The sequence below is a fragment of the Roseovarius albus genome (assembly GCF_900172335.1).
Lineage (GTDB): Bacteria > Pseudomonadota > Alphaproteobacteria > Rhodobacterales > Rhodobacteraceae > Roseovarius > Roseovarius albus.
In genome coordinates, this window is record NZ_FWFX01000010.1 from 1 (window position 1) to 115,343 (window position 115,343).

A 115,343-nucleotide genomic window follows, 5' to 3' on the forward strand; every position below is an offset into this window, starting at 1 on the left:
AAACAACGCGAAAGGATCAAACTGAAGACGCTCGAAGCGCGGCGCTTGCATCACCGCAAACACGCCGCATAATCAAACCAACAAGATGAGCCAAACTCTCACTTAGTTTAGGCCCACATTGGTTCCAAAAACTCTGGTGACGGACACCGGGGCCGGTGGGCGGTAGCCCAGAGCACTGTGGGGGCGTTTGGTGTTGTAGTGTTTCCTCCATTTTTCGATGACGACTTGGGCTTCGCGTAGCGTGTAGAAGACCTCCCCGTTCAGCAGTTCATCTCTGAATCGTGCGTTGAAGCTTTCGCAGTATCCATTCTCCCAGGGTGATCCCGGCTCGATGTAGGCTGTTTTTGCGCCGACCGCCGCAATCCAATCCCTGACAGCCTGAGCAATGAACTCTGGGCCGTTATCAGAACGGATGAACTCAGGCTGGCCGTGTTTCATCAGCAGCGGATGTAGCGCGTCCAGAACATCGTTCGCATTCATCTTGGGCCGGACTGCTACGCACAGCGCCTCACGGGTGTATTCGTCCAGCACCGTCAGCATCTTGTAGCTTCGCCCATTGCTGAGCTTGTCGTGAACGAAGTCGATGGCCCAGATGTGGTTTGGATGCGTGAGTAATTTATCCTGTTCTTTCCAAGAAATTTCCCAGTTTAACAATTTAGGAAAATCATTCGAAAATTCCCGTTTTCTTTGTCGAACTCGTAGCCGCCAACGCGGATATCGGAGTAATCTGAAGCTATTCCCTGTATTTTCCCTGATTACAGGGAATTTGCGCTGGAGACTGGCTAGCTCGGGACTGCCTTCCCAGCCAAACACTTCCCTATATTTGATCCTCCACTTCCTAACCAAGCACAACGGAAGGAAGTTGATTGCCGTCAAGGGCTTCTTTTTAGTCACTTACCCTCGGTTGAATGCTGAATTCGGTCAGTTTGCAACGACCAAATTCTCTCATTGACTCATCTTCCTTGCAAATATATTTTCCGCTCAGCTTTCTGTAGAGGGCTTGACGAGGAGTTCACGTGGATGAAATGGCTTCATCTCAATAATACCGGGCAGATCGAACCCGCTTAGCGCTGCTGGCCACTGATGCCGCGCGACCGTACTCCCCTCTTCAATACATCACTGCAAAGGTTTGTTCCTATGCTCATCGAACAGCCTCCTTCCGACTCTATTTACGGCATCGGTCGTTGGGGTAAAGGACTGATCACCGTTTTACCCAACGGTGATGTTGCTCTGTGTGATCCCGCCCACCCAGAGGCCGCTGCCATCAGCTTGCCGCAAATCCTGCACGATCTGCGGCAGCGTGGTGTCGCAAGTCCGCTGGTGTTGCGGATCAAAAGTTTTCTGGAAGCGGAAATCCGTCACCTCAACAGCAGCTTTTCCGATGCAATTCGCAAGACCGGGTATCGGGCACCTTATCGCGGGGTGTTTCCTATCAAGGTGAACCAGCAAGCTCAGGTGGTAGACCGTATTGTGGAATTTGGCCGACAATATGATTACGGGCTTGAGGCCGGATCAAAACCAGAGCTGGTGATTGCGCTGGCCCATCGTTTGTCGCAAGAGGCGCTTATTGTCTGCAATGGTGTGAAAGATGCGGAGTTTATCCGTCTCGCTATCCTGTCTCGGCGATTAGGGTTCAACACTGTCATCGTGCTGGAAAGCCCGAAAGAGGCCGAGATCGTCATAGAGATCGCCCGAGAATTGGAGATTGAACCGCTCTTGGGTGTGCGGGTCAAGCTGACCAATGAGATCAGTGGAAAGTGGCAGGACAGTTCGGGCGACCGGTCTGCATTTGGCATGAATACCTACCAATTGATGCGGGTGATTGATCGTTTGCGCAACGAAGGGCTATTGCATTGCCTGAAACTGCAGCATTCCCATCTTGGAAGTCAGGTGCCTGATGTGAACGACGTGCGCCGCTCCGTCACCGAGGCGTGCCGTTATTTCACTGAACTTGCCCGCGAAGGTGTGCCATTGACACACTTGGATTTGGGCGGTGGTTTGGGGGTGGACTACACCGGTGAAAAGCGGGCGTCTGAGAATTCTATCAATTACACGATGGAAGAGTACTGCACCAACGTGGTGGAAACCGTGGCATATGCCATGGATGAAGCGAACGTGGATCACCCGGTTCTGGTGACGGAAAGTGGCCGGGCGATTTCCGCCACCTCGTCTATGCTGATTTTCGACGTGCTCGAAACGACACTTTACGATGCACCGGATGCCCCGGCTGTAGAACCAGATGACCATCACTTTTTAACTGATCTAGCGGCGATATCGGGGTACCTTGTTCCGGAACGGGTGCAAGAATGCTGGAATGATGCGCGTTTCTACCGAGACGAACTGCGCGCTCTGTTTCGGCGTGGCCGTGTAGATCTGCGCCAAATGGCACGGGCTGAGCAGACCTATCTGAAGCTCATGGCACGGATCAAGGAAATAACTCATCTCGTCGAGCAAAACAGCGAACTCGACAAAGAACTGCAGAAAATTGCAGACGTCTATCACTGCAATTTCTCCGTGTTTCAGTCCCTGCCGGATGTCTGGGCAATCGAACAGCTGCATCCCATCGTGCCATTGCAGATGCTGAACCAAACTCCTGATCGACGTGCGGTTCTGTCCGACATCACCTGTGACAGTGATGGCAAGTTGGACAAGTTCATATTGGACGGCGAAATTGCACCCTCGTTGCCGGTCCATTCGCCGCCCGAAGACCAAACCTACTACTTAGGCGTGTTCTTTGTCGGAGCCTATCAGGAGACCCTGGGCGACCTGCATAACCTTTTTGGGGACACCAACGTGGTGACAATTGATCTGCGGCCGGACGGTAAATATGACCTGTTGCACGAGCAAGAAGGAGACACGATCGCGCAGGTGCTCTCCTATGTCGAGTATGATCCGGCCGATTGTATCGCAGCATTCCGCAAAATGGTGGATGAGGCGATTTCGGCTGGCCACATCACGGCCAACGAACGCCAGACATTGGTTGGGGCATATCGTGCCTCGATGAATGGATATACTTATTTTGAATAATAACAGTCAGGAGGAACCTATGGGAAAGACACTTGTCGTAGGCGCTGGTGGCGTCAGCCACGCAGCTGTGCATAAAATGGCGATGAATTCTGAAATCTTTTCGGAAATTACGTTGGCCAGCCGGACCAAATCCAAATGCGACGCCATTGCTGCCAGCGTCAAAGATCGCGTCGGTGTGGACATCAAGACTGCGCAATTGGATGCAATGGATACTGATGCGACGGTTGCGCTGATCCGAGAAACCGACGCTGATATATTGGTCAATTTGGCACTGCCGTATCAGGATTTGAAACTGATGGATGCCTGCCTTGAAGCGGGTTGTCACTATCTCGATACCGCCAACTACGAGCCGGAAGACGAAGCCAAGTTCGAATATCACTGGCAATGGGCCTATCAAGACAAGTTCAAAGAGGCTGGACTTATGGCGATCCTTGGTTCGGGTTTCGACCCGGGGGTGACCTCGGTCTTTGCAACTTGGCTGAAAAAGCACAAGCTCGACACTATCCGGCAAATCGATGTGCTTGATGCCAATGGCGGCTCGAACGACCAAGCCTTTGCCACCAACTTCAACCCCGAGATTAACCTGCGTGAAGTGCTGCAAGAAGCGCGCCACTGGGAACACGGCGACTGGCAGACCACGCCAGCCATGACCCATAAGGTCGAGTTCGATTTCCCGGGCATCGGCCCGAAAAACATGTATTTGATGTACCATGAGGAGCTGGAGAGTCTGTCGACTCACTTCTCGGAAATCGAGCGGGCACGTTTCTGGATGACTTTTGGTGATGCGTATATCATGCATGCCAAGGTGCTGGAAAACGTAGGCATGACCCGGATTGACCCGGTGATGCATGACGGGCAGGAAATCATTCCGATTCAGTTTCTGAAAACCCTCCTGCCTGATCCTGGTGATCTGGGAGAACAGACCAAAGGAAAGGCCTGCATCGGTGACATTGCCACTGGACAGGCTAAGGACGGCTCAGGAGAAAAAACCTACTACATCTACAATATCTGCGATCACGAAGAATGCTTTGCAGAAGTCGGTTCACAGGCGGTGTCCTATACCACCGGCGTTCCAGCGATGATCGGGACAGCGCAGGTGCTCAAGGGCAACTGGTCACAGCCCGGCGTGTGGAACATGGAGCAGCTCGATCCCGATAATTTCATGGACATGCTGAATGATCACGGCCTTCCGTGGCAGGTGCATGAACTGGACGGCCCGGTCGATTTCTAAGAGGCCAGAGGCGTGACGAACCGGTGGGTGGCGCATTGCGCCGCCCCTTGGGGCGGGCCGGCACGGCCCGGCATTCAACCGGGTGTGATATCTTGAACAGGAGCCGCTGCATGGCCGATATGATGCAAACTCAGGCCGGAGATGCCGGCGTTTTTCGTAACTTCGACTTGAACCGCGTTCCCTCGCCTTGTTTCGTTGTCGATGAAAAAGCAGTGGAGCGTAACCTTGTGGTCCTCAAGGAAGTTGCAGACCGATCGGGTGCGCATATTCTGAGTGCATTAAAAGCCTTCTCCATGTTTTCACTGGCACCTTTGGTCCGGCAGTATCTTGGCGGCACCTGTGCCAGCGGCGTGTTCGAGGCCCGATTAGGGCGCGAAGAATACGGCGGTGAAGTTGCGACGTTCTGTGCTGGATACAAGGCGCAGGATATGGCCGAGATTCTGGACCTTTCGGATCACATCATCTTTAACAGCCCCGCTCAGAAAGGCCGGTTTCTAGATCAGGCACAGGCTGCGGGCGTCCAGGTGGGATTGCGCATCAACCCTGAGCATTCCGAAGGCGAAATTCCGAAATACGATCCCTGCGCCCCTTGTTCACGGCTTGGGACACCCGTCAGCGCCCTGAACGCCGAAACTATGGCCGGGGTGGATGGTATTCACATGCACACGCTGTGTGAACAAGGTTTCGAGCCGTTGGCACGGACTTGGGCAGCGGTTGAACCGAGTTTGGCCCCGTATCTGCCGGACCTGAAATGGGTGAATTTTGGCGGTGGGCATCATATCACCCGTGCCGATTATGATCGCGAGGCGCTGATCGCATTCCTTCAGAAGGTGCGCGCCAAGCACGGCGTTGAAGTCTATCTCGAACCTGGTGAAGCCGTGGCGCTGGATGCGGGCATTCTGGTCGGCGAAATTCTGGACCTTCCGGTTAATGGCATGTCTCTTGCCATCGCCGATATCTCGGCGACCTGCCACATGCCCGACGTGATCGAAGCCCCGTACCGCCCGGCGCTGATGGACGAGGCCGAGAGCGGAACTACCTACCGTCTGGGTGGCCCATCCTGTCTCGCCGGGGATGTGGTTGGGGATTACACATGGGCCAAACCACTGAAGGTCGGCAAGCGTTTCGCCTTTCTCGATCAGGCCCATTACTCGATGGTGAAAACCAACACGTTCAATGGCGTTCCCCTGCCCGCCATTGCCATATGGAACAGCGAAACCGACGAACTGAAAGTAGTGAAGCAGTTTGGCTACGATGACTTCAAAGCGAGGCTCTCATGAGCGTTTTTCTGGACAGCGAACTGACCCAAGGCGAGCGCGAAGAAGATGCGCGGTTTCATGTCATTCCGGTACCGCTGGAAAGAACTGTTTCCTATGGCTCGGGCACAGAGGCCGGGCCTGCGGCGATTATCGAAGCATCTAATGAACTTGAGCGCCTGTGCAAGGGCGCTGAACCCTGCGCAGAGGGAATTTACACCCATGCCCCGGTTGATTGCACCGGCCCCCTGCCCGAGGTAATGGAACGCATTGCCTCCCAAACCGAAGCGGCTGTGAAAGCCGGGAAAATTCCCGTGACACTCGGGGGAGAGCATTCCCTGAGCTTCGGCGCCGTTTCCGGAGTGGCACGCGCGTTGAAACAACCCATCGGCATCGTTCAGATCGACGCCCATGCGGATCTGCGTATTGCCTATCAGGGCGAAAAGCACTCTCATGCATCGGTCATGCATCTGTTGGCTGAAGAAGGCATTCGTCTTGCGCAATTCGGTGTGCGCGCACTCTGCCCGCAAGAGGCAGAAAGCCGTCTCGACAACAATGTCTTCTATGTCGATGCTGAAGAACTGGTGACCGGAAATTTGCTGTCGGTAGAACTGCCTGAAGATTTTCCTGAACTGGTCTATGTAAGCTTTGACGTAGATGGGCTCGACCCAAGCCAGATGCCCGCGACCGGAACGCCGGTTCCTGGTGGGTTATCTTTCTATCAGGCATTGCAATTGGTGGAAAACGCACTGAACAAGCGGCGCTGTGTTGGTTTTGACGTGGTCGAACTCGCGCCCAATGGCGAGGCGGCATGGGATTTCACGGCGGCTCAGATTACTTACCGCTTAATGGCGGCTTGCTGTCCTTAGCATAAATTGGGCGAACAGGGTATTGCTCTGAAAATTGCGGTCAATGGTAAGTGCTGCGCCAGACGGCTTCCCTTCAAGTGTCAGCTGTTTGGAGATAGACTTGCCATTCCGGGTTCCTCTCGGCTAGCAAACACGTCCAAAAGATAAAGCGTAAAACGCGCCGATGGTTTTCGGCTGAAAAAAGTCCGGATTGTTCTGGATAACCTTAGCTGGGAGGGTTCGATTGTGAACCACTTGCGTTGGGCTGTGTTAAACCTTCCGCACAAAGGTTTTTGCCTCAGAACCAGTGGTAAGCAACCGCGCCAGATAGCGTTGGAACTCCCAGATGGTTTGCTCTTTTGGAGAAAGGCGGCCGGGTTGTGCTGAAAGTGCTGCTGCATTGCGCGCAATGGCTGCTGTGACAGGTTTATCCTCCCCATTGATCGCATGAAAGCTGGCTTTCAGCTCCGCGACACGCGCATCAAACTCTGACCCGTCAGGCATCGCATCGGGATGAACATCAACGCCCCAAAACACACGGACCTTGTTCGTTTCAATCGGCATCAGCGACATCCAGAATGTCCGCTCGGCAGACACCGAAGCCATCTGCGCCGGAAAAGCACCAAAAAGGGGAACACAATTGACCTCATCCTCGCTCAAATCAGGATTTGGGTTTGACATCGCTTCGCTATACTCGAACGCGACACCTGGATTGCGGCCCTGTGTGTACAGGCAATACCCAGGCCCACCCGTGATGACATGAGCGTGCTGCGTCGGCAGGACCTTTTCGACCGTGTCTTTGTGCACGGCAAAGAGGTGATAGGGTTCCATGAAATTCTGAAACAGGATCTTCCAGTTCGTGTCCCAAACCTCGTCGACGCGAAACAAGGTTCTATAGCTGGCGACATTGTAGTTGGCCAGAAGTTTGGCCAATGGCGCCAGCCGAGGTGCAAGAGGTTCGGCGTCAGGGTCCAGATTGACATAGACCCAACCCAACCATTCCTCGACCGCGAACTGCGGCAAGCGGCAGGTGCTTTTGTCGAAGTTATCACGCATATGCACAGCCCCGATAAGTTGGCCGTCCAAATTATATGTCCAGGCGTGATAGGGGCAGGTGATCTTACCGCGCAGGGTCCCTTCGCCTTCAAGCAGGCTCATCATCCGGTGGCGGCATATGTTGGACATGGCACGCAACTCACCATCATGATCACGAAGGACGACAACATCATCGCTGCTGATGGTGGTAACGCGGTAATCGCCGGGATTTTGAAACTCATCAGAGCGGCCCACACAGATCCATTCGTGATTAAAGATCCGGGTGCGTTCCAGCTCTAGAAATTCTTGGGATGTATAAACCTGCGGCGGGGTCGCTTCTGATTGGTCCTCTGGTAGCGCCGCATTCTTGCGTACGGCTTCAAGCAAGTCAGACAATGGCATGTTGGGTTGCATTTTGCGGCCTCATAGCTTGGTCTAAGCACTCATTGCGACAATCGCTCGGCCAGTTTGCGCAGGAACTCTAGACCCTGCGACAATTCTCCAAGCTCGATATATTCATCTGCCTTGTGGGCGCGCCCGATATCACCAGCGCCAAAAACAACGGTCGAGAGACCTGCATCGCTGAAGTACCCTGCATCGGTGCCGAAGGAGACGACATCGGTGTCATTAATGCCGGTTATACCACTTACAAACTCAATCGCTGCCGCTGCATTTTGATCATCCAAGGGGGGAACATCTACTTCGGTGATGATGCGAATGTCTGCCTTTTCACTGACTCTGCGCATATCAGGTAAGATGTGGGTCGCGACGTACTCTTCGAGCTTCGCGATGACGGCTGCGCCATCTTCTCCAGGCATGGGGCGGTATTCCCAATCGAAGTTGCACCAGCCCGCTGTTGCATTTCTGGCGGCGCCGCCTTCAATCATTCCGACGTTGAAGGTCGGATATGGCGGATTGAAGGGGGATCCGGCAATCGGATTCGCTGCTCTTTGCGTATTCATGTCTTCGATTTTTGTAATCAGTTTCACGGCGGCTGCAATCGCACTGACCCCATTTCTGGGGTCGCAAGAATGTGCTTCCATCCCTGTGATCTCCGTGCGCATCTCAAACCCGCCTTTGTGGCCGGTCACGATTTTCATTTCAGTTGGCTCCCCCACGATGATGACGCTGGGCTGCAAACCCATGTTTGCAAAGCTGCTGAGGAGGACTGGCATCCCCAGCCCGCCTATTTCCTCATCAAACGTAAAGGCGATGTGGATTGGCTTCGTTAAATCAGCAGCCATGAAGCGCGGAACTGATGCCAACACGCAGGCAAGGAACCCCTTCATATCCACCGAGCCTCGCCCGTACAGCCGCTCGCCCTTACGTGTTAAAGTAAAAGGATCGGTCTGCCAGTTTTGGCCCTCTACCGGCACGACATCAGTATGGCCATTCAATACGACACCGCCATCAACCTCTGGGCCAATGGTCGCGAACAGATTGGCGCGCTCACCCGTTTCATCGAAGCTCAAAGCAGACGATACACCGTGGTCAGTCAGATAGTCCTGAATATACGTGATGCTCTCATCTGTTGGACGCCCTGAGATACTTGGGAATTCAACAAGCCGCTCCAGTATGCTCACTGTGTTTTCAAGAATATCAGACACGCTACCCCCATTGTACGAATATCATGGCTCGACCAGCAAACGACCAAGCTGGGTGAGCATGCGCTGCAAATCAATACTGCGATAATGACCGACACTGCGAATGTCGCTATCGACCATGGCAGCACGGATTTCCCCAAGCTCGTTCAACTGACCAGAATGCGCCTTGTCCCAGCCGAACTGGGGCAAAAAGGTGTACCATATGCGCGCAACCCGATAGTACATCAGCTCGATCATTTCACGCAGCGGCGCATTGCCGGTCAGATCAGAGAGCAATCTTTGCAGATCATTGGCGATCCGTGCCAGTTCATCAAACGCACCCTTGTGATCAGCCAGTGCCTGCGCACGTTCAATCAAGCCGTCTATTGTTTCAATGTGCTCTGAAGTGATCTCAACCGGGGACAGTTCGCCCATCATCTCAGCCAGACGTTTGCGCAGATCATAAATCTGTTTGAAGGTCTTCAGGTCAATGTCCGTGACCATGGTGCCAACGCCATTCTTGATCTGCACCAGCCCCATGAATTCCAACCGGTGAAACACGCGGCGGATCGGTGTTCGACTGATGCCAAATTCCTTGGCCAGTTTTGTTTCGCTCAACACCGTGCCGGGCGGATAGGTCAGCAGGCAGATGCGGTCACGCAGCTCGCAATAGATGCGATCAAATCGTTCTGCGCCCGTCTCATCATCAAGCGAGACGCTGTCTGCTTCGATCACATTCATCCTCTGCATCCCTTCGCGACGATCAAAATTCCTGAACGATCCTTTTCCATTGATGCCCTGTTGCCCATTGACTCGACTCATCTTTAATGGTGAGGATAGCTAAAATCAACCTGTATACAGGCTGCGCAATGAACAATACCCCGAATTCTGACACAGCGGAAGAGTTTCGAACGACGTCGGTTCGTGACGATATTACGTTGGATTCCGGCCCTGGTACGTGGCGGATCGGGCTGATCGTTCTGAGCAATGATTACACCGTTGAACGGGACTTTATGAACATGCGCCCGAACAGCGACGTGGCCATCTATGCGACCCGCATCCCCTTTGCGCCCGACTGCACCGTCGCCTCGTTAAAGGCGATGGCCCCCAGCATCTCAGAAGCAACCCAGCTTTTGGTGCCAGATGGAAACCTGAGTACGATTGCCTATGCCTGCACCTCTGGTTCTGTAGTGATTGGTTATGATGCGATTAGTGATCGCATCAACACAATCAGACCCAAGGCCACCTGTATCACCCCCATCACCGCCTCTCTTGCGGCTTTGGATTGCTTTGCGGCACAGAATCTGGCGGTACTGACTCCTTATGTTGATGAAGTAAACGCCAAGATTGCCGCACATTTAGATCAGGCTGGCAAGACCATCACGGCATTTTCTTCTTTCAAGATCGAAGACAATGAAGAAATGGCAGCGCTCACCAGCGAAGCCATTTTTCAGGCCGCTTTGAAGGCTGATCGTCCAGAGGCAGATGCATTGTTTATTTCCTGCACGGCCATCCGTGCAGCGGAGGTGGCAGCGCGGATTGAACAAGCACTGGGCAAACCTGTGGTAACGGCCAATCAGGCCATGTTCTGGCAATCTCTCCGAGCGGCGGGGTGTGACGCCAAGGTGCAAGGGTTCGGCACGCTGCTAAAGCAGTTTTAGGCCATACAAAAGACGGAGAACAACATGTTTCAGGATGAAATTCTCTCCAATCCCGGCAAAGTTTTAAGCGAGGCTGACCGCGCGTTCTATTTCGAACAGGGATATGTGGTAAAACCGCAAGCGATTGGCCAAGAGTGGCTGGATCGTCTGAATGCAGCGATGGATGCGCTTGTTGAAACTACACGCTCCATGACCCAATCAAGCCAAACTTATGATCTGGATACCGGTCACACTTCTGAAAGTCCCAGACTGCGCCGTATTGCCTATCTGGATGATCTCGATTCGGTGTTTTGGGAATTTTGCAAAGATTCACCCCTTGCAGATCTGGCCGCTGATTTACTTGGCCCCAATGTCCGGTTCCGCGAATGCCTGATCAACTTCAAGTGGGCCGGTGGTGGCCAAGAGGTAAAATGGCATCAGGATTTTCCGTTTTACCCGCTGACCAACACGACCGTTGCTCAGTTTCTGGTCTGCCTCAATGATGTAGGCCCGGACCAAGGACCGCTACAGGTCGTACCCCAAAGCCACAAGGGGCCGTTCTACGATCATTATGATCAAGATGAGAATTGGTTAGGATATATTGAGGATGACAAACTAACCAATGCAGGGTTGGAAAATGCCGTTGATCTGACTGGCCCCGCTGGCACTGTCACCGTTCATCATTGTGCGACATTGCATGCCTCTCGGGCAAACCTCAGCAAACTGGGCCGCCCGGTTTTGATTGTCACCTACTGCGCCTGTGATGCCATTGGTTACACCGCTGTATCTTATCCATCCTCAAATGCCCTGAAGGTCGTGCGCGGTCAGGAAGCCAAATTCGCGCGCCTGGAACCGATGGAAATGCGCATGCCGCCGGATTGGTCAGATGGCTACACCTCAATCTTTGAACATCAGGAAGAATCTTAAAGATGGCCCCACCTTTTTCACGTACCGAATACTCTGACCGCCTTACCCGGGTGCGCGATGCGATGCAGTCTCGCGAACTGGATGTTTTGGTAATTGGTGATCCTGCCAACATCAACTGGCTCACTGGCTACGACGCCTGGTCGTTTTACACACCACAGATCATGGTGGTCGGGTTGGAACTGGACCCCACCTGGATTGGGCGGGAAATGGACGCCGGGGCGGCTGATTTCACCACTTATTTGCCGCCAGAACAGGTGGTTGCCTTTCCTGAAACCCACGTCCAACAAACCGACATTCACGCCGCCCAATTCATGGGGGATTGGATGAAATCCCATGGGTTGGACGGCAAACGCATCGGTTATGAAAGTGATGTTTACTACCTAACGCCCGCCGCTGTCGGACATCTGAAAGAGCGACTTTGTAACAGTTCCTGGCAGGACTGTGGCCTGCTGGTGAATTGGCAGCGTCTGACCAAAAGCCCGGCTGAAATCGCCATGCTTCAACAAGCTTCGGTTATCGCAGCTAAAGCCATGCAGACGGCTTATGAGGGCGTGCGCCCGGACGTGCGGCAGTGCGATTTGATGGCCGACATCGTTGCCGCGCAAATTCGGGGCATGCCAGAGTTTGGCGGCGATCAAACTGCACTGCACCCTCTGGTCCTTGCAGGAGAGGCGGCCTCGACGGCGCATCCCATGTGGACTGATGCCCCCTTTGAAAAAGATCAAACCATCGCCTTTGAACTGGGCGGCTGCCGAAAGCGCTATAACGCCGGCCTCGCCCGCACTGTGCATCTGGGCGAACCGCCCAAAACGCTTTTGACCACAGCGCGGGCCGTTGGAGAGGGGATGGATGAGGTTCTAAACGCCATGAAGGCGGACGCCTTATGTTGTGATGTTCACGCCGCATGGCAGGTTGTTCTGGATCAATACGGCTTAGAAAAGAAAAGCCGCATCGGTTACTCTATCGGCCTTGGTTACTCACCCGACTGGGGCGAGCACACAATCAGTTTCCGTCCCGACGACCATACTCCACTTCCGGAAAATGCCGTGGTTCATATCATCTTGGGCATGTGGATGGACGGTTGGGGCATGGAGCTAAGCGAAACAATTCACGTACGAGAGAGCGATGCGCTTTGCTTGACGCAGTTCCCTCGTGACGTGCATGTGATCGACATTTAAGGCGAAGGAATTAGGGATGGGACGGAAACTGACCGACGCGCAGATCGAAGCCTTTCATCGCGATGGCTTCGTTTCGCCAATTGATGTGTTCACAGAAGAGGAAGCTTTGCGCCTGCGCAAAGAGCTTGAAGCCGCCGAGGAGAAATGGCCCGAGGCGTTTCAGGGGGCAGCACGCAACAATGCCCATCTCAACCTCATGTGTCTTGATGAGATCGTTCACAATACGACCCTTGTCGATGCCATCGAAGACCTCATCGGCCCCGATATTCTGAACTACGGTACGGTCCTTTTTATCAAGGAACCCAAAGATCCCGGATTTGTGAGCTGGCATCAGGATGCCCGTTACATGGGGTTAGAGCCACATGTGGGTGTTACGGCTTGGGTGGCGCTGACCGAAGCCAACGATGAAAACGGCTGCATGCAGATGATCCCGGGCAGTCAGGGTGCGATCAGACAGCACAATGACACCTTTGGCGAGGAAAACATCCTAACCCGGGGACAGGAAGTGCAGGACGTCGATGAGAGCAAGGCCGTTTCCACGGTTTTACGCCCCGGGCAAATGTCGATCCATAGCGCCCGAGTGGTTCACAGCTCGCAACCGAACCGCAGCAATGACAGACGTATCGGATTTGTCATACAGCCGTATATGCCACCGCATGTGACGCAAACCATCACGCCAACAGGTGCGCAGTTGGTCCGCGGAAGTGACCCACTCGGCAATTTTGAACGCCTCAAGCGCCCGACAACTGATATGGATCCGGATGACATCACCAGAAAAGATTGGGTCAACCAAACCTGGGCTGATATTCTGTATCACGGCGCAAAGATGCGGCGCGATTATTAGCCTGCGCTACAGCCGCAAAGCAATGCACAGTTTTCCATTTGCGCTCTGCGGTGTAGTTGGCCGCAGTTATAGAGGGGCGTTTCAGACTGATAAATTGGTAACGCTGGAGAAGTCGCTTGATCACAATCTTGTCGAGAGATCTTACACCTTGTCCATTCCACGTTATATAAGCAAGAACCAAAGGCCGTTCCGCTTCACGTTGAAAAAGCCACTTTATGACTGGCGTTGCACAGATGATAAATTCGATCATGTCGTTTCAGCGTCAATTGCTTTGTGAGCTTTATGCTCTTTTCCCCACTGAGCACCCCCATTCCAAGTTGGCGAGGCACAGCTTAGGGAACGCGCAATGATCCGCCGTTCCATCCATGTTGCAATTGCAGCCGTAATCTTGTCGCTCATGCTCCATGGGTTAGGCTTGAATTTCACCGCGCGGGATTTGCCTCGGGACGTGGCCGAGGGAAGTGCGACCGACATCTCTGACGTAGGGGCCTCCTTCGAAGACTTTGCCGAAGTGACTCCTCCGGATTCCCCCAGTTTGCCTGAGCTCATTGAAACGGAAATCCCCCCCACACTGGCCTTGGTGGCCTCGGACAACCCCAAGAACGTGATCAATCCGGATACGGGTACTGCAGAGCTGATTGAACCAAACACCGCAGACCTGGATGAGAGCGATGATCCGGCACCAGATGGTGCGGAGCAATCTGGTGGCCCGGACGAAACAATTGCCGACACCGGTGCGTCACCCCCTCTGGAAACAGACGTTGTTGCCCCCGAGACGGCCGAAGACGCACTGGAAGAGCCAGAAGAGATAGAAATCCAAACCATTGAAGCGGCTGACCCGCAGCCCAGCCCGGAAACACCCACGGAATTAGAGGTGCAGGAGCCGGAACAGCCGGATGTTACAATCGCTGCCCTGCCCGATGCGCCTGAGGAAGCACCTTTGGAAGAGAGTGCCTCTGTCTCGGCAGTTTCAAAGTCGCTGCGCCCACCAAAAGGGCGTCCGGAAAATTTCAGTGGGCAACAGAAAAACACACAGTCTGGAACATCGACCGGCCTGATTGAGTCGCCGCTGGCGGCTTATAAACGTGGCGGGGTTGATCCGTTTGGCGGCGGAGGCGGCGGATCTGGGGGGACCGGGTTCAGCAGCGCGCGCAATGTCGGAAACGCAGGTGTCACAAATTATGCAGGTCGAGTCTTGATGAAACTTAATCGTTCACCGCTCTTGTATCGGTCATCCTATGGCACGGCACAGGTTTCGTTTGAGATTAATCCCGACGGATCTCTGGCTTGGGTTCGGGTGCTGCGCAGCTCTGGGTCGGATGATATCAACCGGGCCGCCAGTGCGCAGGTGCGCAGTGCCGCACCATTTCCTCCGCCACCAGGCGGGAAAAGTCGCAGAATGTCGTTTGTGTATCGGAACAAGAGATAACATGGGCTCTCATAAAGTGGAGGCACTAATTTGAAGCAAAGGAATGATAAAATGAATCAGATCCGAATGGTTGCGGGAGCGATCATAACCAGCCTGACCTTTGCCACCGCTGCTGTGGCTCAGGACACCGAAGCCGTTTCAATTGAGCTGAACACCGTCAAGCCCGGCGAAGGCAGCTGCACACTGACATTTCTTGTGACGAATTGGCATGGCCGTACAATTGAAAAAGCGGTGTATGAAACCGTTTTGTTCGACGTCGAAGGTCAAGTCGACCGGCTTACCTTGTTTGACTTCGGCACTTTGCCACCAGACCGACCACGCGTGCGGCAGTTCACGGTTTCCGGTCTCGCCTGTGATGGGTTGGGCAAAGTTTTGATCAATGGCGCCCATACCTGCGAGGCTTCTGAGTTAAATGACAACGCATGCGAAACCGGGTTGATCCTGCGGTCGCGAACAAAGATTGAGGTGATAGGGTGACCCAAATACTTGCAAGCCTGCGCTATACGATAGAACTTGGCGGTCCGGTGGTGATTATTTTGCTACTTGTCTCGGTCGTGACTCTGGCAACAATTCTTTACAAACTCTGGCAGTTTTCCACCGCTGGGGTCGGACGACATCGGGCCTTGAAAGACTCTGTCGCAGCTTGGGATAGCGGTGACCGAAACGGTGCAATTACCGCGCTTGGTCAATCAAAAAGCTATCTGGTCCCCGTCATTGAAATGGCCTTTTCTTCAAATCCCGATGACATCAAGCGTCTCGAAGCCGAAGCTGAAGTCCGTTTTGCCCGTCTGGAGAGTGGATTTCGCTTGCTCGACAGTGTTGCGCAACTGGCCCCGCTCTTGGGCCTGTTTGGCACTGTGCTGGGCATGATCGAAGCGTTCCAATCCTTGCAAGGGGCCGGAGCACAGGTTGATCCGTCACTGCTGGCGGGTGGTATTTGGGTGGCCCTGCTGACTACTGCCGTGGGCCTTGCTGTGGCGATGCCGACGGCAATGGTTCTGAGCTGGTTTGAAAGCCGTATGGATGCCGAACGCGTGACGGCAGAACGGGCGATCAACACTGTCTTGCGACCTCGGGATGGACGCAGCCCCAACGCCACGACAGACACGGCATACAGCCATGCGTAAACACACCCGTCGTCGTCGATTGACAATGACATCATTGATTGATGTCATCTTCCTGTTGTTGTTGTTCTTCATGCTGTCGTCGACCTTTTCCAAGTTTGCCGAGGTTGAATTATCTGCCGCAAGTGCGGGGCGCGCCGGCAATAGTGAAGTCACAAAGAGCTTTCTTCAACTTGGCGAAGATACACTAAGTGTGAACGGGCAGGATGTCTTGCCAGGCGCCTTGCCGGAAGCATTCGCCGATATTGCACCCAACGCCGAAACTGTGCCGGTGATCGTCAGCCTGAGCGACGAAGTAACCGCACAAAGATTGACAGACGTTCTTGTCATCCTGCGTGGCATAAGCCGGCTCAATATCAACGTGTTGGGGTCATAATGCGAAAATATAGACAACGAACCCGGCTGGAGCCAACTATCGCGCTGATCAATGTCGTCTTTCTGATGCTGATCTTTTTTATGGTCGCGGGTACGCTATCACAGCCGTTGGACAAAGACGTGACACTTGTGCGTACGGCAGATCTCGAAGGTCGAGCCCCGCCCGATACGCTGGTGGTGCATTCAGACGGCCGCCTGACCTATCGCGGAGAGTCCGTGGGATCCGTGCAATCCTTCTATACCGCGCGTCCGGAAAATGAGCGCGAAGTCATACGTGTGGTTCCCGATGCGGAGCTTTCAGCACTGACCTTGGTTAATTTGGCGCGGGATCTGCGGGCAGAGGGGGCGTCACGCGTAATGATTGTGACCCAGCGTGGTTTGGACGAATGACGGGATATTCGGACTCCGTGTCAAATGAACCCGGTATACCGCTCGCGTATCACACATGACGCTACCATTGTTGCTAAGGTCGTCAGATCGAAAACCGGGCGTGACAGGGCATTTTGGATCTGCTGCGCATAGGGAGGAAGATCGGTACACTCCAAAACAATCGCCCCAATCTCTGGCGCGCTTTCGATCAGGATGCGACCAGCAGCGATAACCTCTTCAGCGACGGCATCAAGGTCCATCGCGGTGCGCTCGTTTCGCAGGATTACGGTGGCAAATTCACTCGTGTTCTCCAAGCCCTGAACCTTGACGGGTATGCCCCCTGCCCCAGTGTTTTTAAGATGCACTTGCGTAAGAGCCGATGACGACGCTGTTAGGATGCCAACAGGCGCGGCGGTCATCTGATACACCATCGGCACCTGCACAAGAGACGACACAAAAACCGGCACCGAAACCGATGCTGCAATCTCATTTTGGTAAAGTGCCAGAAACCCACATGACCCAGTAATGGCGCGAACACCCTTGGCCTCCAACCGTTTGGCGGCTTCGATGATCCGGTCTTTCATCGCACCGTTGGGGTTGTTCAAAAGCTCGGGCACAGTGATGCCATCCAGCATTTCATACATCACGGTAAATGGCAGGCTGGACGGGTTCTTGATGTGGCCCGGCGGTTTGGGAAAGTAGCTTTCCAATGCAAGTACACCAATTGAAGTGCCACAAATATTTTGACCACCGGGATGTATTGTCATCAGTGTTATCCTTTTAAAATCGCGTCGCGATATAAGGTGATAAATCAATGTTGACCTGCGTGCCTGAGGCAATATCGGCCACGACACGCCCAGTTTTGGGAGCCATCATCAACCCATAGTGACTATGCCCGAAGGCTGTGATCAGATCGGGAAAGCCATCAATTTCGCCAATACACGGCAGGCTGTCCGGCAGGCTCGGGCGTTGCCCGGACCACGTGGTAAAATCATCCGCATTCAAATCCGGTGACAGGCGTTGTGCAAGTTTGACCAGCCCCTTGATCCGGTTTTGGTTTTCCGGCGCATCCAGCCCGGCGAACTCTGCGGTACCCGCCACGCGCAGCCCGTCCTCCATCGAGGAGGCGACCAGTTTCATGTCCACGTCCAACACCGAATGGTTCAGCTCGATACCCGGTTTCGTGAAACAGACGTGATAGCCACGCTCGGATTGCAGTGGGATGTGTATCCCTAGCGGCTTGAGCAATTCGGCTGACCATACTCCCATCGCCAGAACCAGCTTTGGGGTGGTGAACTGCCCTTCTCGGGTGACATAGGTCCAGCCCCCACCCTCTTGCGGCAGGATGGCCTGAACTTCGGCCCGGTGCAGTTCACCACCCATGTTCTGAAACTTTTCTGCAAGCACCTGCCCAATGCGCCCCGGCGACAGAGCGCGTGCCTGCCCCTTGATTACGATGGCAGCCTGAAAGTCATCCGAAAGCGCAGGTTCCAAGGCTTTCAAATCCGCCGATCCGATCCGCTCTAATTCCGCTCCGGCGTCACGCCGCAAACTGTTATCAAGCGAATCGACACTGGCAGACTCTCCATTACGGAAGGCATGCACATAATAGCTGTCACGGATCAGATCTTCGTGCCCGGTTCCCTGCAAATGCTGGCGATACAGCGAAACGCAGTCGCGGTTCAGTGTATCCATCGCAGCAGAGATCGCGCGCACGCGCTCCTCTCGCCCCTGTGACAAAAACCGCAAACCCCACCCCGCCAGTCTTGGTAAATAGGTCGGATTCACCGCAACCGGCCCCAGCGGGTCAACCAGCCAACCGGGGATTTTCTTCCACAGGCCCGGCATCGATTGGGGGATGATTGACCATGGTGAGATCACCCCCGCATTACCAAAAGACGTGGCCTGACCAGGATCATCGCGGTCGATCAAGCGGACTTTCAACCCACGCTCAGCCAATGACAGGGCCGAGCAAATGCCGACAATCCCGGCCCCCAAGATAGTGACGTCTGCAGACATGTGTTTAGACCGCTTGTGTTTGGTTCTTGCGTTTGATGATCTGGCTCAGGATTACTGGCGACACGATAATCAGGGCCACAAGGTCGGCTTGCAGTGACGGCGCGATAAAGACCAAACCAGCAAAGGCGGCTAACACCCGGAACACCGTTCCCATTGGAGCCAGCCAATATCCAACCACAGCCGTCGACAGAGCAACCACACCGGCAATGCAACTAGCCGCCGTATAGGTGAACTCCCACAAATCGAAACCTGTTGAGGACACGAACAACAAGACCGGCGCATAGACAAAGGCCATCGGGGCCACGACTTTGCCCAGCCCCAAGGTGAAGGCGGAAATTCCGGTACGGAAGGGATTGGACCCTGCGATTGCCGCCGCGGCATAGGCCGAGGTGCAGACCGGCGGGGTGATTTCAGCCACGACACCGTAATAAAGCACAAACATGTGGCTTGCGATTGGTGGAATACCGAGCTGTGCCAGTGCAGGCTGCGCCACGGACACCAGCATGATGTACAGCGCGGTTGTCGGCACACCCGCACCCATCAGAATACAGGCCAATGCAATGAACACGAGGCTGATGAAGAGCGTGAGATCCGCGACCGAGAACAATTCCCAATCACCGAAGGCGAAAAGACCGTGCAGATCTCCCCCCAAGTTGGCCGCAGCTTGGGTGACCATAAAGCCGATGCGAAAGCCGACGCCAGTGGTGTTGATGACACCGATAACAATGCCCACGGCCGCTGAGGCCGCACCGACGGCAAGGGCATACTTCACGCCAGTTTCAAACGTGTCGGCCATTTCAGTGATCGAGACGCGTTTTTGCGGGTTCAGTGTCGCAATGGCCGCACCGATGATCAAGATGATAGACATGCTCAAATCAAACCCACCGCCCAGATGCTTCCATATGACGAAAGCGATGAACGCAGCTGCGTAAACCAACGTCGCTGGATTTCTCATACGGCTCATGCCCGCGATGATGGATAGCGAAATGCCGACAAAGGCAGACATATAAGGTGTGTATCCCGAAAACAGCACTGTCAGTAGGCCGACAAGGGGTACGACATTCGCCCAACCTTCACTCCAGACGTCGCGGAACTTCGGGAGCATGTCACGGGACAGGCCCTGCAGGTTCAGACGACGCGCCATCAGGTGCACAACCGTGAACACACCGACATAATGCAAGAACGCCGGGAAGATCGCGGCGATCACGATGGTGGTGTAGGGTACCTCCAGAAATTCCGCCATGATGAAAGCGGCAGCCCCCATGATCGGCGGCGTAATCTGCCCGCCAGCCGAAGCGGCGGCTTCGACCCCACCAGCAAAGTGCCCAGGATAGCCTAGACGTTTCATATTCGGAATGGTCAGCGCCCCGGTGGAAACGGTGTTGGCAACAGATGAGCCCGAGATGGTACCGAAGAACGCCGAGGATACGACAGAAACTTTCGCCGGGCCGCCCGTGTATTGCCCCGCCAGAATAGACGCGTTGTCTATGAAGAGCTGCCCCAACCCTGTCCGCTGAGCAATCACGCCGAACAGGACAAAGTGGAACACGATGGTCGACACAACCCACAGGGTCACACCAAATATCCCCTCTTGCGGGAAGTACATCGATGACACGAAGGTGTTAAATTTCACACCGGGATGCTGCAGCAGCCCCGGGAACATCGGTCCAAACAACGCGTAACACATGAAAATGCAGATGATAAAAGGCAGGATCCACCCCAACGTCCGGCGGGCGATATCCAACACCAGCACGATAAGGGTGCAGCCAAAGAACATGTCATAGCCGTTGGGATTGCCCATACGGAAGGTTTGTTCTTCGATGCCCAACCAGGGTACACCATGCCAAGCGAAGCCAAGATAAAGCGACGCGGCCACCCCCAAAATCATTAAGATCACATCAAGGTAAGGCACGCCCCCCAAGCGCAATGCACCGGTATTGAGATCAAAGGCGGTTTTTGTCTTTACCAACGGGAAAAAGGCGTAAATTAGGATAAACAGACCACTTAGGTGCCATCCCATATGCCAATAATCTGGCGGCAATCCAAAACCAGCCGTCAGATAGTGATAAACAGCATATGTTAACGCCACGTAGCGAAGAAACTTAGCAAACCCTGGGCTCACGGTTCTCGTGGCGGCGCCCTCGTCAAATTTCTTTTCGATTTCGGCCAGTTCTTCGGCTGAAAGCTCTGACGTGTCCTGGCCTTGTAGGTCTGACATCACCCCGCCCTTTCATGGAATCTTGAATATAAGTATCGGTCGGCAAGCAGGAGTTGCCCGCCGCCCGATTTTGGTAAAGCCGGAAGAGTGTGGCTTTACTCTAGAAGACCAGCTTCTTTGTAGAACTTTTCGGCACCCGGGTGCAGCGGCACGCCCAGCGCAGAGATCCCATCAAGGGCTGTATCCGGCGTGATTTGTTTGCCTTTGGCGTGTCCATTGTCCAGCAACGTTCTAGTGTTGTCGTTCCACAACGCTTGCGTGATGCCATAGACCAGCTCATCGCTAAGATCTGATGAGACAACCAACAAGGCCGAAACTGCAGGTGTCTTGACCTCATAGTCCACACCTTCGTAGACACCCGCAGGGATCGATGAAGGAATATAGGCTGGGACCGCCTCGTTGATCTTGGCCAGATCTTCATCCGTGAAGCTGTGCAATTCCATGCCTTTAGTTGTTGCCAGCTGCACCATGGCAGAAACAGGCCAACCCGCCGCATAGAAATACGCATCGATCTGGCCATCCGCTAGACGCTCGGCTGACTGGCTGTTGTTCAGCTCAGCTTCGTCCATATTGTCGCGCGTGATGCCCCATTGCTCAAGCATCTGAAGGACAGCGACCTGAGTACCAGACCCCGCCTGTGCAATGCCCACTCGCTTGCCTTCAAGGTCTGCGGGGCTATCGAGGCTCGCGCCCTTGGCAAGAACCAGATGCAGATCTTCCGGATAAAGATTGGCGACAATGCGCAGTTTTTCGTGCGGCTTGCCGTCAAACTTGCCCTCACCCAGATACATCGAGCGGGTCACGTCGGCAGCAGCCATACCGGCCTCAAGTTCACCATTTTGAACGGCGGTATTATTGAACACGGACGCAGTGGTGGATTGTGCAATCGCGATCAGACCGGGCACCCCGCATTGGCCGCCTTCGTCACAAGGACGCGAGCCCGGTGGTGAAGAAATGCCGTTGGCAATGGTGCCGCCGATTGGGAAATACGTTCCCCCGGCACTACCGGTACCAATCCGGAAAAAGGTTGGATCCTGCGCAGCGGCCAGCCCTGCTGTCATCATCGTCGCCAAGGTGGCAGCTGTAAGTTTCGAAAATAGTCCCATGTCATTCTCCCCGTTTGCGTCGTGACAGCACGGGATATGCCCATCACGCGGTTTTTGTGATGGTTCCATTCTGGGGTGAGTCGGCAAGTAAAATCAAATTTATAATTTTATGGTTTCAATACATTAATTTTATGTATAATTGCGTCATGAACCTGCAGCAACTTTCCGTCTTTCGCGAAGTCATGAAAACCGGGTCGGTCAGTGCCGCCGCTCGAAATCTACACCGCACGCAGCCGGCAATCAGCGCCTCCCTGAAAGCGTTAGAGACCAGTCTTGGTGTTGCCTTGTTTCATCGTGAAGGGCGACGGTTAACCCCTGTCCCCGAAGCGCATTATCTGCTGGCAGAGGCCACTGAAATTCTTGACCGAATGGCAATGACAGCCTCAAACCTTTCGGAGTTGCGCAATCGCGCGCGCGGGACCATCAAAGTTGCTGCGATGCCCGGAACATCGGCCTTTTTGATGCCAGACTTCGTGAGTCGCTTCATTGCCGAGAAGCCGGGCGTTCAGGTGACCCTTGCGACACGCAGCTCACCCCAGATTCTAAGCATGATCGCAGCGCAAAGCTATGATGTTGGATTTTGCGATGTCAAAGTTGACACTGCCCGCCGCGATTTGTTTGAAGCGGTCCATCTTAGGCGCAACTGCGTGGTTGCCGTTCGAAACGACCATCGTCTGGCAGGCAAGCCCCAAATAAATGCGGCTGATCTGGATGATGAGCCGATGGGCACCCTGCATACCGGGCACCGAGTTTATGAAGATACAGAACGTGCTTTTGTTCGGGCAGGCGCACGCTTCAATGTGCGTGTGCAAGCGCAGTATTTTCTGCCCCTATTTCACTTTATCGAAGCGGGCCAAATCTGTGCGGTCGTCGATGCCATGAGCGCCGAAAGTCATCAACGCATGCATGGCGTCAAAGGCAATATTCATTTCGCGAACTTCAGCCCCGAAGTAGCTTTTGGCTATTCCATCGTCACACCTCAACAACGGCCACCCTCCGCACTTGCGCAAGAATTTGTAGAGAGTTGGGAAAGGTACGTTCGTGAACTCATCGACGCGAAACCATCGAACGAGGGTGCCAAATAGATCGATGGCTCCTTGGCTAAGTACTGTAAAAATCCTGACCCCAAGCCACGTCATCACGCATTGATGTAACTGCGCCCTGCCGATCACTTGCACGGATCGCTTGAAGAAACCGTATGTGTTCGGTGTTCCAATTTTCTGCGGGTGAACTGGATTGTTGAAGCCCCAGATGCAGCGAAGGGCCGGTTTGCATCCACAGTTGCTGGATCATGAAAACCATGTCGGGATTGCCCACTTGCCCATAAATCAGGAAATGAAACCGGTGGTTGTCACTCATATAAGCCGGAAAATCGCGCAGCTTAAGATGCGCCAACATGCGATCAGAAAGGGCAGAAAGTTCGCCAATGATATCCGGTGTCAGCGCATCATAGGCCGCCTCAAGTGCTGCAACCTCAAGCAGGCCTCGAAGGTAAAACAGATCCGCCGCGCGTTTGTTGCTCAGCTTTGGAATATTATAGGCCTTGGCCGCCGCGCTTTCGATTGCATGTTCGGAGGTCAGGCGCTTGAGCGCTTCGCGTACAGGCATCGGGCTGGTGCCAAACTCTGTCGCCAGCTTGCGCATGGAAAGCCGATCACCGGGCAGATAAGCACCAAGCATCAGCCGTGTTTTCAACTGCGCATAAATAATCTCGGAAAGTGAGGCGTTTTTATGTGATGGGATGTCATCCATTGTACCTCCGATCAATAAGTGCGGGCCATGACAGCCCGCACTTTAGGCGATCAGGATGTGAACCACCAGCGCTCATAGGCACGAGCACCATCCATTTCCCAGGTGGAGCCAATGACTTCGGGGTTACCGACCTTGTCATTGTGGGCATAGACGTAGTTGGTGAACATTGGGATGATGCTGCCTCCTTCGTCGCGGGCGATCAGGCTCATCTCGCGATACATCTCGGCACGCTTCACATCGTCCAATTCGGCCTTGGCCTGTAGCAAAATCTCATCAAAGCGCTCATTGCTCCAGAATGCTTCGGACCAGCTGGCTCCGGTCTTATACGCTAGCGTGAACATCGTGTCCGGTGTCGGCCGTGCGCCCCATTTGGAGAAGATGAATGGTTTTTTCAGCCAGACATCAGCCCAGTAACCGTCATTCGGTTCGCGGATGGGTTTGAGAGTAATACCCGCCGCCTTTGCCTGCTCGGCATAGAGGGTCACGAAATCAACCGCACCCGGCATGATGGAATCTGCAGCCGAAATGTCGAGCGTCAGCCCTTCGTGACCCGCTTCCTTCAGGTGCCACTTGGCCTTGTCCGGGTCATAGGTGCGCTGCGGGATATCCTCGGGATAATACGGCATGTTGGGAGAGATGTGGAAATCATTGCCAGCCGTGGCTGTGCCAAAGACGATTTTCTCGATCAACTCTTCCCGGTCGATAGCCAGCTTCAGCGCCATGCGCACATCGTTGTTGTCAAAAGGTGCCGCAGTAACATGCATTGGCAGCGTCACAGCAGAACCCGATGGCAGGTTGAGAATTTCGATGCCCGGTCGTTTTTGCAAAAGCGCGAGGGTTTTAAGATCAACAGAACTAACCGCATCAACATCACCAGAGACCAGCGCGGTTTGGCGGGCATTAGGATCATTTATTGCCAATAATTCGACAGCATCGAAATAGGCCCCCTCGCGGTGCCAGCCGTCGTGCTTCACAAGGCTTGCACTGACGCCCGGCTTGAAATCAACCATCTTGTAGGGACCCGCGCCGTTGCCACCCTTCCAATCCGCAGTGCCATCTGCAGCAGCGGGAACAACCGCAATATGATAATCCGTCAGGATGTACGGCAGGTCAGCAAGACCAGTGTCGAGTTCGATCACCATGGTATGATCACCATCGGCGCGCACATCGATCACATTTGCCAGCAACGATTTGGCCGCAGAAGTCGAGTCTTCTCCCAAGTGGTGCGTGATCGAGGCCACCGCATCCGCAGAGGTGAATTTTTTGCCGTCGTGGAAGGTCGCGTCTTTGTTCAGCTCAAAGGTCCAGATCTTGGCATCTTGGCTCGCGCTCCAGCTGTCGGCCATGTCGGGGCCCACCGTGCCATCTGGCTTGATCAGAGTCAGATAGCTGCGCGAGGCATGCGCAAGCTGGATCATGAAGACCGACAGATACTGACCGGGGTCAAGAACGTCCGATGTGTTGGCATCGTGAATAGCGACCCGGAACTTCCCACCTTGACTGGGTGTCGCAGCTGCCACCTTAGAACTCCAAAGCCCCGTCGCGGCGGTGGCACTGAGGCCCGCAGCCGTAGCGTGCCCCATGAATCCTCTTCGGGAGAGCCTTCGCTCTCGCCCCGCTGAGATAATCCGGTCTAGCATTAGATTTTCGTCGTCGCGTTTCATTTTGAATTCCCTGTTGGCTATTGTGGATGACTTTGTGATTGCTTGTTATGTCCTCATTAAAGGCGGCTGGATGCGGCTTGATTGTCGTTTTTTCGCCGTTCAGATCGCTGAAATGGCGATTCCTATGGATCAGAAAAATTGTCTCGGCTATGGCCTAACTTGCGCGCCATGTACTGAATGAAGTCCCAAATTGTTCCCTCAAAATCGTCTGGTGCCAGCGGCCCGCCTTGATAGGTGCGGGTTTTCAGTGCCTGTTGCAGAATTTCCAGCTTGTCTTTGTCTTCGACATTGAACGAACGACAAAGCTCAACATATTTCTGCGTCGCGTCAGATTCGGGGGCATCATCCTGCCCGGTCACACCCCAGCGAATGCGAACCTTATCGGCACCACATGGGCGGATGATCATGAACAATGTGAAGTCGGTGCCCATCCCAACCATCAAGTTGGGATAGACGCCGTACATGGGAGAATTGGTGCGTTCAAATTCGTTCAGATCCGGATGAAAAGGCTCGCGCGGAGGATAGTCTGGATCGTAGCATGCGTGATAGCCGGTCCACCCTTCGCCACTGACCATTTTCTGACAGAGTTTGGTCGGTGTGATCGGGTGCAACGTGTTCAGATGTGTCGCGCTGAGGTGATAGCCCTCCATGAAGTTTTCAAACAGCGCCTTCCAGTTACAATCCCAGACATCCTCTTCAATATGCACAAGATAGCGTTGATCCTGATGATAGTTCTGGATCACCCCTTCAAGCCCGCCGAGGCGCGGCGCAAGGGGTGCGGCATTGCAATCAAGATTGACAAACAGCCAGCCCATCCAAACCTCGCTGGCAAACTCTGGGAGTCCACATTTGGATTGATCAAACGCGCGTTGCTTTTTCATATGGGGCGCGACTTTGAGGGCGCCAGCCGTGTCATAGGTCCAGCTGTGGTACTGGCAGATAAACTTCTTGGCGTTACCTGTTCCTTCAGCCACCCGGTTTCCGCGATGGCGACAAACATTTGATAGAACGCGGATCACTCCATCGGTGTCACGAACAGCCAAAAGCTGCTCGCCCAGAAGCTCCGTCGTGAAGAAATCGCCGGGGTTGCGTAGCTCTCCAATGTGTCCAATGCACATCCAGTCCCGGCGCAGCACGTCGTTGATTTCGACCTCCAGAAAGGCCTCGGAAGTGTAAAACTCTGCGGGCATGGCCCAGGCATCTTCGTCAGCCAAGGCAGCGCGGCGAGCCAGCTCCTGATTGATGCGGTCCACTTCGGGTGAAAGGGCGGCGTGTCTATCCAGCATAATCTGCTCCTAGAGGACATAGCGATTATTCTCAACACTACTGTGATCACACTTATTCGATTCCTTCAAGTATTATGTTTGCACATATTGTTTATATATGTTTATACAGATCGAGGACGATTGGAATGTCTTCACCATCCGTGATCACGAAACTTAGCCACTTGCCAAGAGGAGCTGACTATAATGTTTCTGAAAAATGCCTGGTACGTCGCCGCATGGGGCGATGAGATCACCGAAGATCTGCAAAAGGTAATGTTGCTGAACGAAAGCATCTGCATGTTTCGGGACAGCAAGGGCAAGGTCATCGCACTTGAAAATGCTTGCCCGCATCGCAAGCTGCCACTGACCAAAGGCCGACGCAAAGGTGACGCGGTCGAGTGCGGCTATCACGGGCTGACGTTTAACGGCACAGGGCAATGTATTCATGCTCCTGGACAAGGAGGCATTCCATCAAATGCCAAGGTGCACGCCTATCCGACCGAAGAGCGCTACGGCCTTATCTGGATTTGGATGGGCAATCCGGCCCTCGCTGACACATCCGAGATTTTCGAGATCGAAAACTTTGACAACCCAGCCTGGGGCATGAATCGCGGCAAGGCACTCGAGATTGATTGCAACTATCTTTATGTGACCGACAACCTCTTGGACCCAACCCATGTCGCTTGGGTTCATCAATCATCATTCGGGCAAGCCGCCACCGAAGACACGCCCTTGCGCATTCGCAAGCAGGATGACGGTATTACAGTTTGGCGCTGGATGATGGATGTGGAACCAGCCCCGTTCTACAAAAAGATTGTCGAGTTTGAGGGCAACTGCGACCGTATGCAGCATTATGAGGTGCGCTATCCTTGCCACGCCCTGATCCGTGCGGTGTTTACACCAGCCGGAACGGGGGGCGTTGGCGGTTCGCTACATGAAAACACATTCATCATGGATAGCTACAACTTCATGACACCGGAAACTGAAGGGCGAACGCGCTATTACTGGTTCCAACTGCGTAACATCCGGCCAGATGATGAGGCGCTGAGTGAGATGATGTCTGATGACGTCAAACATGCCTTTGAAGAAGACCGCGAGGTGCTCAACGACGTGCAAGAAGGGATGGCCAATAAAACCACCCCGCATATTGACTTGAATATTGACGGTGGCCAGCTTCGATTCAGGCGTCAGCTTGAAGTGCTGATTGATCAAGAACGCACGGCAGACGCCGCTTTGAGTTAATACCTGATTATGCCGTCCTTATATCTCAAATTCCAAGATTTGTGATGAACAATCAGAACGTATCAAAAAGGCCGGTATATACCGGCCTTTCAAAATTCTACTGCGCTTGAAACGTCAATGTTTCAAACCCCGAAAAGACTTAGTTCACGGCTTTGGCGTCTACCACGTCTTTTTCGACGGCACTCGCGCTTTGGATCTCAATCCGACGCGGCTTAAGAGCCTCAGGAATTTCACGCACTAGGTCGATATGCAGCATGCCATCGGTGTGGCTGGCACCAGTGACCCGAACATGGTCGGCCAGCTGGAACTTTCGCTCGAACGCGCGAGTGGCAATGCCGCGGTGCAGATAAGTTTTCTCATTGTCTTCTTCGGCTTTTGTGGCCGAAACAACCAGAGCATTTTCTTTCACATCGACAGACAAGTCTGCATCGGAAAAGCCAGCAACCGCAATTGAGATGCGATAGGCATCATTTGCGGTTTTTTCGATGTTATAGGGAGGGTAGCTTGGTTGGTTCAGGTCTTTGGTCAAAACGCGATCCATCATGTCAGCGATTTGATCAAAACCAACAGTTGCACGATAAAGGGGTGCAAGATCAAAATTACGCATGGGTTATCCTTTCATAAAGCGATACCAAATGTGAGCCTTCCCTCATGGGACAGGCAGAGATCATCCGACCCGCTCGGCGGCATCGGATAATCAGTATTTGGGAAGCCGGATCGCAGGCTTCAAGGTTTCAGGGAAAATGTTCCCAATTCTGGCATCAATTTAAGTGTTCTGAAGTTGAGATAATTTTTGGCAAAGCCGGCTCACCAGCTTGGGAATGCGGCTCTCGTGAACACTGGTAAATCCAAGAACAAGAGCTGAACGCTCAATCGGGTCAAAGGCATACACCGACAAAGGTAAGGATTCGATACCGGCCTCTAACAGGACGCGTTGTGCCGTTTGATCGGCCAGATCGTTCTTCAACCAAGCAAGCAAATGCATCCCAGCATCTGGAGGCTCAACCTCCACAAAATCTGAGCAATCGCGCGACAGGCATTCACAAAGAACATCCCGCCTGTTGCGATAAATCCGACGCATTTTGCGAATGTGCTCTACAAACCGACCATCTTCCATAAAGTTGGCCATGGCCTGTTCTGTGACCGCTGATGACCCCTGACCCAACAGAGTGCGAAACTTGGCAAAACTATCGACAAGTGCGGGTGGCACTACGATGTAACCTAATCGAATAGAGGCAAACATCGATTTCGAAAACGTGCCGACGTACAAAACCCGACGCTCTGAATCCAAGGCACACAGGGCGGGCAGCGGCCTACCACGATAACGGAATTCGCTGTCATAGTCATCTTCGATGATCCACGTGTCATTGTCTTTCGCATAATTGAGCAGAGCCAACCGCCGAACAAGCGACATGGTTATGCCCAAAGGCTGCTGATGAGAGGGGGTCGTGAAAATAGCTGCCGGTTTGGGATAGTGTGAGGCGGCAAACTCAAGGTTCATGCCTTCATTGTCGATGGGGACAGGCACAACATTTGCCCCCATAATCTGCATGAGATCCCGCCCAGCGATATGGCCGGGATTTTCATACCAAACTGTGTCCCCGCGATTGAGCATGATCGCCGAAATCAGTGCGAACGCTTGCTGAGCGCCGGATGTGATGACGATCTGATCCGGATCAACCTGCATGCTACGGGCATCAGCCAAATGACGGGCAATCGATCTGCGCAATGCTGCGCTGCCATTCGCGGGCCCATAGCTGAGATGACGACGACCCTCGGCAATCAAAGCCTCGGACAGGTACTTATTCCAGATTTTCAACGGGAACTGATCTAATGCGGGCACACCCGGTCGAAACGGTTCTGTCTTACCGTGGCGGACGCTAGCTAAGGAGGACATGATCGTCTTGGAACGGTCAGAAATTTCAAAGTTGGGAGGCTCTTTTTGTCGCCGTGAGCGACGAACCTTCGGCGCATTTTCAACCTCCAACCCTTGCGAGACAAAGGTACCCGCTCCGGTTTTTGCTTCGGCATAACCTTCGCTGACCAATTGCTCGTAAACGGATTTCACGGTGATGCGTGAGACGCCCAATTCCTGCGCCAATTCACGAGTTGACGGTAGCTTCTGCCCAGGCTGCAGCGCGCCGCCCAATATGGATCGACGCAGAGCACCATCCAATTGGCGATAGATTGGCGTGCTGGTTGCACGATCTATGGAAAAGCCGTGAAGCAGGGCTCCTCCGGGGGCCTTGGGCATCTGCCGCCTCCTAATGGGCTTATATAAAATCTGTTAATGGGTATAAAATATAGATCCATTTCTGAATAGCCTGTTGTGCAATGGAGCCGCCTTAGGGCGACCGCGTATCTATCGGGAGTGAACTGAGCCATGACTGATTTGAAAGACTATCCGTTTCCATCAGGGTTACATCTGTTGCAACGCTGGCAAGCCGGAGACCAAAGCGCAAAAGAGGAATTGACCCGGGTTTTTGATGCGGCCATCGCCGGTAACCTCGATGAGAATTTCAAACTGCAACCCTCTCCGGACCGGGTGCATTCAACGGCGTCGGTACATATGCTGACCTTGTCGGCCCTCAATGACCTCTATGGCATTGAAACGCGTGAATATTATCATGAAGATCCCTATCGCTATGTGCGGGCGAACTTGGCCGTCACCCGACTGATGGGGGTGAGCAAGCTCTATATCACATGGTCGCTATATGCATGGACGTGCGAGCCATTGGGGCAAACCATGATGTATCCTGACAAGTATCCGCCGGGAGCAGATCCCGACGATATGCTGATAAAGAAGGACAATTGGCACGAACTTGAAACACCCGATTTCAACTCGGGTGTGCCATTGGCCATCGACAACATTCTAAAGGTGATGCAGGAACTCACCGGGGCAAGCCCAACATTGCAGATCACCGCCCCCTATAGTCTGGCAGCAGATATTTACGGGCAGGAACCTTTGCTTGCAGATGTGGTCAATGATCCTGACACCGTGAATGCCTTGCTGGATCATCTGGGCGATACCGTTTTGGCCCCCTGGATGGACCACCATTTTGAGCTGTTCCCTGATGGCTGGGTTGAATTGTCCGATGCCTCCGGTTCACCATTCTTCATCGGGCCGGAAAACTGCAAAAACATGTCGATCCGCTCGATTCGGCATATGCTCAGGGACAAGCCCTATGCCGACCGCGTATTCGACAATAACTACCGCGGAGACTACGTGGCAGAGGTCACGAAAAAGAGCCGGTCCTCAAGGCGGCGCGGCGCGGCAAATACGAGCGACCACGCGACCACGCGCGCCAAGCTGCTGGAACTGACTGATGCGAAGGTGAGCGTAAATCCCCTTTTCGTGATGCGTCTTGAGGCGGACAAGGTTGATGTGTCATTTTACGAAGAGCAGGCGATCTCGCGAAATATGCCACTGACCATTGGTGTTGGCTCGCCCGAGATTGATCGTAACAGCATCGAAGATTTGGGCGCGGCCAAGATTGAGGCAGCGGAAAAAGCCAAGTCCTTTGTTTCCGCTATACGGCGTGTGTGTGAAGTGGTCGATCTGCCAGAAGACAATCATGTTGGTCAGTCTTGGCCTAGCCACCTCTACTTTGAAGACGTGAACGGCCAATCCCAATTTGAGCTGGTTGAACTCATCTTGCGAGAGGTCCACAGCTGCCCGCCCTTTGAGCGGTCAAATATATCCAAGCAGTGCGTCGGGGCCAATTGAAGGGATCCACAGCTTAGCTACCGTTACTGTTAACTTTTTCTCGTTTGAAACCACCCCCGCCCTGACCGAAACCAATGCCCGGAGCAGGGCGATTGGCCCGCAGGTCCCGTTTCAACTCTTGCACGCGATTAGGCAGTTCCATCCCCCACGCCTTGCGTGGCCCCCCACCAAAGCGAGAAACGCTAACAAGCGACAAAATACGCCCCCTGCCATTCTCTTTAAGAAATACCGGTGCGCCCGAGGAGCCATAAGTAACATTGCAATCAAATGAGACCAGTTCTTGGCTACGCCCCAAAACCCCGCAATCACGCTGCCATGACAAAGCCGCATCGCGGCCTCGCCCATAAGACACAACACTCACACGACTGCCTTTGCTGTGCCCCTTGTGCAGTGCAAAGGGGGCAGCGGTGAAACTCGAAATCGGGCTTTCCAATCGCAACAGAGCCACATCATATCGAACGAAATGCGCACTGACCCCTGCTCGGGGATTGAATTGCTGATGGGCCGCGATCTGAGACACAGCCCTATCGGCCACCGATACCCCATCGCGCAACCCTGCCCGAAACTGTAGTTTGTCGGTCGAGAGCAATCGATCATTTTGGTCATAAACGCAATGTGCCGCCGTTAGAACAAGATCGGAAGCGATTAAAACCCCCGTACAATACCCTTCTCCGGATTGCTCAACGCGGCCCACAGCCTCCCAGCCAAAAAGATCATCGATGTCGGTCAAACGCACCAATCCGCTGCCTTGGGCCAAGGCCCCGGTCGTCAACAGGCAAAGCGCTGATATAAATGTAAAAAGCTTCATGGTTTGGAAAATTTTGCCCCATTGTCACGGCGTTCGGTGACCGGTGTAAAGCCAGAAACATTCTGGATGTTCTCGAGCTCGCCCAATCCCAATAGCGCCAATAAGTCATTGAGTGGTCGTTTGAGTTGCGTGCCCAGAGACACCTGATCCCCGTCCACCTCTGCCATTGCCGAGACAACCGAGACTACGCGAGGTTCCCCGGATTCGAATGAAAAAACCGGCGCGCCCGAGGATCCAAAATCAACTTCGCAGGACATGATCAAGACACCTTGCTGGCGCGCTTTCACGTTGCAACTTTCCTGCAGCGATGGTGCCTCCAGCCGATCATGTGCATAGCTGACAACGCCGATGCGTTGGCCTTTGCGCGGGCGCGCATCGGTCAAAAACGGAACGATGCGTGTGTTTCTGATTGGATGTTGCAACTCAAGCAGGGCAATATCATTGCGCACAGTCTTAGCCGCGACATCCTCGCTGTGTTTGTAATCCGGATGCGCTTCTGCACGCCGCACGCCACGATAGGCCGCTGCGCGCCCATTGCGCCAACCCGCCAGAAATTCGATCTTCTCAGGCTCGACGTGTTGCCCCGTGCGTTTGTCAAACAGACAATGCGCGGCCGTCAGGACCAGATGCGGTGCGATCAGTGCTCCGGTGCAGACCCCGTGCCCATCAATATCCAAACGCCCAACAGCCTCCCATACGCGGGTGTCGTCGCCCGTATTCAGACGTTGCAAGATTGAATCTTCGGCCTGTGCGCTCTGGCTCATCAGACCCAGAAAAATCGCTGTAAGCATTTGACGCATAAAATACCTTTTAACAGAGTCGCGACAAGGTAGGCTTTGTTTCCGGCCAAATTAGGGCATCAATGAGCAATCACAAACCTAAATTTTCTAAGCATCCAGATGTGATAACGCAGGTGGCATTGGTCCGCCGGTAGCCCAATCCAGAAGCTCAACCGTGTGCACCACAGGCAGGCCGGTGCCAGACCCGATTTGCATCATGCAACCGATGTTCCCCGCAGCAATAAGATCAGGTTTCTTGGCCTCCAATGTGCGAATTTTGCGGGTCTTGAGCTTCCCGGAAATCTCTGGTTGCATCAGGTTGTACGTGCCTGCACTGCCGCAACAAAGGTGGCTGTCGGCGGGTTCTACCACGATGAATCCTGCGCGCTTCAATAGATCTTTGGGCGCAGATTTCACCTGCTGACCATGTTGCAGGGAACAGGCAGCATGATAAGCGATGGTCAGGCCTTTGCCATCGACTTCAGGCAAGTCCAATTGAGTCAGCAGTTCGGAAATATCCATGGCGCGTGCGGAAACGCTTGCGGCCTCTTCAGCCAAAGGGTCATTGCGAAACATGTGACCGTAATCTTTGACCGTTGTGCCGCAACCCGATGTGTTGATTACGATGGCATCCAGCCCTGCACCATCGATCTCAGCGCTCCAGGCCCGGATGTTAGCGGCGGCACTTCTATGACTTTCACCCACTTTCCCCATGTGATGTGTCAAAGCACCGCAACAGCCTGCCCCGTCGGCCACAACCACTTCGCAACCCATGCGGGTCAGCAGTCGGATCGTGGCATCATTGATATCGGTATTCAGGGCCTTTTGCGCGCATCCGGTCATCAACGCGATGCGCATTTTGGTCGGGCCATTGGCGGTAAATCTTTGCGGGTCATCATTGCGGCTGACCGGCGGGATGGACTTTGGGGCCATATCCAGCATCGCCCGCAAACGGGCATCGGGCATCAACCGCGCAAAAGGTCGGGCCAGTTTGGCCCCAAACAATGCCAGACGAAAACGCATCGGATGAGGGAGTATCCAGGCCAAAACCCAGCGCAAAGCACGATCACTCCAGGGACGTTTGTAGTGGTCTTCGATGTAGGCGCGGGCATGATCTACCAGATGCATGTAATGAACACCCGACGGGCAGGTCGTCATGCAGGACAAGCAACTAAGGCAACGATCGATGTGTTTGACTGTTTTCGCGTCAGGCACACGCTCGTTTTCAAGCATATCCTTGATCAGGTAGATCCGGCCGCGCGGACTATCGAGTTCATCACCCAGTACTTGATAGGTCGGGCAGGTCGCGGTGCAAAATCCACAATGCACACAAGAGCGCAGGATCTCGTTGGCGCGGGCGGTTCCGGGATCTTCAAGCTGTTCTGGCGTAAACTGTGTCTGCATGGAACCCTCGACCTAAGCGAGCAAAAGCAAAAGAAGGATGAAGCCTGAACCAATCAAGCAAGGTACGGCCAGAGCCAATTTGGCTCCCCACCCTTTTTGATCAAAGCCAAGCTTGGTATAGAACGCGGCGTTGATCGCGGCAAAAATCAATCCTGCGACAGCGGAAAAATACATGATCGCCCGGAATCCCGAAGCCATGGCGTTCCCGGCCGGATCAGACCCGGTGACCGCCGGAAGAAAAGCGTGCACAATGAACACAATAGCGGCAAGCACAGCGTAAATCAGGGCGGATTTGTATGATTTGGGCAGGACCAGAGAGATCAGGAAAATTACTGGTCCGGGAAGAAATATTGCCAGCATTTTACATGCCTCCCATCAAGCCACGGTTGAGAACTCCGCGCGGGTCAAATTTCTGTCTTATCCCATCGGACAAGGCTGCCAAGGGGGGTGGTTCCGGTTGAAACGCATTGACGTGTGGCCAGACCTCCTCCGGTGCCTTGATCAGTGTCGCATGTCCACCAAGATCCTGCGCCAACTCTTGTAGGTTCATGTGACCAACGCGCACGCCCATGTCAGGTTCACAGTGATCATTCGGTCCGGCCTGCATGGACATATCCATTAGCATCTCTCGATCAGCCGCGAGCCACACCAACCCGCCCCCCCAATCCAAGATGGTTTTGCCAAGGAACCCATCGTGCAATCTACGAAGCTTCAGGAACAGGGACTCTGTATCGCCGGGTTTCAGCGACAGCCGCCAAACTGCAGGGTACGTCCCCAGCGCCGTAACATCGCGAACAGATTGCCAAAGCGACGTATTTTCTTCTGCATTCGTGAGCGTCTTGGCAGCGCCGAACTTGCCAAGTTTCTCGCTTAGCGCCTGAGCGCGGTAGGTGACAGAAGCGACAAAACCTTCGACGCGCAGAACCGTTTTGTTTTGCACATGGGCCGCACCGGCCACATCAAAGGGGGAGCCCAAAGCAGCAGACATCGCTTTGACGGCATCTCTGAGGTCTAGCCCTTCCAACATCACGGTAGCGGTCGCTTCTGGCTGGGGTAGCACTTTGAATGAAACCTCGCTCAGAACACCCAAGGTGCCCCGATTGCCCGCCATCAGCTTGACCAGATCATAGCCAGTGACATTTTTCATCACTCGGCCCCCGTTGGACAGGATACGCCCCTGCCCATCCACAAAGCGCACGCCCAACAGGAAGTCACGCGCGGCCCCACATTGGATGCGCCGGGGACCAGAAACATTGGCAGCAAAAACCCCGCCAATCGTTGGCGTGCCATCCGTACCCAACAGGGGGCGGTGATCCATCGGTTCAAACGCGAGCTGTTGGTTTTCTGCATCCAATGCGGCCGCAATCTCGGCCAGCGGTGTGCCCGCCTTAGCCACCATGGTCAAGGCACCGGGTTCGTAGAGCGTAATCCCCGCAATCCCAGATGTGGTGAGCAACTTCCCCGCGCACCGGCCCACTGGACGTGTGCCGCCACCCTCTATGCGCAAAGGCGAATTTGCAGAAGCAATGGCCTCTGCCAGGTCTGTTTCGCTTTCAGGCCTTAGCACTGCGTCTTTCCTGAAATTGGCTGCACCACTCATTCTGCCGCGATCCTGCGGGGTTCGCTGGCGGCCAATGGAAACACCTTAGCCGGGTTCAAAAGCCACTTGGGATCAAACACATCCTTGATTGCCATCTGGATATCCAGATCTTCGGGCGCGTATTGGTGGCTCATCAAGTCGCGTTTTTCAACGCCGACGCCGTGTTCACCGGTCAGACAACCGCCGACTTCGACGCAAAGTTTGAGGATTTCGGCGCCAAATGCCTCACACTTTTCCAAATCACCAGGTTTGTTGGCATCAAACAGGATCAGCGGGTGCATGTTACCGTCGCCTGCGTGAAAAACATTGCCAACGCCTAAACCGAATTCTGCGCTCATCTCACCGATCCGACGCAAAACGTAGGGGAGCTGGCTGACCGGAATCGTGCCATCCAGACACATGTAATCATTGATCTGCCCCATGGCCCCAAAGGCCGACTTGCGGCCCAGCCAGATCCGCGCACTTTCATCGGCAGAATTGCTTTGGCGCAATTCTACTGGGTTGTGGGTGCGGGCAATCTCCGAGATCTTGCCTAGTTGTACGTCAATTTCGTCTTCAGAGCCTTCGACCTCAACAATCAGAAGTGCTTCGCAATCAGGATATCCCGCGCCGGCAAAGGCCTCGGTCGCGCGAATGCAGGGCCGATCCATGAACTCGATGGCCACGGGCAAAACACCCGCCTTGATGATGTCGGACACGCAATGCCCCGCGACTTCGTTCGAGTCGAACCCGATCAACACAGGTCGTGCACCCTCGGGTTTGTGCAGGATGCGCAGGGTGGCCTCTGTCACAACGCCCAGCTGCCCTTCGGACCCACATACCACACCGAGCAGATCAAGACCCCCTGCATCCAAGTGTGCACCACCGAGTTCGGCCACGGTGCCATCCATCAGCACCATCGTCACACCCATCAGATTGTTGGTAGTGACACCATATTTCAGGCAATGCGCCCCGCCGGAGTTCATCGCGATGTTTCCAGCGATTGCACAGGCCAACTGGCTTGAAGGGTCAGGCGCATAAAAAAAACCGTGCTCTTCGACTGCGCGGGTGACGCTTAGATTGGTGCGCCCGGTTTGGACGCGGACAAAGCGGTTGTCATAGTCGGTTTCCAAGACCTCATTCATCCGCGCGACCCCAAGGATCACGCTGTCGGCGGTCGGCAATGCCCCACCTGCGAGAGACGTGCCCGCTCCGCGGGGGACGACAGGAACCCCCATCCGATGACATAGGCGCAGTACGTCAGCTACTTCGGCGGTCGAAGATGGCAGCACCGCAGCCAAAGGCGGACACTTGTAGGCGGTCAGGGCATCACATTCATAAGCACGGGTTTCAAATGGGTCGGAAATGATCGCATCGGGTGGCAAAATATTCGCCAGCTGCGCCAAAAACTCCGCCTTGCGAGCCAAGATTTTCGGATTGGGCTTGGGCATTTCCATGACGACCTCCAGTATTGGTAATAAAATATAACCAATTTAAGCCTGCCGCAAGCGAAACCTGCGGCCCGGTGACAACATCATGGTATGATGACGGAAAAGACACGCAGACGTGAGTGCAGAATCGCAAATTGGGACGATATAAACAACGTATGAAACGCCTATACCTTTCTTTGATCGCCAGTTTGTGCGCAAGCATGGCTTCGGCTCATGACCCCGAAATTCTCGATGTCCAAGTCGAGAAGATGGGCATGTTGTGGAGCATTCACGTGACCGTGCAGCATGGTGATACCGGCTGGGATCACTATGCGGATGCTTGGGAGGTGCTTGATGCAGACGGCAACGTTCTGGCCACGCGCACCCTGCATCATCCCCATGTGGATGAACAACCCTTCACGCGGTCACTTCACTCTCTGGTCTTGCCCGACGGAACGCGCGAAATCTGGGTGCGGGCACATTGCTCCATAGCAGATTGGTCAAGTCAGCTGACAAAAGTGGAACTCACGCCCTGATCGGTCTAGCGGCGCCCCTCATAGAGCCATGCCCCGGTCAGCAAAAGCGTGCTGAGCAACAGCATCAGCCAAGCTGGCAAAAGCGGGATTTGCGTCACAGACTTGGTTTCATAGGCATTGCGCGGTGTAAGCCCGATCCAGCCGCGCCCAGCGGCCGGACGCCCAGCGCGCACATCACGCAGACGTGGCAAGCCGTCCTCCAGCGCCATGATACCACCAGTGGATTGCTTGATGATGGGCTCCAGCAACTCGGTGCTGGCAAGGGTTTCATCAAACTCAATAGGCGCGGCAGGACCTAGGCCGATCACAGCAGTATGATCTCCGTTTTCCAAACGATAGAGCCCAATTTCAGGGCCTTCGAATTGCGCCTCAAATTGACCCGGCGCGGTTTCTGATAACGCCAAAGACTGCATTTCGCCGCTGGGTGTCGTGACCACAACCTGACCAACCGCGTTTTCGAGCGAGCGGCGGATGATGCGCAATTTCTGGCCAGCGGCTTCGGCCCACAGTGTTTCTTCCTCAAGTTCGGGTTCTTTCATCAGCCAGTGAGCCAAACGGCGTAACAATTCCAATTGTGGTCCGCCCCCTTCATACCCCCGGTGCCACAGCCAGGCATGATCGGAACCCAACAAGGCCACGCGCCCCTCGCCGACGTGATCCAACACCAGAAGCGGGCGATCATCCACACCCGTCATCAATGTATCTCCGCGCTCTGCCTCCAAGTCGATATGACGCAACCAATGCCCCCACTCACCTTCAAATTCCTGCTCAAGCCCAGCAGTGACCGGATGGCGCTGACCCAGCTCTGATACTTGCGGTCGATAGGCCTCTTCAAAAATACGAACCGTCGGGCGCGCAGGAATGACATCTGCCAATGGTGTACGATATATACTTTCAGCGCTGGCAAAGTCTGGACCCGCCGCAATCAGAACAGCCCCACCCCCTTCGACATAGTTGCGCACGTTATCAAGATAGAGTGACGGCAAGATCCCGCGCCGTTTGTAGCGGTCGAAAATAATCAAATCGAAATCGTCGATCTTTTCCAAAAACAATTCGCGTGTCGGGAAAGCAATCAAGGACAACTCGCTGACCGGGACGCCATCTTGCTTTTCTGGAGGGCGTAAAATGGTGAAATGCACCAGATCAACCGAACTGTCGGATTTCAGCAGGTTTCGCCAGGTACGTCCTCCGGGATGCGGCTCACCCGAGACTAGCAAGACACTGAGCCGGTCGCGCACCCCGTTGATCTGAACCACAATGCTATTGTTGCGATCCGTCAACTCACCGTCTACTGCGGGCGTAGAAAACTGCAGCACATTTCGTCCGCCATGGGGCAGAATCAGGGGCAGCTCGATATCTGTACCGGTTGAGACCTCAAACTGTTGCGGGGTGTCACCATCAATCGAAACCTCCAATGGCACTTTATCGGCTCCATCAGGCCCAGCGCCCAAATCATCGATGCGCAAGGTCATGGTGATTTCTTCGCCAAGAATGGCAAAGGCCGGTGCATTGTCGATGGTCAACCGCCGATCCCAGTCTCCTTGCTTGCCGGTGTGCAACAGATGGATCGGTGCGGGCATATCGGATGCTCGATCCAAATCATGCACTTGCCCGTCTGACAAAAGTATGGCCCCTGCAATACGCCCTTTGGGTGCTTCGGCCATGGCGTCGGACAAGGCCTGCATGATGCCGGTCCCGCTATTGTTGGCGCCATCTCCAACAGTGATTTCACGCAATTCTGTGTTTGGGCGGGCGGTTAACTGCTCTTTCAACGAAGCCGCGGCCTGCGACACGGCTTCATCTCGATTTCCCAACTTCTGGCTAGCGCTACGGTCTTCGACCACAAAAACGATGTCATCCAGATGTTCGCGCTCTTCCTGTTGGATGACGGGCCCGGTGAGGGCCGCCAAAACCACAAGTGCTGCAAACGTCCGCAACGCCCAGCCGGACAGGCCACGCCACAGGGACAGGCCCAGACTACAAAGCACCATGCCAAACAAAACAGTGATAAATGGCCAAGGGGCAAGCGGGTCAAAGAGGATGGTTGTCGTCATTGGCCCAACCTACCGAGAAGTGCAGGCACATGAACCTGGTCTGATTTATAGTTGCCAGTCAACACATGCATGACCAGATTGACCCCAAATCGATTGGCCAATTCTCGCTGGCGCTCGCCAGAATACCCGCGCCCAACAGGATATAGCGGTGCACCACTCTCATTGATCGCCCAAGCCGCCGCCCAGTCATTCCCCCCGATGATCACCGGCGTCACACCATCATTGAGGTTGCGAAATGGCATACCTTCGATCTGCTCAGCGTCGGGTGGAGACGCCTCGACCCAGACAGGTTGACCGGTAAAACGACCGGGAAAATCCTGAAGCAGATAGAATGTCCGTGTCAAAACATGATCGTGTGGCACAGGTTCGAGAGGCGGGATATCCAATGGGGCTGCGAGACGCTGGAGTTTCGCCCCGTTCGGGGAGGAGTTTCCAAAACCTGCGATATTGGCATCGCGCGTATCAAAAAGGATCAAACCGCCCGTGCGCAGATACTCATTCAGCCGCGAATACGCCTGATCGCTTGGTGCAGGTTGATCCGGGGTGATCGGCCAATAAATGAGAGGGTAAAACGACAACTCATCCGCTTCCAAATTGATCCCGATGGGGTTTGCTGGCTCGACCGAAGTACGAAAGAACAAGGTGCTACCAAGCCCGCGCAACCCGGCGTCAGACACACGATCGAGCTGCGCATCACCGGTCAGGACATAGGCCAGAACAACCTCACTTGTAGCCAGTTGGGCCTTGCTCTGTTGTGCCTGCCCAAGATCAGGAATCAGCAGTAAAGTAAGAACAACACCTATCGCACGTGTGGGCATAAGACGACCAGTCAATGCCAATGAAGCAAGGATATCTAACATCAATAAAAGAAGCGCGAGCGAGAGAAAAACACCACCTAACGGCTGCTCGACCGGAGGAGAAAGGTCCATGACGGGTACGCTTTCGGGCCAATTCACGGGCCTCAGGTCAGGCTCCGCCGTTGTCACATTAAACGCCAAGCGCCGGTCCGACCCATCATAGAGCCCGGGTTGAAGGGTGGGGCCTGGCGGCTCTGAGATCAACCGCGTACCGTCGACACCCGGCAATGTCGTGGCCTGCGTCAGGTGGCCGAAGCCGTCAAGCACCTGAACAGGTTGCCATGTGGTGCCTTGCATCTGCACCAAATCAGGCGTGGTTGCGGCAGACGAGGTCGCCAAACGGTCCAGCATCTGCACGAACAAGCCTGACAGCGGCAAATTAGACCATTCGGCGTTGGCGGTGACGTGGAACAAGACCACCTGCCCCGCCCCCAGACGTTTGCGTGTGACAAGCGGCGTGCCATCGGTCAGCTGTGCAATCACACGTTCGGCCAGTGTCGGATCCGGTTGAGCCATAACTTGCGCGGTGATTGTGACTTCATCAGGAATCGCAAGGCCGAAAAATGGGCTGTCTTCCGCAAAGGGCGCAAGCGTTTTCGGGTCGCCCCAACTCATAGCACCGCCAATCATACGTCCCCCGGCACGCAAGCGCACAGGCATCAAATGGGTTTCTGCGTTCCGCGCCGTGTCACTCGCTGCCAAACGCGGACCGGCAAACCGAAGCAACGTGCCACCATTCTTGGCCCACTCGAGAAGAGCCTCTTCTTCGGCAACTGTCAGGATTGCGACATCGGCCAGAACAATGACGTCCGGGTTCGCGGGTAAAATGTCGAGCAGGCCGCCTTCCAGCATTTGCGCTGCGGGCAAAAAGGCTTGCTCAAGATAGTGAAGCGGCGACAGCAGCTCCAAACCCTCGCGATCTTCGCGCCCCGCGATCAAGGCTATTTCACGTTGTTTAAGGGTATCCGCCACCAAGGAAACGGCCCCGGGATGGGACTGCCCTGCGATTTGAAAACGTGTCAGGCGGGCACGCAGTTCGGCTGGCAGGGATAGCAAGCCCTCCGCCGAAAGTTTCTCCTCGGCAAAGCTGACTGGAACGCTGGCCGTCAAACGCAGTTCCCCGTTCGGATCACGTCCGTGCGCCTGAATCGTGATATCTGCTGCGCCATCCGCAGTTAGTCGATGCGCCGTCAGAACAATCTCCCCATCTGCGATGACGGGTGGGGAAAGGACCATCAACTGGCGATTGCCCTGATGGATCATCACGGGGCCATGGCTTTGTAGCGCAGCCATAAGATCGTCGCGCCCTTCGCGGGCCAATCCGTCCGAAAACCAACGGGTCTCAAAAGGTTCATCCCCTAATAACGTGATGATGTCTTTCGTTGCCTCTGGATCGGCAGCCCAAGGGTTGGGGGCCATGCCAACCAGGCGCCCGCTCCAATCTGACGCTGCGCGAAATGCAAGTGGCTCTGGCGCGCTCAGCTGTAAAATCGCAGTGGGTCGTGCATCGCGGCCAGCCTCGTCCAGAAGAGAGTCGACGACAGCACGTTTGGTTGGCCACTCAATCGCACTGGCCCAACTGGCATCCATCACAATCAACAGCGGCTCGCTGCGTTGGTCCGTGTCCTTTTGGTGCGGATTCAGAACCGGGCCAGCGAAGCCGATTATAATGGCCGCGATAGCCAACATGCGAAGCAGCAATAACCACCAAGGTGTGCGATCCGAGCTGCTGTCTTCGTCCCGCAGACCCAAGAGCAGGGCAACACCCGGAAACCGCCGCCGGACCGGCGCGGGGGGAATTGCGCGCAAAACAAACCACAAGATCGGAAGTATGGCCAAAGCCAGCAAAAGCACTGGTGAACTAAAACCGATCGCACCAAAGGTCATCAGCGCTGCCCCCCTTGGTCAAAAGCACGGTAGAGCCACAGAAGCGCCGATTGAGCACTGTCGTTAGTGTGGTGACAGTGATAGCGCCAGCCAGTGGCACGGCATAGCTGGCGGAGCTGATCCTTGCGCGCTGCTAAGCGTCTGAGATAACGATCGCGCAGGTCGTTGGCCTGTAAGGTCTCGTGGTGCAACGTGCCGCCGCCACTTTCAAAAATAGCACGACCCCGATAAGGGAAGCTTTCCTCAGCCGGATCCAAAATCTGTAACAACACCCCACGCACGCCCCTGTCAGCCGTGGCAGCCATGGCAGATTGCAACTGATCCAGATCCCCCAGAAAATCCGAAACAAACAAAGCGTGACTATACGGTGGAATGGCCGCAAACGCGGGCGCGCCATAGTCGTCTTCGTGTTCTTGATCTAAGGCGGCGGCCAATCGGGTGATCTGCGCTGTACCCCGACGCGGTGGCAAAGTTGGCGCGGTCAGACCAACCCGTTCCCCACCCCGGTTCAGCAATATCGAAAGCGCCAATGACAACATCTGCGCTCGGTCCGACTTTTCTGGAAGAGCATCATCAGAAGTGAAACGCATAGAAGCCGCGTTATCAACCCAGAACATGACCGTCTGAGCGATCTGCCACTCGCGCTGACGCACGAATTGCGCATCACTGCGTGCCGAACGCCGCCAATCGATGTGGCGACGTGAATCTCCGGGCTGCACTGGACGGTATTGCCAGAAGTCATCGCCCATGCCCGCACGACGACGACCATGATCCCCCAGCATGACAGCACCCGCCAGATGCCGGGCGCGCGCCAAGAGTGGCGGCAGGGCCTTGGCCTCAGATTCGGCGCGGGCGCGGAGGGGGAGAGGGTTGCTCACGCAGCAGCCTCAATCCGGGTGACGGATTGCGTGACCGTTGCGATCAGATCTGGCAGCGTTTCCCCTCGGGCACGTGTTGCAAAGTTAAGAGCCATGCGGTGGCTGAGCACCGGCAAGGCAAGCGCAGCAACATCATCCGCATCCGGTGCCAACCGCCCCTGCAGCATCGCGCGAGCACGTACCGCAAGCATCAAAGCCTGCGCTGCACGTGGTCCGGGGCCCCATGCGACGGCATCCTTGACGGCGGTCGAGGCGCTCTCATCCTCGGGGCGGAAGGCGCGAACCAGTTCCAGAATGGTATTCATCACCTTTTCGCCCACGGGCATGCGGCGCAACAGTTCTTGCGCTTTCACTAACTCTTCAGCGGTGAAAACCTGATGCGCCTCTGCCTCGGTCGCGCCGGTTGTGGCCAGCAAGATATCTCGCTCAGTATTTAACGTTGGATAGGGCACATCGATCTGTACCAGGAACCGGTCAAGCTGGGCTTCGGGCAGAGGGTAAGTACCCTCTTGCTCAATCGGGTTTTGCGTCGCCAGCACGTGGAACGGGGCGTCAAGCACGCGATCTTGCCCGGCAACGGTCACTTGCCGTTCCTGCATCGCCTGCAATAGGGCTGATTGCGTCCGTGGGCTGGCGCGATTGATCTCATCTGCCATCAAAAGCTGGCAAAACACCGGGCCCTGAATGAACTTGAAACTGCGACTGCCATCAGTGCTGGTTTCCAGCACCTCGGACCCCAGAATATCTGCTGGCATCAGGTCAGGCGTAAACTGGACCCGATTGGAATGCAGGCCCATGACAGTCGATAGTGTTTCGACCAATCTGGTCTTGCCCAACCCCGGCAACCCCACCAACAGGCCATGACCACCACACAACAAGGCCGAAAGGGACAGATCGACCACCTGCTGCTGCCCAATAAAGCGCTGATTGATCGAGGCGCGCGCCTGCGCCAGCTTATCCTCAAGCGCTTCGATTTGGGTCAACAATTCGTTGTCATCCGTCATGGCAAAATTCCTTAACACTGGCTATTCGTATAAGTGAGTGTATCGCTTTGAATGGAAATGGCAAAAACAATGAGCGAAAAACCTGTCACATCCCCGTCAGCCGAGAGCCTGGCCGAGGCGGCGCGCGCGGCCCAGGGCAAGGGCCTGCCCCCGGTTCATCTTTGGAATCCTGAGTTTTCAGGCGACATGGACATGCGGATCGCGCGGGACGGAACGTGGTACCACGAAGGTGGTACAATCAACCGTTTTGCCTTGGCCCGGCTATTTTCCACGATTCTGAAACGCGAAGGCGACAAATATTACCTTGTCACCCCGATGGAAAAGGTCGGAATCACGGTTGACGACGCGCCTTTTGTTGCCGTGGGATTCGATGCGGAAGGCGAAGGACCTGCGCAAATGCTGGTGTTTGACACCAACATGGAAGACCGGGTTTTGGCAGGCGAAAACAACCCGATACGAGTTGAGCGCGATCCAGAGACGGGCGAGCCTTCGCCTTACGTCATGGTGCGCGACGGGTTAGAGGCGCTGATCGACCGCAAAACATTCTACCGGCTGATCGACCTAGGTGCCATCAAGGGCGATTGGTTTGGCCTGTGGTCAGACGGGGCGTTTTTCCCCGTCATTCCTGCGAGCGAAGTGCAAGACTGACGGATCATTCGGGCCAGCAATCTAAGATAGGTGGGGCAACGACCTTTTCATAACCTTCAGGGCATGAAAAGCTATCGAGCAATTCTTGTTGATAAATTTGTTTTCAGTTTTTGGGGATTTTACACAACCCGAAACGACAACAAGCAAAGTCATAGAAACAGTGAATTTTATCATACAGCTGCGATTGCTTTCAAAGACATATGGATCGAGGGTAACCCCTTCATTTTAAACTGTGTTTTTACGAGTCGTTAGTCAATCAATTATCCCAGCATACCAGCGGGCAAAACTTGCAACGTTAGGTTCCAGCAAAGGCTGAAATCGACCAGCGCGCGCATCAGGGCTTTGCAACCCCCGTTGTTGGTTTTCCAGCGCGGGAATATCTTCGTCCAATGCAGCGTCCATCCGCTCAAAATAGGCAGAGATTTTTGTTTCGTAACCGGGGGATGCGGCGGTTTCCGGTGGGACAGTAATGGTCTGCACGACTTTACATCGGTGGGGGCCTAGCGGGTACGCTTCGTAGATCCATAGGGCATCCGTGTTCGCCGCGAAGGTCATATTGGGAAAGATCCAAGTATAGCGCGCGCCTTGGGTGGCGCGGCCGGTGAGACCGGGCATAGAAGGCAGAGCGTTATCTTGCGCCCCTTCGAGCAAACCACCGGTGCCTTCGGTAGCGCCGAATTGTGTGGTATAACACCCAGTTACTTCCTCCGCCGGGTCAGGCTCAGAATAGATGCTGTCGATTGAATCGGGGTGGACATAGGCAAGGTGGTAATACTCGTTGAAGACTTCAAGGAAGGCTTTCCAGTTGCACTCCACCTCAAGCTCGCGCCGTCGAGCAGTCACAAGGGTGTCGAGGGGCCATGGCGCGTGCAAATCGCCAAAATCACCAAGGTGATTGTCCAGATCCGGTGCATCGAGGTTAAGGCAGACAAAGATAAAACCAAAACGCTCTTCAGCGCGATAGCGGATCAAACCGTTTTCAGATTTATCGAACCCCTCTGCCGCCTCCATATGCGGGGCAGAGACTAAGCGGCCATCAAGGGCATAGAACCATGAATGAAACGGGCACCGTAGCCCTTTGCAGTTGCCTGATCCATCAACAAGGCGCGCGCTACGATGGCGGCACGTGTTCGCCAAGGCTTGGACTTTCCCGCCTTTGTCGCGAGTCAGAATGATGTTTTGCCCGGCCAGATCATGAGTTGTGAAATCCCCAGGATTTGCAACCTGATCAACGCGACCAAGGCCGATCCATCCGCGTCGGAATATATTATCCAGCTCGGACTCTGCTACCATATCAGATGTATAAAATTCCGGTGGAATGGATGACGCTTGCTCTGCCGGTTTGAGGCAGTTTTCAAGCTCTGTGTTCGGTACCGCGTCTTTCAAAATCCGCCCTCCCTTTCAGAGCGAATTAGGACGGGCTTTGAGGTTTCGGTCTGTTCTGTTTGCGACACAGGTGTTTTTTGCCTAAGCCGTGTGAGATTGATTCAGAAAGGTCTGCGCATGCCACGTTTTGCCGCCAACCTCAGCCTGTTGTTTTGTGAATACCCGCCGATCAAGCGGTTCGCGGCAGCGAAGCTGGCCGGGTTTAACTATGTCGAGATGCTGTTTCCTTACGAACTGGATCAGGCCAGAGCCAAGCAGGAGATCGAACGAAACGACCTGACACTCGTGTTGATCAACACGGCAGCAGGGGATTGGAATGCAGGGGAACGAGGGTTTGCCGCGGTCCCGGGGGCACAAGACCGGTTTCGGGAAGAGTTTGAGCAAGCACTTCAATGGGCGCATGCACTGAACGCACAGTTTGTGCATGTGATGGCCGGCATCGCACAGGGAGAAGAGGCGCAGATGATTTATATCGAAAACCTGCGCTGGGCCGCTGAGCAGACAAGCACGCAGCAGTTGACGATTGAACCCATAAACCCAATCGATATGCCGGGGTATTTCTTGAATAATTTCAGCCAAGCAATGGACATACTGAAAAGCGTTAATGCGCCAAATTTGCACTTGCAGTTTGATGCATATCACGCTCATCGCATTGCGGGTAATGTATTGAATGCATGGCAGAATTATGGCAATTTCGCGGCGCATATTCAGGTGGCTGGTGCTGAAGGCAGACATGAACCTGTGAATGGTGCTATCGATTATCACGCGTTTTTTGAGCAGTTGGATCGGGAACAATACGCCGGTGTTGTCTGTGGAGAATACTTCCCAAAAGGGCGAACAGAAGACGGCTTGGGATGGATCCACTCAACAGGCTAAAATTATCGGATTTGTATCATAATTTTGGTAATGGAAATCGAGTCATCACCAAGGTGTTCGAATTGTTCAAATGACTTGGCAAGCACCGGTGTAAATTTTCTCCATTATTTTGGCGCAAATTTACGTACATTCTGACTTAAAAGAACTTAGGATACCTCCCGTAATTCCGCCGCGAAGGTTCCGCAAAAACTTCCCTTCTTATCTTGATTCAGCATACCGGGACGAGGTTCGCTCGGCGAACGCGAAATATGTCTATAATGTGGCATAAAAGGTCAGCAGGCGCGACTTGATGACCCCGGGAATGGTTGACCAAAATCAAGAAGAACTTCTTGAAGAACTGATGAAGGCGTATCGGTGAGCGATGAGGGGAGATGAAATGTAGAGTTATTTAACTGTAGGTATACCGTTACCCACGAGACACTTTCTTTAATCTCCCGGATTTGGGAAGAAGGAGTAGTTCATGAACCAGGATCCAGGATCAATGTGGGACACGACGGAGGTTGCGGATACTTCGACGCGCTGAAGAGATTGGCTATGTTGCTGAGACCCGCCGGGACCTTGGGATTGGCCGGGGACCCTCGGCGCAGGTCGACGAACGCTCTATGCAGAAACATCTCTGCCATGCCAGCGTCTAAATGACCCGACGATATCAACGCAACAAAGATCGCGAATTTCTACGGTGTTCCCAACATTCCCAAAGATCCAGATTTGGCGATCGAGACCGGGACCCAGCTATGTGAAGAGCTCCTTGAACCCCTACAAACCAGGTTTGGTCGAGTTGCCATCCGGTCAGGATATCGTTCGGCAAAAGTGACGGCCTTTGGAAATGCACGCAGACACGGCGCAAGCGTTCGGTTTAACGCGGGGTATCACATCTGGGATATGCTAGACGGTGACGGCCAAAAAGGCGCTGCAGCTTGCGTCGTCATCCCTCGGTTTGCGGATCGCTACGTCGAAGGCGCGGATTGGCGCACGCTCGCCTGGTGGATCCACGACCACCTGCCCCATGCCCATCTGGGGTTCTACCCCAAACTCTGCGCCTTCAACATCCTTTGGAGCGAAGCTCCTAAACGCCGAATCGACAGCTTCATCGCGCGCAGAGGATGTCTGACCAAGTTCGGCATGGACAATCATGCAGGGGATCATTCCGATTGGTATTTGAACTTTCCATAAGTCTCAGTTTTATTTGACTTAAAGCCGTCGCGCCGGTTGTCGCTATGTTGAAACTGCGGTTTCGTCGTGACACCTACAACGTTTGATCAGGTTTTTTCTAGCAGCGCCTGTATATCTGACATCAAAGGTTCCACCAGATCAACTCCTGCGAAGCGCAGAACGTAGCTATTTGTTTCCTAGTCTTTGCAGATGGTCACTCCGCTGGAGGTGAGCGGCGTATCCGCGCCTTGCTAGCCGACTTTAGATGACGGGGCCGATTTTGGGTACCCGTAGTGTTGCTTGAATAAAGGTATAAAAACAGAAAGCGAGCGAACGCGATTCTTGAATTGTGTCCAAAATTTGTCATTTCCGAGGATTTATTATATACTTCCCCCCTTAGCGATTATTTTTGGGAATCTTATCAATGAATGACCTGAACAAAACTAATACTGAAAGAAATGATGTAGAGAGTGCGGAGCGCCGCGAAGTTCTGACATCTCTTTTGAAGTATACAGCGGTCGTTGGCGGTGCCTCGACAGTTGCTCTTTCGGCATCCGAAGCGGTCGCAAAGTCATCTGCCAGCGGTGTGAAATATAAGCCAAAGTGCAACAACGGTTTTGGTAACGGCGATCAATGTGTGCCCGGACAATCCGGCCCGCACAATAATGCCGAAAACCAAGGTGCAAATGCTGGCAATCCGAATCCGAATGGGGTTCCGAATGCTCCCGGGAACTCTGGTACCAACGGCAATAATGGCAACAACGGCAACGTCTGGTAGTAATTGCACCGACGGCTGTCGTCACCTCATATTTAGCCCCAGGGTTGGGCCAATAACGAGCGCCGATCTTCGGCGCTCGAAATCCATTTGACAAGCTGAACTCGTTCCAATTGACGGGGTCAACGAAATGCAAACTGTCTACCTAACTGATTAGTCCGCAGTTCATCCGGGAATTGGGCATAATTTCTACGAATCGGGCATAATTTCTGCGCATCTTCAACTTTTTAACATCCTAGAAACGCTAAATATTGTCGGCAAAATGACAACAATACCCCGGACACAACAATTACTGTTGCCGAACGCATAGCTAATTTGGGGTGCACTTGGATGTTTGAACTCCAATTGTGTGTAAATCTTGTCTTTTTTAAGGAAGCAATGTATCTTACAGGTTGTAGTGATTGTTTTGGGAATCTTTAACAATGAATGACATAGAGAAAAAAGACATTGAAAATGAGATTGAGAGCACGGAGCGCCGTGAAGTTCTTGCATCTCTTTTGAAATATACAGCGGTCGTTGGCGGTGCCTCGACAGTTGTTCTTTCCGCGTCGGAAGCTGTTGCAAAATCGTCTGCGAGTGGTGGCAAGCCACATTGTGATCCGAGGGATAAGAAGAAATACTATCGCAAAAAGAAAAAGAAATACCTTCGGAAAAAGAAGAAGTATCTTCAAAGCAAGAAGAAGCGGAACGGTAACTACTGGTAATCCCGTCATCGACAGTTGACTCGGGCGCACAGTATGTGCGGTAAATTGTTACCAATGGGAACTTGAAAAAGATTTCGGAAGTCGGATGTCCTGGTGCTCACTTGGACATCTTTTCCGTGTGAATATTGTGGATTCGAAGATTTACGACACACTACACCTGCGCTCCGCTGAGTTGGTTCAAGAGAAAATTGGGGAACACGTCGCGTTGTATTCGCAAAACAGCGGGGCCATTGTTGTAACCGATGACCTTGGCGCTGCGGTGCTGCAAGGCCTTCAAAACGCCAAATCACCTACTGAAATAGGGTCGATCATTGGTCAGCATCTGAGGGATGCCTTTGCGCCAACTGAATCTGAGGCGGAAGAGATCGGGCGGGCAATTATCGATGGCTGGAACTCTGCGGGGCTTTTCAATGAAGCCCCTGCGCCATTTCCCAAACCCATTTCTGGTCACGCGACACCGACAGACATTAAGACGTTGACTTATGGTTCGCGCTACGGACGTTTTGCGGTGGACACCGATGACGGCCTTTTGGTCAAAGAGCTGGACGAAATCCTTGCACATTATGTCGATGCGTCGGCCACTGATGCGGTTGGTGATCCGTTTCGCTGTTTGCGCGAGGCCGAGGGCGATCTTGCACTGAGTTATCAGAATGAGCCGATCTGGAGCCGAACCGACCGGGATGAAGCACGTTTCCTTCTCTTGAAAGAGGCTGCGGCCCGGATTTGTGGGACAGAGCGCGTCGGCGCTGTGCTCCATGGCGCGGCGGTTTGTAACGACCAAGGTCGCGCGATCGTATTCATCGGCGACAGCGGCTATGGAAAATCAACCCTGACACAGGGGCTTGTGGCCAGGGGGTGCAGGTTTCTAGCAGATGACCATGTGCCTTTGGCCTTGGATGGCGAGGCGATCCTGGCCTTTCCGACGGCTGCAGCGGTGAAGCCTGACGCTGTTGATCTGCCAGAGGTCCAACAACTTTGTGCTCAGTATGAGATGTATCAAAGCACGCGCGAAGGGGTCAGCTATCTTGCGCTTCCTGCTGCAACTGAGGCGGGGACGCGACATGAGATCGCGGCCATCGTGATGCCACGATATGGGGAAGAATCAGAGTTCACGTTGGAAAAGTTGTCGCCTCAGGCGGCATTCGCGGCCTGTATCTCCTCGGGGGCGCGTCCGAACCGCGACAAACCACAGATTGGTTCATTGGCACGATTGTGCAATACTGTTCCCACCTACAAGCTTGAATATTCCTCTTCTGAACAATCGAACCAGGTGTGCCTGGATTTTTTGAACCCATGAATGCTACGTACCGGAAATTATCCGCCGCACACCGCGCTGTATTGCAACTGTTGCAGACGTATGTTGCCGGAACACCACCTGAGGGAACCGTCGCCACCCTGTCTGAAGCAACCCCCGAAGAGCTGGCAAGGATTGGCCAGACCAATCATGTCCATGCATTGATCGGGCAAGTGATGAGCCAGCACGAGGTACTGCAAACTGCCGTACCGCGTGATCTATATCTGTATTTCATCACCATGTATCGCGCCAACGAGGAGCGCCTGGCTGAGACGCAAAACCAGTTGGCGATGATCGGCAAGGCGCTTACCCAAGCCGAGATTCCAGCGGTGGTGATGAAGGGAGGGGGGGATGCACTTGACCCGTTGCACGCCGATCCCGCAATACGGTTTACCGGGGACCTTGATGTTCTTGTGCCGGAATCGGAGGCGATACGCGCGCAAGACCTGTTGATTGAAATCGGAGCGCAGTCGATTCTGGATACCGAGCTTAGCGAGAGCCAGCAAATCGGAGCGCGCGGATTCAAGTTGCCTGAGCATCACCTGCCAAAGATCCTTCACCCGGAGTGGCAGCTTCCCTTGGAACTACACACAAAGGTTGGGCGTGCTACGATGGATCGCGTACTGCCTGCTTTGGATATACTGTCGAGGCGAGTTTCAATTGGATCCGATGGGCTGAGTGTTATGGCGCCCGAGGATCGCGCGTGCCATCTGTTGGCGCATGCGAGCCATCATGCAGGCGAGGTGGATCTGCGAGCCTGGGTCGATTGGGTGGTGTTGCGTCACCGATGCGACCGGGACATCGTTCGGAAACGGCTGGAGGCCGAAGGGCTTGGGGACGTGTTCACAAATTTCGAGACCGTCGCGGGAGTTTTGCAGGGCGAGACAGGTGAGGCGTTCGAGCAGGCAATGTCCACCGCGGCGATGAGTCCAATATTGCATAGTTTTGGTGGAACGCGATCACGACAAGCGATGTATTTGCCGCTTTTGTTAAAAACGAGACTCAAAGCATTGGCGCGATCACCCGAGTATCGCCGCTATGTGCTTCAATCTATATTCAAACCCGCATGGTGGAAGCAGGTCTGGCAAAATCACCGGCAGATTCAAAAGAACCTGCGGTGATCTACCGTGAGGGAGTTAAAGGGAGAGGTTGTCGAAAGGTTCTGGACATAGTCGATATTCTTCCAGAAAGTATGTTTGTGTGAACCTTGGTTCCAATTCATGAATTGAGTTATTGTCATAGTGGAAACTCTTAGAAAAGCATTGGCGATGCTCTCGCCGCGTGAAAAACGCACCGGAGCAGGCGTGATGGTCCTTATTTTGCTCAAGGGAATTGGTGACACACTTGGTGTTGCATCGATCATGCCGTTTCTTTCCGTCTTGGGAGATCCCGATCTCGTACAAACAAACCGCTATGCGTCTTGGGTTTACAACACGATGGGATTCACTTCGATTGATGGCTTTCTGATTGCACTTGGGTGCGGGGTCTTTGCGATGATCCTGATCAGCGCTGTATTAAGAAGCGTTGCTGTCTATGCAATCAATCGCTGGGTCATGTCCAGAGAATACAGTCTGTCCCGTCGGCTTCTTGATGTCTATATGCGGCAGCCTTATGCGTTCTTCTTGGATCGCCACACCGGGGATTTGTCGACTTATATTTTAAGTGAAACGCATCGGGTTGTCGGCGATGCCTACAAACCAGCTGCAGACATTCTCAATAGTCTTGTCACGTTTGTTTTCATCGTTTCATTGCTGTTGTGGACTGAGCCGATGATGACACTCGTTTCCGTCGCGGTTTTGGGCGGCTGTTATCTTGTACTTTTCACAATCTTGAAGCCGCTGATCAAACGCATGGGCGAGGCGGTTGTGAAGTCGAACAAAGCACGTTTCCGGATTGCAGGTGAGGCACTGGGTGGCGTGAAACAGATCCGGTTGCTTGGGAGAGAAAGGAATTACATTTCGGCCTATTCCGATCCGGCACGTACCCAGGCCCGAGTCAGAGCAGCAAATGCAACGCTTCGGCAAGTTCCAAAGTTCGCTTTGGAAGTCATCGCCTTTGGCGGGATCGTTGTTTTGACTTTGTTCCTGGTCACAAGAAGTGGCGGAGTTGAGGGAGATGCAATCGCAAAGAGTCTACCACTTTTGGGGTTATATGCGTTTGCCGGGTATCGCCTATTACCAACAATGCAAATTATCTATGCTTCAGCGGCGACATTGCGATATGGCTCTGCGGCGGTTGAGGCCGTCTACAAAGACCTTGGGAAAGGTCGCTCCTTAGCGCGGTTGCCATCCGAGCAAGCAAAGCCTTTGCCGTTAAACCAGAGATTGGAGCTTCTATCCGTTTCTTACAAATACCCGGGTGCGAAAACCGAGGGGTTGTCTGACATTAATATCTGCATTGAAAGAGGTATGACAGTCGGCCTCGTCGGAAGTACCGGAGCGGGAAAGACAACATTGATCGACGTCCTGCTTGGCCTGTTAACGCCGACGGGAGGAGAGATGCTGGTCGATGGCGTAGCATTAACCTCTGACAATATCAGATCTTGGCAAGCCAATGTCGGCTATGTGCCGCAGGAAATCTTTCTGACCGATTCAACAATTGCCCAAAATATTGCAATGGGTGTGCCGGTTGATCAGATCTCAATGAAGCGGGTCGAACAGGCCTGCCGGATGGCGCAAATTTATGATTTTGTCGTCGACGAGCTGCCGAATGGATTCGAAACTGCTGTCGGCGAAAGAGGCGTGCGCCTGTCGGGAGGGCAACGTCAGCGTATCGGTATCGCGAGGGCGCTTTATAACAATCCGGAAGTGATTGTCTTTGACGAAGCAACGAGCGCGCTGGATAACGCCACAGAACGCGAAGTTATGAACGAAATCAGCGCTTTGTCGGGTAGTAAAACGATCATCATGATTGCGCACCGCCTCACCACTATTGAAAAGAGCGATAAAGTCATTGTTCTGGATCAGGGGCGCGTCGTGGGGGATGGTACATTTTCAGAATTGTCCAAGAAAAACACGTATTTTCAGAACATTGAAAATGGATCCTCTTGATGGGCGATCCCACGTGGCGGCTTTCTGTAACATACTCGACAAGCGAACTCCATGTGCGGCATACTGCGAACAAATTTAGACATGAAAAGCGGTGGATCACCGAAAGGGATAAATTTGCGCAAAGCCGCGAAATTGTCCTGAAATGCAGGGTTATTGCACTAACCCTGGTTGCGATTTTGTGGAATGGAAAATGAGTATTCAAAAAAAAATATCTGTTATTGGTGGGAGTGGTTTTGTCGGAACGAACTTTTGTCAGGCGTTGTTTGATAAGCAAATTCCATTCGAGATTATTGATATAAAGGCAAGCAACAGATTTGGTGAGAAATACAAGTTTGGAGATGTGCGCGATAGCGAAAGTTTGCGGTCATCAATCACTGGGGATGTTGTTGTTAACTTAGCGGCCGTGCATCGCGATGATGTGCGCGACAAGAACGAGTATCACCTAACAAATGTGCAAGGCGCTGAAAACGTTGCACGTGTTTGCACCGAAAAAGGTATCGACAAAATTGTCTTTACAAGCTCGGTTGCCGTTTACGGTTTTGCCAAGCCCGGCACAGATGAAAGCGGCGAAATAAATCCCTTCAATGAATATGGCCGAACCAAGTTTGAAGCGGAAGAGAAGCTGCGCGCTTGGCATGGAGAAGGGGAGAATAAACTTATCATCGTGCGCCCTACGGTGATTTTCGGCGAGGGCAACCGCGGCAATGTGTTTAACCTTTTGAACCAAGTGGCGTCAGGTAAATTCGTGATGGTGGGCAACGGCACCAACAAAAAGTCGATGGCATACATTCACAACATTGTCGCCTTTTTGGAGAGGTGCCTAGCGACTGATCAGAAATATGCAGTTTACAACTACGTCGACACGCCTGATCTGGATATGAACTCTTTGGTCCGTCATGTTCGAAATACCCTAAAGGGCAAAGATAACATCGGCCTGCGTCTTCCTTATTGGTTGGGTTTGATACTGGGATATGTGGCCGATGGCATTGCTGTTGTGACCAAGAAATCCCTGCCCATCAGCTCTGTCCGTGTTAAAAAGTTTTGCGCCTCGACCGCCTTTGCGTCGGCTAAATCGGATCTCGATGATTTTCAACCACCCTATGATTTGCAAACAGGTATCGAACGCACGTTAACGTCAGAATTCATATCCCCTGATCCAAATCGTGAAATATTTTATACCGAATAGTGCCTGATGTTCCCATGAGGGCTACGCGCGGCTTAGCGTGGAGATTGCTTCAAGGTATTTGTCGATCACTATCGTTTCATCGAAGGTATTGACCATTTTGGCCCGCCCCGCCTGCCCCATGGCTGCACGTTCGTCGAAACTCATTTCGCAAAACCGGATCATTTTGTCAGCCAGATCCTCTGCACTACGTGGTGTACATATAAATCCGCTGATGCCGTCATCGACTGTGTCCCGACATCCAACCGAGTCGGTAGTGATGATCGGACGCGCCATTGCACCCGCTTCAAGCAGGGAGCGCGGCGTGCCTTCACGATAATAGGACGGCAAAACCACGCAATCTGCTTCCGCCATCTTGCCTCGAACGTCCTCGACAAACCCGAGATGACGAACAACACCTTCTTTGTTCCAGGTGTCGACCTGAGATCTCGGCACTGCGGCGGGATTGTTGTTGTCGATGCTGCCCATCATCTCGAATTGTGTGTTTGGAAAGTGTTTCCGGGTCATATGCGCGGCGTCTACAAACTCGGCGACGCCTTTGGCCCACAACAGGCGTGCGATAAACAAAAAGAGTGGTGCGTTACCGGTGTCTGGATTGGCTGACGTGCTTTGGAAACTTGTGAGGTCCACACCGGACCCCGGCAAAACATCGATGTTGGCCTGATTGGTCAAAATGTTGTGGTCACGAAACAACGTCACATCATCCGTGTTCTGGAAAAACACCAATGCAGATTTGCGCAAAGACAGCCTATATAGGACCTTCATAATCCGGGCCATCATCCCCGCTTCGGCAAAGCCGACCCCAAGCCCCGCGATGTTGTTAACGACCGGGATGTTCAGGCTGTGCGCGGCCATAGAGCCGTAGATGTTCGGTTTGGCGGTGTAGCCAAGGTAGATGTCGGGCTGGACTTGGCGCAATGCAGCTTTCAACCTGTACATCAGTTGCAAGTCCGAGAAGGGGTTGCGATTCATCAGCATCGGGACATGCACGTGATGCGCACCCATTGCTTCAAGTTTCGGGGTGTATTTGTCTCGCGGCGCGATGATGGTCACTCGATGCCCTGCCGCGATGAATGCACGAACAAGATTTGCGCGCAACATCCAGACATAATGGGAAGTATTGTAACCGATCGCAACGTGCCGGGGCTTTTGGGTCATTAGTTAATTTCTCGAAAATATATGCGCTGCTTCTAAGGCTTATGTAAGTTTAACCTAGTTTACTCAGGTTCCGTCAAGCAGGTAATCAGGATCACTGACTCGTATATGGGTATTTTACTTCGCTGAAACTCATTTCGATTTGCAAGAAGGCCGCGCAAAAACGTTGTCGATTTAAGGGTTGTGATGTTTTACGCCGGATGGATCATGGCGGCCCGCATTTCGTGGTCAGTCGAAACACAAAGGTGGTTCAGGCTTCAATGCCAATTGACACTTGCTCCTTACGTGGGCCATGTTTGGATTTTGAGCTTGTTTGATACTGTGAATTTGGAGATCCGTTTATGAAAATAGCAATGATTGGAACAGGTTATGTGGGCCTTGTTTCGGGGGTGTGTTTCTCGGACTTTGGTCATGACGTAGTTTGCGTCGACAAAGACCCCGACAAGCTTGCCAAACTGAATGCGGGCGAGGTTCCAATTTTTGAGCCGGGGCTTGATGACCTGATGGCCAAGAATGTAGCCGCCGGTCGATTGACGTTCTCTGGAGATCTGAAGCAGGCAGTTGATGGCGCCGAAGCAGTGTTTATCGCTGTCGGTACACCGACGCGGCGCGGGGATGGTCATGCCGACCTGACCTATGTCATGGCGGCAGCGGAAGAGATCGCGCATGCGCTGACCGATTACGCGGTTGTGGTCACCAAATCGACGGTCCCAGTTGGCACCAATATGCAGGTCAAGCAGACCATTCTGGCGGCAAATCCGGATGCGGAGTTTGATGTCGCCTCTAATCCCGAATTCCTGCGTGAAGGGGCGGCGATCGACGATTTCATGCGCCCCGACCGGATTGTCGTCGGGGTTGAGACGGATCGCGCTGCCAAGGTGATGCGGTCGATCTACCGCCCGCTCTACCTGCGCGATTTCCCGGTTGTCACCACGGATTTGGAAAGCGCAGAGATGATCAAATACGCGGCAAACGCGTTTCTGGCGACCAAGATCACCTTTATCAATGAGATCGCCGCTCTCTGCGAACGCACCGGCGCAGACATCAAGATGGTATCAAAGGGCATGGGGATGGACGGCCGAATCGGCAATAAATTTCTGCATGCTGGACCCGGTTATGGTGGGTCCTGTTTTCCCAAAGATACGCAGGCTCTGGCACGGATCGGTCAGGAAAACGGCATGCCGATGCAGCTGACTGAAACAGTCATCAAGGTCAATAACGAGATCAAGAGCCGTATGGTCGATAAGATCTATGATGCCTGTGACGGGTCAGTCAACGGCAAGGTTATCACGGTGCTGGGTGTTACATTCAAACCTAACACCGATGACATGCGTGATGCGCCCAGCCTAACCATCATTCCGACGCTGATCGGCAATGGCGCAAAAGTTCGAGTTGTGGACCCGCAAGGCCGCCACGAAGGCGAAGCGATGCTACCGGGTGTCACCTGGATGGAAGATCCCTATGTCGCAGCTGACGGCGCGGACGCAATCGTTGTACTGACTGAATGGAATGAGTTCCGCGCGCTGGATCTTGCCCATATCACCGACAAGATGAACACGCCGTATATGGTCGACCTGCGGAATATCTATTCCGCAGATGAAGCTATCGGTGCCGGGCTCACGCGGTATATCTCAGTTGGGCGAGCGCCGGCGGAGTGAGGTGCTTCAGGCTGCAATCCACCAGCCCTTTGGATAGGGCTGGTTAATTTCCGATGCATCGCACTCTGATTAAACAGCATCTTTGCGAGTGCGGGCTTCAAACCAATGTTCAAGATCGGTATCTATCAATCTTTGCAATTCCAGAACGTCGTTTCGATAGAAGTCCATCAAAAAGGTCTTCGTCTTGGGGTCCATCATTGGACGCTCAAGTGACTTTTCATAAAACCACGACCTTAATTTCTTTTTTGTAATGTCTGGGATTAGTTTTTTGACTTTGGCGGCTGTTCGTCCCTGAGTATTAAATATTTGTGCGAGGCCTTTGCGTTTGGGCCTGCCGCCCTTTTGTGTGTGTACAACAACAGGGGCAAACTCGTCCTCGATTGAAAGCCAATCGAAAATATCTGCCGCGACATCCAACGGGCGCAGCTCAAGGTTTTCAAATAAAACCAGTTTGACGTTATCCCGACCAAACATGTCGATCCAAGGTAAAATCAACTGATGTTGAAGCCCTTTGTTCAAACGGGGGATCAGTGATTTGTCTGGCGTCGTTCCCCTTATGAACCCGCTGGCCATTTCGTCAACAAAGGATGCGAAGTCACTGCGCACCTCTCCCCGCCGCAGATGCAGCAGGTATTCGGAAAACAGCCGGTCCGCAGGGTTGCGGAGGCACACAAGAATTTTCGCATTCGGGCAGTCATCACGGATCGTTTGAGCGACCTTTGGATGATACAAATAGTGTGAGGACTCTCCTACGTAATCCGCTTCGGCTGACCCTTCAAACAATTCAAAATAGGCACCTGGGGTTCGATACTTCCCACTTTGCTCGAGGAAGGCTAGTTTCTCGCGTTCAGCTGTTGTGGGATTTGCCAAGCGTCTTAATGTCTCAGGGACATAGAAGTTTGGTTCCTTGATTGGCGACATGAAGATGTTGGGATGTTGCTCGAGCATCAAGTTCAGCGTTGTTGAGCCGCATCGCATTCCACCAATGAAGAAAAAATTAGGTTGTCTACTCATACAGACGTTTCCATTTTTATAATTTGGTACTCACTTTGAAACCGGTTGATCAAATTTTCGTGTCAATTGGACCGCTATCAATTGTTTACCATAATTAGGCTTAGTGCGAGGCACTCTTTATACTTTTGGATCTGGATAGGGTGATTCAAGCATTTTTACTGAATCTTAAGGCTGATGGCCGTTCTTCAAGAAATTGTTGTGGTGGAGGTTTGGGCTTGAAGACTCACTTTAGAAACTTATCCAACCAAATCCAGAGTCCTTTACCTATTACGATGATCAGCGCTGTGTGAGCAGTCGAACGAGCGACCGAAGGCACAAAGATCCTCAAGTGAAATATTTACGCCATCGGACTCGCAGGAATTATTGTCAAACTCTGTCGGAAGGCCTTGATATCATTCGCAACTCCATTATCAGATTTCTATTGGGCGCTGCGCTGCAATGCCTAGCCGTCGACGGACAAATGGCACCGGTATTGTGAGTGTTTTGGTAAATTGATGCGTGGATCAGTCGTTAAGCAAAAGAACACTGGCGGTTCTGCTGGAGCATGCGACATGCCAGCTTTCAACCGTGGCAACCATATTCCCGTGAAAACAAACGAGATTGTTCGCATTGCCATGCGCGGATCGATACAGTCTTCCGATATCTAACAGACTGTTTCTAAAAGTGACCTGGTTCAGAATGCCAATAATTGAATCCTGTGCAGAGTTGGGAAATGTGCCGAAAATACTTAACAAAGTGGCAATATTGTGTTTAAATGTGGGCCTGCTTTGACGACCGAGGAACTCGAAGCTTCAAGAACATAAGCAATTCAATTTTTAAGAGAATCACAAACTTTTCCACCCTCGGATTCGAAATAGTAGCCAGTGACACGTGATAGTCAGTAACAGAGGTATTTAAAGTGGCATTCAACGACCCATCCATCACATTTGGCGCTACTGGTTTACAGGGCGAAAGTATCAACAATCCGACAGCGCTTGACTTCAGCAAGACTGGCTCGCCTGTGCTCTTTGTGACGCAGCAAAATGCTAAGATCCTTCGTTTGGAGATAGAGCGTCAGGTTGACGGGCCAGACGCCGACACCGTGTCCGATTTTGTCGTTACAAATACGACAAACATTGATGTCGTGAAATTCGACACTCAGAACTATTTTGACGATGGGTCGCTTTATGGGGTCACCAATCGGCAAATGACCGGATTGGTTACGTCGAAAGACGACGACGGCAATGATGTCCTTTATGTAAGTTCTTCTGATTGGCGCGTTGCGGTTGGGAACGACATCAATCTTGACACCAATTCAAGCCAAATTCACCGCCTTGTTCTAGACCCCGATACTGGCGCTGTCATTTCCAATGTCGCCATTGTGCGGGGTCTGCCTAGATCAGAAGAAAACCACTCCATTAACGGGCTGGACATCGCGATCGATCCAGTCACGGGTCACGAAATATTGTGGGCGGCTGTTGGCGGCAATACCAACAATGGCTCACCCGGGAACAACTTCGCGGGGACCGTCGATTTTCCGTACTCGGGTTCGATCATCAAAATCGACTTGGATGTTGTCAATTCTTACGACGTTCGCATCGACGGGCAAGGCGACCCGTTCATACTTGATCTTCCAACCCTGGATGACCCTAGCCGTTCCAATATTGATCTCTCAACACTAAACATCCTCAATCCTGAGGACGCGCCAAACTTCACTCTGGATGACAACGGTACAGGCACCAACGGAGAACTGATGCCGGATTGGGCCGGGGGCAACAATGGGCTGAATGCTGCGAAAATCGTCGACAAGGTTCTCGTCAGCTCGGGTGGCCAACTTCAGTTTGTCGATAATCCTCTGGCACTCCACGCGCCCGGTTATCGTAATCCGTACGATGTTTTGGTGACCGAAGCAGGTGAAGTGTTCTCTTGGGACAACGGATCAAATCTAGGTTGGGGCGGCCAGCCGATCCCGTTCGTTGACAACACGCCAGGAGGAACAGTCAATTACGTTCAGGACTGGACAACGGAACTAGCGTCCAACCAGTTCAACGAAACCGGCAGCGGGCCTTTTGACGACCAGCTGCATTACGCAGGTAGCACGAGTGATGCATTCGGCCCGTATGCAGGTAACCCGAACCCCATCCGCGCAGCGGCGGATGTTTTACGTGCCGCTTTCAATTCCGACGGCAGCTACAAGCCGGCTTCACCGACAGATCCCGTTTATGATCAGGATGGAACGACGGTCATCTTCGCTAATGAAACCGAAGCCCAGGCATTTTTATCGTCCCTATTTATTCTGTATGAGGAACAAGGGAATGGAAACTGGGTTGATATAACTTCCAACACCGGGCTTCCAGCCGACTTCGTAGATATCGTATCCGGCTATTATTGGGAACAGCCGGGTAGCAGCATCGGCGATCCTTCGGACTACTATGACGGCTCAAGCCTCACTGGCGGAACCTTTTATTCACCTGAAAGCGAGTTTTTCGACCCAACGGAAGACGGCACACTGGCCCTTGTTGATGCCTCTACAAACGGCTTGGCAGAATATACCGGGTCCAACTTTGGCGGTGCTCTACAAGGTGCGATTGTCGCAGCGTCCTTCAACGGCAATCTCTATTTTGAAAAACCGATCGACACAAATGGTGATGGCCGGACTGATGCCGTGCAAAGCCTCGGCACGATTAATGGATTCGGGTCTCAACCCCTTTCGGTTATAACATTGGGAGACGACGGAATTCCCGGTTTTTATGCCGACAATGACGGTGATGGTGTTGATGACTTTGCAGGCTTAATCGTCGCCGCCACCTATGGCGCAGACAGCATCAATTTCTTCGTTCCGGGTAGCCAGTCTGTAGGACCTGGCAACGATCTGGACCTTGATGGCAGAGACGACGTAGTCGACTCCCACGTCGGGGACCCGACAGACGGCAAAGGCGTGCTGCTTAATGCAAACGAGACGCTGACATGGCAGTTTGAGTTGAGCACTCCGACGACACCACCCGGTGCTATTCCTCCGGGTGACAGTATTGCCGGTGACATCGGTATCAATGCGGTTTGGCGCAACGGTGTTGATGATCAATATGCGCAGGAAACGGACCCAGCTCTTTATACTCCGTCGATCTGGAACCTTGGTGGCGCCTCAACGTTCGTAAGTATCGATGTCGCTGACGATGGTACCGCAATTGGTTCTGCCAATACACAAAGAGATGTGTTGGGGATTGGTTTTGCGGCGCAGAACAACCTTGAGGGTCTATCGATCACCAGCGAAATGCTGAACATCTTCAGCTACACGCCAAACACGGAAGCCTTCAAGACCTGGGATGGTGGTGAGAAGTTTGGTTTGATGGTCGGCCCAGGGGATCAATCCAATTTCGCTGAGGCAACTATCGCTGTCGATACCTCATTGGGATCGCCGCGTTTTGGCATCCAGTTGATTGTTGAAACTGACGACGTGCCGGTCACAACTTTCGTAGAAATTCCGGGAATTGATAACCCCACCAGGGGATTGGAAGACCCAAGCCTGCAGATCGCGATGGACGTCGATCTGACACCCGGTGCTGAAACCATTACGGCACGTGCCAGATATGTGGATGACGGGATCTTTACGAATTGGGTTTCGACCACAGCGGTCCCGATCCCGAGTGCTGTCGTCGAAGCGATCAAAGGAGAGTATAACAACGCAGGCACGTCAACCGGCGCCGTTGTAGGCCTTGTGGCTTCGACAGAAACTGGTGATGACAGCTTTGCCGCATCTTGGGATTGGGTCGAGGTTACGGGACAGGACGCGCTCGAAACTACTGGTCAAGTACTGTTCCGCTGGAATGCTGGCGAGTCGGATGTCGCAGCAATCGACGGAGGACTAGATTGGGTTGCTGATACGTCGGTCATTTCTGGGGGGCCGATTAAATACACCAACGGCACGGTGAACAGCTATGATTCTTCGGTTGATCTAAGTTATGTGCCGACGGGTCTGTTTGATCGTCAGATATTCGATCCGCCCAACGGGGCCGAAATGTCACTGTCATTCGGTAATGGCTTGACCAATGGATCTTATGCGGTTCGCTTGTTCACGGGTGATCGTTATCCAGGGACTGCGGCACCTGGTGCGCGTGTCTTTGATATATCGGTCGAAGGCCAGATTTTCCTGGATGATCTCGATCTGTCCGGCACGGTCGGAAACAAAGTTGGAGTCATGTATGAATGGGTTGGTCAGGTCACTGATGGCACGATCAACATCGATTTCGATCACGAGGTCGAAAACCCAATCATTACCGGTATTGAAATCGTCTCACTTGATGCGTCGAATGTGCCGGTGATTTCTGCCCAAGACCTCACCGTGAGCGAAGCTGATGGCTTTATTTCGCTTACAATTTCATCTGATATCCCAATTCCGGGTGGTGAAATACTGACGGTTGATTACGAAATCGTCCCGGTCTCGGGAAGTGCGCTGCCTGAGTTGGATTACCAGTCGGCAGACCTGACACTTGACGCAGGAACTGGTATTTATTCCGGATCAGGGGTGATCTCTGACGGGGTATCTGATCTTACAATCGCGCTTGAAATTTTGCCCGATGCCGTGCTGGAAGGAACCGAAACATTTGAGGTTCGTATCACCGGATTAAGTGGCACGGACGCGGTGATCGGCAATGGTGTCGGTACGGTTTCGATCACAGACATCCCGGACAGCGCACCGGGATTGCCGGCGACTGAATTCTCTGATGATCGTTTGAATCCCACGCAGATCAGCCTGATTGAAGGATCGAATACAGTCGTTGCGACGCAGAATGGAGATCCGACTCGCGACTACGACTACATCACATTCGTCGTGCCACAGGGTCTTGAGCTGACCGCGCTGACCCTTGATGGGTTCAACGATTATGATGGCTCAGCGGCAAATGCGAGCTTTATCGGCCTGCAAGCCGGGTCAACCTTTACCGAAGAACCGGCAACAGCCAATCCTGCGAACCTTCTTGGTGGGGTTATTTACAGCGAATTTGATGTTGGTTCGGATCTTCTGGCGGATATGGCGGATGGTGTCATTGAAGGCGCTTCTGTAAGTACGCAGGGCTTCACAACGCCATTGGAAGCCGGCAGCTATACGTTGTGGTTCAGTCAGGGCGGATCACCCACGACTTCAACACTCAACGCCACATTGCAGACCACCGGCGGTCAAACGAATTTGCCGCCGTCCATCGCAACAGTGGCTGACATCAACATCGATGAGTTGCAAAATGCAAACACGCAAATTGTTGCGACAGATGATGATGGCATCGCAGATCTGATTTCATTGTCGCTCTCCTTGGTCGATAGCAATGGTGCCCCCGTTGGCGGCTACACGTTTACTGACAATGGTGATGGAACGGGTGACTTCTCGTGGAATACGCCAAGCCTTCCGGCAACGGAAGTCTACACTGCGACGGTAGAGGCATCTGATGGCGTTAACGCGCCAACCAGTACGACCTTTGATATCACAGTCAACGACACAGGTGGCTCAACAGACGGAACCGTGCTTTACCGTTGGAATGCTGGCCCGTCGGATATCGCTGCAATTGATGGCGGCATGGATTGGGTTGCTGACCTGTCTGTCATTTCGGGTGGTCCCACGAAAATTTATCGTGGGCGGGTCGACAACTTGGATTCGTCTGTACCAGTGGCAACGACGCCGGCTGGTATTTTTGAATACGAAATTAGTGACCCTGCAAGTGGCAGTGATATGTCCCTGTCCTTCGGCTCCGGTCTTGCCAATGGAACCTACGCAGTGCGCCTTTTTGCAGGAAACGGCTACTTTGGAACAAAAGACCCTGGAGATCGTATTTTTGACATCTCGGTTGAAGGTCAGATTTTCCTGGATGATCTGGATCTGTCAGCCACGCTCGGACATGATGTCGGCGGCATGTTCGAATGGGTCGGGCAAGTCACGGATGGCACGATCAATATTGATTTTGGCCATGAAGTTGAAAACCCGCTTATCAACGCGGTTGAGATCTTGGCGGTTGGCGCTAATGAGGATCCGGTCTTCAATTCTCCGGACATGTTTACCGTTGCTGAAAATTCGACTGCCATCGGAATGGTGTCGGCCACCGATCCGGAAACGGGTCCGATCCAATACGCGATCGCGGGCGGTGCTGATGCCGCTCTGTTTACCATCGACGCCAATTCTGGTGCGTTTTCCTTCATTAATGCTCCAGATTTTGAGACACCTGCGGACGCTGGTGCTGACAATGTTTACGATGTCACAGTCAGTGCGTCAGATGGAGTGAACGCTCCGACACAGGACATCGCGGTGACGGTCACCGATATTGTTAACGAAGACCAAACCGGGATCGTGGAGCTCACGATCAATGGCAACAGCAATCAGGTCGGTATCTCAAATTTTGGGAACAACGCCTGGAAAATCACTAATGTTGGTGAAAAACCGATTGCATCGATTGTATTCGACGTGGCGGGCGCGATTTACGGGGACAGCGTCTTTGACCCCTTTGGTCTTGCGGGCGACAGCGGTTCGAAACCTCTGACCATCGACGGTGATGGCGGTACTGGAGTCGTGGCACCGGACGCCTCGTCATATATTGGTGACGGTGGTGTGTTGGGTTACAAAGGCATCCAAATGACCTTTGATCCGTTCACCGATGGTGGTTTTGAATCCGGTGAAACCGTAAGCTTCTCGATCGATATGGATCCCAATTCGATTGCCGGATCATTCAAACCCACTCTGGACAGTGGCTCCTTCCCGGCATGGGACGTCGGGGGCGTGTCGGGGGCCGAGTTGATTGGCTCGGACTTTACGGTGAACTTTGTTGATGGTTCGACTGCGACAGGACAAATTCAAAGCATCGGTCGCCAAGGTGGTGCCCTGGCCTACGCGGACCAATCAAGCCCTGGTTCAACAGTTCAACTGACGGTGAATGGTCTGAACCCCGGTGAGATCGGCACATACGATTCAAATGGACCGAGCGTCTTTGTCAGTGGCACTGCTGGCGAAACAGCGCGTATTGTTCTGACCAAAGGCTTTATCCAACCGGTCACGAACAATTTTGACGAGCCGTATAAGTCTCAGCTTGATGCACAACTCGCGGCGTTGGCGGCGTCTGATTTCCCGGCAAACAACGCGGTCGAATTCCAGACGGTTGATGTTCTGCTTGACGGAACCAATCAGGATATCAGCAGTCTGTTCGACTTCGCGAATGTCGCGAACTATGACTTCCCGGGCGAAGATCAGATTCCAATCGGCTTGGTTGCGGGCACGATTGATCCGTCAAATGATGACCTTCCAACGGGACCCGTGTCGACGCCAATCTATCTGTCTTATGACGATGGAACTCCCGGCCTCCCAACCGTGGATCTGGATGTGACGCCAACCTCGGCAAGCGAAGATTTGACGACTCAACTGACGATTACGGTTACGGCCAGTGCGGCAGTTGTAGGGGATCAGACAGTTGCATTGTCACTGACCGGAACGGGTATTTCGGCTTCGGATTTCCAGTCTATAATTCCGCTCTCGCTGACTATTCTTGATGGTCAAACCAGCGCAAGCACAACAATTGACATCAATGATGATGTGGACGTGGAAGGACAAGAGACAGCGAATTTTGCGATCTCTTCGCCGAGTGCCGGGATCACGTTGGGGGCAACCATTAGCGTTGACGTTGTCATCGACGACAATGATAGTGGTCCTAACAATCCACCGGTTTTCGTTTCCCCCGGACAGTTCAGCATTTCCGAGAACGGCACGAATATCGGCATTGTGGATGCGGATGACCCAGAGAACGATGCTCTGCAATACGCCATTGCGGGCGGGGCCGATGCAGCCTTGTTTGATATTGACCAGACAACTGGCGCACTCACCTTCCTCAATGCTCCGGACTTTGAAGCCCCTGCCGACGATGATGGTGACAATGACTATGAAGTCACCGTGAGCGTCTCGGATGGAACAAACACGCCAACGCAAGCGATCACCGTCAATGTCACAGACGTTAATGAAGGTGCCCCAACCCAAACAGGGACACCTGGCGATGACGACTTGTTTGGTACTGGTGGTTTTGATCACATTGATGGACTTGCCGGCAATGACACGATTGAGGGCAAGGCCGGTGACGACAGCCTTGTTGGTGGTCTTGGCAACGACAAGCTAGTTGGCAATGCCGATAACGATACGCTTGTGGGTGGCGAAGGGACTGATGAACTGATCGGCGGTAGCGGAGATGACAACCTTGATGGCGGTATCGGGAACGATACAGTCAACGGCGGCAACGGTAATGATACGCTGCTTGGCGGTGCTGACAACGACAAAGTGATCGGCGGCAAGGATGATGATTTTCTGGATGGTGGCACAGGCAATGATACATTGCTTGGCCAGCAGGGAGCGGACCAAATCAACGGCGATGATGGCACTGATAAGCTATATGGCGGGACTGAAAATGACACCATCGACGGTGGCGAAGGTGACGACAGACTTCAGGGCGACGAAGGGAATGATTTGCTAACTGGCGGCGCTGGAGCAGATACATTTGTGTTCACGCACCATGGCGCAGATTCCAATGGGGACATTGATACGGTTACAGATCTGGACTTTGCTGAGGACCGGCTGCTGATCCGGGCCTTCGGAGGAAACAGCAACCAAACGGTGACGTCTGCAGAGGATCTTTATAGTCTTGCGCTGAATGGGCTGACTGTTGTGGAAGATGACGGAGACACGCTCATAACGTTTGACGATGGCGTAAATTCCCATCAGGCGCTTATCCTTGATTTAAGTGATCCATTCGCCGGAGCTTGATTGTAATTCGACGAGTGTTAGAGGGCGCTTCATCGCGCCCTCTGAATCTGCCCGCTCACATGTGCAAGCAGGGACTGAGCCTTACGGTTTCAAGATTAATCTCCGAGCAGCTTGAACAGGGGCGAGAATGCTCGATACGAGAGTTTCTCGAACCATGAGAGAGTTGCGCGGCCATCACCGGATTTTATGGTGACTTTTTCCCCTGTCTTGGCCGCTTGAGCGAGCCAAATGTTCCCCGTGAAAACATGCAGGTGATCCAGCCCAAATTCATTGCCACAAATGCCAAGCTCGACAGGAGTTCCGAGCTCTTTTGTGAGCTGGGCTTCGACGGATGACGGATCGTCAATAAACGCCTCGTAGTCAACAATGCTTAGATTGCTGTGGTCAAAGACCTTAAGTTGGCGGCGGAGACCGCGAACCCGAAAAAGAATTACACTTAGATATACCGGAGCGAAGAGCGGAAGATAAAATCTATTCCGGCGTTTTGCCCGCTTTAGGCGGGATGCGTAGGTTTGAATGTGTGATCTGCGAACGTAAATGACATGTATTGGAAAGTCTGAATACTGATGCAGCACTTGCAGGCGTGTGAAGTTTTTTGAAGCATCCACTACAAAATCGACATTCAATGTTGATGACAGCTCATGCATGAAGTTTTGGTGGCGCAGTGCGTAGTCTTTAAGCTCTTCTTTTTCAAAGAGATATTCCGGGCGGACTCCAAGTAACGTCAAGAGCCTGATCCACAATGGTCTAGAGCGCTTATCAATGGTTCTCAGAGTTTGATCCTGAGAGAATGTCAGCGTTTCTATCTGGTTTTCAGAATCGCTCTTCACACAATTCAGAACAGGCCGCCAAACAGGACAATCATCCACTTTTTGACCGCACGAGCAAATTTTTTTGTGGTGATAGTCGTTTTCCAGATAGTTAACTTCGCCGGCATTGAAAAAGCTCTTGCTGTAGCCTAAGGCCGCTGAAAATAGCGTGGTGCCAGAATATGCCAGGCCAGTGATATAAATTACTTTGGGTGAATTCATTTCCATTTTATTCCAAGCCGAAAAATTTAACTTGGCCATGCGCAGCAAGGCTGGTTCTTGAAATCGCTACATGTTTCTAACACTTATTTTCGCCTCTACCGAGCGCCTTTATCACTGCGCCTTTTAGAAATGGCGGGTTTGCAACACTCGAGACTTCAAATTTGTGGTCATAAATTGCCGTTCTTTGCGGTAGTGTGGTACTCACTTTCATAAGAAGTTTTGAACACACGTTAACGACTGAAACAAAGGCCAGACAGGTATTTTATGGCGATTGCGAAATCAGACAAGATGCCACTTGGGCTCCTTACATTGGTGGTTTTTGCCTTTCTCATTTCTGGCGTCCCAAAGTTAAATATCAGAGTAGGGCCGGTTCCGGTCTACATGATTGATTTCGTTATCCTCTTGATGACCTATTTTGCACTCAAGCGACCGGGCTTTGGTTCAATAGGGCAGCCTTTCGCAGTGGCGGTAGTATTATTGCTGTGTTTCGGGCTTATCGGAGAGACGGTCGGATTTGTAAAAACGGGTAACGTATTCGAACATATGTACGTCGCTATAAGAATGACAATCGCCTTTTTGGTCTTTTTCGCGGTGGGAAGACTTGTCAGAGGTCCAGAAGATTTTGCCCCTATTCTCAAGGCGATTGTTCTTGGATTACTGATCACCAGCGCAATGATGATTTTGACATCTCTACCAATGACCCGAGGCTTTGTGACCAATTTTGTCCTGGACAACAATTTCCTCGACCCGGCCAGCGAGCGGGTCGCTGAAAAGTACCTTTCAAAAGGTGATTCTGGTGTGAGAGGGCGCACGTTAGTCGGGGTGTCGATTTTGGGTGCGACGTTTATCAACCTGATGTGGCCTCTTGCGGCCTTGCTGATCTGGGGAAAAATACACGTCAGCCGCTTCTGGAAAAACCTGGCGCTTGTGGCCTGTGCTCTCGCACCACTCGGCGTTTTGATGAGCTATTCTCGGGGGCCTATCGCGGGTATGATTCTAATCATTTTGGGTGCCATTTTTCTGCGGGCACCGGCAGTTCGAAAAGGTATATTGATTCCTGTCTTGATAGGTTTCGTGTTAGTAGGATCAGTTGGCATAAAATCGGAGGTGTTCTTTTTTGAAAGAATAACCAATAGAACCGCCGCAATTTTCGATGATCCCTTCGAAGATGAGCGTGAAAGCGAGAGGATATTAGCCTATGTTGACCCGTTTTATCATGCGGCTGAACATCCGATGTTCATATTTGCCGGCGAGGGCAACGCCATCAACCGATCGTGGAATGTTCACGCTCAGGTATCGGGACGTGCTAACCACGCTCTGTTTGCCTCATCTTACTATTCTGGCGGCTTGATTTCCTCGTTCGTCTATATGTTCTTGATGCTGAACGGGTTCTATTTTGCCTATTGGCATTTGAGACGACGGCGATGGACTGCCTCGTCGGGCTATAGCCAGGCACTTTTTCTGTCTATGGTTGGTTTAGTTCCCTGGGTGCTTTTTGGGCACGCGATGGTATCGACAGCGCGGGGTGCCATGATGTTCTTCTTTATCTTTGGGCTTTTGAGCACTCTGCGGAAATTCCCTCTGCAATCGGAGGTTCCCCCGAAACATGTGTTACAACAGGTGATGCATAAGCCGGCATAAGGAGTGTCAGGAAGGGGCAGCACTCAGGCAAAATCCTGAGTGCGGATCCAAATTCTTCAAACAAAGACATCGCCAGTCGTTCAGTTTTTCCTAAAAACAATTTCGAACCGTTCGCAGTAATCACGTAAGATCAACATTTGGACGAAACTGACCATTCTCCACAACAGGTGAAGTGGGAAGAAAAATGTAAAGTAACCGGAGAATTTCACCCGATGAATTTGTTCAACAACCCCACCCTGTGATTTGATCAACTCTGCCATCTCAGAGGGGGACATTTTGTCATAATATGCTTTAAAGCCATCTGTGTGTTTCGACGGGTATAATTTGACCAAAATCCGCTTTTTAAATCTTTCGGGCAATATTTTGTTGATATGGCTGAATATTGCATGACGGGATGGCGCGCTGATGTAGCAAACCGCATCGGGCTTCATCATCTCATATAGACCGCGAAGCGCGGCATTCGTGTCAGTAACATGCTCCAAAGTATAACGGCATAAAATAACGTCGAACTTCATATCCAGTGGCGGTTGGGTGATATCTGCGACGATCGTCTGAGTATAAATACCCGGGGGCGCACGTTCTAATTCATCAGGATCAATATCAATGCCCGTATATGTAATTTCTGGGGGCCTTTGGGTGAGATATGGTTGTTTCCCGCCACCAATATCGGCGACGTCACCTTTTAGCTGAATATTCTCCAAAATTTTGCTGCGATCCGGAAAATACCCTAAAGCGCGTTCAAAAGATAAGGATAGTTTTTTGTTGAATTTAAGAAAGCTCATAGTTCTTCTGCAATAAATAAAATGACTCGTCAGATTGTGTCGTCTTGGCCCGCTTCAGAAATTTATTCGAAAAGCATAACGGGCTGATCGGTTTTAGTCGAGGCTGCGATCTTATAGGAGGGCAGACTATACAAGACTCGCTTGCCGGCGACAGAGCGTTGTTGTTGCGGTCAGACAAGATGACTATTGCGCACAAATCGATCAGCTACCGTAATAGTCGCGGTATTTGCCTTTGTAGTAATTGTAACCGTCATAGGAATATTTTGCGGCGCGCGCCTCGTTGATCATTGTCATGACAAGGCCGGCAATCGGCGCATCCACAGTGCGCATTTCCTTCAGGCCTGACAGCACCGCGCCACGTGGGGTCTTGTCCCAGCGGACCGCATAGACAACCGCATCCACCAGCTTTGATACGATCCGCGCATCAGTGACCATCAGCGCCGGCGGCGTGTCGAGGATGACCAGATCATAGGTCTTGCTCAGATCTGTAATGAGCTGCTCAAAGCGTCTTGAAGACAGCACGTCGGCAGCGCTGATCGAACCCTGACGTTCCTTTGTATGGGTCATCAGCACATGAAGGCCCGAAGTTGGCTCTTCATAGATCGCGTCTTTGATCGGGGTTGTCCCGTCAATGACGGACAGCAATCCGGGGCGATCTTCGGTGTCCTTGATCATATGGGCCAGTGCTGGCAGACGTAGATCGCAATCAACAATGATCGCCGATTTGCCCATCTGGCGGCTGGTCATCGCCACCAGCATCGCGCTTGTGGTTTTGCCTTCATGCGGAACGCTGGATGTAAACATCACCACCTTGGGTGGGTTGTCTACGTTAGAGAAAAGAATGCTGGTCCTAAGGCTACGGACGGATTCCGCTAGCGAAGAATTCGGTTTGCCGCGCAGGTTTTCCAGAACGGCCTGACGTTTCATTCGCGTGCCAATCGACGGCAGGGTCCCCAGAACCGTTTCGCCGGAAATTTCCTCTAGCTGATCAGGAGAGCGGAAAGTGTTGTTCAGCATGTTCAGCAGGAAGACGATCCCGATACCAGCTACCCCGCCCAGGAACATAGTCAGCATCATGGTGCGGCGCTGCTGTTGAGATCGCGCATAAAGCGGAACCTCGGCAGGCGAGAGGATGCGGGCGTCCGCTGCTTGCAGATCTTTCTGCGCATTGGTTTCTTGCAACCGTGCGAGGAGGCTTTCGTAAAGCACCCGGCTGGCTTGGGCTTCGCGCTCATACTGGCGCAATGTCACCTCTTCCGCCGCTTGGCTAAAGGCATTCTGCTCCAGCTGGCGCACTTGGCCGACCAAGGTCGCTTCTCGTTCCTGTGAGGCGATCAGGTCGTTCTGGGCGGCAGCAACGATCTTGCCAGCCTCAACGAGGACCTGTTCGCGGATGTGTTTGCGCACTTCTTCGAGTTGCCGTTTGGCCAAGACCAAGGACGGGTTGTCCTGCGAGACAGAGGCGCTAAGCGCTATGACCTGCGCCGCAAGATCCGTTTCTTGTTGCCTGATTTCACCGATCACCGGCGATGCCCGAAACTCTGAAACTGTGTCCAGAGCATCTGGATCATCCAATGCGTTCTTCAATCGGTTGTAATCTGCCTCAAGTCGTGTGGTTTCACTTTGGGCTCGCACCAATGAAGCGTTGAGAGCCGCCAATTGCTGTTCGGTGATCTCAAGGCTTTGGCCCTGCTCCGCAGCCAGTTCTGAGCGGGTGGCTTCGACCTTGTTTTCTGCTTCCTCAACGCGGGTTCTCAACTCATCAACACGGACACTCAGCCAACTGGTCGCGGCCGTTGTGGCTTCAAGCTTGGCCTCGAGTTGGTCGACAATGTACTGGTTGGCAGTCGCATTGGCGACATCAGCGGCTGTATCCGGGTCGGTTGAGATAAAGGAAATACGAAGCACGCGAGAATCACCGACGGGATTCAGCCACAAGCCATCTTTGACATTTTCCACAATCACCACGCGCAGGCGCTCTTCGCGTGCGATCCGATCTGCCTCGGTATACTCGACTGGCCCCTCTGGCGGGTCCATCAAACCAAGATCCCTCAAGATATCAGCAACCCCAGGGGGGAGCGAGACAAAGCTCTTGACGCGATCCAGGAGACTGGGTTCGTATTCACGCAAAGCCGGGTTGAATTCAGGGTCCTGGTCCAGATCAAGCTGATCGACCACCCGTTCAATCAGGCTGGTCGACGACAAGATCAGCATCTGATCTTCCAGCTTACCCTTGTCGAACCGCTCTTCGCCCAGGATATCTTGTAGATCGACGATGTTGTTTTGTCGAATGTCAAACATCACGGTTGCGTCTGCCCGGTAGGTGGGAACAATCTGAGAGGTGGAAAGATAGCCAATCACATAGGCGATCAGCAGGCAGATCGCGATAATCCATTTTCCCGCCCAGAGCTTTGAAACAAGCCCGCGGATATCGATCGTGTCATCGACGTGTTCAGCAGGGTCTTGCTGGGGAGGGGTCATGTTCACCGGACGTGGTAAGATCAAAGGTTCAACTGAATTTGTCACTCTATACACACCTGATTTAGAAACAACTTTTGACGAAAATTAAAATTCGAATCTACACCTAATACTGCCGAGAATAGCAACTTTCTGGCAAACGATTGTTTGTCAGGGGCGGCGTGATTGTACACTATATGCCTTCTCCGTACATCCACATCAAGATAGCAGCTTTTTGCTTGCCGGGGCAAGAAATCATATACATGTTATAATGATACGCGGACAGTGTGTTATAAAAATGTCCGAGTTTTGTTAATCAAGTCTGGTGCACAAGAAGGTGCTGATTGTGGGGATTGAAACGATAGAGCGGATTGTCCGCATCGCGGCGATTGTGGTGTTTCTGGCACTGGCCTGGCTGTGTCTGGGTGGGGAAACTCTGTTGGTCGCCCCAACGCCGATTTCAGGCTTCCTGGCCCATATGCTGATGTTCTTCTTTCTCGGCGCTGCCAGTTGCTTGGGCTGGGTTGAGACAGCCCCTCGCATGGTCGTTGTGGTGCTTATCTTGGCGGTGGCGTTCGAATTAGTTCAGGTGGTTCTGCCGGGGCGGAGCTTTTCCCTGCTCGACTTAGCCGGAAATCTGATCGGAGTGGCGCTGGCTTGGGTCTTTTATAAGGTCATGCTGAAATTCAAGCGAACTATTCGGGTACAGGTTCGGCGATAGCATTTACGGATGCCGGTGACGATGGTTCTTGTGCGGTCTTACTGATGCGCGCGCTTCGTGTCGAAAAACTATGCGTCCAACCCAGTGCTAGAATGACAGCGAACAACGCCGCAATGGCGGGCATTTGCAAGCTAAAATCAAACAGGGAATGGGTGGCCGCCGTCGCAATGGCGGCCAAGGCAAAGCACGGGAACGCACGGTTGCGATTGCGGGTCACGGTCGCACGATAGATACGGATGACGATGAGTAAAAGCGCGAGATAAAAGGCGGCAGCAGCGGGAATGCCAAATTCAAAAATGTTCTCAAGATAAGAGTTGTGCGCTCTGACCCACTCACCAATCGCGGCCTCGGCGGGCACATATTGGCGAAAGACATCGTGAAACGCCCCCATCCCGTGACCCAATAGAGGGCGATCCACGATTGCATTCACCACTTCGGGATAGATCAGGAACCGCCCGTTTTCGGCTTCGGTTGCCAAGATCCTACTGGTCATGCTGGTTGCACTTGTCAGGATAACGAACCCGACCACTGCGCCGACAGCCATTAAAAGCCAAGGATTCCAGCGTTGCCCTTTGCCTTTCCATGTCGCCACAAACACCACCAACCCAATTAGGGCAGCGATTCCACCTGCGCGGGATTGGGTCAGGGACAGCGCCCCCATACAAAGCAAGGCGCCAAGAGCGTATATCCAAGCGCCCCCAAAGAACCGCTCCAAGAGGTCCCGCACAAGGCTCTGCCAATGGTTGTCGTTGGCAGGAGTGTCATTGATGACATGCAGATAGGCAGCAATATTTGCCAAAATGCCGAAGGCTGCAAAAGTTGCATAGCTGTTGCGGTTGACAAACGTCGAGGTCACGACGCGGCTGTGCTCACCCTCTCCCAGAATTGGGTTATGCCCAGTCGCCAAGGCATAAAGCCCATAAATGGCAAAGAGAGTTGAGGCAAGCGCGATGCTTTTGAGCATCATTTCAGCGCGGGCCGTGGAAATAGAGGCGCGCAGCGCGACCCAGAAGATCATCGCATAGCACAGATACCGCATGACGATTAGATGCCCCTGCCCCGGATCCGCCGAGATGCGACCGGGCACATCGCCCAAGGCCGTCCAGACCGGATGGATGAAGGACGCCGGCATACCGGGAACAAGCTGGACTGCACCCCACGCGACCGCACCCAGATAGAGCGTTGCAGGCAGCCATAGCCCCTTTGTTTGCTTGGGGGTACGTTGCGCGCAGTCAATCAGCAACTGGAGGCTAAAAATAATCACAACTGCGAGCGATAGCAGAGACCATGAGACGGGCCGGTTTGCCCCCAGTGGCACGGCGGCCAATAAGACGCATCCCATCAACGCCCATAGAAGAGACCATTGCAGACGGGGGAATCGTTCTTTCGTTTTCATAGCACTACAGTTCCACAGGTTTACCTAATTACCGCTCACTAATTGCTGCCAACAGTCCCGACGATGCACTGCGACGTTGAGCGTTGTAACAAGGACACACCTGTATCGTGTTGTCACAGATTCCGGCGTATTGGTCCAGACAGATAGACAGATGCCGGGGCGAGGCCTACACTATGACCCACGCGTTTGTTTGCCGGGTATGCCTATGGGAAAGATTTTATGTCGTTGTTTGTGCGCTGTAGTGTTGATCGGCGCGGTCGTGAACTTCGCGGCTGTGTTCAAAACCAGCCCGGCGTTTAACAGCGAAGTCCGGGCGGAAAGTGTGTTTGGTGGTTGGCGGGTGCCCAATGCTGCGGCGCATTACGACCGATCAGAATATATGCTCGAACTTGGCTACACCTATCTCTTTGAGATTGGGACGACCTATGATCCGGTCACCGGAGAACCCGGGATCATCAGTATCGAGGAACTGGATGCACGCGCTCACAAAGCACAAGATCTGATCAAGCAGTCTTTGCGATTAGATCCGGCCAATGCTTCGGGTTGGGTCTATCTGGCGCAGGCCCAAGGGCGTATCAGCGAAATCGAGGCCATGCGTAATAGTCTTGAACGGTCATGGGAGCTTGCACCAAATAACGTGCAGCTTGCTCCGTTGCGATTGCAGCTCGTGATGCAGATCTATCAGACCAGCATGCATGCGCCCGAGCAGGTGGTGGCCCTATCCGATCAGGAGATAGCATCGGCGCGTCAGGATGTCTTGATCCTAAGGGAGCAATCGCCACGCTATCTTGAAAGCTTGATACCTGAATCTGATCCTGTTCGTGCCTTGCTGGATGACCTTGGACATGCGAACTCAAGCAGTTAAGCAGTACGCGCCGGATCCTGCGGGGATATCGACGTTGGACAAAACTTTGGGGTTTTGAAGAAGCGCAGGTCGCTTCAGCTGGGGCTCACATCATCCTTACAGCCGTGGTAATTCTTGTTGCGATACTTCTTTTTGTACTTCGCATTCACCAGATGTTTTTTCATCGTGTAGTAATACGGATGGTACTTGCCGTGCGACGACATCCAGCCTTCCAGTTCACCAATGACTCTATCCCAGTGAGCGGAATCATAAGAGTTGTATGATTTGCAATTGTAACACCCGACAGTGTCCGCATAAGCTGTTGAAATGAATGACGCAGAACAGGCGAAGCTGGCTGCTAAAGCAAGTATCTTTAAGTTAGTCATGAGCAATCCCCACAATACACAACACAATAACCGGTACAAAATACCCGATATATTTTCAAAAGTCCATCAGCATGGCAAATTCAAGTTTCACCCAAGATGCCAATGCAATTCACTGCAAGATCTGCCCCTTGTGTCGCGGGGAAAACTGCGCGACTTCCATGCTAAAGGCCACGACCAGAAGGGCAGCAGCGACCCATCGGGCATATGTGGAAAAACGGCGACACAGCCGAGCGTGGCCAGTGCGAAGATGCCTAAAGCTGCCACAATGCCCGTCTCGCGTTGCATGTCGATTCCAAAGGGTAAGGATCCAGAAACCCATGGCATGATCCCCAGCTCGCGCAGCGAAAGCCTCAAGCACAACAGCAGGTTTCACGCTTTGGCTCTCACGCAAAACCTTCTTTCACGAGGCCTTCAAAATAGGCAATCGTTGGAACCAGCCCCTCGCGCAGAGGGATTTTGGGTTCCCAAGCGAGGTGTTCTTTGGCCAGTGTAATATCTGGCTGGCGTTGCTTGGGGTCATCTTGCGGCAGCGGCTTGTGAACGATCTTGGACTTAGTGCCAGTCAGGTCGATCACTGCCTGTGCCAGCTCCAGCATAGAAAACTCGCCCGGATTGCCAGTATTGATCGGGCCGGTTACATCATCAGGCGTGTCCATCAGGCGGATGAAGGCATCTATCAGATCATCGCAATAGCAGAATGAGCGGGTCTGCTGACCATCGCCGAATATGGTGATGTCCTCGTTCTTGAGAGCCTGCATGATAAAGTTTGACACCACACGCCCGTCATGGGGGTGCATGCGCGGACCATAGGTGTTGAAGATCCGGGCAACCTTGATGCGCAAATTGTGTTGACGGTGATAATCGAAAAACAGGGTTTCGGCACAACGCTTGCCCTCGTCATAGCAAGAACGAACGCCAATTGGGTTCACATTGCCCCAGTAGGTTTCGGGTTGGGGGTGGATGTCCGGGTCGCCGTAAACCTCTGATGTAGACGCTTGCATGATCTTGGCGTCCAGACGTTTGGCCAGGCCCAGCATGTTAATCGCGCCATGAACTGAAGTCTTGGTCGTCTGCACTGGATCGTGCTGGTAATGAATCGGTGATGCTGGGCAAGCGAGATTGTAGATCTCATCAACTTCCACATACAGCGGGAATGTCACATCGTGGCGCATCAGCTCGAAATTAGGCGCGCTCAAGAGATGGCGGACATTACTGCGACGCCCGGTAAAATAGTTGTCAATGCACAGGACTTCATGACCAGCCTCGACCAGACGATCACACAGATGACTGCCGAGAAAACCCGCCCCTCCGGTGACTAGAATGCGCTTGGATGTAGGGTTAATGATGCGGGTGTCACTCATGAATTGTAATCCTGAAATTGCTTGCTTCCAGCCTTAGCATAGTTTCCCGTTCGGTCACGTCAAAATTCACCTGAACCCCGAGGGACCGATTCGATAAGTGAACGGATGAGTCTGAATATGAGTATAGAAAACAAGGGCGTTGAGTGCCCTTGGGTAATGCTCAAAATTGAGCAAACACTTTATGGATGTATCATTCCACGTTGCGTTGATTGACAAGCCCAAGTGCAGGCTCGAAACAGAGAATTTCCTTCCTTTGCAATCATTAATACTGTATTAAATTCACACCAATTACACACACGTGTGAAAATTTATTTATTGTGGTTAACGTTGTGGGGGGTATTATATTGCTCGATCTATTTTCTTCGGATCGTTATCGTGAATTTTCTGTCGGTAGCGACGCGGTTTGCCCAGATTATTATGACTGGGAAGTACTGCTAAATAAAAAAGAATACAAAACGTTCAGGTTCAGAGCGTTTAAATTTGTTGTGGATAAAGGCTTGGCGCTTTTGGTTATGCCTTTCATTGCGTGCTTAGCGATCCTTTTCTTTTTCATAAATCCAATGGTCAATCCGGGTCCGGTGTTTTTCAAACAAAAACGTATGGGCAAGGACGGCAAACCATTCATCATGTGGAAGTTCCGCACGATGGTTCCGTCAGACTGTGAGTCGCGGGATCCAAATGCGCCGGTTGAGACATGCCGAATCAAGCCCTTCGGGATGGCCCTGCGAAAGTCGCGCGTGGATGAATTGCCAAATTTCATCAGTGTGCTTTTGGGCCAGATGAGCTTGGTTGGGCCACGCCCTGATGCCTTTAACCATGCGGACAGTTTTTCCAGCAAGGTGCTCGGATATCAGGAGCGTCATCGGGTGTTGCCCGGGATCACCGGCCTCGCGCAGGTCGAGATGGGTTACGCAGAAGGAGAGCTCGAAACCGCTCTTAAGGCAAAGTACGATAATATCTACGTTGCGCGCTGCTGCGGTCGGATGGATCTTTATATTATCTTCCGGACGTTCGGCGTTGTTTTGCGCGGCTTGGGAAAATAAATCAGGAAATCCATAATTTTCCGGTGTGTTTAGTGTGAGATTCTGATCAAACTTGGAATCTCTAGAAGTTATTTTGAGATCGGGAATGTCATTATGGAAGGTTGGAACGCAGTTCTAAAATTTTCCGACGTGTCGGCGTCAACTTTAAGACCGTCCGTAAAGGAAGTTAGTAATTCCGAGGATCCCGACTTTTGATGGCGAAAGGTTCCACTGCAGCTTTCAAAGGTCTCAAGATTGCGTTCCTCCTTTTGGGGGATCGCAACAAAGCCAGTTCGCGGGTGCGCGGCTATTGGATCGGCGAAGAGCTGGAAATACTCGGACATCGGGTTTCTTATCATCGTACATCGCGCCGACGTGACTATTTGCGGATGCTAGCTGTAATGCTGCGTCACGACGTTCTTATTTTTCAAAAACAGTACTCTCGTTATGACATTGCGCTGTTGCGCTTAGCCAAGATTATGGGCAAGCGGGTGTTTTTTGACATAGATGATGCACCTTCGCGGATCGAGCGAGAGGTAACTAAACGCAATGCCGCAACTATGATGCGCGAGACCCATGGAGTTTTCACGGGTAGCCATAATTTGGAGGCACTGGCCCAAGAATCTGGCGGGGCCGTGCATTTTATTCCTTCGGGCATCCGCTTAAGCCAATACCAAATACAGACAAAAAGTGAGGCCGTACCGGTCTGTCTGGGCTGGATCGGAAATGGTGCCCATTACGTAGAGGACCTGACCACGATCCTTGAATCACCCTTACGCCTTCTTGCGGCAAAATATGATATCCGTCTAAAAATTGTCGGGGCGTGTGGTGAACAAAAACTAGCGGAAACCTTCGGAGCTATTCAAGGGCTGACGCTTGATCTGGTGGATCAGTTGAACTGGTCGGATCCGGACGAAGTCGCGGCCGCTGTGGCTGACTTTGACATCGGGCTCTATCCGTTGATTGAGAACAAGTTCAACATTTACAAATGTGCCTTCAAGGCGCTGGAGTATATGGCCACTGCCATCCCGGTAGTGGCAAGCGATGTCGGCGCAAATGGCGATGTCGTCACTCATGACTCGGATGGATATTTGGTTTCCACGTCAGACGAATGGGCCACCTGCCTGTCGCACCTGATTGAGGATGACGGTGAAAGGAGAAACTTCGGGGTGCGTGGCCGTACGAAGGTGGAAGAGCGCTATAGCACCAAAGTGCTGGCGGCCCAGATTTCGGAGCTGTTGTGATGGTCACGATGTCAGAACAGCAGCACAAACCAATCAAGGTTGCATTTGGTTCCGTACCCAAAGACAGCGGCACGTTCACCTTTTATCGTAATATTCGCCCTGCGCTCGCCGCGCGAGGGATCTCGCTTTACTGCGTAACTGTGGGAAAGCCGCAGTCAGACCTCTGGGAAGAGGCTTATGTCGATGATGGCTGTGTTCGGTTGGCGGAGAGGTCTCTGAGCATGAAACGCCAGGCGCAAGCCTTTACGAAATGGTGCATAGATAACGATATCGACTGTGTCATGGCGATTAATTCCGAAGGCATATTGTCCGCTATCCCGCATTTGCCTGCGCGTATGCGCGTTTTGTCACGCTGCGCCAATGCATTTGATCATGGATACCGCATTACTATGTCTGGTCGGGAGCGGCTGGCGCGAATCGTCGCCCTGACGCCTCGGCTTCGTGATGATCTGGTCGCTGATTATGGAGCTGACCCGGCCAAGATTGTGCTGATCCCCAACGGGATTAAAGCGTCCAAATTTGAAGCCGCTGCCCAGCGAAAGCGCGGAACTGGCGCGCGCTTGGAATTGGGCTTTCTCGGGCGTCTGGAGCATAATCAGAAGGGTGTGATGTATCTGCCTGCCATTGTCGATGCACTCAAGGCACGCGGGGTGCCATTCCGGTTGAGGATTGCAGGCAAAGGCGTGGACCGGGCACGGCTGGAGGAGGCGATGGCCTCCCACCTATCCGAAGGCAGCGTTGAGTTTGTGGGGGCACTCACCCCTGATGAAATTCCTCAGTTTTTGGGAGAGACGGATATCTATCTCTTCACCTCCCATTTCGAAGGTTGTCCAAATGCGCTGCTTGAGGCGATGATGGCCGGGTGCGTACCGGTATGTGGCCTAATCTCAGGCATCACCGATTTTCTGATTGAAACCGGACACACAGGATTCATTGAGAAATTGGGCGATGCGGAGGGGTTCGCGGATGTCATCGCAAGGTTGCACGAAGATCGCCCAAAGCTAGCAGCGCTCAGTCAGGCCGTGGGGGCCGAGGCACGGGTGCAGTATACGGATGAGGTCGCGGCCAATGCTTATTCAGGGATGATCCGAGATGTTATGTCGGAACCGCCCCCGGAGTGGACCCCCCGTCCGTGGGGTGCCTTTAAACCTGATCCAAATTTTCCTGGTTACTGGCGGCAACGCATCCCGGCGGGGCTAAAGACGTTTTTACGGAAGTTTAGATAGTGCGGGTTCTACAGGTCATAAACCATTTCGGTTATCAAAGCGGTGGGGCTGAGCGTCTTGTTCAGGACCTGCATGTGGATCTGCTTGCAGCTGGCGTGGATGCGCATCTGGTAGCGCTAGGGCAGTGCGAGACGATCGAGTTAAAAAATGCCGTATCCCTCGGATTTTCGAGTCCTTACAAACCGGGAGCCATTCTCACTTTGCGTAAATATCTCAAAGAGATGACCATAAAGCCGGACGTTGTGCATGCGCACCTTTTCCCAACCAGCGCTTATGTCTCCGGCCTCAAAAGGGTCGGCGCAATCCGCTGTCCTTTGGTGTTTACAGAGCACAGCACATCAAACAATCGCCGGGGTTCGGCGATCGGGAACCTTATAGATCCAATGATTTATAGTCGGTTCGAAAACATCTATTGTATTAGCGATGGGACAAAGGACAGTTTGACTGCAGCGTATCCGGCTTTGAGGAACAAAACCGAAGTCATTCTGAATGGTGCTCATTTGAAGTTTGACCATTATGCCAAGCGCAACACAACAGATCGGGTGAAAATTGTATCAGTAGGTCGTTTGCGCAAGGCCAAGAATTATCCTACAGCACTTGACGCAATTGATTTACTATCCGGGCAAAATTGTGAATACCGGATTATAGGCGACGGCGAATTGCGTGCGGAACTGGAAGAAAAAGCCGCAACGATGGATACGCCCGTGCGCTTTGAGGGTCATGTCAGTGATGTCGGCCCCTATTTACAGGAGGCGGATATTTTCCTGATGCCATCGCTTTGGGAAGGATTTGGTCTGGCTGCTGTCGAAGCAATGAACGCGGGATTGCCGGTGGTGGCCTCCGACATCGCGGGGCTGCGAGAGGTCGTAGGGACTGATGGGACCTGTGCTCTGTTGGTGCCTCCAAAAGAGCCGCAGGCGATTGCGGATGCCCTTTGCTCTTTGATCGAAGACACCGAGAAACGGCAGAGTTTGGGAAAGGCTGCCTTCCAGCGGTCTGTTGGTTTTGACAAGCGACTGATGGCGGAAAAATATATTGCCGCCTATCAATCCATCACAAACGAGGCCGCCAATGCTTGAGAGATGTCGTCGCGAAGCAATTGCAGTGTTTGTGTTAACGGCAGTTCCTACCTTGATTACCCGTGTAAGAACTGCTTCTTATTCTTTCATTAACTCCGATATTTATTCCTCAATTTCATATTTTCTACTTCACCCCATACATATTCTGAAAAAAAATGGTTACGCTCTGCTGAGGATGGAGAGATGCCGGTACATCCGGAATTCACACAAGGGGACAGGACATGCCTACGGTCGTCTTATTACTGTCTGACAAGCGCTCTGGGTCGACCATATTGCAGGAAGAACTGTGCAAGCATTCCGGCATCCGACACGTCGACTATTCCCCCCACACTTATTTTGAGACCCATCATTGGCTCAAGGCATCGGTGGTTTTGAACCGGCCTGACGCTCTCTATTCAGGATCAAAGCAATATGGTGGGTATGGTTCACGGGAGAATGCGAGGACCTATCTTGTTGATACGCTCAAGGGAAACATGCCCGATTACGAGCCGCCGGAGAGTGACGAGGACCTAGTTTTCGAAGGTTGGGAGGCTTTGTGCCAAACCTTCGCGCAGCCGGTCTTTTTCGAGAAGTCACCACAGATCCTTGCCGAATGGTGTGCGCTCAGCCTGATCATGGAATGGGTCCGCCGGACAGATCTGGATGTAAAGATCATCGGCCTGGTGCGCAATCCACTGGCAGTCCAGTATTCTGCGCATGAATTGTTTTCTACAGATTCTGAAACGCGCCAATTCGGCTGGCTCAACATTCAGCGCAATCTTCTAAGCATTCAGTCCATGCTGCCATCGGATATGTACAAACTGGTGCGCTATGAAGACATCATTGCAGACCCCAAGCAGAGTTTGGCAGATCTGTGCGACTTCATCGGCGTGGAGTACGAAGATGAAATCGGCAGTGCCGTCCATACGTCATCAAAAGAGAAATGGATGGCGAATGAGAGTTACACCTTGCAGCTTGATCGCTCGGTCGTGCAGATTGCCAAGGCCTTCGGCTATCAGGATGCGGAATTGGTCAATCCGCATAAACCAACTGCCGCCACCATTGCCGCCATGCGGCCCAATTTCAAAACCCGTACCCGCAATCGGATCACCCGCTTTCGAGATCGAGTGATCCGCCCTGTGTATCTGAAACTCAAAGCCACACGTGCGACAAGGAAATGAATGATATGCCGCGTCCAAGTCTCGGAGTTGTATCGATCTCCTATAATGAAGAGCGGGATATTGGGGGGTTTCTGGAAAACCTCGCGCCTTGGGTGGATGAGATTGTGATTGTCGATGACGGATCCTCAGACCGGACAGAAGAGATGCTGCAGGCCTACGGTGACAGGGTCAAATTCCTTAAAAGCCCGCGCGTAGAAGGCGAGTTTTTCAGCCACCAACGCAACAAGGGGATTGATGCGGCCACCAGTGACTGGTTACTGCATATGGATATTGATGAACGGGTGAGCCCTGAACTCGCATCAGAAATAGTCGAGGGCATTGGTGATGCTGGGAAGGATGGCTATCGCTACCGGCGGCTGAACTACTTCATGCATCGCCCTATGAAGGGCGGCGGATGGCGGGACTGGAATCTGGTCCATTTGGCGCGGCGGGACAAGTTCCGCTTTGGTGGGATGTTCCACGAAGATTGCCTGATAGATGCGCCCGCCGAACGGATCGGTCAGCTTCACGGATTGATGATCCATTTTAATGAGGACAGTTTCGAAAAGCGCCTCCGCAAAAGCACGACCTATCTGGAAGAAGTCGCCAAAGGCGTCGAGGGACGCAACCGTCCCGTCACATGGATCGATGTGGTCGGGCGCCCAATTGCAGAATTCATCCGCAAATATGTCATCAAGCGTGGATTTCTGGACGGCCTGCCAGGCTTCATCTCAGCAGCACATTCAGCCACAGCGATTTTCAGGGCCAATGCGCTGGTCTGGGACAGGCAGAATGCGATTTCACGAGACCAGCTTGATAAAGACCTCAAGCAGATGTGGGTAAACGAACCAGTCCCGAGGTCGAGCGCGGACTTACAAAGTACTGCCTCTGAATGACCACAGCCCCCCATATCCTGTTTCATCGGCCCACGTTGTGGGACTCTGACATCCAATGCTCGACCAAGGTATTGGCACGGCTCTTTGCTGGCCGCGGGTTTGATGTAAGCTATTTGGAAAACCCACTTGATCCTATCCATCTGCTGCGTGGCAAGGGCTACGCGCAAGAGTGGAAAAAAGGCCCCCGTATCGACAAGGGCGTACGGATCCTGAATCTGGCCACACCCATGCCAGTGCGCGATGTCTGGCCTTTGAACACGCGGGCAGCGTCTTATTTGAAATATAGCCTCATGATGCCATCGCTCCAATCTCGCGTGATGTCAGAGGGGCGGTCGGCGCCTGATTTGATTTGGACCACGGTTCCGGGCAGCGTCGCAGCGCTGAAAAAGTGTTTTCCCCAAGCGCAGATCGTGTTTCATGTAGTTGATTACTACCCGGCCTTTCGCGGCCCGGCCGTAGTACCGCTGGAGCGTCAGGATTATTCGTTGGCGGATGCGGTTTATGTCATCGGCACGAGTCTCAAGACCTATCTGCTGAATGATCTTGATGTCCCGGCCTCCAAGGTGACAGTGCTTGGGCAAGGAGCCGAGTTGGAAATCTATCAGGCGGAGACCTTAATCCCAGACGAGATGGCACATTTGCCGCATCCCCGCGCGGTCTGGTGCGGTGTTTTGGCAAAAGGTGATCCCGGATTGTTTACGGCCCTCGCCACAGAGCTCAAAGCGCGGGGCGGTTCACTGATCCTTATTGGCCCTGAAGCGCCTTGGGCGGATGATCTGGCCCGCCACATGCCGGACACCATCGCACTGCTGGGATCGAAAGCACCGGTAGATTTGCCCCGATACCTCAAGGCGGCGGATCTCGGTGTGATGCTTTATGATCGCGGGCGGCAGGAAGTCTATCGCGGGCAAAACCCACTCAAGCTATACGAGTATACGGCTGCCGGGCTTCCCGTGCTTTCCACGGCGCATGACGAATTCGAAACGCTGAACCCGCCGGTCGCGCAAATCGCGCAAGAGGAGGATGTGCCTGTCGCAGTAGAGGCTATCCTAGCGGACATGGATTGCCAGCAGGTCCAAGTTTCTGCTTTTGCGCTCCAGCACAGCTGGCAGGCCAAGGTCGATACGATCATGGAAAGATTTTTCCCCGAGATTTTGAACCAGCAGCAAGGAAAGACCGCATAGTGCTGAATGTTGCGTATTTTTCAAACCAGTTTGCAACGGCCCAAGGCCATGGCATCACCCGATATGCCCATGAGATGTACAAGGGACTGCACAAGTTTGATGATCTTGCCATCCGGCCCGTGGCGGCCTGGTCCTCTTTATCATCTGAACGGTTGTCTGCCCTGCAAGCAGAGACGGGGCTTGAACTTGTCAAGTTAGGACGCCGGGTAACGCCGCTGGCGTGGCATTATCTTGATGTACCAACACTTGAGCGGTTGATTGGAGGGACTGTGGATGTCGTCCATGCGGTCTCGCTGGGATATGCGATTGCCACACGGAAGCCCTATGTTGTGACTGTCCACGACCTGGGGCCGCTGACGCATCCGGAATATTTCACCAACACTAAGCCTTGGATCATGGAAAGAAGCCTGCGGCAAGCCGAGGCCCGCGCAGATGCGATTGTCTGCGTTTCGCAATCCACTGCGGACGAGGTTGAGGGTTATCTCGGTGCTCATGTGGCGGACCGGATCCGCGTGATCAAGGAGGGGGTGTCACCGGAGTTCTTCGCTCCAAGCGATATGACATGCTTGGCGGGGCTGGATTTGCCTGCCGATGATGTCCCAGTCATTCTGACGGCTGGAAAGATCAGCCCACGCAAGAATGTTCAGGGCGTCTTGAACGCACTGAAGCTGATTCTAGACAAAATTGATCATCATTTGGTTCTGGTTGGCGGCGCCGGGTGGGAAACCGAAGCAGTTCTAAAGGAACTGGATGACAGCGCCCTACAAAGCCGCGTCCATCTGCTGGATTATGTGACCAATGAGCAGCTTCGCGCCCTATATCGCCGGGCGTCGCTCTATATTCACCCGTCACTTTATGAAGGCTTCGGCTTGACCGTGCTAGAAGCCATGGCCTCGGGCGTGCCGGTAATTACGTCGAATACGTCGTCACTGCCGGAAGTGGCCGGCGGGGCGGGCCTATTGGTGGATCCGACCGATGTCGCCGATATTGCACAAGCCATCTGCGCCATCTGCACGGATGCCCCCCTCAGAGATGCGAAAATTGCTGAGGGCCTTGCCCGCGCAAAACTGTTCTCGTGGGACGAATGTTCCCGAGAATTGCGGGACGTGTTTGCAGATGTGGGGCGCTAACTCGGCTGCCTTAATCTAGAATATTCGGCATTGTGTTTAGGTGATTGGGCGGCGATTCACTTCCTTAAGTTGTTCATCCACACCACAAATCGCCTGCGCAAGTTCCGATTCAGGGAATGATCAAAAGATCAATCTCAATCGAATGATCTGCCCTATATATTTTTGGAGGAGCGCTGTAGATTTCATCGGAATGAAAGCTTTGGGAGGTAGAAAGATCGACCCAAAGGGTGCGAGCACAGCTGCGCAATCTTTGCAGTGCTGGCAATCTAAATTCACCACACCAATCCCTTTATAATGGCGTTACACATTGATATTAATACTTTTTTAAGGTCTTGAGCCAACACCTAAGGTTACAAAAATTTAGAAACCGGTGTGAATCTATCCCATCGCATAGCCTGCCTGAAGTCGGCGAATTTCCTCTAACGAAACTCTTGGAATAGGCAGATTTCTTCCGATTTCGGGCGGAATACCTAAACGGAGTTGTATAGAAACAATTGTGATGACATTGCCCAATTAAACACGGAATTGCCGTAGTTTCGGCCCGTAAGAGACAAAAATGAGCAGCAAATAACACAATGGAGCGAGATGTGGGTGGAGAAAGGAGAAAGACAGGGGATGTCGACGTGGCAGAAATTGCGGCGTCAGGTTTCGAGTATATTCACTGCTAGTTAGGAATGCGCTGTTCGCATTTCCCTTCACACCATCGCGCACACCTTCATGAACATGATCATCAATGGGCCAAACTGGATTATTTGAAACACACTCACGTTTCTTAATCGCTGCCCCCTAAATGTAGTTAGGCAACCTGAATGACAATATTCTACTCATCCGACCTTGGTTGGAAAGCCGGTCAAGACATTACGAAAGAGTTTGCCGCGATCGCAAATTCTTTTAAACCTGGTGATACATTCGTGTTTGATGCGATGTATGATATCAGTGGATCAAATATCGAAATACCAGAGAATTTTACCTTAAAAGGTAGCACACCAGGTGCTGGGTTTAACGTTACCGATACGGACGCAAACTCAAGACCGCTGCTAGAGCTTAGTGATGGCACGTCTCTGGTAGATTTGACAGTGACGCATGAGAGTTCAAGCTCGGGAAAGAGCAACAAAGTCACAATCAAAGCTGCGGCGGATGACGTGACGATTCTGAACAGTTCCTTTTCGGGAAACACTGGTATTTTCATTGACGTTACTGGCGACAACCTGTTGGTTGAAGATACGCACTTCGACGGTGCGTACTATCAAATGCGTTGGTTGGGTGACAATACGAACCACGTAGTCAAGAATACTCTGTTCGAAAATGCATTGGGTGATGGACTCAAAACCGCGCGTGGCGACGGCGAAGGCACAATAAATGCCACTATCATTGATAGTGTTTTCCTCAATAACGAGCGCGATGGGATTGATACAACCGGTGGCTTCAAGGATAGCTCTGTTATCGACAGCTATTTTGTTGGCAACGGCGTTAGCGCTTTGGATATCAAAACCCCTATTTGGGAGAAGGCTGACCTGAGCCTGGATCAAACTGCCAGAAACATAACGATCACGGGATCGGAATTCATCAACAACGGTGGCGGTAGTCAAATCATATTGACGACCAATGACCGTGCGGAACTGTTGAATAACAGCAATGCAAGGGATTGGATTGTCCAAGATGTTTATATCAGTGATTCAATCTTTGAAAATACGGGTTCGACCAGCAAAAACATGGTTCTCGCAAGAGGGGCGTCAGGAATTCACGCCGAAGATGTTACTTTCTTGGGCAAAATCAAAGCCTATCAAGATGTCGTGCATAGCGCCATTGATCACGTGACTATTGACCTCAACACGGACCTGACAATCAGCAATGTAACCTATGGAGACCCAAGAAAGGGTACATTGGACGTTGACTATGCGGGCATGGCAGGTCCGGATTGGTCGGAGCCATCGGTCACACCACCAAAAGATGAAACGCCTGCACCTGATCCGGAACCAGAGACACCTGATCCGACCCCTACACCGCCTGAGGAGCCAACCGATCCAGCTCCTGATGACGAGGCGTCTGTAGGCGACACAACGGTTACCAGCGCAAGCAGTTTGCTTAATTTCTATCTGGCAGATGCATCCAGCGACAAGACTATTTCTCAGTTGGGGGACAGCTCTAACATCGATAGCAGCCTGACCAATGGGAAATACCTGACTCTGTATGCCACGTCGCAAGACGGTGGCCCAAATATCGGCAGTGTCAAACTCTCGATCGATGGTTTCGGATCGCGCATGGAGAATGTTGAGCCTTTCGCCTTGTTCGGGGACAACGGCAAAGGTGATTTCTTTGGTAGCAAAGAATTGTCGGAAGGAACCTATACCGCAGAAGTCACTGTCTATGAAGGGCGCAGTGGCAAGGGTGACGTGCTTGAAACCGTTTCATTCGAGTTCACAGTCGGCGGAGAAGCCTCGACACCAGTTGTAACACCAACAGACCCAATCGTGGACGACCCAGTCGACCCTGTTGTCGCAGACCCGGTTGAACCCGATCCGGATCCGGTTGACGTGGTTGAGCAAGAAACCGATCTGGCACCGGATGTGATCTCTCAGGTTCCATACAGCCAACTTCTGAATCTCCAGTTGATCGATACAACCACGGACCAAGTTCTGGTCGATATGAACCAAGGTGCGAAGCTGTCCAGCGACGATCTCGAAGGGCGCTACGTTACTTTGTCGGCCGAGGCTATCAATCCCGATGTGGGCATCGGTAGCGTGAAGATCGAATTTGATGGTCAACACAGCCGGATCGAAAACGTCGAACCCTACGCCTTGTTCGGTGACAACGGCAAAGGCAACTTCTATGGCGGAGAGAAGATCGACGATGGTATCCACACAGCCACGCTGACGGTCTATTCGGGTCGAGGTGGTAAAGGTTCTGTTCTTGAAGAAGTGACCCTTAACTTCGAAGTCGGAGATTATGACAGCGTCCTCATCGACGGAAGTTCGACGACCATTTCGAGCTACTCGGCAAGCCAGGATACCGGAACTGCAACCGTTACAAACGCCCAAAAAACGATCCAGCTTGAAGATAGCGCTTGGAAGACAATGGACGTTTCCATGGAAATCACCGAGTCAACGGTTCTTGAGTTTGACTTCAAGAGCGATGCCGAAGGTGAAATTCAGGGCATCGCCCTCCTCGGCGACGGAGGTGACTTGGAGTCCAGGTTCTTCCAACTGGATGGATCACAAGTTCTTGGCATTCAGGACTTTAATGAACAATATGATACAGGTTCGGGCTTCAACAGCTATTCCATCAAAGTAGGTGAGTACTTCACCGGTCGCGTGGATCAACTTGTTCTGGTAAGCGACGATGATGCCGGCGTCGGTGCACTAAGCACGTTCGAAGATATCAGCTTCATCTAAGTGCTTCTCTTATCACGATTGTGACAAGGCAAAGCAATGTCTAACCGCGCCCTTCGTTTTTCTCGAAGGGCGCGTTTTTAACTGATTGGTCGCCTCAGCAGATCGACGCATCCAGTCCCTGCAGTAGCTTCAGACAATTGATCTCGTCATCGAGTGCTTGCGGTTTCTTCGTATCCGACACGTTCATTTCGCCGAGATTGAACCGGTCATGGGCAACAACAAAACCCGCGATGACCGCGTCGAGGAGACCAAAACTTTTCATATGAACCTCGGCAAGTCCACCATCCGGATGGACAAAGAGGTGCCCGGCCATATCACCAAACGCCTACAAGCAGCTTTCTAGCGACAGGCGATCCATCTGGTGCAATCTGAGATGCATTGATTGACGAGTTGTCCGCGAGCCGCGATGCAAAAATAGTATGGTTGCCTAAGGCATTGGCCGGCGTGGAGCAAAAATCAGAAGTTATTGAAACGCTGGCCAGGGGCATGGCCAGCGTTTGGTTGAGAACCACCGTGAGAGATAAATATTTGAGTAGGAACCGCTAATCACAAGGGGTGATGACCAGTGGCTTTGGCATTAAGCGTCGAGAGCAGCTTGCAGGGCGAGGGCGGTTTCATCTTTTGGTGCCAGCGCCAGCGCAGAGGCGACTGCAGTTTTAGCCGCCTCGACATTGCCTTGGCGTTTGTGCAGATCGGCAAGGATTACCCAACGAGCTGGACGATGGGGTTGGGGGAATAGGGTGATGCTCTTCTCGGCGAGTGTGATCGCCTCGTCTAGCGCACCTTTATTTGCCAGCACACGGGATAGGCTGGCAATAACATTCCGAGCGCGAGGGTTGACCTCATAGGCTTCGCGCAACAGCGCCTCGGCATCCTCCATTCGGCGCAAAGTACCGTAAACACCAGCCAGCATGACCGTGAATTGCGGATCATTGTTGAACTTTTCTAGAGCTGTCTCAAATATCTGGGCAGCATCTTCGGGACGTTTTTCGCGCTGCGCAAGAGCACCGGCCATCTGATAGTACAGCCGCGATGTGGCACCGATTGAAGTCAACTGAGCAATGGTCTCAGCGGCGGCTTCACGGCTTTCATGTCGGGTACGGATATCCGCGTATTGTACCAGACCACCTTCGGATTTGGCATCTTTGAGAATCTCGCCCATATGGGTGATCGCTGCCTTGGCCAGCGGGTTTTTCGCGTCAAACGCAAAGTTCGAAGGATAGGTGTTGGGACTTTTGTATAATAGGATCGCATCAGCAAAGCGCTCCACAGAATAGATTTGCGCTGCGAGTGCATCGATTTCGGCAGAAGGGTAATGCACGAGGATTTCCACGTGATCGACCATAGTAAAGCGTTGCTGCGCATAGTTCATCAAATCGCCATCCGGGGCAAAATCCTTTGCCGGATCATCTGAGCGCAGCACCATGATTCCACCGTCATTCACTGCATTAAACAGCTTTTCGATATCAGTGACACTTGGGGTGTCTTTTTCCACCGTAGCCACGACCAGATCCGCAGAATCGCATTCTTCGCCCCAGTCAGATGCCTTGGGTTCCTCAGTCTTGAATGGCAAGTTAACCGCACCACCGACGAAGCTGACACTGGGGGTTTTGTTTCTCAGTTCGTCAAAACGGTTGCTGGCAAAAACATCATGGGGTTTGCCGCCTTGGGTCTTTTTGTGCAGAGCGATCATGTTGTGGAACCGCTCCATTGCGGCGACCTCGGCGATTAGTGGGTCCTTGCTGACGGTGGCCAGCTTACGTTGAAGCTCTCCAAAATAGCCGACCGAGTTCGGGGACGTCATCTCAAGGCTACCGCCAAAACGCGGATGGAATGACGTCTGAACGTCTTCGGCCACATAGATGCCGCCGCAGACCAAGGTGGGGAAGAGTAACTCGTAGCTTTCCACGATGTGTTCGTTCCGGTGACTCCCGTCATCTACGATGATGTCAAAGGGGCCACGCTTTTGCACCAGTTCTTCGAGAAATTCAGGATCGACCTGGCTGCCTTGAAGTATCTTGACCCGAGGACCGAGGTCCATGGTTTTTTTCTGAATATCAATCCCAGTGATTTCGGCGTTTGGGAAAAAGTCGCGCCAGACCTCAAGCGATTGCCCGCCGCGGTCATCATCTGCATAGCCTCCGACCCCGATCTCAAGCACCTTGATCGGCTTGTCGCGCAGATGGGCGAACATCTTGTAATAATTCGGCGTATAGTCGTGATAGCCAAATTTATCAGTGCCATAAAGAATAGCGGACTTTGTCAAATCGTCATGCATCTCGGGAACCATATTATCAATGTTTTGGAGGGGATTACCAACTTATGTGGCATTAGTGCGGAAGGTCTGGCGATCAGGGAAGAGTAATTCGTGTTTCTTCAACAACTGCGCCGCCAATTCGGTCTGTCGGGTCGGCCGGCACAGGGTGATCAACCGCTCCAATGGCGTGGGTTTGTCGGGCGCTACATTGTGGGCCACCTGAAACAGGTCAAAGGCGGCCTGCATATCGCGGGTTTTCACATATGAATTACCAAGCAAAACCAGCAAGTCACCATCACTGTTGAACTGATCCGCATGTTGCTGCCCAAGGGCCTGCAGGGCGGTATAGTCTTCCATTTTGTACAACATCCGGACCGAGGATTGCAGCGCGCCGATGGTCATTGTCTCGCTTCCAGCTCCGCCTTTCACGTATTGGGTCACCACGTTGGACATGATTCTGGCAACAATATCCGGCGAAACATGGCGGTAGTCTCCCCGTGCCCAGGCTATTTCTGGGTTCGATAGGATTACAAATTCATAAGAGGGAAAGTAATCCACTCCCTCGGCGTCGCGGATGAATTCATCGATTGCGGCGCGTTGTACGGACTTGGAGTAGGTATTGGCCACCAGCACATCAACATCCCGGAAAGTGGACAGCAATGGCACTGGGCTGACGGTGACCAGCATCTTGAGCGGCTTAGTTCGGTGTTTAATGAGCAATGCATAGACATCACGCAGCGCGCCCAGAACGTCCTGGTAAGACAACACACGAAATTCGAACCGACTGGGATGTGCCTTGACCAGAGGCTGAGGTGGAGAGGTGTTTAGATAGATACCTAATTTGGTGTCATACCAAGTTTCCACGTAGCCCAGCGTGATGATCACCACGTCAGCAGTCGCAACGCGGGCCAAGACATCGAGATAGCGAGACCGAAAGTCGCGAATCTGCTCCAACGGGAATTCAAGCTTGGGCATGCCAAGTTGCAAATCGGCATAAATCCCCTCTTTGTGCATCGGATAGATCACTTCGTCCTCGGGATAGCTGTCCCGCTCCAGCGCCCACTTCAAATCGTTGTAGATCGAATGGATTGAGTATTTGTTGAAAAAATTCTGAGTGAAGCCAAGGCTATCCCCGATGGGGCCCAGCTCACTCTCGTTACTGGTAACGGTCATACCGATGTCAACGAGCGAGGCTTCCACGTTGCGGGCGAAACAAGACCCGATGGTAAAAACCTGATCGTTGCGGCCCATTTGGAATGACGGTTTCGCCGAAGGTGCTGCTAGCGGATAGAGCCGGTCACCGCCGCGCTTGGGCGAGGGATAAGCACGCAGAACATTGTGGCGTGCGTTGTCATATGCGGTCTCGGCCGACATTTTCTGCAGGTTCTGATCATCCGCACTGGACATGGACCACCCTCTCCAATCGCTACAATGCCCAAATTTCAGAGCTATTGTTTCTTAAATCGGAATTATGGCAACAAAAGGACAGTATTGATGCAAAGCCCGACCAACTACAGCCGCGCCTGAATAGCACGAGCCACGCCGGGTCGGCCAATAGTTTTCAAGTGGCGGGCCAGTTGATCCGCTAGTTTCTGATGCCCCGCGCCAATCAGATGATCAGCCAACCCGTTGTAATACCAAATTAGACTTCGGCGTGACCTGAACAACTCGTAATATGATGCAGCATCCAGTGTACCAGCCACCGCTTGCTGCATCACGGTCTTCAATATATCGGCCCGGCGCATCAATAGTGCGGATTTATGGCTGGAATACCAACTTTTTAAGAAAGTAATATTGTCACCGTAATAGCGTTCTGCATGCCGCCTATCCGGCTCGAAATAAGGGTCGTAGATGACAAAAACATCGCGTGCAGGACCGCAATCATCCGGCGCATCACGATAGCGTCCTGACCAATCCTGCTTGCGGCCTGATCCAAAGCGTTCCTCCCAAGGAACTAGTTTTTTGTCCAGCGTTGATTGCGGTGAGAATGCCACAACCGTACAGCCCGGAGATAACTTGGCAAATGCGGTGGCGGCATATGCCCCCATTGAAGTACCGGTCAGCACCACCGTTTCAAACCGCTTGAACAGCGCCTTGCCGGTGGTTTCCATGAAGTCGAAAAGAGCATCGTCGCGATACCAGTTCTTTTCGAATGCCATCACACCCAAATGCGACCAACCTTCAGCACGGTAAAAACTATAGCCCCAAGTTTCGCGCGACAGAGACGGATCGTTCACAATGGACAGGTTGTCAAAAGATACCACCAACGTGTTGGCACTGCGTTCGGTGAATTGGGCGGCAAATTTTTTATCCGACCAATACCAGCCGCGTCGGTGATCCGAATGGCGCAAGTCCTGCAACCAGCGGGGGGCGACATGATTGGTATCGACCATGATCTGACCGTCTTCGGAATCTTCCTGAGAAGGTGTCTGTGGCACTTCGTCGATCTTAGTGCGAGCCTCATGGGTTGCCCACCAGTTGATCTGTTCACGGATCTTGGCCTTGGCCTTGCCCGCATCCAGCAGAGGTGTAATCGGGCTGTCAGGATTGTTGGCAGCAGCGTCGCGCATCTTGGCGATGAAGCTATGATAGATTGCAACACAGGCGGTATGCGCATCGGCCACACCGGGCAGGGCCTTCAATTCCGTGATCCGCGCGGCCACCGGATCTGCAAATCTTTGCAAGGACTTATCTTCAGCATGGTTGGTGTTGAAGACCTGATATTCTACGGCAGAGTGCGGACTGGCATCATCACCCAAGGGAGGTGTGTTCAGGTTATGCAGCGCAAAGACCTCATTGCTACGGATCATATAGTGATTGACCTGTGCAAGATCATAACCCAGCGTGCGCCCATTGGCAGCCCAGCCACTTTCACGGTAAGATTGGGTTATATCCTGACCCGAGCCATTCAGCCACAGGGGATCATTTGCAGTGTCTAACTTTGGACGATGTGGCCCGATTTTGCTGACAGAGGCAGGACGAAACAGAGATTTCAAACCCAAATGCTTATTAGTTAGAACAGGCTTTGCTGGCGCGGCACGATTGAACCGCGGGGTCAGGGGCTCATCTTCAAACGCAATAATCCCATTGTTGCCAAAAACCCGCCATGCCGGGCTAATCACATCTGCCTCACTCAAGGGTTCCAGTAGGTCAACCAGCAGGCCTGCACCTGCATGAATAGTCAGAAATTCGTCTGCATCCAGAGCCATCGCCCAATCGGCCGATTGCACCGCTGGATGTGATAGCGCGCGCGTATATGCGCGGTGTCGATGGCCACGGGCTGGGCTGGTTTCTGGGCCGTTCGGGAAATACAGGATGACGCCTGCGGCTTCTAACGCGGCCAGCAGCGAAGAACTCCCATCGATATCATCATGAGCAAAGATCATGATGCGGTCGAACCCGATCAACTGATGATAAGCGATCCATTCAAGTAGAAAGGGCCCTTCATTGCGCACGGCGGTGATCAGGGTTGTCGTCTGCGGCATCGGGTCTGCTCATTTTTGTTTTGCCCAATTGATACCGTAACACGCAACGACTGTACAAGGCGACGCAAACATTCCCGCAAGTTGGCATACCTTTGACAATTACGACGGGAAGTGGTTTCTCAACAAAATCAATGTAACGCATCCCTCACAGATTATGCGATCCAGACAAGAGGCACCTACATGATTGAAGCACCCAGTTTAGAGAGTTCAATTGCAAATCGTATCGAGTGTCTGAGCGGTGCTCTCGTTGTGCCCCCCCCCAAAGGAGATGCCAACCGATCGGTTCAAAAATCTGGTGTGCTCGATGAAAATGGCAGCTTCGTCACCAATTCGATCACATGGCGCAACAACAATCAGGTAAACCTTGCCCCGCCCATGCCACAAGCGGACGATATAGAAACGCTCGAAGGGCGGTATATGTTTGCAGGGCCGCTGTTTGGGCATTTTGGTCACTTTCTGGTGGAGAGTATTTGCCGTCTTTGGGCGGTTGAATATCTGAAGGACAAGATTGATGGCGTTGTCTGGGTGCCTAAATTTCAGAACCGTCCGCAACATGTGATGAATGTCTTCCGCCCACTTATCGAAATGCTGGGTGTAGATGTGCCCTGCATCAACATCGAAGACCCAACTCGGGTAGAGACACTTTATGTCCCGCAACAGGGTTTTGGCATGTTTGAAATGATCGAAGGAGCGCCAGAGTTCCGAGAATGGATCAAGGTCAAAGGTGGCAAAGGCGTGAAGCCGCAAGGGGAGAAAAAAATCTACGTGTCGCGCAGTGCATTGCCGCCGGCACGTGGCAGTCTGTTGGGCGAAAAACGGCTTGAGGCGCTATTGGAAGAAGAGGGCTATGCCGTCTTCCACCCGCAAAAGCACAATTTTGAGGAACAGATCGCGGCCTATAAGGCGGCGACGCATATCATTTCGATCGATGGTTCGCCGTTACATCTGGCAGCCTTGGTATGTGACGAAAACCAGAAGGTTGCCTGTATTGCCCGCCGGGCTGGCAACCTGGACCAGTATTTTGCCCGTCAGCTGAAGTCGTTCCAAGATATCGAAACTACAACGATCTCGGCTCTGGTGCAGAACTGGATCCCCGAAACCGATAACCGCCCGTCGCGAGTGTCCTTCGGTGAGGCGGACTTCGGTGCAATCTATGATCACCTGAAAGACGGTGGGTTTATCAATGGCACCACCCGCTGGGAGTCATTTAGTGATGCTGACCGTGCCGAGATGATGGCCGAATTGGCCGCCTCTCAGAAGGTCGGATTTAAGGCCTACGTCAAGCCGTAACTGCCCCCTGCTTTAGGGATCATTGTAACCTCAAAGGGAATCGGCGGCTCCATCGTCATGAACGTGGCCGGGTTTTCTGCGGATCATAGTGTGACAGCGGAACGACGGTGGCGGGCAGGCGTTTTTGTTGGCCGTCCAGTTTGCCGATCTCGACTTTGGTACCAACGGCGTGGTGGGTGACATCCACCCGCGCCAAAGCAATGTTCTTACCCAGCAGCGGCGAGCGCATAGAGGAGGTCACCTCGCCGATCTGCGCGCGCCCGATGTGCACGCAATCCCCATGGGCCACGTCCACTGCGCTTTCGATATCAAGGCCAACCAGTTTACGCGCAGGAGTTTCCTTGCGCCTGATCAACGCGGCGCGTCCGATGAAATCATCAGTTTTGGATTTAAGTGGCACGGTAAAACCAATTCCAGCTTCAAACGGATCAGTCTGGTCGCTGAAGTCATAACCTGCGAAGATCAGGCCAGCCTCAATCCGAACCATATCCAACGCCTCCAGCCCCATGGGGCGAATGCCGTGCTCTTGGCCAGCATCCCAGACAGCATCAAAAACCGCGCCCGCGTGTTTCGGGTGGCAGAAGATTTCATACCCCAGCTCACCAGTGTAGCCAGTACGGCTGACGACAACAGGAACGCCTTGATCATGGCCAATGCGTGCGGGGGTGAAACGGAACCACTCCAGATCCTCGAAATTTGGCTGGTGCGGCGCGGTCCAAATGACTTTTTTAAGCAGGTTCCGGCTTTCTGGGCCCTGGACGGCGATATTGTGCTGCATGTCGGTGGAGCACCGCACCAGTACCTTGAGTCCCAGATCTTCGGCTTTTTCTCGGATCCAGTCGCCGCTATAGTCCGAGCCGCCGATCCAGCGGAAATTATCCTTGCCCAAGCGGAACACCGTGCCATCATCGATCATGCCGCCATGTTCGTAGCACATGGCCGTATAGACCACCCCGCCGACCGGAAGGGTCTTCATGTTGCGGGTAAAGACATATTGGCACAGGGCCTCGCTATCCGGGCCGGTGATTTCGAATTTGCGCAACGCGCTGAGATCCAGCACGACGCATTTTTGGCGGCAGGCGTGATATTCCTCGATCGGGCCAGCGATGGAGGTGCAATTGGCCAGCCAGAATCCATTATATTCGATGAAGTTTTCGGTGAACTGGGCAAAGCGGTCGTGGAAGCCTGTTTCTTTGGTCATTTTGGATTCCGCATTTGGGGTGGGACGATAGGCGATAGAGCGCTGAAAGGTTTCCGCGCCGCTGTAGACGCGCACGTGAATGTCCGTGGGGTTCCAGCCATTGGCGGCCGAGGTGTCATCTGGGCAGGCCGAACTGACACATACCAGGTCGGTCAGCGCGCGCAGCAGGACATAGTCACCGGGCCGCGACCAAGGTTCATCCGAGGTCAGCACGCCGTGTTCATCCAGTGCAGTATTGAAGAAAAAGTTCGCAGCCATCCAGCCGGGGCGCGGGGTCACGCCATGTTCGGCCAGCGCAGAATTGAAGTTTTCCGAGCAATTGACGTGTCCGGGATAGCCGATGTCATCGTAGTATTTAGCCGTACAGGCCAGCGCAAAGGAATCGTGCCGCCCGCAAGTATCCTGGATCACTTCGACGAGTGGGGTCATGTCCTGATCGTAGTATTTCGCGTGCAAGCCCGGCATTGCATAGTTGTGATGCAGCACAGTGCGCGTGGTGGTGACATCGAGCGGATATGCGATGCCCCTGTCCAGCTTACGGGCCGAGAAACACTGAAAGTCTGTGCACTGGCGGCCATCTAAGTCTTGAATCTGAATGTAATCTCCAGCTTTGACGAAAAACGATTCAGCCGTCGCCGAATGAACGCGGATGCTCTGCAAAGGCTCTGCCAGCGGATCCGGGAGCGAGAATTTTTGGTGCCCTTTGATGACGGCGCGGCGCACGTAAGCCGTTAAAGGTGTTGCGGTGTTCTGCAGTTCAAAATCCATCACGTCACTAGGGGCCGCAATAATCGCGTGGCATTCGTTTTGTGCGACGAATGTTTGGGTGGTTCTCGCGGGGGTTTCTGCATCATAGAGCTTAACCGCCTTAGCCTTAGAAAGATCCAATCCGCGCGCTTTGATGCCCAATTGCAGGCCATGAAGGCTGGGGTCATTTGATGATAGCAGAGCTTGCAAGCCAACAGCTTCCCCACCATCTACTGCGCCGATCAATCCTGCATCAAAGCGACCATCCGGGCTAGCGCAGATGATTTCACAAGGCTGCCCACCTTCGGTGTTTTCTATTTCCAGATGATCCCCCGGTTCCAGCCGGATGAGTATGGCGCTTGCACCCTCGACCACATACCGTTCTGTGCCGGGCGGCAACGAAAAGACCGTCGGCTCTACAATGACGCTTGGTTTCGGTGGGCCGGGAATGACTTCGGGATAGTTTGAGACCAGCATGGATTACATCTCCTGAGCGGAGCCGGTGGTGGCCTGTTTGGCATCACCAATTTGGCAGTTGTTTTTGCGCCTTTGCGCAGAGGGGCGCAGTGTTGCGTCAGGGCCGTCATATCGTTTGCGACCAGCGCTGAGGCGAAGCAACCACTCCTTGATGATGCGTTTTTCGGGGAAGGAGTCGCGCCGCGGGTTGCTGAGCAGATAGTAGGCAGCTCCGGTCCGCATTGATGTATCACCCGTGGGTCGAACCAAGGCGCCACTGTCCAAGAGTGCATCAACCAGATGCGCCGATCCCAAGGCAACACCCAGTCCTTCGACGGCCGCTTGTACCGACAAGGGGCAGGTGTTGACGATCATCACGTTATCCATGGGGAATGTCGGATGACCGGTGCTGCGAAGCCATGTGTCCCATGTCATTGAACCAGAACGCGGATTTTCGACATCAATCAGATCCAGTTGCAGCAACGCTGCCGGGTCTGCGGCTTCGGGGTGGCACCGCAGATAATCAGGGCTGCACACCGGAAAGACTGTTTCTCCAAAAAGAAACTGCGCTTCATATCCGGGCCAGTGTCCGTCACCACGCGCGATAATCAGATCCATCGCCTCCGACATGCAGTCGGCGGTGTAATCAGAGGCGGTTACTGAGACACGAATGCGCCCTATGGTGTTGTTGAATTTGCATAGCTGCGGCGTCAACCACAAGGACGCGACAGAGTTGGGTGCCGCCAGTGAGACAGGATTTGCCAAATACTGAGTGGGCATGTCCCGGCTGACATCACGCAGTAGATCCAGAGATTGTTCTGCAGCAGCGAGCAAGACCGTGCCCTTTTGAGTGAGCGAGATTGAGCGTTGCCTACGGATAAACAGAGGCATGTCATAGTATTTTTCCAAATACCGAACTTTGCGACGAATTGTTGTCTCGGAAAGGTTCAGAGCCTCGCTGGCCTGCGCAAAGTCTTGCGTCTTTGCGGCGGCCTCAAATGCCAACAGATAATCCATCGCCGGTAAGGCTTTGGCGGGGTTCGCCGCCTCAATTGGCTTGCTGGATGTGACGGTAGTTTGCGATGCCATGATTGAACACCTGAATGGGAAAGCCGTTTCGACGAGGTGGGGTGGGCAGCAGACGGAAGGGGTTTCTGCTGCCCTGCACTGGCTTGTCAGTGCTTAATTTTGAAGGTAGGCGATCATGCTGTCGTCCAGTGCTTCTTTCCAAGGCGTATGGTGCACAGGGGCCATAGTGCCCGTGATGACCGACTTGTAGCGGTTGTTGCGGAAGCCCATGATGTCTTCGGCCTTGTGCCTTTTCCATTCAAAGAAGGCTTCGCAGGCGCCATCGATATCAAAGCTTGGGTAATCCGTCTCGGACACCAGCTCTTTAACGTAATCTGCCTGATAGCGAATTGCGTATTTCACGTCGTCATCAGCTTCTTCGCGTGTTTCGCGTTCTTTTACATCAGCGAGCATCTCGGTTTTTGAAACGTCTGAGATGTCGATCTTGCCCAGAATGGCATCGCGCACCCACCAGGCCTGCGCATCGAACATGTTGAAGGTGAACCACTGATCCTGCATTCCCAGATAGAACATCTTGGGGTTATGGACATAGACAACGCCCTTGTAGAGATCGGCCGAGGCCAGCCGGTTGGCCGTTTTCAGGCGCAGATCATCGGGCAGGAAGTTGAAGAAATGTTTGTAGCCGGTGCACAGGATGATCGCGTCGACGTCCTTGGTGGTGCCGTCCGAGAAGTGAATGGTGTTGCCACTGACCTTTTCCATCGCTGGCTTTTCTTCCCAGTTGTCAGGCCATTTGAAGCCCATGGGTGCCGTGCGATAGCAGCTCGTGACGGTTTTGGCGCCGTATTTCCAGCATTGCGATCCGATGTCCTCGGCCGAGTAGGACGAGCCAACAACCAGAATGTCCTTGCCTGCGAATTCGCGTGCGTCGCGGAAGTCATGGGCATGTACAAGGCGGCCGTTGAAGGATTCGAAACCTTCGTAATAGGGCACATTCGGAGTTGAGAAGTGGCCCGATGCGCAGATCACGTGGTCGAACTCTTCTGTCGATGTACTGTCGAGATTGTGATCATGCACGGTGATAGTGAACTTGCTGCTGTCTGTATCGTAGCTGACCCAGCGTACGGCGTGATTAAATCGGATCCAGTCTCGGACATTGGCCTTGAGCACGCGACCTTCGATATAGTCGAACAACACGGCACGTGGCGGATAAGAAGCGATTTGTTTGCCGAAATGTTCCTCGAACGAGTAGTCGGCGAACTCGAGGCCTTCTTTCGGGCCGTTGGACCACAGGTAGCGATACATCGAGCAGTGCACCGGTTCACCATTTTCATCTAGGCCAGTGCGCCATGTGTAATTCCATAGCCCACCCCAATTGTCTTGTTTCTCGTAACAGACGATTTCGGGGATCTCTTCGCCCTTCGCCGCAGCGGATTGGAAGGCACGCAGCTGTGCCAGGCCTGATGGTCCGGCTCCGATAATGGCGATACGCTTATTGGTCATCGTTTTCTCCGTGTTGGTTTTTATTGGTTCTATTGGTTTAGACCAGTTGATGATATTTGGTACCTCAGAGTCAAGTTATTTTCTCAGCAGGAAAGATATTTCCGCAGCAGAAAAGCGATACAGGGTTGTCATCATTTGGTTTTGACTTGATTGGTTGGAGTGGTAGAAAGAGGCATGCTCACGTCTAGCTTCGCCTACCGCATCGCCATGTCATCCCTACTTCCGAATGATCAGGTCGGGACGGATGAAGTCATAAAAATTGGGTTTCTAGCCCCTCTGTCGGGGGATGTGAGCTCTTGGGGATTGCCAGGTCTAAATGGTTGCCGGTTGTGGCAGGATTGGTTGAACCAGGCAGGTGGTTTGCTGATCGGAGCACGCCGGTATCCAGTTGAAATCGTTCCGTTTGACTGCGGGTATGATGCGGACCGGGCGATGGCGGGTGCGCGGCATTTGGTTCAGTCCGAAAACGTCAAGCTGTTGATGATGCTGGGCGGGGACACACTAACAAAAGCGCGCAGGTTTCTAACTGAAAACAAGGTGTTAACTTCGACCTTACTGCCCAGCGACCTGTCCCCGGACACGCGATACCTGATTTCCCCGTCCGAAGTTCATCCGCTTTATAACGTCACTGGCGTGGATTGGTTGGCGCGCAAACACAAGTCGGTGCGCCGCGTGGCTCTGTGCAGTCAGAAAGATGCGCTTGGTCTGCCATCCATCGCAACCTATCGTGCCGCGTTCGAGGCGGCGGGGATCGACGTGGTCAAGGACGTGCTTTACGATCCCGAAGAAACCGACGTCGCAGGCATTGTACAGCCGATGCTGGACGCGAAACCAGATCTGGTGTGCTGGTGTACCAGTTACACACCAATGGTTAACGCAATGACCGAATATGCTCATGCGCAGGATTATGGCGGCAAAATCATGTCCTGTACGATGGATGACTATCGGCAACTTGTTGCGAGGACCTCGGTGGATTTCATGGAAGGAACCATTTTCCAATTCCCCGATTTCGATGACCCTAAGTTGGCCAAAAATGCGACATTTGTGAACAAACCAAGTTCTTTTTTCAAAGAATACAATGCCCGCTATCCCGGCACTTGGAGCGCAGTAAGCTGGGAATATGTTGCGATTTTAGATATCTGGCATGCGGCTGTTGAAAAGGTGGCCTCGGTACATCCTGTTTCCGTTATGGCAACGATGAAGCAGATGGATCCGGTGACCCATGCTTTTGGCCCGGCACGTTGGTGGGGTGAAAGTGTGTTTGGCATTGATAATGCGCTGATCGGGGATTGGCCGGTGGTCACGATCAAGTCCGGCAAAGCGCGCATTGCAGAGTTTGTGTCCATTTCGGATTGGTTGGACAACCATGAAAAACTGTTCCGCCACCACATGAAGCAGATGGGGCAACTTTGGCAACAGCGCATTGAAAACCCTGAACAAATCGCCAGTGCCGTGTTTGGCTAACGCGGGGTGCGTTCTTAGCTTTCATGCATGAAAAGCTTTTGTTCTTCGACAAGATGTAGCTTGGTAATCTCAACCGCGGCCTCGAGATCACGCGTGGCAATCGCATTGAACAACGAATTGAATCGCGTCTGAAAATCCTGAATGCGATCTGGCGTCAGGTGTTTGCGCATCAATGCTGCTCGGAAGCTCTGCCGACAGACCTCGATCATCATCTCATAACAGGATTCCAAAAGCGGATTTCGCGTGGCCTGCGCAATCTGCCGATAGAATTCTTCTTCAAGCCGGATGAACTCATTCAGATCCGTGCGAACGGCTTCGATCTGGGCGATGGTTTGTGACAGCCGTTCCAGCTGCTTTGGAGTCATATTCATCACCGCCAGCCGGGTCATTTCCGGCTCGATGATGGACCGCACGATCAAGTGGTCCAGTGGACTGGACCGCTCTCCGACTGATCCGGGAATCGGGGCTTCGACCTGCTCGGTTTGGAAGATCACAAAACTGCCGCTGCCCTGACGGCGGCGGATCATCTTGCGCATTTCCAGAACATCCAACGCCTCGCGCACCGTGTTGCGTGAAACGCCAAGCTCAGCGGCAAGGGCCCGTTCACTGGGCAATCTTGAATCTGTAGGGTATTCGCCTGACTGTATGCGGGCGAACAGCGTGCCCATTACGATACGAACGGTTTCGCCGATTGCCGATGCTTCGGGCAAATCCGCATTTATTGTCTGGCTCATTCAGTGCTCCGCCGCCCTTTGGCGTCTCTTTGGACTCCACCTTAGAACACGCAGTGTCCGAAGTTCAAGCAACCCATCAAAAAGGCCCCGCCAAGATATGGTCGGGGCCTTTGACTTCGTTCAGGTCATACGCGTGATCAGGCGCTGTCGGCGTGAGTGACCACATCGGGTTGCAGATCCCAGAACTTCTGGTCGAGCCCATCAATCTGATCGTCTTCATCGATCCGCAGGCCAACCGTTCTTTCCAGAATGAAGGACAAGATCATGGCAGTGACAATGCCGGTGCCGATGCAAGTGGCAACACCAGCAACCTGCATGATGAGTGAGATTTCACCGTGCTGGAAGGCATAGGCGCCTTCTTCAACACCGAAGTAGCCACCACGTGGTGTGCCTGCCTTGAAGATGCCCAGGACCAGCATGCCAAAGGTGCCGCAACCCAAGAACAGTGGGAACAGCTTGTGCTCATCCACGCCGCGTTTGAGCGTGAATTCATACACGATATAGGCCACGAAGGGTGCCGCGAGCCCGACAACGAAGGCTTGCCATGGCAGGTAGACGTCAAAGCCAGAAGCCCCTGCAACATACCCCGCTAGCGGGCCAAGCAGTGTGTAGGCATAATTGCCTGATTTATAGGCGATAATCAGACCAGTGATCGCACCACCAGCCCAGACCAAAGCGTAGTTGTTGATGGATACACCAACGCTTGTATCGGCCATCGTGACGCTGACGGCCAGCGCTTCTGGATCAAAGAAGAAGAGGCAAGACAGGATCACCATCGGCAGGCCGGCGAAGATCAAAAGCAACCCTGGGGCGCACAGGCCGATGCTGGGTGCAAGATAAGCGGACACGCGTGGATGAGGCTCCATCATACCGGGGCGTGCGCCGAGTTTTGGTGTGAAGACCAAGGCCATACCGGCGGGGAAGAGGTACACAAAACCTACGCCGAAAAAGTCGTGGAACCCGGCGTTGGTCAAAGGACCCACAGAGCCCCATGTTGCGTAGCTAAGTGCAGAAGATACAATGGCGGCCACAATGCAAGTGATGAAATAGGCTGAGGCTTTCATTCTCTCAGAGACCGAGAAATGCAGCAGGATATTGATAATCCCGGCGAAGGTGGCCAGGAAGAAGATGAAGATCTGGAATGTGTTCAAACCGGGAAAGGTCCCAGGATCAGTATGATGCGCTAAGGCGTTTGTCATGTTGCCACCGATCCACCAATCCTTGATGGAATCCATCATGGTCGCCCCTTCCATGATGTAATATTGTCCCGCCCAAAGACCAAAACCCACGACGTAGTAAGTGGCAAAACCAAGGAAAAACCCCAGCGTCTTTTCGATGGTTGAATTGAACAGGTTCTTGCGCCGGGCGGTTCCGGCATCGATCAGCAAGAGGCCGACCACAACCAGTATCGCCCCGACCGTTCCTGAGGCATATAGAATGTTTTGGACTAGCGAATTTAGTGTGACTTGTCCTGCGTGTATCGCGCTCACGTCGAGAGTCATCGTTGTTTCCCTTTTGGTTTCAATATTTCCATCGCTCTAGCGGCGATCATTTTCAGCGAAATTGGCGGCACTCTTGGCACAACCAATATCCAGCACTTGACACCAATTAAGACCAAAAATTGAGCCAACTGCGCATTCTCTGATCATGGACCAATATTGGACCAAATCAATCATTTTTTTAATTTACAGGAATATTTGTTTAATTACAGTACGATATAGGGAGAAAATCATAACATGCGATGATGCGAACTAAACCAATTTCGACCTAATACTCCAGGTATTCAAGTCATTGGTTAACCAATTTGAGATTCGCTGACGGCTCAATCAACGTGAAACATTCTATTATATAGATCATGTTCAGCTCGTTTACCGGCGAAGCCGCAAACGCCCAGAAGAGCAGAATTGCGCAGGCTTAGAGAAAAGTGCAACGCGCATTTTGGCTTATATTAGGACAGAGTATTGCGGTTTCAGACCAGCCTCACTCAGACCGTCCTCACGATGATAGGTGTGTTTATGCCTCCAAACACGATATCTTATCGAGTACTATTTTGAGTTTCGAAAACAATCCAAAGCTGCAACGAATAGTGTTACTTGAGTACGAGATCAGACGCCTTTTCACCAATCATGATCGCGGGGGCGTTGGTATTGCCCGAGACGATTTCTGGCATGATGGAACAATCGGCGACGCGCAGGCCCTTGATGCCATGGACCTTGAGGTGGTGATCGACGACCGCATCTGCGCCAGAACCCATTTTGCACGTGCCGGTGGGGTGATAGATTGAGGCGGTGTTGCTGCGGGCCCAGTCCAGCGTAGCCTCATAATCCTCGATGTCGAGATTGGCATTGGGGCGGAACTCTTCCGAAATTTTTGAGCTGATCGGCGCATGGCGGGCGATACGGCGGGCGATGTTGATGCCTTCGACAATGGTGCGGCAGTCAGTTTCGGTTGAAAGATATTTCGGGATGATCTTGGGATAGACCTTGGGATCAGCCGATGTCAGGCGAATTTCGCCACGCGATTCTGGGCGAAGCTGGCAGACTGACATGGTGAAAGCCGAAAACTTGTCCGCGCCCTTGCCTGGGTTTTCGGCAGAGAGGGGCTGAACGTGGAACTGAATGTCAGGTGTTTCCAGTTCATCACGGGTTTTCATGAATCCCGTGGCGAGGCTGGCGGCCATGGTCATTGGGCCAGCGCGGAACATGAGGTATTTAAGTCCGATTTTGGCTTGACCAAACAGCGATGACACCTCGTCATTCAGGGTCGGTTCATTGCACTTGTAAACCAACCGCGCCTGCAGGTGATCTTGCAGGTTTTTCCCAACTCCGGGCAGGTCGGCAATAATATCAATGCCGTGTTCATTGAGTTGTGCCGCCTCACCTATGCCAGACAACATCAGGATCTGTGGCGAGTTGATCGCGCCTGCGGATAGGATCACCTCGCGATTGGCTTTGATGGTTTGCAAGGTCCCGCTGCGATCTTTGAACGTCACACCGGTTGCACACTTATCTTCGATGTCGATGCGTTGCACATGCGCATTTGTAATGATTTGCAGGTTTTCGCGGCTTTTGGCAGGATTGAGGAAGGCCACCGCCGAAGAACACCTGCGCCCATTACGAGACGTAAGCTGGAAGAAGCCAACCCCTTCTTGATCTGCTCCGTTGTAATCAGGGTTAAATTTATACCCCGCCGCCTGTGCCGCGGCGACCCATGCATCGGTGATCGGGCGCTGTATGCGCATGTTAGAGACTGAAAGCCCGCCCTGATCGCCGTGATATTCATCTGCGCCACGTTCATTTTTCTCAGATCTTTTGAACAGGGGCAGAACGTCATCCCAAGCCCAGCCTTCGTTGCCCATCTGGCGCCAGCGATCGTAGTCCTGCGGCTGTCCCCGCACATAAAGAAGCCCATTCAGAGAGGACGAGCCCCCCAGCACCTTGCCCCGCGGCCACTCAATAGAGCGGCCATTCAAACCCGGATCAGGTTCGGTCTCGTAGCACCAGTCGACCGTGGGGTTATGGATGGTTTTGAAATAGCCAACAGGGATGTGAATCCACGGGTTGGTATCCTTGCCGCCTGCCTCAAGCAGGACCACGCGATTGTTCGGATTTTTGCTCAAGCGGTTAGCTAGAACGCATCCGGCTGACCCCGCCCCTATGATGATGAAATCGGCTTCCATGTGGCTGTCCTTTGGGCTGTTGGAAAAAAAACCTATGCAAATTGTCGATACTAGTCTAGTCTTTTTTGAAACCAAACGTCTCAATAATTGTTCCAATGGGAGGAAACCATGAGTATATCAAAGAATTTAAGAGGTATATCACGCCGAGATTTCTTTAGAGTTGCAGGGACTTACGGGTTCAGTTCAACAATGATGGCCGCTGGTGCCTTTGGCGGCGCAGTATCGGTCGCTGGTCTCGCCAAGGCAGCAGAATCAACCTATGAGAAGCGTTTTGCCAAGGAGGCCAAGCACACTTTGAAGTTTGGCGCTTCGGGATTTAATGACCAAAACCTGCTTATTGAACGCGCTGGTGCCTTGGAATTTGCCCGTGATCTGGAAAGCCGGACAGACGGTGAGATCCGCGTTGAATTCATAGGTAACAATCAGATCTGCGGCCAGACGTCTTGCGTGGAAAAAACACAACAAGGCATCGTCGATATTTACGCCGCATCAACCCAGAATTCAGCCGGTGGCGCGCCCTATCTGAACGTGTTGGACTATGCCTACATGTTCCCTGGCCGAGCATCGCAGTACCACTTCCTTTACAGCCCCGAATCGCAGCGCATCCTGCGCGAACCGCTTGAAAAGCGTCATGGCCTTAAGTTCCTGTTTAGCCACTGCGAGTTGCGCGGGATTCAGTTGGGTCTGAAATGGGAAGACAAACCCACCGTTACAAAGTTAGAAGAGTTGTTTGGCACCAAAAACCGCGTCACTGGTACGCAACTTGGCCGGATCGCAATGCAAGCGCTTAACTTGAACCCGGTTCCGGTTGCTTGGGAGGAAACACTGGACGGACTTAAACAAGGTCTGATCGATGGCGCTGAGACTTGGGCCTCTGCCGTGGCTTATGCCAACATGTCCCCCGTTGTTTCGCAATCTGTTGACCTAAAGTTCTTCTGCGGAACTGAGCACACTTCGATGTCTGCGTCTGTATTTGATAGCCTGGGAGGCGATTTGCAGGATGCAGTTCTGGAATCCGCCTATTGGACGCAAACACACGTTCAAGCAGCGAACGAGGCAGCATTGGTCAAGACCGTTGGTCAATCTGACCCACAGCTGCCTGGTACAATTTTTGCAGAAAACAATGTCCGCAACGCATTCTTGGCTGAGGATCAGATCAAGATGGCCGAGGAAATGTGCTCTCCTGAGTATCAGCCTCAGTTGTGGGAAGAATGGCGTGAGCGCCTGAATAAGTGGGCCGGTGGCATCGACACCTATCAGGAGATCTATGATATCGCGAGACAAGTTCCCGCCGATATGAAGCCTGAGAATGTCGAACCCCGCCGTTGGTGGAAGGCCTAAGGTCTTTCGTACGAAAACCGGTTGGCCGCCATATAGCGGTGGCCAACTGCACCGGGATGTCAGCGACCTAAAGAATAAGGGACGAGGCACCCATAAAAGGGAGGAGACAGCGCATGTCGATATTTTCGGATGCAGCTACATTGTTTTCAGCGTTCGCCAGTCAGGATTCATATGAGATTCGCGAAGCGCTTAAGCCGGACAGCGCATGGGTTATCGGGGCGATATTTTTAATCGTCGCCGGCATTGCCTTGGTTTGGATTTACCACCGTGTTCCATTTTTTGAGCGATACTTTGAGCGCACGGTTATGGTCACAAGCTATCTGGCGATTGCCCTAATAATCTTTTGGGGTGTGATTGATCGGTTCGTCTTTTCCAATCAGCAGCCCTGGTCGACAACAATCCCTCCTTTGTTGTTCATGATTATGGCCTGGTTTGGAGCGGCTTATAACATCCGGGTGCGCACACACCTGAGCTTTTCCGAGTTCAGATCACGGATGCCACGTATTGGGCAGATGGCCTGCCTGTCGCTGGATTGCATATTATGGCTTGGCTTTGCTCTAATCATGTTGGTCACAACCATGCGGTTGGTGGCATTGTCTGCGTCAAACTTTCAGATCGTTTTGGGGACTGACAACACCATGCAATGGTGGTTTTTGATGTCCGCCCCGGTCGCGGCCACGTTGATGGCTGCCCGGGCAATTGAGAACATCCAAGACGACGTTCGCAATTATCGCTCGGGCGAAACACTCATTAAACAAGCTGTAATCGGAGGAGATACCTGATGGCTGACGGTACAATTATCACTCTGATTTCTGTGGGCGTGACCATGCTCTTTATGCTGGGCGTGCCGGTTCTACTGGTCATCGCCTACTGGGTGGTCGGCTGTTCCTTTGTGTTGGGCCTCACGCTCGACAATATGGGGGCTGAACTTCTCAATGTGTTCAACAAAGGTTTTGCCCTGCTGGCGATGCCTCTCTTCATCCTCACGGGTGACCTCATCAATAAGTCCGGGATTGCACGACGACTTTCCGACTTTGCCTACTCCTGCCTGGGATGGCTGCGAGGCGGCCTGGCGATGGCGTCTCTGGGCGCATGTGGACTTTTCGCCGCGATTTCCGGTTCGAACTCTGCCACGACAGCCACAATTGGTTCAATGTTGCACCCTGAAATGGTCAAGGGTGGGTACGACGAGCGCTTTTCCGCAGCTACTGCAGCAGCCGGCGGCACGGTGGGGATCATCATTCCCCCGTCGATCATATTCATTGTCTACGGCTTCTTGATGAACTTGCCGATTTCCGACCTATTTGTGGCAGGTATTCTACCTGGTACCTTGATGGTGGTAGGTATGCAGCTAGCCTGCTGGATCATCTGCAGGCTGAATGGTTGGGGGTACCTCATCCCACTGCAATTGAACCGCGTCTTAAAAACCGCTTTCGGCGCTTGGCTCGGATTCTTTGCGATCGGTCTGGTGCTGTGGGGCATTTACACAGGTAAATTTTCACCCACAGAAGCGGCGGGTGTGACGGTTGGGTTCTGTATCATTGCAGGCATAGCCTCTTGGTTTATCTCGCGGGTGTTGAAACTTAAGTCCGATAAGACATGGGAAGAAAAAAGTTACGGAGAGATGCTGGTGGTCGAAGGTTTCACTCTGTGGCAGATTCCGGGTATCACCATGCGGTCAGCCGAGATCACCGGCATTCTGGCCCCTCTGATCGCGATTTCAGTGGTGATGCAGCAGATCTTGTCTCTCTTGGGGGCACAGCAGGTGATCGGGGATTTCGTGACCTCGATGGGTGGCTATCACGCGGTTCTTTTCACTTCGATGGTCATCGTGTTCTTCTCTGGCATGGTGTTGGAAAGCCTTCCAGTGACAATTATTCTGGCACCGATTCTGGCGCCAATTGCCGCGTCTGTTGGCATTGATCCGGTGCACTTCTCGGTCATTTTCCTGGTCGGGGCCTCCATCGGGTTTATCACGCCACCTTATGGTCTAAACCTCTATGTCGCCTCCGGCGTAACGGGCGTTCCCTATTTCCGCCTGCTCCGCTATACGGTCCCTTATCTCTTTGCTCTGATCAGCGTTTGGATACTGGTATCATTGGTCCCAGATTTGGCGTTGATCCTACTGCCAAACCGGTAAGGTGCCCATGACGGAAGATGACGTAGAAACAAAAGGTCAAATTCCAACAAATCTGCGACTTCTTCTCTTGCTGGAAGAAGTCGCCCAGGCGGGGGTCCCGGTGGCCCCCGCTGCGCTGTGCGATCATCTGGGCCTGCCCAAGCCGACGGTACATCGTCTATTGCAAACTGCCGAGGCTGAAGGGTTCCTTCAACGTGACGTCGATGGGCGCTCTTACGGCCCCGGACGACGGATGCGACGGTTGTCGGTTAATACTCTCTCCTCACAGCGGATCAGAACCGAGCGTTTGCGGATCATGCGCACGCTGGCCGAAGAGGTCGGCGAAACCTGCAACCTAGCCGCCCCAGATCGCGACGGCATGGTGTATCTGGACCGGGTTGAAACCCATTGGCCACTGCGCATCCAGTTGCCGGTAGGAACCCAAGTCCCTTTTAATTGCACGGCGAGTGGCAAGGTGTATTTGGCATCTCTTCGGTCGGACAAATTAGACCGGCTGCTAGCATCAACCAATCTGGAAAAAAGCACCGAACAATCCTTGAATGATCCAAAGGCGCTCAAACAAGAAATCGCCAAAACGCGTGCGCAAGGGTATTCCACCGACGACGAAGAGTTCATGGCTGGCATGGCCGCCATCGCGGTTCCGATTTACGATGACCGCAAGAGATTGCTGTCCACGCTTTCGATACACGCTCCGATACAACGTCATGACTTGGAAGGGCTAAAGCAAAATCTACCGCAACTTCACGATGCGGCTTTAAAGCTCGCCAAACTGGTCTCGGATTGAATGCTACTCTGGGGTCAGCGACTTGGTTTGACCGGATCACAGCATCAGCTAACTGATCTTACGCCATGCAGATAATAAATCTTGTGATTTTTGAACTGTAACCCCTGAAATCATGTGATTTTCAGCGCCGAGCGAAGCATTTCGATATCCACATTGAAGTCATCGGCATCGTTTTCCGGGGCGCAGATGATTGGGATGTGAGTGCCGCCAATTGAATTAGTAAGAGCCAGGAAATACCCGATATTCCACCGATCCGCCGGGAATAACTCGATGATGCTGGGTTTCTGCGAATAGATCATGTTTGCGAGCCCCGCCCCATGCGGCGCGACAATGGTTTTCGCTTGCGCGAAGAGCTTAATTTGATCCTCTACCGACAATTTTTCAGACTTTAAAATTTCGAACCCGTGCTCAATCAGGCAGCTTTCAACCTCTTCCTCATTCAAGATACGTCTGACTTTTGCCCCTCGTCGGGATACGAAGATTTTCCGGGTGGGCTCAGCATCCGCCATTCCCAGCCGATCAAACATACGGTGGCGAAACTGCGTGGCCGCATCAATGGAGACAACAAACCGATGCCTCCTTGGAGAGGCCACCAGCAGTTTTCCTACCTTGAGCGGTTGTTGATCCGTCAGCACACTCTCGTGGTCCCCCAATCCCAATAAATCGAGGTAGCTTTGTTGCCACTTGTTCGGTTGGCTGTGGAATAGAAGCGTTGTGTTGTTCCTGAATGCGCCTTGCTCTTGCAGATCGACAAACCGCAAACAGGAATCCACTAAGAAATGGTAATAGTTTTTCCACCAAAGGCCGGAGAACACATATCCTTCATCTACGTCCGTGTTGCGCCGGATGGCATGTTTTAGGGCCTTTCGCCGGATCGACAACTCAGGTTGAAAGTTCCGACCTTCGTCCTGCATCGAACCTTCTGGAAAGCTCTCGAGAATAACGCGTTTCGAATTTTCAGGGTCAACAATCTGTCGATTGAAAACGCCGGCGTTGTTCAAATGAAAGTAGTACGGCCGGGGGATGACTTGCGGATTGTAGTGCAGTTTTAGCTGCTTGAGGTAGTTTGCCGGGTTGTCTGGCTTGAGCTCAGGGGCGTAAATCTCATGCTTTCCAAAATCATGAATCTCATAGTCAAACCGGGATCGAAACACGGATTGAAGAGGAACCTGCTGATCAAGCATCCAGCCATCGGCAAATTGCCCGATTGCGTTTTTTTGAATTTTTTTCAGTGCTTTAAAAGTTTTCCGGATCAATGTATTTTCTACCTAAATTGCAATTGTGTAGTCAATGACTGTGCCTTGGGGTGAAAAAGATATGTCAAAAAGATTTTTAGTGCATTGTTGGCTCGTGGTCCATTGAAACGATACTTTCTGGTGCGGTGGGCGATATCACAATGACTACTGTGATCTGAAAGTCATGTAATGGACGCGCTAGCGCTCGTTCAAAACTTGCGCTTTCCGTAGAAGATTCAGAGAACGGCTGGATTAAACACGCCTTATGCCGTTGGGCGTTACGAAGCGCCCGGGCGAAAAGATCGCCAAAGACATCAAGCCCGTGCTACTCGCCAGCAATAT

General features: G+C 52.9%; 89 protein-coding genes. 46 read left to right on the forward strand and 43 right to left on the reverse strand.

Translation table 11 applies throughout. The features are described from left to right. Positions 1-102: 102 nt before the first annotated feature. Positions 103-894, reverse strand: a complete 792-nt coding sequence (locus ROA7450_RS14650) for an IS3 family transposase (protein ID WP_085806617.1) — start codon at positions 892-894, stop codon at positions 103-105. Between the two features lie 243 nt (positions 895-1,137). Between ROA7450_RS14650 and speA the strand changes: the two genes are divergently transcribed. The 4 genes from speA (at position 1,138) to speB (ending at position 6,383) form a co-directional block, all read left to right on the forward strand. Then, positions 1,138-3,027 (forward strand): biosynthetic arginine decarboxylase, encoded by a 1,890-nt coding sequence (speA, locus tag ROA7450_RS14655; protein WP_200812968.1) that lies wholly within the window; start codon positions 1,138-1,140, stop codon positions 3,025-3,027. A 19-nt stretch (positions 3,028-3,046) separates the two neighbouring features. Continuing rightward, entirely contained in the window at positions 3,047-4,258 is a 1,212-nt protein-coding gene (locus ROA7450_RS14660) for a saccharopine dehydrogenase family protein (protein WP_085806618.1), read from the forward strand. Between the two features lie 110 nt (positions 4,259-4,368). Continuing rightward, positions 4,369-5,538, forward strand: a complete 1,170-nt coding sequence (nspC, locus tag ROA7450_RS14665; protein WP_085806619.1) for a carboxynorspermidine decarboxylase — start codon at positions 4,369-4,371, stop codon at positions 5,536-5,538. Continuing rightward, positions 5,535-6,383 (forward strand): agmatinase, encoded by an 849-nt coding sequence (gene speB / locus ROA7450_RS14670; protein ID WP_085806620.1) that lies wholly within the window; start codon positions 5,535-5,537, stop codon positions 6,381-6,383. The genes nspC and speB overlap by 4 nt, the downstream gene beginning before the upstream one ends. A 249-nt stretch (positions 6,384-6,632) precedes the next feature. Here speB and ROA7450_RS14675 read toward each other — a convergent pair whose 3' ends face one another. Genes ROA7450_RS14675 through ROA7450_RS14685 form a run of 3 tightly spaced genes read right to left on the reverse strand, consistent with a single transcriptional unit; the run spans position 6,633 to position 9,721 of the window. After that, positions 6,633-7,799 (reverse strand): aromatic ring-hydroxylating oxygenase subunit alpha, encoded by a 1,167-nt coding sequence (locus tag ROA7450_RS14675; protein WP_085806755.1) that lies wholly within the window; start codon positions 7,797-7,799, stop codon positions 6,633-6,635. A gap of 41 nt (positions 7,800-7,840) precedes the next feature. Then, positions 7,841-9,004, reverse strand: a complete 1,164-nt coding sequence (argE, locus tag ROA7450_RS14680; protein ID WP_085806621.1) for an acetylornithine deacetylase — start codon at positions 9,002-9,004, stop codon at positions 7,841-7,843. A gap of 21 nt (positions 9,005-9,025) precedes the next feature. Then, positions 9,026-9,721, reverse strand: a complete 696-nt coding sequence (locus ROA7450_RS14685; RefSeq protein WP_234999536.1) for a GntR family transcriptional regulator — start codon at positions 9,719-9,721, stop codon at positions 9,026-9,028. A 128-nt stretch (positions 9,722-9,849) separates the two neighbouring features. Between ROA7450_RS14685 and ROA7450_RS14690 the strand changes: the two genes are divergently transcribed. The 9 genes from ROA7450_RS14690 (at position 9,850) to ROA7450_RS14730 (ending at position 16,887) form a co-directional block, all read left to right on the forward strand. Continuing rightward, positions 9,850-10,641, forward strand: coding sequence for a maleate cis-trans isomerase family protein (locus ROA7450_RS14690; protein WP_085806623.1), 792 nt, complete (start codon positions 9,850-9,852; stop codon positions 10,639-10,641). A 24-nt stretch (positions 10,642-10,665) separates the two neighbouring features. Then, positions 10,666-11,547, forward strand: coding sequence for a phytanoyl-CoA dioxygenase family protein (locus ROA7450_RS14695; protein WP_085806624.1), 882 nt, complete (start codon positions 10,666-10,668; stop codon positions 11,545-11,547). A gap of 2 nt (positions 11,548-11,549) precedes the next feature. Then, complete coding sequence (locus tag ROA7450_RS14700; RefSeq protein ID WP_085806625.1) at positions 11,550-12,725, forward strand: M24 family metallopeptidase; 1,176 nt, start codon at positions 11,550-11,552, stop codon at positions 12,723-12,725. Between the two features lie 16 nt (positions 12,726-12,741). After that, positions 12,742-13,569: a phytanoyl-CoA dioxygenase family protein gene (locus ROA7450_RS14705; RefSeq protein WP_085806626.1), complete on the forward strand. Its 828-nt coding sequence runs from the start codon at positions 12,742-12,744 to the stop codon at positions 13,567-13,569. 346 nt (positions 13,570-13,915) lie between these two features. After that, complete coding sequence (locus ROA7450_RS14710) at positions 13,916-14,998, forward strand: energy transducer TonB (RefSeq protein ID WP_085806627.1); 1,083 nt, start codon at positions 13,916-13,918, stop codon at positions 14,996-14,998. A 51-nt stretch (positions 14,999-15,049) separates the two neighbouring features. Beyond that, on the forward strand, positions 15,050-15,475 hold the full coding sequence (locus tag ROA7450_RS14715; RefSeq protein WP_085806628.1) for a hypothetical protein: 426 nt from the start codon (positions 15,050-15,052) through the stop codon (positions 15,473-15,475). Then, positions 15,472-16,125: a MotA/TolQ/ExbB proton channel family protein gene (locus ROA7450_RS14720; protein ID WP_085806629.1), complete on the forward strand. Its 654-nt coding sequence runs from the start codon at positions 15,472-15,474 to the stop codon at positions 16,123-16,125. Before ROA7450_RS14715 ends, ROA7450_RS14720 begins: the two co-directional genes overlap by 4 nt. Next, entirely contained in the window at positions 16,118-16,498 is a 381-nt protein-coding gene (locus ROA7450_RS14725) for an ExbD/TolR family protein (RefSeq protein ID WP_085806630.1), read from the forward strand. Before ROA7450_RS14720 ends, ROA7450_RS14725 begins: the two co-directional genes overlap by 8 nt. Beyond that, complete coding sequence (locus ROA7450_RS14730) at positions 16,498-16,887, forward strand: ExbD/TolR family protein (RefSeq protein WP_085806631.1); 390 nt, start codon at positions 16,498-16,500, stop codon at positions 16,885-16,887. Before ROA7450_RS14725 ends, ROA7450_RS14730 begins: the two co-directional genes overlap by 1 nt. A 20-nt stretch (positions 16,888-16,907) precedes the next feature. Here the strand turns inward: ROA7450_RS14730 and ROA7450_RS14735 are convergent, their stop codons facing one another. From ROA7450_RS14735 to ROA7450_RS14750, 4 genes are all read right to left on the reverse strand, one after another. Next, positions 16,908-17,633, reverse strand: coding sequence for an aspartate/glutamate racemase family protein (locus ROA7450_RS14735; RefSeq protein WP_085806632.1), 726 nt, complete (start codon positions 17,631-17,633; stop codon positions 16,908-16,910). 13 nt (positions 17,634-17,646) lie between these two features. Further along, positions 17,647-18,885 (reverse strand): NAD(P)/FAD-dependent oxidoreductase, encoded by a 1,239-nt coding sequence (locus ROA7450_RS14740; protein WP_085806633.1) that lies wholly within the window; start codon positions 18,883-18,885, stop codon positions 17,647-17,649. Between the two features lie 4 nt (positions 18,886-18,889). After that, positions 18,890-21,103, reverse strand: a complete 2,214-nt coding sequence (locus ROA7450_RS14745) for a TRAP transporter permease (protein WP_085806634.1) — start codon at positions 21,101-21,103, stop codon at positions 18,890-18,892. A gap of 95 nt (positions 21,104-21,198) precedes the next feature. Further along, a complete protein-coding gene (locus tag ROA7450_RS14750; protein WP_085806635.1) occupies positions 21,199-22,209 on the reverse strand; it encodes a TAXI family TRAP transporter solute-binding subunit in 1,011 nt (336 codons plus the stop codon). A gap of 146 nt (positions 22,210-22,355) precedes the next feature. On the opposite strand from ROA7450_RS14750, the gene ROA7450_RS14755 reads away from it, so the two are divergent. After that, a complete protein-coding gene (locus ROA7450_RS14755) occupies positions 22,356-23,294 on the forward strand; it encodes a LysR family transcriptional regulator (protein WP_085806756.1) in 939 nt (312 codons plus the stop codon). A 16-nt stretch (positions 23,295-23,310) separates the two neighbouring features. Here the strand turns inward: ROA7450_RS14755 and ROA7450_RS14760 are convergent, their stop codons facing one another. From ROA7450_RS14760 to ROA7450_RS14770, 3 genes are all read right to left on the reverse strand, one after another. Continuing rightward, positions 23,311-23,961: a GntR family transcriptional regulator gene (locus ROA7450_RS14760; RefSeq protein ID WP_085806636.1), complete on the reverse strand. Its 651-nt coding sequence runs from the start codon at positions 23,959-23,961 to the stop codon at positions 23,311-23,313. 50 nt (positions 23,962-24,011) lie between these two features. Continuing rightward, a complete protein-coding gene (locus tag ROA7450_RS14765; RefSeq protein WP_085806637.1) occupies positions 24,012-25,625 on the reverse strand; it encodes an ABC transporter substrate-binding protein in 1,614 nt (537 codons plus the stop codon). A gap of 122 nt (positions 25,626-25,747) precedes the next feature. Continuing rightward, a complete protein-coding gene (locus ROA7450_RS14770) occupies positions 25,748-26,911 on the reverse strand; it encodes an aromatic ring-hydroxylating oxygenase subunit alpha (protein ID WP_085806639.1) in 1,164 nt (387 codons plus the stop codon). 183 nt (positions 26,912-27,094) lie between these two features. Here ROA7450_RS14770 and ROA7450_RS14775 point away from each other — a divergent pair, with 183 nt between their 5' ends. Further along, on the forward strand, positions 27,095-28,132 hold the full coding sequence (locus ROA7450_RS14775; RefSeq protein ID WP_085806641.1) for an aromatic ring-hydroxylating dioxygenase subunit alpha: 1,038 nt from the start codon (positions 27,095-27,097) through the stop codon (positions 28,130-28,132). Between the two features lie 139 nt (positions 28,133-28,271). On the opposite strand, the gene ROA7450_RS14780 is transcribed toward ROA7450_RS14775, so the two are convergent. Next, complete coding sequence (locus ROA7450_RS14780; RefSeq protein WP_085806642.1) at positions 28,272-28,739, reverse strand: Hsp20 family protein; 468 nt, start codon at positions 28,737-28,739, stop codon at positions 28,272-28,274. A gap of 159 nt (positions 28,740-28,898) precedes the next feature. Continuing rightward, the gene (gene pdxR / locus ROA7450_RS14785; protein ID WP_085806644.1) at positions 28,899-30,386 is read right to left on the reverse strand and encodes a MocR-like pyridoxine biosynthesis transcription factor PdxR; all 1,488 of its coding nucleotides are present in this window, start codon (positions 30,384-30,386) and stop codon (positions 28,899-28,901) included. 129 nt (positions 30,387-30,515) lie between these two features. Here pdxR and ROA7450_RS14790 point away from each other — a divergent pair, with 129 nt between their 5' ends. Next, the gene (locus ROA7450_RS14790) at positions 30,516-31,859 is read left to right on the forward strand and encodes a uroporphyrinogen decarboxylase family protein (RefSeq protein ID WP_085806645.1); all 1,344 of its coding nucleotides are present in this window, start codon (positions 30,516-30,518) and stop codon (positions 31,857-31,859) included. Between the two features lie 13 nt (positions 31,860-31,872). Here the strand turns inward: ROA7450_RS14790 and ROA7450_RS14795 are convergent, their stop codons facing one another. The 6 genes from ROA7450_RS14795 to ROA7450_RS14820 form a co-directional block, all read right to left on the reverse strand. Further along, positions 31,873-32,667 (reverse strand): trypsin-like serine peptidase, encoded by a 795-nt coding sequence (locus ROA7450_RS14795; RefSeq protein ID WP_143534471.1) that lies wholly within the window; start codon positions 32,665-32,667, stop codon positions 31,873-31,875. After that, positions 32,664-33,431 carry a trypsin-like serine peptidase gene (locus tag ROA7450_RS14800; protein WP_370738214.1) on the reverse strand — a complete coding sequence of 256 codons (768 nt, stop codon included), beginning with the start codon at positions 33,429-33,431 and terminating at the stop codon, positions 32,664-32,666. The genes ROA7450_RS14795 and ROA7450_RS14800 overlap by 4 nt, the downstream gene beginning before the upstream one ends. Before the next feature lie 123 nt (positions 33,432-33,554). Next, positions 33,555-34,850, reverse strand: coding sequence for a glycolate oxidase subunit GlcF (gene glcF / locus ROA7450_RS14805; RefSeq protein WP_085806647.1), 1,296 nt, complete (start codon positions 34,848-34,850; stop codon positions 33,555-33,557). Positions 34,851-34,862: 12 nt separating this feature from the next. Next, positions 34,863-35,210 carry a hypothetical protein gene (locus tag ROA7450_RS14810; protein WP_085806648.1) on the reverse strand — a complete coding sequence of 116 codons (348 nt, stop codon included), beginning with the start codon at positions 35,208-35,210 and terminating at the stop codon, positions 34,863-34,865. Between the two features lies 1 nt (position 35,211). Beyond that, the gene (locus ROA7450_RS14815) at positions 35,212-36,450 is read right to left on the reverse strand and encodes an FAD-binding protein (RefSeq protein WP_085806650.1); all 1,239 of its coding nucleotides are present in this window, start codon (positions 36,448-36,450) and stop codon (positions 35,212-35,214) included. Continuing rightward, positions 36,447-37,886 (reverse strand): FAD-linked oxidase C-terminal domain-containing protein, encoded by a 1,440-nt coding sequence (locus ROA7450_RS14820; protein WP_085806651.1) that lies wholly within the window; start codon positions 37,884-37,886, stop codon positions 36,447-36,449. The genes ROA7450_RS14815 and ROA7450_RS14820 overlap by 4 nt, the downstream gene beginning before the upstream one ends. Positions 37,887-38,035: 149 nt before the next feature. On the opposite strand from ROA7450_RS14820, the gene ROA7450_RS14825 reads away from it, so the two are divergent. Beyond that, on the forward strand, positions 38,036-38,395 hold the full coding sequence (locus ROA7450_RS14825) for a hypothetical protein (protein ID WP_085806653.1): 360 nt from the start codon (positions 38,036-38,038) through the stop codon (positions 38,393-38,395). Positions 38,396-38,400: 5 nt separating this feature from the next. Here ROA7450_RS14825 and ROA7450_RS14830 read toward each other — a convergent pair whose 3' ends face one another. Genes ROA7450_RS14830 through ROA7450_RS14845 form a run of 4 tightly spaced genes read right to left on the reverse strand, consistent with a single transcriptional unit; the run spans position 38,401 to position 45,075 of the window. After that, entirely contained in the window at positions 38,401-40,449 is a 2,049-nt protein-coding gene (locus ROA7450_RS14830) for a hypothetical protein (RefSeq protein ID WP_085806655.1), read from the reverse strand. Next, the gene (locus tag ROA7450_RS14835; protein WP_085806657.1) at positions 40,446-43,193 is read right to left on the reverse strand and encodes a DUF4159 domain-containing protein; all 2,748 of its coding nucleotides are present in this window, start codon (positions 43,191-43,193) and stop codon (positions 40,446-40,448) included. Before ROA7450_RS14835 ends, ROA7450_RS14830 begins: the two co-directional genes overlap by 4 nt. Continuing rightward, positions 43,193-44,071 carry a DUF58 domain-containing protein gene (locus ROA7450_RS14840; protein WP_234999537.1) on the reverse strand — a complete coding sequence of 293 codons (879 nt, stop codon included), beginning with the start codon at positions 44,069-44,071 and terminating at the stop codon, positions 43,193-43,195. The genes ROA7450_RS14835 and ROA7450_RS14840 overlap by 1 nt, the downstream gene beginning before the upstream one ends. Beyond that, positions 44,068-45,075, reverse strand: coding sequence for an AAA family ATPase (locus ROA7450_RS14845; RefSeq protein ID WP_085806658.1), 1,008 nt, complete (start codon positions 45,073-45,075; stop codon positions 44,068-44,070). The genes ROA7450_RS14840 and ROA7450_RS14845 overlap by 4 nt, the downstream gene beginning before the upstream one ends. A gap of 69 nt (positions 45,076-45,144) precedes the next feature. On the opposite strand from ROA7450_RS14845, the gene ROA7450_RS14850 reads away from it, so the two are divergent. Continuing rightward, positions 45,145-45,723: a DUF1285 domain-containing protein gene (locus ROA7450_RS14850; protein ID WP_085806760.1), complete on the forward strand. Its 579-nt coding sequence runs from the start codon at positions 45,145-45,147 to the stop codon at positions 45,721-45,723. Positions 45,724-45,975: 252 nt separating this feature from the next. Here the strand turns inward: ROA7450_RS14850 and ROA7450_RS14855 are convergent, their stop codons facing one another. Further along, complete coding sequence (locus ROA7450_RS14855; protein ID WP_143534472.1) at positions 45,976-47,109, reverse strand: aromatic ring-hydroxylating oxygenase subunit alpha; 1,134 nt, start codon at positions 47,107-47,109, stop codon at positions 45,976-45,978. Positions 47,110-47,199: 90 nt separating this feature from the next. On the opposite strand from ROA7450_RS14855, the gene ROA7450_RS14860 reads away from it, so the two are divergent. From ROA7450_RS14860 to ROA7450_RS14900, 8 genes are all read left to right on the forward strand, one after another. After that, positions 47,200-47,985 (forward strand): hydroxypyruvate isomerase family protein, encoded by a 786-nt coding sequence (locus ROA7450_RS14860; RefSeq protein WP_234999538.1) that lies wholly within the window; start codon positions 47,200-47,202, stop codon positions 47,983-47,985. Between the two features lie 708 nt (positions 47,986-48,693). Beyond that, the gene (locus ROA7450_RS20805) at positions 48,694-49,158 is read left to right on the forward strand and encodes a hypothetical protein (protein ID WP_143534473.1); all 465 of its coding nucleotides are present in this window, start codon (positions 48,694-48,696) and stop codon (positions 49,156-49,158) included. A gap of 403 nt (positions 49,159-49,561) precedes the next feature. Beyond that, complete coding sequence (locus ROA7450_RS14870) at positions 49,562-49,915, forward strand: hypothetical protein (protein ID WP_085806662.1); 354 nt, start codon at positions 49,562-49,564, stop codon at positions 49,913-49,915. 419 nt (positions 49,916-50,334) lie between these two features. Further along, positions 50,335-50,616 (forward strand): hypothetical protein, encoded by a 282-nt coding sequence (locus ROA7450_RS14875; protein ID WP_085806663.1) that lies wholly within the window; start codon positions 50,335-50,337, stop codon positions 50,614-50,616. Positions 50,617-50,743: 127 nt separating this feature from the next. Next, positions 50,744-51,913 (forward strand): phosphoenolpyruvate carboxykinase (ATP), encoded by a 1,170-nt coding sequence (locus ROA7450_RS14880; protein ID WP_143534474.1) that lies wholly within the window; start codon positions 50,744-50,746, stop codon positions 51,911-51,913. Beyond that, positions 51,910-53,031, forward strand: a complete 1,122-nt coding sequence (locus ROA7450_RS14885) for a nucleotidyltransferase family protein (protein WP_085806666.1) — start codon at positions 51,910-51,912, stop codon at positions 53,029-53,031. Before ROA7450_RS14880 ends, ROA7450_RS14885 begins: the two co-directional genes overlap by 4 nt. 315 nt (positions 53,032-53,346) lie before the next feature. Continuing rightward, positions 53,347-54,960, forward strand: coding sequence for an ABC transporter ATP-binding protein (locus ROA7450_RS14890; RefSeq protein WP_268808473.1), 1,614 nt, complete (start codon positions 53,347-53,349; stop codon positions 54,958-54,960). Between the two features lie 178 nt (positions 54,961-55,138). Continuing rightward, positions 55,139-56,146, forward strand: coding sequence for an NAD-dependent epimerase/dehydratase family protein (locus tag ROA7450_RS14900; RefSeq protein ID WP_200812970.1), 1,008 nt, complete (start codon positions 55,139-55,141; stop codon positions 56,144-56,146). Positions 56,147-56,167: 21 nt separating this feature from the next. On the opposite strand, the gene ROA7450_RS14905 is transcribed toward ROA7450_RS14900, so the two are convergent. After that, entirely contained in the window at positions 56,168-57,301 is a 1,134-nt protein-coding gene (locus tag ROA7450_RS14905) for a glycosyltransferase family 4 protein (RefSeq protein WP_200812971.1), read from the reverse strand. 338 nt (positions 57,302-57,639) lie between these two features. Between ROA7450_RS14905 and ROA7450_RS14910 the strand changes: the two genes are divergently transcribed. Then, on the forward strand, positions 57,640-58,956 hold the full coding sequence (locus ROA7450_RS14910; protein ID WP_085806671.1) for a UDP-glucose dehydrogenase family protein: 1,317 nt from the start codon (positions 57,640-57,642) through the stop codon (positions 58,954-58,956). Positions 58,957-59,025: 69 nt separating this feature from the next. On the opposite strand, the gene ROA7450_RS14915 is transcribed toward ROA7450_RS14910, so the two are convergent. Beyond that, positions 59,026-59,970 (reverse strand): sulfotransferase family protein, encoded by a 945-nt coding sequence (locus tag ROA7450_RS14915; protein WP_085806673.1) that lies wholly within the window; start codon positions 59,968-59,970, stop codon positions 59,026-59,028. Positions 59,971-60,868: 898 nt separating this feature from the next. On the opposite strand from ROA7450_RS14915, the gene ROA7450_RS14920 reads away from it, so the two are divergent. Beyond that, positions 60,869-68,725, forward strand: a complete 7,857-nt coding sequence (locus ROA7450_RS14920) for a malectin domain-containing carbohydrate-binding protein (RefSeq protein ID WP_085806674.1) — start codon at positions 60,869-60,871, stop codon at positions 68,723-68,725. 95 nt (positions 68,726-68,820) lie between these two features. Here the strand turns inward: ROA7450_RS14920 and ROA7450_RS14925 are convergent, their stop codons facing one another. Next, positions 68,821-69,795, reverse strand: coding sequence for a sulfotransferase (locus tag ROA7450_RS14925; RefSeq protein ID WP_085806675.1), 975 nt, complete (start codon positions 69,793-69,795; stop codon positions 68,821-68,823). Between the two features lie 225 nt (positions 69,796-70,020). Here ROA7450_RS14925 and ROA7450_RS14930 point away from each other — a divergent pair, with 225 nt between their 5' ends. Then, a complete protein-coding gene (locus ROA7450_RS14930) occupies positions 70,021-71,397 on the forward strand; it encodes a hypothetical protein (RefSeq protein ID WP_085806676.1) in 1,377 nt (458 codons plus the stop codon). A gap of 80 nt (positions 71,398-71,477) precedes the next feature. Here ROA7450_RS14930 and ROA7450_RS14935 read toward each other — a convergent pair whose 3' ends face one another. Continuing rightward, entirely contained in the window at positions 71,478-72,179 is a 702-nt protein-coding gene (locus ROA7450_RS14935) for a class I SAM-dependent methyltransferase (RefSeq protein ID WP_085806677.1), read from the reverse strand. Positions 72,180-72,380: 201 nt separating this feature from the next. Continuing rightward, entirely contained in the window at positions 72,381-74,705 is a 2,325-nt protein-coding gene (locus ROA7450_RS14940) for a GumC family protein (RefSeq protein WP_143534476.1), read from the reverse strand. A gap of 277 nt (positions 74,706-74,982) precedes the next feature. Here ROA7450_RS14940 and ROA7450_RS14945 point away from each other — a divergent pair, with 277 nt between their 5' ends. Further along, positions 74,983-75,357 (forward strand): VanZ family protein, encoded by a 375-nt coding sequence (locus ROA7450_RS14945; RefSeq protein WP_159454060.1) that lies wholly within the window; start codon positions 74,983-74,985, stop codon positions 75,355-75,357. Here ROA7450_RS14945 and ROA7450_RS14950 read toward each other — a convergent pair. Further along, on the reverse strand, positions 75,332-76,753 hold the full coding sequence (locus ROA7450_RS14950; RefSeq protein WP_085806680.1) for an O-antigen ligase family protein: 1,422 nt from the start codon (positions 76,751-76,753) through the stop codon (positions 75,332-75,334). The two genes, ROA7450_RS14945 and ROA7450_RS14950, sit on opposite strands and share 26 nt — an antisense overlap. Before the next feature lie 241 nt (positions 76,754-76,994). On the opposite strand from ROA7450_RS14950, the gene ROA7450_RS14955 reads away from it, so the two are divergent. Next, the gene (locus ROA7450_RS14955; RefSeq protein WP_085806682.1) at positions 76,995-77,618 is read left to right on the forward strand and encodes a hypothetical protein; all 624 of its coding nucleotides are present in this window, start codon (positions 76,995-76,997) and stop codon (positions 77,616-77,618) included. A 74-nt stretch (positions 77,619-77,692) separates the two neighbouring features. Here the strand turns inward: ROA7450_RS14955 and ROA7450_RS20810 are convergent, their stop codons facing one another. Beyond that, a complete protein-coding gene (locus tag ROA7450_RS20810) occupies positions 77,693-77,983 on the reverse strand; it encodes a hypothetical protein (RefSeq protein WP_143534477.1) in 291 nt (96 codons plus the stop codon). Between the two features lie 383 nt (positions 77,984-78,366). Beyond that, the gene (locus ROA7450_RS14960) at positions 78,367-79,344 is read right to left on the reverse strand and encodes a UDP-glucuronic acid decarboxylase family protein (protein ID WP_085806683.1); all 978 of its coding nucleotides are present in this window, start codon (positions 79,342-79,344) and stop codon (positions 78,367-78,369) included. Between the two features lie 329 nt (positions 79,345-79,673). Between ROA7450_RS14960 and ROA7450_RS14965 the strand changes: the two genes are divergently transcribed. The 9 genes from ROA7450_RS14965 to ROA7450_RS15005 all read left to right on the forward strand — a co-directional run bounded on the left by ROA7450_RS14965 (position 79,674) and on the right by ROA7450_RS15005 (position 91,656). Then, the gene (locus ROA7450_RS14965) at positions 79,674-80,387 is read left to right on the forward strand and encodes a sugar transferase (protein WP_503128371.1); all 714 of its coding nucleotides are present in this window, start codon (positions 79,674-79,676) and stop codon (positions 80,385-80,387) included. Positions 80,388-80,581: 194 nt separating this feature from the next. After that, entirely contained in the window at positions 80,582-81,610 is a 1,029-nt protein-coding gene (locus ROA7450_RS14970; protein WP_085806684.1) for a glycosyltransferase family 4 protein, read from the forward strand. Beyond that, complete coding sequence (locus ROA7450_RS14975) at positions 81,610-82,836, forward strand: glycosyltransferase family 4 protein (RefSeq protein WP_234999539.1); 1,227 nt, start codon at positions 81,610-81,612, stop codon at positions 82,834-82,836. Before ROA7450_RS14970 ends, ROA7450_RS14975 begins: the two co-directional genes overlap by 1 nt. Further along, positions 82,836-83,915 (forward strand): glycosyltransferase family 4 protein, encoded by a 1,080-nt coding sequence (locus ROA7450_RS14980; RefSeq protein ID WP_085806685.1) that lies wholly within the window; start codon positions 82,836-82,838, stop codon positions 83,913-83,915. The genes ROA7450_RS14975 and ROA7450_RS14980 overlap by 1 nt, the downstream gene beginning before the upstream one ends. Before the next feature lie 221 nt (positions 83,916-84,136). Further along, the gene (locus tag ROA7450_RS14985; protein ID WP_085806686.1) at positions 84,137-85,075 is read left to right on the forward strand and encodes a sulfotransferase; all 939 of its coding nucleotides are present in this window, start codon (positions 84,137-84,139) and stop codon (positions 85,073-85,075) included. A gap of 5 nt (positions 85,076-85,080) precedes the next feature. Then, positions 85,081-85,950, forward strand: coding sequence for a glycosyltransferase family 2 protein (locus ROA7450_RS14990; RefSeq protein WP_234999540.1), 870 nt, complete (start codon positions 85,081-85,083; stop codon positions 85,948-85,950). Beyond that, positions 85,947-87,134 (forward strand): glycosyltransferase, encoded by a 1,188-nt coding sequence (locus tag ROA7450_RS14995; protein ID WP_085806689.1) that lies wholly within the window; start codon positions 85,947-85,949, stop codon positions 87,132-87,134. Before ROA7450_RS14990 ends, ROA7450_RS14995 begins: the two co-directional genes overlap by 4 nt. Then, complete coding sequence (locus ROA7450_RS15000; RefSeq protein WP_085806691.1) at positions 87,134-88,264, forward strand: glycosyltransferase family 4 protein; 1,131 nt, start codon at positions 87,134-87,136, stop codon at positions 88,262-88,264. Before ROA7450_RS14995 ends, ROA7450_RS15000 begins: the two co-directional genes overlap by 1 nt. Positions 88,265-89,073: 809 nt before the next feature. Further along, positions 89,074-91,656, forward strand: coding sequence for a right-handed parallel beta-helix repeat-containing protein (locus ROA7450_RS15005; protein ID WP_085806692.1), 2,583 nt, complete (start codon positions 89,074-89,076; stop codon positions 91,654-91,656). A gap of 94 nt (positions 91,657-91,750) precedes the next feature. On the opposite strand, the gene ROA7450_RS15010 is transcribed toward ROA7450_RS15005, so the two are convergent. The 4 genes from ROA7450_RS15010 to ROA7450_RS15025 all read right to left on the reverse strand — a co-directional run bounded on the left by ROA7450_RS15010 (position 91,751) and on the right by ROA7450_RS15025 (position 97,398). Next, positions 91,751-91,969 carry a hypothetical protein gene (locus ROA7450_RS15010; protein ID WP_085806694.1) on the reverse strand — a complete coding sequence of 73 codons (219 nt, stop codon included), beginning with the start codon at positions 91,967-91,969 and terminating at the stop codon, positions 91,751-91,753. Positions 91,970-92,233: 264 nt separating this feature from the next. Beyond that, complete coding sequence (locus tag ROA7450_RS15015; protein ID WP_234999541.1) at positions 92,234-93,934, reverse strand: tetratricopeptide repeat protein; 1,701 nt, start codon at positions 93,932-93,934, stop codon at positions 92,234-92,236. Between the two features lie 42 nt (positions 93,935-93,976). Beyond that, positions 93,977-95,320: a GSCFA domain-containing protein gene (locus tag ROA7450_RS15020; RefSeq protein WP_085806697.1), complete on the reverse strand. Its 1,344-nt coding sequence runs from the start codon at positions 95,318-95,320 to the stop codon at positions 93,977-93,979. A gap of 104 nt (positions 95,321-95,424) precedes the next feature. Further along, positions 95,425-97,398 (reverse strand): glycosyltransferase family 2 protein, encoded by a 1,974-nt coding sequence (locus ROA7450_RS15025; protein ID WP_085806698.1) that lies wholly within the window; start codon positions 97,396-97,398, stop codon positions 95,425-95,427. A 180-nt stretch (positions 97,399-97,578) separates the two neighbouring features. Between ROA7450_RS15025 and ROA7450_RS15030 the strand changes: the two genes are divergently transcribed. Next, a complete protein-coding gene (locus tag ROA7450_RS15030; protein ID WP_085806699.1) occupies positions 97,579-98,688 on the forward strand; it encodes a glycosyltransferase family 61 protein in 1,110 nt (369 codons plus the stop codon). Positions 98,689-98,743: 55 nt separating this feature from the next. On the opposite strand, the gene ROA7450_RS15035 is transcribed toward ROA7450_RS15030, so the two are convergent. From ROA7450_RS15035 to ROA7450_RS15045, 3 genes are all read right to left on the reverse strand, one after another. Continuing rightward, a complete protein-coding gene (locus ROA7450_RS15035) occupies positions 98,744-101,113 on the reverse strand; it encodes a trimethylamine N-oxide demethylase (RefSeq protein WP_085806700.1) in 2,370 nt (789 codons plus the stop codon). Between the two features lie 3 nt (positions 101,114-101,116). Continuing rightward, positions 101,117-102,181 carry a LysR substrate-binding domain-containing protein gene (locus tag ROA7450_RS15040; protein ID WP_234999542.1) on the reverse strand — a complete coding sequence of 355 codons (1,065 nt, stop codon included), beginning with the start codon at positions 102,179-102,181 and terminating at the stop codon, positions 101,117-101,119. Between the two features lie 93 nt (positions 102,182-102,274). Beyond that, on the reverse strand, positions 102,275-103,624 hold the full coding sequence (locus tag ROA7450_RS15045; protein WP_085806701.1) for a trimethylamine monooxygenase: 1,350 nt from the start codon (positions 103,622-103,624) through the stop codon (positions 102,275-102,277). 174 nt (positions 103,625-103,798) lie between these two features. Between ROA7450_RS15045 and ROA7450_RS15050 the strand changes: the two genes are divergently transcribed. Next, positions 103,799-105,088 (forward strand): ABC transporter substrate-binding protein, encoded by a 1,290-nt coding sequence (locus ROA7450_RS15050; protein WP_085806703.1) that lies wholly within the window; start codon positions 103,799-103,801, stop codon positions 105,086-105,088. Between the two features lie 14 nt (positions 105,089-105,102). Here ROA7450_RS15050 and ROA7450_RS15055 read toward each other — a convergent pair whose 3' ends face one another. From ROA7450_RS15055 to ROA7450_RS15065, 3 genes are all read right to left on the reverse strand, one after another. Continuing rightward, positions 105,103-105,822 carry a FadR/GntR family transcriptional regulator gene (locus ROA7450_RS15055; protein WP_085806704.1) on the reverse strand — a complete coding sequence of 240 codons (720 nt, stop codon included), beginning with the start codon at positions 105,820-105,822 and terminating at the stop codon, positions 105,103-105,105. Between the two features lie 137 nt (positions 105,823-105,959). Continuing rightward, on the reverse strand, positions 105,960-107,312 hold the full coding sequence (locus ROA7450_RS15060) for an ammonium transporter family protein (protein ID WP_234999543.1): 1,353 nt from the start codon (positions 107,310-107,312) through the stop codon (positions 105,960-105,962). 599 nt (positions 107,313-107,911) lie between these two features. Further along, positions 107,912-109,501, reverse strand: coding sequence for a GMC family oxidoreductase (locus ROA7450_RS15065; RefSeq protein WP_085806707.1), 1,590 nt, complete (start codon positions 109,499-109,501; stop codon positions 107,912-107,914). Positions 109,502-109,609: 108 nt separating this feature from the next. On the opposite strand from ROA7450_RS15065, the gene ROA7450_RS15070 reads away from it, so the two are divergent. The 4 genes from ROA7450_RS15070 (at position 109,610) to ROA7450_RS15085 (ending at position 113,766) form a co-directional block, all read left to right on the forward strand. Further along, positions 109,610-110,842 (forward strand): TRAP transporter substrate-binding protein, encoded by a 1,233-nt coding sequence (locus ROA7450_RS15070; RefSeq protein WP_085806708.1) that lies wholly within the window; start codon positions 109,610-109,612, stop codon positions 110,840-110,842. Positions 110,843-110,955: 113 nt separating this feature from the next. Next, positions 110,956-111,624, forward strand: coding sequence for a TRAP transporter small permease (locus ROA7450_RS15075; RefSeq protein ID WP_085806709.1), 669 nt, complete (start codon positions 110,956-110,958; stop codon positions 111,622-111,624). Next, positions 111,624-112,982, forward strand: a complete 1,359-nt coding sequence (locus ROA7450_RS15080; RefSeq protein ID WP_085806711.1) for a TRAP transporter large permease — start codon at positions 111,624-111,626, stop codon at positions 112,980-112,982. The genes ROA7450_RS15075 and ROA7450_RS15080 overlap by 1 nt, the downstream gene beginning before the upstream one ends. Positions 112,983-112,989: 7 nt before the next feature. Continuing rightward, on the forward strand, positions 112,990-113,766 hold the full coding sequence (locus ROA7450_RS15085; protein WP_085806713.1) for an IclR family transcriptional regulator: 777 nt from the start codon (positions 112,990-112,992) through the stop codon (positions 113,764-113,766). Positions 113,767-113,876: 110 nt separating this feature from the next. Here ROA7450_RS15085 and ROA7450_RS15090 read toward each other — a convergent pair whose 3' ends face one another. After that, positions 113,877-115,022 carry a glycosyltransferase family 61 protein gene (locus ROA7450_RS15090; RefSeq protein WP_085806714.1) on the reverse strand — a complete coding sequence of 382 codons (1,146 nt, stop codon included), beginning with the start codon at positions 115,020-115,022 and terminating at the stop codon, positions 113,877-113,879. Between the last annotated feature and the right edge of the window lie 321 nt (positions 115,023-115,343).

Bases quoted from the DNA above. Each gene is read 5' to 3' on its own strand.
- ROA7450_RS14890 (WP_268808473.1), top strand. From the start codon at position 53,347: ATGGGATTCACTTCGATTGATGGCTTTCTGATTGCACTTGGGTGCGGG.
- ROA7450_RS14820 (WP_085806651.1), bottom strand. From the start codon at position 37,886: ATGGAAATGCCCAAGCCCAATCCGAAAATCTTGGCTCGCAAGGCGGAG.
- ROA7450_RS15035 (WP_085806700.1), bottom strand. From the start codon at position 101,113: ATGCTGGTCTCAAACTATCCCGAAGTCATTCCCGGCCCACCGAAACCA.
- ROA7450_RS14760 (WP_085806636.1), bottom strand. From the start codon at position 23,961: ATGGATGACATCCCATCACATAAAAACGCCTCACTTTCCGAGATTATT.
- ROA7450_RS14755 (WP_085806756.1), top strand. From the start codon at position 22,356: ATGAACCTGCAGCAACTTTCCGTCTTTCGCGAAGTCATGAAAACCGGG.
- ROA7450_RS14810 (WP_085806648.1), bottom strand. From the start codon at position 35,210: ATGCTGGCAATATTTCTTCCCGGACCAGTAATTTTCCTGATCTCTCTG.
- ROA7450_RS14870 (WP_085806662.1), top strand. From the start codon at position 49,562: ATGAATGACCTGAACAAAACTAATACTGAAAGAAATGATGTAGAGAGT.
- ROA7450_RS14660 (WP_085806618.1), top strand. From the start codon at position 3,047: ATGGGAAAGACACTTGTCGTAGGCGCTGGTGGCGTCAGCCACGCAGCT.
- ROA7450_RS14675 (WP_085806755.1), bottom strand. From the start codon at position 7,799: ATGCCATTGTCTGACTTGCTTGAAGCCGTACGCAAGAATGCGGCGCTA.
- ROA7450_RS14935 (WP_085806677.1), bottom strand. From the start codon at position 72,179: ATGAGCTTTCTTAAATTCAACAAAAAACTATCCTTATCTTTTGAACGC.
- ROA7450_RS14695 (WP_085806624.1), top strand. From the start codon at position 10,666: ATGTTTCAGGATGAAATTCTCTCCAATCCCGGCAAAGTTTTAAGCGAG.
- speA (WP_200812968.1), top strand. From the start codon at position 1,138: ATGCTCATCGAACAGCCTCCTTCCGACTCTATTTACGGCATCGGTCGT.
- ROA7450_RS14780 (WP_085806642.1), bottom strand. From the start codon at position 28,739: ATGCGTAATTTTGATCTTGCACCCCTTTATCGTGCAACTGTTGGTTTT.
- ROA7450_RS14825 (WP_085806653.1), top strand. From the start codon at position 38,036: ATGAAACGCCTATACCTTTCTTTGATCGCCAGTTTGTGCGCAAGCATG.
- ROA7450_RS15020 (WP_085806697.1), bottom strand. From the start codon at position 95,320: ATGTCCAGTGCGGATGATCAGAACCTGCAGAAAATGTCGGCCGAGACC.
- ROA7450_RS15070 (WP_085806708.1), top strand. From the start codon at position 109,610: ATGAGTATATCAAAGAATTTAAGAGGTATATCACGCCGAGATTTCTTT.
- ROA7450_RS15085 (WP_085806713.1), top strand. From the start codon at position 112,990: ATGACGGAAGATGACGTAGAAACAAAAGGTCAAATTCCAACAAATCTG.
- speB (WP_085806620.1), top strand. From the start codon at position 5,535: ATGAGCGTTTTTCTGGACAGCGAACTGACCCAAGGCGAGCGCGAAGAA.
- ROA7450_RS14715 (WP_085806628.1), top strand. From the start codon at position 15,050: ATGAATCAGATCCGAATGGTTGCGGGAGCGATCATAACCAGCCTGACC.
- ROA7450_RS15040 (WP_234999542.1), bottom strand. From the start codon at position 102,181: ATGGCATCGCAAACTACCGTCACATCCAGCAAGCCAATTGAGGCGGCG.
- ROA7450_RS14950 (WP_085806680.1), bottom strand. From the start codon at position 76,753: ATGAAAACGAAAGAACGATTCCCCCGTCTGCAATGGTCTCTTCTATGG.
- ROA7450_RS14910 (WP_085806671.1), top strand. From the start codon at position 57,640: ATGAAAATAGCAATGATTGGAACAGGTTATGTGGGCCTTGTTTCGGGG.
- ROA7450_RS14775 (WP_085806641.1), top strand. From the start codon at position 27,095: ATGTTTCTGAAAAATGCCTGGTACGTCGCCGCATGGGGCGATGAGATC.
- ROA7450_RS20810 (WP_143534477.1), bottom strand. From the start codon at position 77,983: ATGACTAACTTAAAGATACTTGCTTTAGCAGCCAGCTTCGCCTGTTCT.
- ROA7450_RS14970 (WP_085806684.1), top strand. From the start codon at position 80,582: ATGGCGAAAGGTTCCACTGCAGCTTTCAAAGGTCTCAAGATTGCGTTC.
- ROA7450_RS14885 (WP_085806666.1), top strand. From the start codon at position 51,910: ATGAATGCTACGTACCGGAAATTATCCGCCGCACACCGCGCTGTATTG.
- ROA7450_RS14710 (WP_085806627.1), top strand. From the start codon at position 13,916: ATGATCCGCCGTTCCATCCATGTTGCAATTGCAGCCGTAATCTTGTCG.
- ROA7450_RS14790 (WP_085806645.1), top strand. From the start codon at position 30,516: ATGACTGATTTGAAAGACTATCCGTTTCCATCAGGGTTACATCTGTTG.
- pdxR (WP_085806644.1), bottom strand. From the start codon at position 30,386: ATGCCCAAGGCCCCCGGAGGAGCCCTGCTTCACGGCTTTTCCATAGAT.
- ROA7450_RS15065 (WP_085806707.1), bottom strand. From the start codon at position 109,501: ATGGAAGCCGATTTCATCATCATAGGGGCGGGGTCAGCCGGATGCGTT.
- ROA7450_RS14815 (WP_085806650.1), bottom strand. From the start codon at position 36,450: ATGAGTGGTGCAGCCAATTTCAGGAAAGACGCAGTGCTAAGGCCTGAA.
- ROA7450_RS14765 (WP_085806637.1), bottom strand. From the start codon at position 25,625: ATGAAACGCGACGACGAAAATCTAATGCTAGACCGGATTATCTCAGCG.
- ROA7450_RS14930 (WP_085806676.1), top strand. From the start codon at position 70,021: ATGGCGATTGCGAAATCAGACAAGATGCCACTTGGGCTCCTTACATTG.
- ROA7450_RS14915 (WP_085806673.1), bottom strand. From the start codon at position 59,970: ATGAGTAGACAACCTAATTTTTTCTTCATTGGTGGAATGCGATGCGGC.
- ROA7450_RS14990 (WP_234999540.1), top strand. From the start codon at position 85,081: ATGCCGCGTCCAAGTCTCGGAGTTGTATCGATCTCCTATAATGAAGAG.
- ROA7450_RS15075 (WP_085806709.1), top strand. From the start codon at position 110,956: ATGTCGATATTTTCGGATGCAGCTACATTGTTTTCAGCGTTCGCCAGT.
- ROA7450_RS14750 (WP_085806635.1), bottom strand. From the start codon at position 22,209: ATGGGACTATTTTCGAAACTTACAGCTGCCACCTTGGCGACGATGATG.
- ROA7450_RS14795 (WP_143534471.1), bottom strand. From the start codon at position 32,667: ATGAAGCTTTTTACATTTATATCAGCGCTTTGCCTGTTGACGACCGGG.
- ROA7450_RS14740 (WP_085806633.1), bottom strand. From the start codon at position 18,885: ATGTCTGCAGACGTCACTATCTTGGGGGCCGGGATTGTCGGCATTTGC.
- ROA7450_RS14730 (WP_085806631.1), top strand. From the start codon at position 16,498: ATGCGAAAATATAGACAACGAACCCGGCTGGAGCCAACTATCGCGCTG.
- ROA7450_RS14685 (WP_234999536.1), bottom strand. From the start codon at position 9,721: ATGAATGTGATCGAAGCAGACAGCGTCTCGCTTGATGATGAGACGGGC.
- ROA7450_RS14735 (WP_085806632.1), bottom strand. From the start codon at position 17,633: ATGACAATACATCCCGGTGGTCAAAATATTTGTGGCACTTCAATTGGT.
- ROA7450_RS15050 (WP_085806703.1), top strand. From the start codon at position 103,799: ATGCTCACGTCTAGCTTCGCCTACCGCATCGCCATGTCATCCCTACTT.
- ROA7450_RS15045 (WP_085806701.1), bottom strand. From the start codon at position 103,624: ATGACCAATAAGCGTATCGCCATTATCGGAGCCGGACCATCAGGCCTG.
- ROA7450_RS14925 (WP_085806675.1), bottom strand. From the start codon at position 69,795: ATGGCCAAGTTAAATTTTTCGGCTTGGAATAAAATGGAAATGAATTCA.
- ROA7450_RS14975 (WP_234999539.1), top strand. From the start codon at position 81,610: ATGGTCACGATGTCAGAACAGCAGCACAAACCAATCAAGGTTGCATTT.
- ROA7450_RS14875 (WP_085806663.1), top strand. From the start codon at position 50,335: ATGAATGACATAGAGAAAAAAGACATTGAAAATGAGATTGAGAGCACG.
- ROA7450_RS15030 (WP_085806699.1), top strand. From the start codon at position 97,579: ATGATTGAAGCACCCAGTTTAGAGAGTTCAATTGCAAATCGTATCGAG.
- ROA7450_RS14770 (WP_085806639.1), bottom strand. From the start codon at position 26,911: ATGCTGGATAGACACGCCGCCCTTTCACCCGAAGTGGACCGCATCAAT.
- ROA7450_RS14700 (WP_085806625.1), top strand. From the start codon at position 11,550: ATGGCCCCACCTTTTTCACGTACCGAATACTCTGACCGCCTTACCCGG.
- ROA7450_RS14690 (WP_085806623.1), top strand. From the start codon at position 9,850: ATGAACAATACCCCGAATTCTGACACAGCGGAAGAGTTTCGAACGACG.
- ROA7450_RS14830 (WP_085806655.1), bottom strand. From the start codon at position 40,449: ATGACGACAACCATCCTCTTTGACCCGCTTGCCCCTTGGCCATTTATC.
- ROA7450_RS14705 (WP_085806626.1), top strand. From the start codon at position 12,742: ATGGGACGGAAACTGACCGACGCGCAGATCGAAGCCTTTCATCGCGAT.
- ROA7450_RS15015 (WP_234999541.1), bottom strand. From the start codon at position 93,934: ATGCATGACGATTTGACAAAGTCCGCTATTCTTTATGGCACTGATAAA.
- ROA7450_RS14850 (WP_085806760.1), top strand. From the start codon at position 45,145: ATGAGCGAAAAACCTGTCACATCCCCGTCAGCCGAGAGCCTGGCCGAG.
- ROA7450_RS15080 (WP_085806711.1), top strand. From the start codon at position 111,624: ATGGCTGACGGTACAATTATCACTCTGATTTCTGTGGGCGTGACCATG.
- ROA7450_RS15010 (WP_085806694.1), bottom strand. From the start codon at position 91,969: ATGGCCGGGCACCTCTTTGTCCATCCGGATGGTGGACTTGCCGAGGTT.
- ROA7450_RS14745 (WP_085806634.1), bottom strand. From the start codon at position 21,103: ATGTCAGACCTACAAGGCCAGGACACGTCAGAGCTTTCAGCCGAAGAA.
- ROA7450_RS14905 (WP_200812971.1), bottom strand. From the start codon at position 57,301: ATGACCCAAAAGCCCCGGCACGTTGCGATCGGTTACAATACTTCCCAT.
- ROA7450_RS14835 (WP_085806657.1), bottom strand. From the start codon at position 43,193: ATGACCTTTGGTGCGATCGGTTTTAGTTCACCAGTGCTTTTGCTGGCT.
- ROA7450_RS14960 (WP_085806683.1), bottom strand. From the start codon at position 79,344: ATGAGTGACACCCGCATCATTAACCCTACATCCAAGCGCATTCTAGTC.
- ROA7450_RS14985 (WP_085806686.1), top strand. From the start codon at position 84,137: ATGCCTACGGTCGTCTTATTACTGTCTGACAAGCGCTCTGGGTCGACC.
- glcF (WP_085806647.1), bottom strand. From the start codon at position 34,850: ATGCAGACACAGTTTACGCCAGAACAGCTTGAAGATCCCGGAACCGCC.
- nspC (WP_085806619.1), top strand. From the start codon at position 4,369: ATGGCCGATATGATGCAAACTCAGGCCGGAGATGCCGGCGTTTTTCGT.
- ROA7450_RS14800 (WP_370738214.1), bottom strand. From the start codon at position 33,431: ATGAGCCAGAGCGCACAGGCCGAAGATTCAATCTTGCAACGTCTGAAT.
- ROA7450_RS15025 (WP_085806698.1), bottom strand. From the start codon at position 97,398: ATGCCGCAGACGACAACCCTGATCACCGCCGTGCGCAATGAAGGGCCC.
- ROA7450_RS14995 (WP_085806689.1), top strand. From the start codon at position 85,947: ATGACCACAGCCCCCCATATCCTGTTTCATCGGCCCACGTTGTGGGAC.
- ROA7450_RS14725 (WP_085806630.1), top strand. From the start codon at position 16,118: ATGCGTAAACACACCCGTCGTCGTCGATTGACAATGACATCATTGATT.
- ROA7450_RS15055 (WP_085806704.1), bottom strand. From the start codon at position 105,822: ATGAGCCAGACAATAAATGCGGATTTGCCCGAAGCATCGGCAATCGGC.
- ROA7450_RS14845 (WP_085806658.1), bottom strand. From the start codon at position 45,075: ATGACGGATGACAACGAATTGTTGACCCAAATCGAAGCGCTTGAGGAT.
- ROA7450_RS15005 (WP_085806692.1), top strand. From the start codon at position 89,074: ATGACAATATTCTACTCATCCGACCTTGGTTGGAAAGCCGGTCAAGAC.